The following is a 115,343-nucleotide window of genomic DNA, read 5'->3' as shown; positions in this document are numbered from 1 at the left end:
GTTTGCGAGAATATGCCCAGTCGACTTGCCTGGAACATACCTGTAAGCATGCTGATCATCGCTTCCGGTAGGCCACGGGACGTCAAGTGATTCCGATATTCATCATCCGACACGACAATTCGCCGAATTGGTCGCTCCAAGACTTTGGAAGCAATTGATGCGATTTTATTCATGTCGATCGCTTCCGAAGCCGTAAGGTGAGGAGTTATACCGTCATATCTCTGTTCTGTCAGGATTACCGCTGTGGCTTCAGCCAAGTCGGAATGGGTGGTCCAGGCAACAGGGCCATCTTCCGGAGCAATCAATTCCCCTGTGTTCAAGGCATTACCCATCCACATCATCGCCGATGCAGCATAGAAACCATTTCGGAGCGAAGTGAAAGGTACTCCTGAAGCTTTTAGCATCTCTTCTGTAGCCGCATGAACATCCATGGGAGGAAAGTGTGATGTTGCAGATGAAAACATTTGGCTTGTGTACAGAAGTTGACGAACACCAGCTTTTTTTGCCGAGTCAATTGCGGTTTGATGTTGACGAATAGCTACTTCTCCCAAGGAATGGGACGAGATAATGAGAACTTGAGATGCTCCCTCAAAGGCATGAAGAAGACTCGCGGAATTATCGAAATCTCCTTGTCGAACACGAACCCCACGTTCTTTTAGATCCTGTGCGGTGTTCACATCACGGACACTCACACCAACATTCTCGGCAGGAACACGCTTGAGAAGTTCCTCTACGACCTTGCGACCTAATTTTCCATTCGCTCCTGTAACCACAATCATTTCTACACTCATCCTTTCGTTTGCGAATCCAATAAAGAGTTTCTTGTTATACGATTTTTTTTGTGTCATCATAATCGTATACATGCGTGTTGAATAAGTCGCATAGGCAAAGGATAAAAGGATTGAGTTGTGCGAACAACATGCAAAAGGCTGTTTTTGTGGTGTTCCCAACATTTTTGTCCTTTTGTCTGTTAGTGGATTACAAGAGAAAGAGGGAATGAAATGTCGGTTAATCCGCAGGATCCACGTGTTAAAAGAACCCGTCAATTGTTCGTACAGGCTTTTAACGATTTGATTGGGAAAAAGAGAAACGTATATTCTATTTCTGTGCATGATATCACGAATCAAGCAACCGTAAATCGGACAACATTTTATGCCCACTTTCAGGATAAATATGACTTTCTAAAATATTGGATGACGGAAAAGTTTCAAATGACCATAAGGAATAGGCTCCCGGAAGAAGCAAGATGCAGTGCGGAAAATTTGCGAATCCTTATGCAGAGCATATATGATTTTCTTTTGCAGTTTCGACAATGTAGTACACCAGGAGACAAACAGTTTGAAGCCATGTTTGAAAATGCCATGCATCAGGATCTTCATCAACGCCTGCTTAATCGGATCAATGAAGTGCACGCTCAGGGTTTTTCGCAAGAAAAATTGGAAGCGCTGGCACTCGTTGTGAGTTGGGGCATATTCGGATCGGCATTGCAATGGAGCCGGGAACCTCAAGATCGCTCATTTGAAACGATGTTTGAACAAGTCATTGAGGTTTTGTCCGTCAATTTGGCCCCTCTTTGGGGGCAAACAGCCAGCTAAAGAGAAGTTTTTCTCGAACGCTTTGCACCCGGCGATGTAGTCACCTTATGTTTCACAAAGCATACTTATAGGAACAACATGAGAAAAGTCTTTCCTGACTAAAAAGTAGAAGGGGTACAGAGCATTTCATTAACCTATCGACGTTTTAAAAAAAGTTGCGAAGCTTTGACCATTTGGATATGATTATCTAATTGGTTGTTTCAGCTCATACATTTAATTGATGATAAAAGATAGTGAGGTCGGAAAAATGATTGCAAAAACAGAAGAAGACTTTAATGGTTTGAAGGAAATTGGCAAGATTGTTGCTTCTATCAGAGATGAATTGGTACAAAGAACAGTTCCTGGCATAACGACGAAGGAACTTGATGATATAGCCGGAGAGCTGTTTGAGAAAGAAGGCGCAGTCTCAGCACCCAAAAGTGAATATGATTTTCCTGGCTATACTTGTATTAGTGTCAATGAGGAAGTGGCACACGGCATTCCGGGGCAACGGGTTATACAAGAAGGAGATCTTGTCAATATAGATGTTTCTGGTTCAAAAAACAGTTATTTCGCAGATACAGGAATCTCGTTTGTAGTAGGCAAAGGAGAAGAAGTGTTAACGAAAATATGTGATGTTGCCAAACAAGCATTTGAAGCAGGTCTCAAGAAAGCAAAACCTGGTTCCAAAAAAAGTGGAATCGGAAAAGCAGTATTCCAAACAGCAAGACAGCATGAATTAACAGTTATTAAAAACCTTACAGGACATGGTGTTGGACGTGCGATACACGAAGCACCTGATCATATTTATAATTACAACGATACATCGGATGATGAATTATTAAAGGAAGGGATGGTCATCGCATTTGAACCATTTATCTCAACCTTAGAAGAAGAAGTATTCCAAAAGGGAGACGGCTGGACCTTTGCTACCAAAAAGAGCCATGTAGCTCAAATTGAACATACGATTATCCTTACCAAGAATGGACCGATTATTGTCACACTGTAATGAGTCGAAAAGAAATGATAAAGCATGGAGAAGGGGGACACGCACAGAGTATTAATTGTGCGTGTCTTTCGTCATGTTAAAGACTGCTAAATACGATATTTCGTAACTTGCGTGTAATCGGCATGGTGCCAGCATCCTTTTTCTGGACCATGAACAGTATCGATAAATGATCTTGCGGACTATTCGTGAAATACGCACCTAACCAGCCATCCCAGCCATACTCGCCGGCGCTGCCAATGAATCCGGCTTTCGAAGGGTCAGTCATAATACGCATTTGGTTCCCGTAACCATGTCCGCATAAGGTATGCCAAGCCTCGAATCCTTTTTGCTGGACAGTGGTCAACGATGCTGTTGTCAGAAATCCAATGGTTTTAGGTTTCAAGAGTTGAACACCATTATAAGTGCCTTGATTCAGTAACATCGTAGTAAATTTGGCTGCATCATCAATGGTTGATGCCAAGCCTGCTCCCCCTGATTCAAAGGCTGGAATACGATCCAACTGATGATTGATCCCCAGATGATTCCCGGAGTATAGTTTTAAACCACCTGTACCGTCATCCTGATATGTTTTCACTAAACGATCTCTTTTTTCTTCTGGTAACCAAAAACCGGTATCGCGCATTTCCAAAGGCTCAAACAATTCTTTTTTCAAAAATTCCCCATATGGCATTCCGCTAACAGCTTCAACAATTGCGCCTAGTACATCTGCCGATGTACCATATTGCCAGTGTGTTCCTGGATCGAACGATAACGGGCCTTGTCCTAGTCGACTGGCAAATTCCATTGTGCTCATGGGGTTTTTGCTGAACAAGCGGTTGTCCAATTCTTGAAACAGTGCATATGCATGTTGACCTGCCAAGTCCGGTCCATCATATAATAATCCCGATGTCATATTTAACAGATCAAGAATGTTGACTTCTCGGCTTGCTTGATCCAATTTTCCATCTTTCACAATTAATTGATTTTTGAAAGTCGGAATATACTTGCTAATGGAATCAAACAGGTCAATCTCTCCTCGTTCCAACAACATCATAATGGAAGTAGCAGTAACCGGCTTGGTCATTGAATATAAACGAAAGATTGAATTCCTTGTGATTAGACGCCCCGTTTCCAGGTCAGCCCAACCATCATCATGGTAGAAAACTTCTTCTCCATTCTGAATTACCATAATGCTTGCTCCTGCAATTTCATGGTTGTCGATACTTGTTTTCAATGTTCTTTTTAATTGGGCGATTGTGTTGAACTCCAGCATCTCTGTGTGTAGGCCTCTTTTCAAAAATATTCATCAGCGTATGGGTAAAATTATATCGTGTTGAAAAACACAAATATATATAAGATTTCAGCAGTTATATATAAGAATTCCGCAATTTAGGATCGAGTGCATATTGACCTACAGTTAACTCTAAGGTTTATACTATTGCAATGAGTTAAAGGGTTTAACGAGTGAGGTGTAGTGATGGATTGATGAAAATAATGAATGAGAACTCAAATAAACTATACTATGTTATGAATTGGAGATTTAATCAACAATGATGAAGAGCAATAATTGGAATGTATTTGGCCTGGCTTTGTTGCTGGGTTTATTTTCAACATTAGGTCCATTTACGATTGATATGTATTTACCGGCATTTCCTGAGATCGCAGAGAATTTCAATACAACCGCCTCACTTGTTCAGTTTAGTCTTACGGCTTGTCTATTAGGGCTAGGTATGGGACAACTCGTTATGGGTCCTTTGAGTGATGCCCATGGTAGACGTAAACCGTTGTTAATCTCCATGGCAGCCTATATTATTTGCTCCTTGGCGTGCGCTTTTGCGCCTAATATCGGACTATTGATTTTGTTTCGTTTCACGCAAGGATTTGCGGCTTCGGCAGGAATTGTCATTTCTCGTGCGATAGCTAGGGATCTTTATAGTGGACATGAACTTACTAAATTCTTCTCTTTGTTATTGCTTGTAGGGAATTTGGGGCCTTTGGCAGCACCGATCGCTGGAAGTGGCGTTCTTTCATTTACGACATGGATTGGTGTGTTTATCTCACTCTCATTTTTGGGCATTTTCTTATTAATCATGACAAAATGGGGTCTGAAAGAGTCAAACCCGCCTGAACGACGTATGGCTCCCGATTTCAAACAACAGTTGGGGAATTACAAAACACTTCTACGTGACCGCAAGTTTGTTGGCTACATGCTCGCACAGGGGATCATGACGGCTGGGGTCTTTGCATATGTAGCAGGAACACCATTTATTTACCAAAATATTTATGGAGTCACACCAACTGTATTTGCTATATTATTTGCTTCGAACGGGATTAGCTTGATTATCGGATCCCAAATCGTGGGGCGGTTGGCACATCGTATACCTGAGCAGACCCTGCTATTATCTGGACTGTGGCTTGCTTTAGCGGCAAGTGTTGCAGCTTTGGTGGTAACGTTAGTTCATGGTCCGCTGTTCGCTTTGGTCATTCCATTGTTCTTCTTTGTTTGCTCTATAGGCATTACGTCTACTGCGGCATTCCCACTTGCCATGGAGAGTCAGGCCAAGATGGCCGGAAGTGCAGCAGCGCTACTCGGAGTTGTTCCTTTTCTTCTAGGCGCGCTGGTTGCTCCTTTGGTTGGGATCGCAGGTGAAGACACTGCCGTCCCACTCGGACTCACTTTATTAATGACCAGTCTTGTTGCAATTCTCACTTACTTCTTACTCGTTAAAAACATCTCACATCACACGCCTCAACATGTTCAGTCTGATCCTGACTTTTAATTGAGAATATGAGGGAATATACCTAGTGGGAATTATCAAACCGTTGACCTTTGTTTCAAAGAATCAACGGTTTTTTATTGTGTAATGAAGGGAAAACGTCATTAAATTTTCCGGAGCTAACCTTTCGGAATTTTCCGGTAGCTGGAAGGGGAGAAACCCGAAATTTTCTTGAAGAGTCGGGAGAAATAGTAGGGATCACTAATGCCCACTGCAGAGCTGACTTCTTTGATGCTCATTTCGGTAAGATCTAGAAGATGACCTGCCCGCTGAATTTTGAGGCGTAGGAAATATTCGATCGGGGCAGCACTGGATTCAGAATTAAACAGAAAGATCAGATGCTGCTTTGATACACCGACATGATTAGCCAGCTCCGTAAGCGAAATAGAGTCGCTGATATGTACATTCATGTATTGTATTGCCGTTTGCATATAAGTTTCACGTTTTTTCTCTTGTGCCGATTTGACCGCATTTAAGCCAATCCCGGAGAGCAGCTGTCTAGTCGTTTGGGCCACATGTACATGGGTAGTCAAGGCATATGTTCGCTCGGCCAGCATCTCATAGGTAGGTACGAACCATTCCATTAACCGGGCCTTGCCGCTTGGAGATAAGGAGAGTGAGGCGTTAGACAAATCAAACATATTCACCAATCTGCTTGCATGGCTTCCTTTGAAATGAAACCAGTAGATACTCCATGGATTCTCCTGCATTGCGCCGTAACGATGTGCAATTTCGGGTGGGATTATCACCATATCTCCCTGCTGCATCATCATTCGCTCTCCATGATTCAGCTCAGCCCATCCTTCTCCCGCTTCGCAAAAGATGAAAATATGCGAGGGGCTGCCTTCCAGACGCTCCCTAAAATGGTACTGAGCGTTGGGGAAATAACCGATGTCCGTAATAAATAAGGTATAGGTCAGTTCTTCCTGTTCCAGTTCTTTCATCCAGTATTCAGGAAGTACATATAACTTTTCCTCTAGAAATCCTTCAGGCTTGCGTATTTGACCAGGACTCATTCTAGTTACCTCCGTAATTCATAATCAGAATAAGAATATAATCCATCACTTCCCGCATTTCGTCAATTGGAACCTTCCTTTTCAGAATATACAGTATAACTATCAAGAATCAGGGAGGCAGTTCTAACATGAATCATGAGACTGTGGATCATACGCTGGAGGCGGATCCAACCAAATCCAGTCAGGTACAAGTGTGGGAAACGAGCGTGTTGATACCTACATATGAGGCGGGTGAAGCTGACCCCAATCCTATGTTTCTGGAGAAAAGAGTATATCAGGGAAGTTCCGGCCGTGTGTATCCGCATCCGGTGATTGAGCGTATCTCGGATGTGAAGCATGATAAAAATTACAAATTGGTTATTCTGGAAAATCAATATATCCGTATTGAGATCATGCCGGAAATCGGTGGCAGAATCTATCGTGCGCTTGACAAGACCAACAATTACGACTTCGTCTATTATAACCGCGTCATTAAGCCTGCGCTGGTGGGCCTTGCAGGCCCTTGGATCTCCGGAGGAATTGAGTTTAACTGGCCCCAGCACCATCGCCCGAATACGTTCGGTCCGGTTGAATACAAATTCGCTGCAACGGAAGATGGCAGTGCTGCAGTATGGGTAAGTGAAATTGACCGGATGTACGGTACGAAAGTCACAGTTGCCTTTAAGCTCTATCCAGACAAGGCCTACCTGGAGATTAATGCACAATTATACAACCGAACACCTGAGCCGCAGACTTTCCTGTGGTGGGCGAATCCGGCTGTAGCGGTTAATGAGAATACGCAATCCGTGTTTCCTCCAGATGTAACAGCTGTATTTGATCATGGCAAAAGGGATGTCTCGCGTTTCCCTATCGCTACCGGAACCTATTACAAACAGGATTATTCGGAAGGCGTAGATATTTCCCGGTACAAGAATATTCCGGTTCCGACTTCGTATATGGCTTATAAATCCGATTATAATTTCGTTGGTGCATATGATTACGGCGTAGAGGCCGGATTGCTGCATGTAGCGAATCATCATATTTCTCCCGGCAAGAAACAGTGGACTTGGGGAAATGGAGATTTCGGCCAAGCATGGGACCGTCAATTGACGGATGAAGATGGCCCGTACATTGAACTCATGACTGGAGTGTACACAGACAATCAGCCAGACTTCACTTGGCTTCAGCCATATGAGGAGAAGACATTCACCCAGTATTTCATGCCTTACAAAAACATCGGTGCCGTAAAAAATGCCTCCATTGAAGCGGCCGTGAACCTGGAGGTTGATGCTGAAACCGGAGAGGCAGTGATCAAGGTATATGCAACATCTAAACTTGAACATGCCGTTGTGGAGCTGAGCGGAGCAGCCACCCGGTATCTGCAGGACACTGTTGAATTGTCTCCGGTAGAGATATATCAGAAGGTTATACCGCTGAAGAGTAAGGAGCAGGAGTATGATTTGAAGCTTTCTGTCCGAAATAGGGAAGGAAGGTTACTTGTCTCCTATCAACCGAAACGTCCGGATATTGAGCGCGTCCCTGAAGCTGCTAGACCACTGGCCGCACCAGAAGAACTGCGTTCTGCCGAAGAACTGTATCTGGCTGGCCAGCATCTGGAGCAATATCGTCATGCTACGTTTGAGCCCGAAGCCTACTATCTGGAAGGCTTGAAGCGGGACAACGGCGATATCCGGTTGAATGTAGCTTATGGAACATTACTTCTTCGCCGCGGATTATATATAGATAGCGAGCAGTATTTCCGCAAAGCGATCGAGCGTTTGACCTGGCGCAATCCAAACCCATATGACAGTGAAGCCTACTATCAGCTGGGAGTAGCCCTTTATGGTCAAGGCCGTTTGGATGAAGCTTTTTCTGCTTTCCACAAATCGGTATGGTCGGCAGCGTGGCAGGATGCAGGGTACTTCTCTCTGGCCCAGATATCCAGCTTGAAAGGCCAGTATGCCGAGGCACTGGAGCAGATTGAGCATTCACTCATCCGTAATTCACGTAACTACAAAGCACGTAATCTGAAAGCCGCATTGCTGCGCAAGCTTGGACTGGTAGATAAAGCAAAGGCCTATGCGATTAGTACTCTGAAATTGGATGTCGCGGATTTTGGAGCTTATCATGAGTTGGCGCTCGCCCATGCATCCATGGGAGATAACATTGCTGCGCAAGGTATTTTCGATGAGATGCAGCAATTGATGAGAAATGATGCTCACAATTATTTGAATGTCATCGCAGATTATATGAACAGCGGTTTCTATGAAGAAGCCATTGCAGTAGGTGAAAGAATAGTCACTCAGGGGAATTCCGTTTATCCGATGCTGCATTATGCACTCGCTGAATTATATGAACGTACCGGACAACATGAACATGCTTATGAAGCTCGTCGTAAGGGACAATTGGCCAATCCAACCTATTGTTTTCCGAACACATTGTTTGAACTTGATCTGCTGACAAGCGCAGTTCAGGCTAATCCGGTGGACGACAAAGCTTATTACTATCTCGGAAACTTCTATTATGATAAGAAGCGGCCAATCGATGCAATTGCGAGCTGGGAGCAGTCACGTGCGCTGCGAGATGATTATCCGACAGTTCACCGCAATTTGGGGTTGGCTTATTACAACAAGCAAAATAATCCGCAAGCGGCCCTGGCTTCGTTCGAGCTGGCCTTTGCTTGTGCACCGGATGATGGACGTATTTTCTTTGAACTGGATCAGCTGCGCAAGAAGCTTGCGTGGTCAGCAGACCAACGTCTCCATATTCTTGAAGAGCGGCGAGATCTGGTTGAGAAGCGGGATGATCTGTATGTGGAGTACGTAACCCTGCTAAACAATCTCGAACGTTATGAAGAGACTATCGCTGCACTGTCTCTACGCAATTTCCATCCCTGGGAAGGTGGAGAGGGGAAAGTGACCGGGCAATATAAGTTGGCTCATACCGAGCTTGGCAAACTAGCACTGCAAAACGGTCATTATGAGGCAGCAGCTCAGCATTTGCAACAAGCACTTGTATATCCGCTGAATCTGGGTGAAGGGAAGTTGGAAGGAACTCAGGAGAACAATATTTATTATTATCTTGGTTTGGCTTACGAAGGTTTGCAACGGGAATCAGAAGCCATCGCCAGTTACACCATAGCTTCACAGGGTCTGGATGAGCCGACAAGTGCGTTGTTCTACAATGATCAACCGCCGGAAATGATCTTCTACCAAGGATTGGCCTGGTTGAAGCTCCGTAACGGGAAAGAAGCCAAGCGTCGTTTTAATAAACTGATTGATTATGCTGAAAAGCATATTTTTGACGACATCAAAATGGATTACTTTGCCGTATCTTTGCCGGACTTCCTGGTGTTTGAGGATGACCTTAACCGGCGTAATGTCATCCATTGCAGGTACATGAGGGGCCTTGGACTTCTGGGGCTTGAACGCGGTGCAGAAGCAAAAACTGAACTTGATATAGTGCTCGAAATGGAACCTAATCATCAAGGGGCGGTTATTCATCACCGTTTATGCGCTTTAGAAGTGGTCTGATCGAACAGGATTACATTACACAGGGGGTATACTTGAACATGAATTGAACTGAGGAGGGGATATCTTTATGAAGAACTACCGCATTGCTGTAAGCGATGACAAAAAGAATATTTTTGCAGGACCTATCAAGCTTGGCGGCGTGAACCCTTCCGGTGAGCGAATCAGTTTTACGAACTACTATATGGAGAAGAACGGTGAGCCGTTCTTTGGCGTGTGCGGAGAGTTCCATTTCTCCCGTTACGACGAACGATACTGGGAAGATGAGATTATTAAGATGAAAATGGGCGGCGTTAACATCGTCACTACCTATATTTTCTGGAATCTGCACGAGGAAGCGGAAGGTGTGTTTGAATGGGAAGGCCATAAAGACTTACGCCGGTTCATTCAGCTGTGTAGTCAGCATGATCTGTATGTCATGGTCCGTATCGGCCCCTTTTGTCATGGGGAAATGCGCAATGGGGGCATGCCGGATTGGTTGTTCGGCCGTCCGTTCGAGGTCCGTTCCAATGATGAAGGTTATATGATGTATGTGCGGAGGCTTTATGCAGAAATCAGCTTACAGGTGAAGGGCTTACTGTATAAAGACGGAGGTCCGATCATCGGCACTCAAATCGAGAATGAGCATAACCATTCTTCGGCACAGTGGGGTCTGACGACCGGCATTAACAATATGTGGCTTAACGGAGGCAGTGGCGGCAATGAGCATATGCTGCGGTTGAGGGACATAGCGATTGAAACTGGAATAGATACGCCTATCTATACGTGTACAGGATGGGGCGGTGCTACAACACCTGTACCTGATATGCTGCCGTTATGGGGCGGCTATGCCTATTGGCCTTGGATTTATTATGAAAATGACCGTTTGGAGGGCATCAAGGAGCATCCGGCAACACCCGAGTACATTTTCCGGGATAAACATAATAACGCCATTCCCAAGAGTTACAACTTCGAGCCGTTCTATAACCCCGAGGATTATCCTTACGCTTGCTGTGAAATGGGAGGCGGGATGGTCCAGTTTTATAAATACCGGTTCGAGTTTCCATATCATAGCGTTCCAGCCATGTCCATCATGAAGACGGCCGAAGGCTGTAATATGCTCGGATACTATATGTACCATGGGGGAAGTAATCCGAAAGGCAAAATTAACCCCTTCACGAACGATCTGGCAACGCCAAAAATCTCTTACGATTTCAACGCCATGATTGGCGAATACGGACAGGTACGCGAATCGTATAGGCGGACGAAGCTGCAGCACTATTTCTTCACGGAGTTCCAGAATCAATTCGCCTTGACCAAGACGGTTCTGCCGGGAGACACTTCCGGGCAAGATCCGTACGATGTGAGTGAATTGCGCTATGCGGTCCGTTCGCATGAGGGCTCCGGCTTCCTGTTTCTGAACAATTTCCAGGATCATGTGGATAATCACGATTTGCAGGACATGAACGTCAGCATTGAGCTTCCAGGTGAGACAGTCACCATTCCGGCTCAAGGGGAGCTCAGGCTTGGCAGTGAGAGCTTTGCTATTCTGCCGTATAACTTCGATCTGGCTGGAATCACGCTGAAATATGCTACTGCACAGCTGATCACCAAGCTGGAGGTGGGGGATGAAGTGTATTACTTCTTCTTTGTGCCTGAAGGGATGAAGGGCAGCTATGCGTTGGCAAGTGACGATGTAACGAGCGCAGAGACCGACGGCGGAAGTGCCTTTCAACTGGGTGATATGACGATTATTGAAGTAGAAGAGCAGGCTTCCACCATCGTGCGACTTGTTTCCGTGGCAGGCAAGAAGATTGTGATCTATACCATGACGGACGAGCAAAGCCTTGGGTTCTGGAAGGCCAATGTCCGCGGGAAGCAGCGTATCATATTTACGGATGCCAATCTGCTTGTTTCAGGGGATGAGATCAAGCTGGAATCAACGGGTCAGGAGAAAGTCACGCTGAGCATTTTCCCTGATTTCGATGAAGGTATAGGCTCCGTCTCTGGCGGAAAGCTGGCGAGTACCAGGATAGACGGTTTATTTAAGACCTACAATCTGCTTATTCCCAGGAAAGAGATCGCTTTTACATGGACGAAAGTCAAGAATGAACGGGCGGTTCTAGAATTTGCAGCCGGAGCACTGGACGGTGTTAAAGAAGCCTTGCTGCAAATCGATTATTCCGGCGATATCGGTTATGCCTTCATTGACGGAGATCTGATTAACGATAATTTCTGCAACAACACGACATGGGAGATTGGACTTAAGCGATTTGAAGAGCGGCTGCTTGAAAAGGAGATGTATCTCTATATATCGCCGATCCGCAAAGGGACTGTCGTGAATAGCAATACAACGATGGCCGGATGGAACGAGACAGCTGCAGAACTGATTGCCGATATTGCTTCTGTCCGTGCGGTTCCGGTTTATGAACTGGCGATAACCAAATAATAGGGGGCGTAGTATGAGTTCATCACTAAACCATTTACCGCACAAACTGACTATTACGATGTGGGATTTCTCCTGGTACACCATGACCTTACCGGGTGAGCCCTATAGCGACCTTGAGGCCAGATTTAAGGAAGCGGTGGAGAGAGGCTACAATACGATTCGAATCTGTGCGATGCCCTTTTTATTGTTCACGGCGGAAGGCAAGCGGCAGGGCCCGTTACACTTTGGAAGCCTTGGAGAGATCGGACAGCGGACACGCTGGTACAACTGCCGAGGCGGGGCTGAGTTGGACGGACATGCGCATTTGCTGGAATTGTTCAAACAGGCCAAGGCCCATGGTTGTTATATCATGCTGTCTTCGTGGGAGTATCAGCAAAGCCCCAGCTTTCTGGCCTTTCCCGCGCTGCGCGACGAACTGGCTGCCATCGCCCCGGAGAATCGGTTTATGGCTATTGCCAGGTCCATCGACCAGCTTATCCGGTATATTAAAGCGGAAGGATACGACAAACAGATCGTCTACGCAGAGCTGCATAATGAGGTGGAGTTTGGACAACTGACCGCCATAGGAACTGCTCAAGGCATTGCCACGTCCAATGTGCCGGCTATGGTGGAAGCCATGCAGCCTTATATTGAAGAGGCCGTCAGTTTTCTTAGAGGGAGTCACCCTGACATCCTAATGACCGCAAGTTATACACTAAATGAAGCCTATCCCAAATGTTATGTGGCGGGAAATTTACAGGTTGCACATTTCCATCTGTATATCAAAGGGGTGTTGAATGAATTAACCGAAGCGGCAGGGCTCGATGATGAGCAGTCACCTTTTCCTGGCGCATTCGTCCAATCACTCCTGAGGGAGGATGCGCCTCCATTTGAAGAGTATTCGCTGCCGCACGGCCAAGAATGGAGGATGGAAGGAAATCCGGTAGGGTTAAGACTGCTCTATATGCATGATTGGGCGGAGCCGGATAAGTGGGATCTTTTTTTATACGATAATTATAGTAAACATAAGCTGGCTATGCTGCAAAAAGCAGATATGCGATTGGAGGAAGCTCACGAATGGGCTGTTCATGCCAAGTTACCGGTCGTTATTGGTGAAGGTTATGTGGGTTATACACCGCTGTTAACGGGATTCGAGGAGGGGCCTGTCGGGAAATTTATTGCAGAATATGCGCTGCGTAAAGGCATGGCTCTTGGATTCTGGGGAATGACTTTATGTTCTAACTGTGCACCGCATCATCCCTTCTGGAACGATATCGCCTGGCAGCAGAAATGGAACCGATACATTCTTGAATCACAATAGCTGCAGCTTTTTTAAACGAAATAAATAACAAAATCCAAAAGACCTTGGCTCCCTTGAAACAGTGGCGATCCAAGGTTTTTTACGGTTCAATTCTATTGAATAACATAGTACTAGATGATAATGTGAAATAAGGGCGAGGCTTCTTTAGTGGGGAAATATACTAATTGAATCGAGGTTCTGCAAATGAGGGTGAAACGAATTGTCACCAACATTAATACGCAAAACGTTCCAGCAGCAAAGAACTTTTATCAGGACATGCTCGAACTTGATTTATTGATGAATCATGGTTGGATTGAAACTTATGGATTAATTGGAGAGGATAGCGTTCAAATAAGTATTGCTACACAGGGTGGCTCCAATACATCTACACCTGACCTCTCAATTGAAGTTGATGATGTGGATTTAGTGTACGAACGTATGAAAAGTGCAGGTTATACAATAGAATATGAACTTACTGACGAGCCTTGGGGAGTTCGCAGATTCTATGTCCGCGATCCATTTGGTAAGTTAATTAATATCCTTGCTCATAGAGATTAGATCCGTTGCTGATCAAAGGCAAGTCGTAAAATGAGGACTACACCAATACGCTATAAAGAGGTAAAGCTTTGGATGCTAAATCAAGTATTGTCTATTGTATAAGAGCTGAAAGCTCTAAATAATTAAATAGGTGCACTTTTTCGGTGTGCAATGTTCAATTTTTGTGTCCGAGGCAAAGCAGCATACTCACCACTATTAACGGGGGGAAACAGAATGATGAATGTTTTGTTGGTGGATGATGAGCCATGGGTGCTGGAAGGTTTAAGAATCATGGTAGATTGGAACAAATACGGTTTTCAAATCTGTGGAGAGGCTGAGAATGGAAACACCGCTTGGGACATTATTGAGGATCTTCAGCCAGATCTGGTGTTTACAGATATTCATATGCCTTCTGTAAGTGGACTTGAGCTAATTGACCGTTCTATACAGAAACTGGCCAAACCGCCGCGATTCATCATACTAAGCGGATACGATAACTTTGAATATGCGAAAACAGCACTGGAACAGCGTGTTGAGGATTATTTGCTCAAACCCATTGATGAGTTTGAAATTGAAACCATATTAGAGCAGATGAGTAGTAAAATTAAAAATGAGCGTGCTTCAGAGAAATTGCATCAACACGAGCGTGCCTTGTATGTAAATGGTTTGTTCAACCGGCTGTTTCAGGGCGAAGACAGCAGTGAACTGCAAGCGGAAGTGGAGAGCATACTGCAAATGGAAGGTCATGAGAACATGGCCTGTCTTTTGATTGAGACGGATACTGGCAAAGAGGATGTTAAGTCGTGGGTACAGCATTTTGCCGGTGATCATTTGTATGAACCTTTTATAGATGCTGAAGGAAGAATTGGTGTGTTTGCTGCTGAGATCAAAGATTCACTGAATCGGCTTGAGACGATAGGGAGAAATCTGTATGAGATGTACTCCGACCATGCTTCCATCATTGTGGCATTTGGGTATCACTCAGGTGGTGCAGTTGCTATGCGACCGGCATATGAAAAAGCGTTATCCGCGCTAAAATGGAAGCGTTATCTAAAAGGGAACGGCATTATTCACGACCAAGACCTGCCACAAGGTGCCCATATGGCAACTGTGAATCACAAAGCATTGACAAACCTTTTCAGGACCATTTTATCGGGTGAAGAGGATCGTTTAGAGAACGAGGTGCATGAACTGCTTGTTAATCCTGACTCGGAACTGCCTATATCAGATATCGAATATGTCCGGCTACAACTGCTTGCCCTTGAAATGGGAGTTCTCAAACAACTGAAGGAGCTGGATGGGGATGTGGGCAAATTTGTGCTGCACATGCAGCACAGATTGGGCGACTTTACCAACCTTGACTCTTATCCTGAATTGCAGGGCTATGCACTTGTGTTAAGTCTCAACGCGCTGAGAGCGTTACAGGAGCAGCAGAAGGAAATGAAATGCAGTACGATTTTTCGTGTGGTTCAGCATGTTAATCAAGAGTTTCGGGAGAAGCTGCAGCTTCAGGAACTTGCACAGAAATTTCATATGAATGCCAACTACTTAGGGCAAGCTTTCAAACAGCAGACTGGTAAATCCTTCCGGGAATATCTGAATGATAAACGTATTGAGGAGGCCAAGAGACTTTTGCGTCAGAGCTGTTCCAGCATAGCCGAAGTTGCAGTCAATTCAGGTTATCCCAATGCCGACTATTTTGTAAGTCAGTTCAAGCGAATGACGGGCATGGCGCCTTCTGCATATCGAAAACAACCCTAGATGCGAATTGAAAAGTAACGAATGAAGGATGGCGATCACAGTATGTTTAAGATATTCCGGTTACGAGGCATCGTGAACAATATTCCTTTGAATTACAAATTTATGCTGATATATGTTATCGGTATTTTGCTCCCCATCGTAGCAAGCAATTATCTGTTCATGGATCGGATGTCCGGGCTGATCAGAGAGCGGGAAGAACAGAATTTGCAAATATCGCTGGAAAGGGCCAGAAAAGACATTCACACTATGATTGACGGGGGCATAGCTGTCAGTCACGCCTTGATCACGGACAAGCTTTTATCCGAATCCATGGATCGGGTATACAACGGCCAGCTGGATTTCTACAGTACATTCGATGAACAGCTTCGCCATCGGGTGACTTCCTATATTCCTGTGAATAATCAGATCCAGCGCATTGGCATCTACACTGACAATCCCACTATTGTACCGGGCGGGGATTATTATTATTTGGACAGTTCAATGCACGAAAGCGCCTGGTTCAGGCAATGGGAAACGGCGGGGGAATCACTGAGTGTGCTCGCTTATCGCGATCAGGCAGCAAATGATCGGGCGGCAACTTCGTCGTATTTTAGTGTGATCGAAAAAATGGACTATTACAACGCAGATAACTCTTACGAGAAGTTAGTACGCATAGATTTTTATCTTAATCGGTTCTATGACGTTATTGCCAGAGAGAAAAGTTCGCTGGATCTGTATCTGGTCAACGCCCAAAATCAGATTGTCGTGTCCGCAGATGACAAGTATCAGGGCGAGGTGGATAGCGATTATGCATTGTTTAATATGAGCAAAGCGGAAGACAAGGATTTACATATCGTTCCGATTGGAAACGCCAGCTATGTGAAAGGCTGGAAGCTGATCGGGGTACCCCAGGAAACACGTGTCAAGGAAGCGATGTTATCCATGCAGCTTTATTTCGGCATGTTGGCCGGCATTATTACTTTGCTTACCTCCATCTTTATCTATGTCATGCTGCGTTCATACAATTATCGAGTGAAGCGTCTGTCCAGGCACATGCAAAAAGTGGGGAATGAAAAATTTGATCTGATCAACATTGATGGCGGGCAGGATGAGATAGGTCACCTGATTCGTAATTTCAATATGATGACTGCTCAGATTCATTCCCTGATCAATAATGTGTACAAGCTTGAAATTCAGCAGCGAAGTCAGGAGGCCGAGCGCGTTCGCGCTGAGTTGAACTTGCTGCAAAGCCAGATGAATCCGCATTTTCTGTTCAATACGCTCAATGCGTTACTTGTGGTCAGTACCAAAAACAATTATGCAGATGTGAAGGATATTATCAAGGACCTGTCCAAGCTGCTTCGCCGTCTTCTGAATTGGAAGGATGATGTGGTCACTCTCGAAGAGGAAATGAGTTTTACGGTCATGTACCTGGGAATTGAGAAATTCCGTTTCCGTGACAAGTTCGAATACCACATTGATATCAGCGACGAGACACGGCAGTATAAAATACCAAAAATGAGCATTCAGCAATTGGCAGAGAATGCTTGCAAACATGGTATACAGGCCATTGAAGGGCTTGGCTATGTTAAGATTCGAGCCGAAATTGTGAACGAGCGCCTTCGTGTCGTTGTATCCGATAATGGCAAGGGCATGGACAGGGAGCGGCTGAAAGAGGTTCTTTATCATATGCGGAGCAAGGAGGAGAACGGGGATAACAATATTGGTATACGCAATGTATATCGCCGTCTTGAATTGTATTATGACGATAAAGTGAGTTTTAGCCTGGTAAGCAGAATGGATGAGGGGACAGAGGTATCCTTCGAAATTCCATTAGAACTGCTGGAGCATCAGGGTGGAAAAGGAGGAAGGGAATAATGGCATTTAAAGTGCTGCTGATCGATGACGAGCCATGGGCGCTGGAGGGCTTGCAGCTCTGGATTCCATGGGAGAATCTTGGCTTTGAGGTGTGCGGCTTGGCCGGAAATGGTGCAGAGGGATTAAAACAATTGGAAGAGCTAAAGCCAGATCTTGTTATGGTTGACATTCGTATGCCAGTGATGGATGGGCTGGAGATGATTGAAGAATGGCGGCGCAGAGGCGGCTGGTCGACCAAGTTCATTATTCTCACGGGGTACAGTGATTTTGAGTTTGCACGAAAGGCGCTTAAATTTAAGGTTTCCGGTTATCTGTTAAAACCATTGGAAGAGGAGCAGGCAGAATCCGAGGTGCGCAGAATGGGACTGGAACTGATCAAGGAGCAAGAACAACTATATATTGGGCAGATTGCATTAAGAGAGCAGGAAATGTTGACGATGAAGGAGGCTTTACTGGGAAAAGTGCTTTCTGGAGAAGGTGCTGAACTGATGGAGTCTCTGTCCCGATCAGCTCAAGCATGGAATGTATGCCTGGTTCAGGTATCCGAAGTGGAATATGGCCGGTGGAGCAGCCTCGCTGCAGAGGCTCTGAACGGACCGAATGTGATCTATATCATTCGTATGCGAAATGATCTTGTATCCATTGTGTTTGGCGATGTTTCCCCTGATCCTCAGGCAACGAGCGGAAAATTAAGAAAACAATTAGAGGCACTGGCTCGCCGTCTGGCGGGCTTTCGTACATATATGGCGATTGGCTCAACCGAATCCTCTCTTAATAGCATCAGCATCTCCCGAATAACAGCAGAGGAAGCGCTCCTGCATGCCTTTTATGAAGTGGAAAGGAACAGCATAATGGAGTATGTCTTACTCCAAAACCACGTTTTTCAAAGGCATTACAACCAGGTAGAACTGTCTGAGCGCGTACTAGGGGCATTTCAGCTTATTGATTATAATGCCTACCGGTCTGCGGTGGAATTTATTGAGCATTCCTTTCGCGAGACCCGTGTGCACCCCGATGAAGCCCGGAAATTTGTGATTTACCTTCTTCATGAAATCAGGGCGTACATGGGTACACAGATGGAAGAGGATGAAAGACATTCCTATCGTTTGTTCGAGATCCCTGATCTGGATGAAGCATTACTTACTTTTGATGATTTGATTGAGATGCTGCACTCGTGCGGCAAAGTCTGCTTTGAGTTTTTGTTCAAGGAGAACACTTTCGAAGCACATGGCATTGTACAGGATATCAATGATTATATTCATGCTCATTTTCGGGAGGGACTGACTATTAAGTTGTTGGCAGAGCGATTTTTTCTGCATCCGGCCTACTTGGGACAACTACTGAAACGCAAAAATGGAATCTCCTTTAATGAAATGCTTCATGATCTGAGGATTGAAGAAGCCTGTCGGCTGCTTCAGAAAAATCAGTACAAAAATATCGAGATATCAGAACGGGTTGGATACGCCAGCTATCATCATTTTTTGAAACAATTTGAGAAGCGCATGAATATGTCCCCGAACGAATACAAGAAAACCTGAGGTTTTCTCGGAAAGAGCTATAATTCGAATATAGTTTCCATGGAGATGTAAATTTATAATGAAATTATTCAAATGAAAGGGCTTTCATAAATGAGATCAAACTTTGGAGGTGCTTTATGGGGGACAGTAAAAAATCATTCTTCCGTATGGGAGCAACACTGTTGCTGTCGTTGAGCGTTGTTCTGGCGGGCTGCTCAGGTGGCAATGCAGGCAGCGGGGAAGAGAGCAGTACGGGTAGCGAGGTTGGAACTGATAATCCGTTAGAAATCTCGGTATTTCTGAACGAGGCCGGACAACAGCCAACCGCTGATAACAAAATCTACAAAAAAATCAAGGATGAGCTTGGCGTTACATTCAAATTTGAATTTTTGGCCGGCGACAAAAACCAAAAGCTCGGCGTCATGATTGCCGGAGGAGATTATCCTGATCTGATCTCTGCGGATACCAAGCTGACAGCTGCCGGTTCAGTCATACCGCTTGAAGATCTGATTGAAGAACACGCGCCTAATTTGAAGAAGCATTACGAGAAGTACTGGAATCAAATGAAGGACCCGAATGATGGGCATATCTACTATATGCCAAACTACGGTGCATATAACGGCGAAGTGGCTGATACCTACTACAGCGGACCTGCATTTTGGATTCAAAAAGCCGTGTTGAAAGAGTTCGGTTACCCGACTCCAAAAACACTGGATGAATACTTCGACCTGATCGCGAAATACAAAGAGAAATATCCGACTATTGACGGCAAGCCGACCATCGGTTTTGAGGTCCTGAACTATGACTGGAAAAACTGGGGCTTGCTGAATCCGCCGCAGCATTTGATCGGTCATCCGAATGACGGGGGTGTCGTTGTAAACGACGGCAAGGCAGAAATCTTTGCAGACAAGGATTATGCGAAGACGTACTATCAGAAGTTGAATGAAATTAATGCACAAGGCTTGCTTGATAAGGAAGCGTTTGCACAAAACTACGACCAATACATGGCCAAATTGTCCAGTGGGTCCGTACTCGGCATGTTCGATCAACATTGGAATTTCCAAAGCGCGGAAGATTCACTCATAACGCAGGACAAAATTGAACGCACTTATGTAGGTTTCCCGCTCGTGTATGACAGCAGCACCAAAGACTATTATCGTGATCGCGCAGCACTGAATCTGAACAATGGCTTCGGTATTACCGTGAGTGCCAAAGACCCTGTGAAAATCATTAAAGCACTCGACAAGCTCATGGAAGAAGATTGGCAAAAGACACTCACTTGGGGCATTCAGGATGAAGACTATTACGTCAATGACGAAGGTCGCTTCATGAAAACCCAAGAGCAGCGCGACAACGCTGCAGATGCGGCTTGGAAGCTGGCCAACAAAGCAGATGCATTTTATGGAACCGCACCGAAGATAGAAGGTTACTTTAGCGATGGCAACGCGACTTCAGCAAGCAACCAGCCAGAAGAATATGAAGCCAGCTTGAGACCGTTTGATAAGGAAGTTTTGAAGGCTTACGGTTTCAACAGCTATGTCGATTTCTTCAGTGCTCCACCAGAGAATCCGGTGACTTACCCTGCTTGGTCTGTCGATGTGGTAGAGGGATCCCCAGCCAAGATTGCCAATACGAAGTTGAACGAGTTGTCAACCAAATATTTGCCGAAAGCGATTTTGGCTAACACGTCTGAATTCAGCAGTGTATGGAGCGAATACGTTTCCGAAATTCAAAAGCTGGATATCAAAGCGTATGAAGATCGTATCAATGAAGTATTGAAGTGGAGAATCGATAACTGGTCTGTGAAATAAGAAATTGTTGTCAGGAAGGAAGGTTACCTTCCTTCCTGATTTTATTGAAAAACATATTGCTGGACGTTATTCCTTTCAATATAAAGATGGATAGGGGCCTGATATTATGGAGGAAATTGTAGTGGGTACCAAGCCGCTCCGCCCAAAGAAAAAGCCGAAAATTAGGCGGATTACTTGGCAAAATATCAAAGCACAGAGACAACTCATATGGATGTCTGTTCCTCTGCTTGCGTACATTATCGTCTTTGCTTACGTGCCTGTATGGGGTTGGACGATGGCCTTTCAGGATTACAAACCGGCCAGAAGCTTCTCCCAACAATCATGGGTAGGGTTCAAGCATTTTCAGTTTTTGTTCACCGATGACAATTTCTTGCGTGTGCTTCGCAATACGCTTGCCATGAGTGTCATCAACATGATTTTGGGTTTCGTAACCGCCATTGTTCTGGCACTGCTGCTTAATGAGATCAAGAAGATCCTGTGGAAGCGGACGGTACAGACTATCTCGTATCTGCCTCACTTCTTATCATGGATTATCGTTACCGGCATCGTAGCGACATCGCTTGCTTCGGACGGTATTATCAACGATATCCTCATGAAACTGCATTTAATCAACGAGCCGATCTTGTGGCTGACGGAAGGCAAGTATTTCTGGGGCGTTGTGGCAAGTTCTCATATATGGAAAGAAGTCGGATGGAGCACCATTATTTATTTGGCGGCCATGGCCTCCATTGACCCGGCACAGTATGAAGCTGCCGATATTGATGGAGCCAACCGCTATCAAAAAATGTGGAATGTCACCTTGCCGGGCATCAAGCCTACCATTGTCATTCTGCTGATTATGTCGATCGGGCATATTCTGGAGGCCGGCTTTGAGGTTCAGTATTTGCTGGGTAACGGGTTGGTTGTTGACTGGGCGGAAACGATTGATATCTTTGTGCTTAAATACGGGATTGCCCAGGGCAACTATTCACTCGCAACTGCAGGCGGCATATTTAAAACCGTAGTCAGCATTACGATGTTACTTGTAGCGAATTGGACCGCCAAGCGGCTTGGGGAAGAGAGGCTGTTATAATGACAAAAAAAACACCATTGTCTGGTTTAGGAAATACAGCGGCGCTTTCCGTTCGCCGCCCGGGTGGCAGAGGCATCGAACCGTTTCTGTTCAACACCTTTAATACGATCTTCATGGTTTTGCTGGTGATTGTGACGTTGTATCCATTTTTGAACACCATCGTGGTTTCATTTAATGCAGGGAATGACACCATTCGAGGAGGCTTATATTTATGGCCTCGCGATTTCACCATGCAGAATTACAAAGCCGTATTTGCATCAGGCACAATTTATAATGCATTTTTGATTTCCGTTGCACGTACCGTACTATCCACCGTTCTGAACATTTTCTTGACCACCATGCTGGCTTACACACTGAGTCGGCGCGATTATATTTTCCGCAAGCTGATTACGACCGTTTTTGTACTGACGATGTATTTCAATGCCGGGCTAATTCCGGGGTACTTCCTGATGAAGGATCTGCATTTGATTAACTCCTTCTGGGTGTATGTTTTACCATCGCTGATTAGTGCGTTTAACCTGATCGTAATTCGTACTTATATTTACACGATCCCCGAAAGCTTGATTGAATCAGCCAAAATTGACGGCGCGGGAGATTTCAGAATTTTCTGGAAAATTATTTTCCCACTGTGCAAACCCGTGCTGGCGACCATTGCGCTCTTTGTTGCAGTCGGGGCATGGAACTCCTGGTTTGATGCGTTTCTGTACACGTCATCTCGACAAGAACTCAGCACGCTGCAATATGAATTGATGAAACTGTTATCTTCCAGCATGAATGCCAACAGTAATCCTTCCGTAGCCAATGGCATAGGGGTGGAACATTCAACACAGGTAACGCCGATTTCCATTCGTGCTGCAGTTACGATTGTCGCTTCAGTTCCGATCTTGCTGGTGTACCCGTTTATGCAAAAATACTTTGTTGTAGGACTAAATGTAGGGAGTGTGAAGGAATAGATGTCACAGATTTAATCGCATACGATCCGTTATGCCAACCCGATTCTCCCCGGATTTTATCCGGATTAAAGCATCGTGAAGGCTGAACAATTTTTTCACCTCATTTAGTTCATTTGAGTATTGTCCCGGAGTGCCGATTTCTCGGAATCGGGATCTGATTCAGTCGCAAATAAACTAAAATGAAAAGGGATTTTAGAGGAGGGAAATCATGGCTTTAGTTCGAGAAGAGGTTCCACTGAAGGAATTGTACAAGAATGCCTTCGACATTGGAGCAGCAGTGAATCCAAAGACGATTGAGAGTCAGCGTTCATTGCTGGCATATCATTTCAACAGCCTGACGGCAGAAAATGAAATGAAATTCTCCAGTGTGCATCCACAGCAGGGAGTGTATACGTTTGAGGATGCGGATGCGATTGCTTCCTTTGCGAGAGAGCAAGGCATGGCGCTGCGTGGTCACACCCTAGTCTGGCATAACCAGACTCCGGATTGGCTGTTTGAGAATGAAAGCGGCGGACTGGTGGACCGTGGTGTATTGCTGGAGCGATTGAAGGAGCACATTCAGACCGTTGTTGGCAGATATAAGGACGTTATCTATGCTTGGGACGTTGTAAACGAGGTTATTTCCGATGATGCAGATGACGAAAACGCATTCCTGCGCCCATCCAAATGGCTGGATATCGCCGGAGAGGATTTTATTGCCAAAGCGTTTGAATTCGCCCATGAAGCAGATCCCCAGGCTCTTTTGTTCTATAACGATTATAACGAGTACGATCCGCACAAAAGGGAGCGCATCTATCGGCTTGTTCGTTCGCTTCTTGATCAAGACGTGCCCATCCATGGCGTCGGTCTGCAGGCACACTGGAATCTGTACGATCCATCTCTGGATGATATGCGGGCCGCGATTGAGAGGTATGCGCAGCTAGGCCTGCAGCTTCAGCTTACCGAACTGGATGTATCGGTGTTTCGCTTTGAAGATCGACGTACGGATCTTGCTCAGCCTGCACCTGAGATGATGGAATTACAGGCTGAGCGGTACGAATCCATCTTCCGACTGCTTCAGGAATATAAGGAACATATCAGCGCTGTAACATTCTGGGGGGCGGCTGACGATTACACTTGGCTTGACAATTTTCCTGTCCGGGAGCGGAAAAACTGGCCATTCCTGTTTGATGAGTTGCATCGTCCCAAGGAAGCCTATCATCGTGTTGCACGAATCGCTGTACCCAAGTGACACGAACGGATCAATAACGTTTAACCGATAGCTCTATTAAAGAGATGGTCAGGTTGCGTATTTTTTGGAAGGAGGCATTTAAAAATGTCCGAATTACCTAAACCGTATCAACCCTTAGTTACCCATATATTTACTGCAGATCCGTCAGCGCATGTATTCGAGGATCGTATTTATATTTATCCTTCCCATGATCTGGACCACGACGGCCCAGTGAACGATAATGGGGATCAGTACAAGATGGAGGATTATCATGTATTGTCTATGGCAGACATAGAGTCACCTGTAACGGATCATGGTGAAGCATTGCATGTGAAGGATGTACCATGGGCGTCAAGCCAGATGTGGGCCCCGGATGCCGCGTTCCGAAACGGCATTTATTATTTATATTTCCCTGCACGGGACCATGACGGCATTTTCCGCATTGGCGTGGCTACATCATCTTCTCCCGCAGGGCCGTTCAAGCCGGAGGAACAGTACATTCAAGGCAGCTTCAGTATTGATCCGGCTGTGTTCGTAGACGAGGACGATCAGGCCTACATCTTCTTTGGTGGGCTATGGGGTGGACAATTGGAGAAATGGCAGACAGGAAGCTACGTTGAACACGCTGAGGGACCTGCCCCGGATGCACCCGCACTCGGCCCAAGAGTGGCTAAGCTGAGTGAGGATATGCTTTCGATGGCTTCGGATGCGTTGGAAATATCCATCGTGGATCAGGAAGGAAAGCTGTTGACAGCGGGGGATGAGGATTGCAGATATTTTGAAGGGCCATGGATGCACAAGTATAATGGCAAATATTATCTGTCCTACTCCACGGGAACGACGCACAAGCTGGTGTACGCCATCGGCGATAACCCCATGGGACCTTTTACATTTCAAGGGACCATTTTGCCGCCGGTCATGGGCTGGACAACACATCATTCCATCGTACAATTCCGGGACAAGTGGTATCTGTTCTACCACGATTGTTCGCTTTCTGGTGGCGTAGACTACAAGCGCTGTGTGAAGTTTGCCGAGTTGACGTACAATTCGGACGGCACTATTTGCATGATTGATCCCTATCCCGAGAAATAACGAGGAAAACAATTAAAACTCCGTGCAAAAGCACGGAGTTTTAATTACATCGATAACATATCCAAAATATGAATGGATCAAATACCGCAATATGTGCTTGACACTTCTTCATTTGAATGCGGATTATTCCTGGCTTAAAGGAATATTTTAGAGCAAGACGACGGGTTAAATATGGATAATCTGCTTGGTTTCACGGAGAAGCAATATACATTCGCGGGGCTTGAGATCAAAACCATTGATGCCGCAGAAGGTGACAAGTTTTCGATATTCAATATCAAAATTACTGATCCCAAATACGCTACAATTCGGAATATCAGATGTACATGCTGCTCAATTGAGCCAGACCATCCGAATGTTATATTTAGGGCAGGAAGAGAGCCTTATCAAAGTCGCTAATTATAGCGGCTTTTTGTTTTAAGGCATTAATGGTGGACCATATTTTCTGAGTATTGTAATCTACAATATAAAGGAGTCCATTTAAAGAAAGGATGTACTGATGTATCAAGGGAATATTCGTAAAATATTGATTTTGTTGTTAGTGCTGTGTACTGCCGTAACCTTCTATTTTTTATTTGTCGGTTTCGATAGATCCTCTATTTCAGACCAAAGTATGCGATACAGTTTAATTCCGGAGGGAATTCCTTTACACTTACCAGTAGGTAGGGAATTTCGAATCTGGTTTTTCGAGCTGGGGAATTTTATCGTTTTTATACCATTCGGAATAATTATTCCACTATTGTTTCGCTGCAGTTTTATTCGGTTTATCAGTTGTTTTATTCTGTGTATCACCATTCTGGAGACCATTCAAATGATTTCCCGACTGGGAGCTTTCGATATTGATGATATTATCATTAATACTTTAGGTGCTGCAGTCGGTTATGGGTCACAACGAATCGTTACGCGTCACCGAGATGCATGGAAAGGTATGTTTCAAATCGCCCTGATTGCGGTTGTCATGTCCATAGCTACGATTGGTGTAGTTGGTGGCATCAATTATTATTTGAATCAAGCTGGCGGAGAAATTGTGGCCTTAAATAAACTTCCGGTGAAAGATGGTACCGTACTTTGGGATGAGGAGCTCACCCGTTTTTCGGCGGGTCAAACCGAAGTGGAGCCACTAATTAATTTGTACAGTACAAAGAATGCGAAACTTAATACATTTTCATATCACCTGAATGGTAACTATACCAAATTAAGAGGGGACGTTGTTGTGCCTAATGATGTTATCTATGGTGCCAGCAGTTCCAGAAACGAAATCATTTTTATTGCAGATGGAACTGAAATTTATTCCTTAAGTCTTGGAGGCGAGCATCAACCGGATTCTTTTCAGATACCGATCCAAGGTGTAAGTGAGCTTACTATATCGTTTTACAGTACTAATTCTGATTCGTCTACAAATATTGTGATGTGGGATGTTACTTTAACAGAGGTGAACACAGGGCAAAAAATAATGAACCTTGTTAAATCACTCTTTTGACAATCTCACCCCCAGGATTTCTGTTATAGGAAATCGAGTTGAGCACGAAAATAAGTACTTTACTTTTATAAAATTATCATGTAGTATTCTTTCATGTAAATGAAATCGCTTTATTCCGGAATGAAAATGAGTTTCTTTATTTTACAACTTCATACAATTACTTACCGAGTGTGTTACTGATAATGCAGGCAAGGCTTGGATAAAGTATTGGAATGGTACATGTTGATGTACTGTCCTCTACTTTATTCAGGCCTTTTTCGTTTTTTTCAGATAACTCGAGAAAAGGGGATAACGATGAACTATAAAGAAACAGCATCCCAGATATTAAATGGTGTAGGCGGGCAAGGAAATATTGAAAACGTATATCATTGCTCCACGCGCTTGAGATTTAAACTGAAGGATGATGCAAAAGCAAACAAAACGGAAATTGAAGGCATCAATGGAGTAATCGGTGTCGTGAATAGCGGCGGGCAGTTCCAGGTGATCATTGGAAACGACGTAAGCTACGTATATCGGGAATTACCACAAAGTGGAGATGCATCTACAAGCAATAAGGAAACGCCTTCTAAAAAGAAATTTAGTGCAGGTTCCATTTTGGAAGTCATCGCAGCTATATTCCAACCGCTTGTTCCTGCAGTTTCGGGAGCAGGGATGCTCAAAGTACTGCTGCTGTTGTGTTCAATGACCGGAATTCTAAGTATAGATTCACAAACTTATATCATTCTTAATAACCTTGCAGATGCTGCATTTTATTTCCTGCCTGTTCTGGTTGCCTATTCTACAGCTGTTAAGTTCAAGTCGAGTGTTCCACTAGCCATGACAGTCAGTGCAGCATTACTTCATCCAAAAATTACAGCATTATTTGCTGAAGGCAATCCACTTTCATTGTTCGGTATTCCTGTAACTCCTGCGAATTACGGTGGACAAGTGGTGCCGATTATTTTGATCGTATTATTTATGGGTTATATTCAGCGTTTTGCAGACAAGGTATCACCTAGTGTGGTGAAAATATTCCTTAGTCCACTCATTGTTATATTGATCACTGGACCTGTAGCGCTTCTGGCGCTCGGACCGATCGGTGTTTTCTTGGGTAACGGACTCACAGAAGGTATCTTGTTGATTCAGCAGCATGTTGGATTTGTTGCGGTAGCTATATTAGCGGTATTAATGCCTATCTTTGTATCGCTGGGTATTCACAAGGTGTTTATCCCGATTATGGTTTCAAGTATCGCCAACCCCGGATATGACATGTTGATTCTGGTTGCGCATCTTTGTTCGAACTTTGCCCAGAGTGCTGCCTCCTTTGCTGTGGCGACTCGTACAAAAAACAAATCACTGCGTCAGCTTGCAATTTCTTCCGGAGTAACTGCATCCTTTGGTATTTCTGAACCTGCACTATATGGTGTTACGATGAAGCTTAAAAAACCATTGTATGCTGCCATGGCAGGAGCAGGGATTGCAGGTATTTTCGCAGGATTGATGCAGCTTAAAGCTTATGTGACAGTGGGGCCGGGGCTTGCTTCGCTTCCCATGTTCGTTGGAGAGGACAATAACTTTCTAATCGCCATTATCACATTAATTATTTCATTTATTGCGACATTTATTATTGCGAGATTCATTGGATTTAATGATCCTGTGGATTCGAATGCCGAAACTGTCAATACTCCTGGTGCTCAGCCAGAAGTTAATGTCTCTTCCCAAACTGCAGCTTCAGGTAAAACGGAAACGGTTAACCTTTTTGCTCCACTTCGCGGAGAAAGTATTCCGCTCAGTGAGGTTTCAGACGAAGTCTTTTCCAAAGAGATGATGGGCAAAGGAATTGCGTTCTTGCCTGAAGACAACATCCTTTATTCCCCGATGGACGGGATCGTCTCCCCCTTGTACAAAAGCAAACATGCGTTGGGGCTCGTATCGGATAACGGTGTTGAACTGTTGATTCATATTGGAATTGATACCGTGAAAATGAAAGGTTCTGGTTTTAAAGCATTGGTAAATACCGGTGATGCCGTATCAAAAGGAGACAAGTTAATCGAATTCGATAGGGATGCGATTAAAGCTTTTGGTTTGGATACAACCACAATGATGATCGTAACAAATACAGACCAATTTTCTGAAATTAAGGGGAACTCACCCGCAAGTGTACAACCTGGAGATGCAATCATGACACTAACAAAAGGAGAGATCTAACATGAAAGATTTATATCAGTTTCCAGAAGGTTTTCTTTGGGGAGGAGCTACTGCGGCCAATCAGATCGAAGGGGCTTGGAATGAAGATGGGAAAGGCGTCAGTACACTAGATATGTTTACAGGTGGCTCCATTCATCAAAAACGCAGAATTACATTGGAAATGGACCCGGCCGAGCGTTATCCTACCCATGAAGCAATCGATTTTTATCATCGATATGAAGAAGATATCAAACTTTTTGCAGAAATGGGTTTCAAGATGTTCCGGTTTTCTATTAACTGGACAAGAATTTTCCCGAATGGGGATGAACTGGAGCCTAATCAGAAGGGGCTTGAATTCTATGATCGTATCTTTGCCGAGTTGAAAAAATACAATATTGAGCCTTTGGTTACTATCGCTCATTATGAATTTCCGTTTCATCTTTCCAAAACGATTAACGGCTGGGCGAGCAGAGAGATGATTGAGCATTACTTGCGGTATTCCGAGGTCATCATGAACCGATATAAAGATGATGTGAAATATTGGATTCCTTTTAATGAAATTAATTGTATCACTCTTTCACATAAAGCTTATCAAGCGGGCGGGATTATTTCGGATGAAAACGGTAGTCTGATCGACCTGACCAAAGACAATGCCCAGCTTCGTTTCCAAGCACTGCATCATCAATTTATTGCTTCGGCTTTGACGGTGAAGAAAGGCAAGGAAATCAATCCGAATTTCCAATTTGGGTCCATGTTGACACACTTTACGTTTTATCCACTGACATGTAACCCTGAAGATATTATGCTAGCGACCCGGGAAATGCAGATGAAAATTTACTTTTGTTCAGATGTGCTTCATCGTGGATACTATCCGTCCTATTCGAAACTATTCTTCCAGCAGGAGGGGGTTAGCGTTCATCAGGAACCAGGTGATGCCGAAATTCTAAAAACAGGAACTGTGGATTTTACAACGTTCAGTTATTACATGTCTGTTTGCGTGAGCTCAGATCCAAACCAAGAACAGACTGGTGGAAATCTGCTTGGTGGAGTTAAGAATCCATACCTCCAGGAGAGCGAGTGGAAGTGGCAGATCGATCCAATCGGATTGAGATATACTTTGCATACCCTTTACGACCGTTATCAAGTACCCTTGATGATTGCAGAGAATGGCTTGGGTGCAGTGGATACCCTTGATGAGAACGGGGATATTAATGATGATTATCGTATTGATTATTTAAGGATGCATATTAAAGAAATGAAGCAAGCCATTGCAGAAGGCGTTGATCTGATTGGTTACACCAGCTGGGCTTGCATCGATTCAGTCTCACTTGGTACAGGAGAGATGAAGAAACGTTATGGTTTTGTTTATGTGGATAAACATGATGACGGTACTGGGAGCTTGAAGCGAATCAAAAAGAAATCATTTAACTGGTATAAGGAAGTCATCGCGAGCAACGGAGAAAACCTTTAACTCCAGCTTGATGAACTCAGGACCTGCAGATGTGGGTCCTGAGTTTATGTAGTTTTAAGGAGGCTGCTAATTTCAGTATGAAGATAATCAAAATTTTGAACAACAGTATTGTTCTTGCAGAGAAGGATAACGGTGAAGATGTCGTTGTCATGGGCAAAGCCATAGGATACAACAACAAGATTGGTAATCGTCTTGATTCTTCCAAAATCGAAAAAATTTATGTTCTTGAGGACCAGTCCGTTTCAGAGAATTTGATTAAATTGATGGAAGAAACGCCTGCAGAGTACTTGGAAATTACACGACGCATTGTTGAAGTGGCAGAAAAGACTTTAGGTTTAAAGCTTTTCGATTCAGTATATGTCTCTTTAACAGATCATCTTCATTTGGCGGTCATTCGCTTTAAGTCAGGCATTACTTTGCAAAACAGATTACTTTGGGAAGTCAAAAAATTCTATCCTAAAGAATTCGAGATTGGTCTTCTGGCACTTAAAGAAATCGAATCTGGTTTAGGACTTCAATTACCAGAAGAAGAGGCAGGTAATATTGCTTTTCATATCGTAAATGCACAAAATAATGAAGGCAACTTACAGGATGTGATCTTTGTAACAACGTTTATTAAAGATGTTACCAAAATCATCAATCATTATTTTGCCATTGAATTAGACACGAATTCTATCAATTATTCCCGTTTTGTGACTCATCTACAATTTCTGGCCCAACGTTTATTAGAGGAACGAACACTAGACTCCGATAATTTCTTTCTATATGACAATATAAGCTCGACCTTTGCCAAGGAGCATCAATGTACGCTAGTTATTAAATCATATATTGAGAAATCATTTAAATTCATATTGACTAAAGAGGAACAGATTTATCTGACCATTCATATTAGCCGTTTATTAATGAAATCAAACGAATGAGGCTGTCGTGGGCTATTTGTGTTTTTCAATAACCAATCAAAGGGGAGAAGGGTATCCGAAATGAATGAAGGGATATGTTTAAGATCGGAGAGACTCCCCCAAAATATCACTTCACTTTTGGGGGAGTTTTAAATTGCTTCATGACGAAAACATTAGTACTTAATCTAGTTGCTGCGAACCTTTGAACCACACGGATTTGATCGACAAGGTGTCCGAAATATTAGTGGTTGGGTCACCGTCTATGAGAACAAGATCTGCGCGCGCTCCTTCGGAAATACGGCCACGATCGTGAAGACCAAAGCAACGGGCCGGTTTGGCAGTAGCCGATTGAAGAGCTTCGATCGGAGTAAACCCGGCTTTCACCAGCAGCTGCATTTCATGGTGGACACTAGCCCCATGAGCAAGGCCGCCAAGATTTGGAACAGGAACCGGTGCGACATCCGTCCCTACCAGAATATCAACTCCAGCACGGTGAAGATCCATCACATTCTTAAAGCTGTTCTCCATATTGCCTTGAGGGAATGTATTGAAGCTTGAGTTCAAAATATCGATCCAATCCGGACTTAATTTGGAATAAACACGCGGATCATTTGCCAATTCTGATGCCGGGTTTCCAATAATTGAAGAATTCAACACCAGGCAAGGTGTGACAAAAGCGCCTGAAGTTGCTATGGATTTCACTAACTCAGGCGTATACTCGGGTCTATCGATAAACAAATGGCCCAAACCGTCGACTCCAAAATCGATAGCTTCTTGCGATGAACGAGCCGTCAAAACGTGGGCGATAACCAGTTTATCGAACTTGTGAGCTTCTGTCACAGCGGTTTGTAGAATCTCGTCGCTTAGTACAGGCAGACCAGGTGCACCCATGACCGTTCCTTCTTCAATCATAATCTTAATATAGTCGGCTCCATTCTCCACCTGGGTATGCACATGTTTAATCGCTTCTTCCACCGTTGTCACTTGCGGTATTTCTTCGTGATCGTGAGCATATGCTGCCAACATCGCTTCTCGGTCTTCCTCCGATAACTTCTCTAGTTCCTTTAGTACAAAATCGGGTATTTCATCTGAATCTGGCAGTAATTCATCCGGGTGCCCTCCCGGAGCGGTGATTGCTGTACCAGCAGAACGGACGTCTGCGACGTCAATCACATTTTTTAACTGAATTTCACGTCCTCTTTTGGTAAAATCACCGTTCATTTCAAGTTCGGTTGTAACGCCAAATTTTAAGGCATCTCGTAATCCGCCGATTGAAGTGTGGACATGCGCATCAATCAGACCTGGCATTAGTGTGGCATTTTCTCCATCGATAATCGTTGCATCGGCTGGAATGTCTCCGCCAACTGAAGTAATAGACTCTCCTTGAATGACAATATGTCTGGGCGCAATGATTTGGTCCCCGTCAAAGATTCGTACATTTGTAATTACCTTAACTTGTTTTAATACAGCATTTTGAGTTATCTTCTCCAATTGAATCCCTCCACATTGTTTTGTTTCTAACAATTTGAATAATAACTGTTAGATTACTAACTGTCAACAAACTAATATTTTTTTGACAAGCCTAAAGGATCACTGTATAGTTTAGTTACTAACAATTAGATTTCTAACAATGACTGGGGGGGACGATCATGAAATCCCGAATGGAGACACCTTATCTGGATTTGTTTCAGATTATCGGTCTTAAGTTAAAGAAAAGAGCGGACGAAAGTATAAAAGAGTTGGGGTTAAACGCTCAACAAGGAAAAGTAATTGACTATATTTACGAGAACCAAAATAACAATATTATTCAAATGGATTTAGCAGAACGGTTTCATTTACGTCGGGCGAGCATAACAAGCATGCTTCAAGGTCTGGAGCAAAAAGGCTTGATCGAGCGCAAAATACCGGCCAATAATGAGCGCCAGAAAAATATATATGTATTACCTAAAGGGGTGGCACTGATTGAAGACTTTCAAGACTCTTTCCAAAAGGTGGAGGAAGACATCGTTCAAGTCCTTACCGACGAGGAGAAGCAAGTCCTAAAAAAATTGTTGATCAAAATCAATGAGCGTATATAAAGAAGACACGATTCCTGTAATAAAAGCCGCTTAATAAATAGCGGCTTTTTTATTTAATATGGTATTTTTCGGTTTTGGGCTTGTTCATACTCCGTTCATATTGTCGTCATGAAGAGGACATCTTCCTTGATTACACTTTAGCTATGTCGTCAAGGCGACTATACAGATGCAAGGACAGGAGAAGATGAACGTGGCAGAAACAGTGGAAACCAAAACAACAGGGACTAAGAGCCGCAAAAAACGGAACTTATGGCTAAAAATAATTGGAGGAATTGTCGGGGTGCTTGTGCTGTTCATGGGCATTGTGTTTGTAGTCAATGCGATCAGTAACGGGGTCGAGAAAAAGAATATTGAATCATATGGTCAGTATATCAATGTGGATGGTAAAAATATGAATGTACTCATTCAAGGCAGCGGAGAACAAACCGTTGTGCTCCTTCCGGGGCAAGGAACCCCGACACCTGCACACGATTTCAAATTGCTGATTGATGAGATATCCCCTGACTATAGAGTTGTGGTGGTCGAGCCTTTCGGCTATGGATTAAGCGATGAAACCGAGAAAGAACGAACGACGAAGAATATCGTCAGCGAAGTTCATGAAGCTGTGCAGCAGCTTGGTATTGATCGTTACATTCTGATGGGACATTCCATTGCCGGACTTTACGCGGTGTCCTATGTGAACAGCTATCCGGACGAGGTTGTTGCTTTTGTCGGCATTGATAGCAGTGTTCCCAATCAACCCGGCATGGATGTCAAATTGCCTTTGAAGTCAATGCAGTTTCTTCAAAAATCGGGTCTGATGAGATTACTCAAAGCATTGAGCGGAGACCCGTATAAATCGCTTGATTATGATGAGCATACCAAAGAACAGATGCACTTGATTTCGAATCAGGTCTCGACCAATCCAACGATGGTCGATGAGCTTCGACACCTCGGTTCCAATTTCAAAAATGCTGAAAAACTTACCTACCCTCATGATTTGCCAGTTCTTCTCTTCGTTCAATCGAATAACGAGCACAATAAGCAGTGGGTTCCGCTCCATGAGGAGCAAGCCAAACAATCCGCACAGGGTAAAATGATCCCGATGGAAGGAACGCATTACCTGCATCATACAAAATACAAAGAGATCGCCAAGGACTTCAAGGATTATATGAAACAAATCCAATAGTATGGTCGATCATCAAGGTACGGTGCCGAAAAGGTTCCTACCGATTCAATGACCTCTGACTAATAAACCGTCTCATAAGAGTCGGTTTATTTTTTTCGATCAAGGTCCGTGGGGGGGTGAGATGAATCCGTAAGCTCCTATATGCAGTGGTGGGGATGCTCATTCACTTGTGTTATATTTTATAGAAATTAGTTCATTTCATTCCTATTAAGTCCGTATTGCTGAGCATATAATTGAGATCGTAAAGAGTCAATTAATATAGGAGGTACTTTTGATGCAGACAACTCAGGTTCTTATCCAGGACAAATTTTGGGAGGGCTATTCCGAACTGGTTCGCCAAACGGTAATTCCTTATCAATGGGAAGCGTTAAACGATCGTATTGAAGGAGCAGAACCAAGCTATGCCATACGTAATTTTCGAATTGCTGCCGGTCTGGAACAGGGTGATTTCGGAGGATGGGTGTTTCAAGACAGCGATCTTTATAAATGGTTGGAAGCGGTTGCTTACTCGCTGCGGAGTCACTCCGACCCCGAACTGGAGAACATCGCGGACGGAGTGATCGATCTGATTGGTCAAGCCCAGCACGATAATGGGTACATCAACACCTATTTTACGATCAAGGAACCAGGCCAAGAGTGGACCAACCTCTATGAGGCTCATGAACTATACTGCGCGGGGCATCTTATTGAAGCTGCGGTGGCTTATGCAGATGCGACTGGCAAACGAAAGCTGCTCGACATTGCATCTCGCTTCGCGGACTTGATTGATAGCCTGTTCGGTACAGGAGAAAACCAGAAACGCGCGTATTGCGGACATCAGGAAATCGAATTGGCGCTCGTCAAGCTGTATCATGCAACCGGAGAGGAACGCTACTTGAATCTGAGTCGATATTTCATCGATGAGCGGGGAAGCAGCCCGAGTTACTTCGTTGAGGAGTGGGAACGACGCGGCAGAACGGGCATCTGGTCCCAGGGTTCGCCCAATCTGGAGATGTACCAATCACATCTGCCTGTTCGCGAGCAAACGGCTGCGGTCGGACACTCCGTACGTGCCGTTTATATGTATACAGCAATGGCTGATCTTGCTTACTTAACGAAGGATGAGGGCTTGCGCGCAGCTTGTGAGCGGCTGTGGGCCAATACAACTCACAAACAGATGTATATTACGGGTGGCGTCGGTGCGACACATCTGGGCGAGGCGTTCACCTTCGATTATGATTTGCCCAATGATGCCGTATATGCGGAGACTTGCGCATCCATCGGTCTAATCTTCTGGGCGAGACGGATGCTTCGACTGGAAGCGAAAAGTGAGTATGCAGATGTGATGGAACGTGCACTGTACAACAATGTGCTTGGCAGCATGTCCAAGGACGGCAAACATTTTTTCTATGTCAATCCGCTTGAAGTATGGCCGGAGGCCAGTAAACGCAATCCGGACAAGCACCATGTGAAACCGGTCCGCCAAAAGTGGTTTGGCTGCTCCTGCTGCCCACCAAACGTGGCCCGTTTGCTCAGCTCGCTGAACGATTATATCTATGATCTGTCTACGAAAGAGAACGTAGTTCACGTTCATCTGTACATTGGCAGCACGGTGCAGTTTACATCAGCCGAAGGCCAGGAAGTCACGCTTAGTCAACGTTCTGAGCTCCCGTGGGACGGTAAAGTTGACTTCAACGTCTCACTTGCTCCGGGAAATTCCAATAAGGTTACCTTTACACTTGCGTTGCGGATTCCTAACTGGTTCCAGAGCGGGCAGCCTGTTCTGCGAGTGAATGGAGAAGTGCAAGCGTATACGGTAAACAACGGTTATGCTCACATCCACCGGTCTTGGTCGGAAGGAGATGCACTGGAGTGGCTGCTGCCCTTGGAAACACAGTTGATTGAAGCTCATCCGAAAATTCGGGCTGATGCAGGCAAAGCCGCCATTCAGCGCGGACCGCTCGTTTATTGCGTGGAAGAGGCCGATAACGGAGTACCGCTTGCTGCGTTATCCATCGCCGAATCAGCCAACCTGACGGAGCGTAAAGCACCGAATCTACTCGGAGGATGCATTGTGGTGGAAGGCGATGCATTAGCTTCCGATGGATCGGCGTGGCCGGAGGATCAGCCGTACCAGCCCATCCGCAAACCTCGCATTCCGGTACGTTTTACAGCGATCCCTTATTACTTGTGGGGTAACCGCGAGCCGGGTGAAATGAGCGTCTGGCTGCGTAACTGATACGAGTGCCTTTGAAGTGAACTTACCGTTTCAAAAGGTTGCATGGCAACTGAACATTACGCGTGGTTTCACGCCTGGCATGACTGAAGGCCCCTTGTTTGTATCGGGGTCCTTCGGTCATGTTGGCATGCTGAAACCCGGAAGCGGAGATGAATGCATGAACACAGACCATGTACGAAAGTCCCGTATGGATCGAATCACGCTAAAAAATCGAATTCTTTTGCTTTTCGCGGCCGTATCCCTCATTCCTTTCCTCTTATCCTGCTACCTATCCTACCGAACGATCAATTCCATCCTGACGAATAAGCTGCAATCCGGCATCCAAAGTAATCTGAAACAGGTGATGTTATCTCTGGAAAACACACTCAGCAACCTAAACCATGCCTCTCAGCAACTGGCCTTTGAAGGAAGCATCGGCAAACAGCTGGAGCAGCTTATGATTGAAGATCAACCTTATGACCGCAGTTTTTTGACCGACCAGATCAAATACCAACTGAACCTGATCGCGTTTACCAATCCCAATATTGGATTATCCATGTACTATTTTCGTGAAGACGATACTTTTCTTTTTGAAACAATGGGGGTAAAGGATTCATTTCACCCGGACAAGCTGCCGGTCATGGTCAGCTATTATGGAATCACGTATTTCGGTCCTCATATCAGCAACGACAGGTTTAACGACCAATACGTCCTATCTGCACTGCGTAAAGTGGATTTGCCGGAACGCGAAGATGCTTACATATACATTGAATCCGGCTTTAACCTCACGCAGAGTATCCTCGACTTAGACGATGTTAGCAAAAAAACGGCGCATCTCATTTTGGACAATCATGGACGGGTCTCGTACAGTGAATTAAGGGGTGTTTTCCCTGAAAACGCGACCTTTCCCCGTCAAGAAGAATCCTCGGTTACCATGACAGCTTCGGGGATTGCCTCAGGCTATTATTGGTACAGGCAATATAGCAATCAGGGATGGAGCGTGGTCTCCCTGGTATCCAAAGCCGATTATGATCAGGAGAAAAACCGCTGGGTGATGCAAATGATCTTGTTGACCGTACTGTTTGCTGCAGTCAGTGTGACCATCGGATGGTTGTTATGGAAGATGGTATATCGGCCATTGGCCCAATTCCATCGGGAGATGAAGCAGATGCTCAACAGCAACTTCAACGTGGTAAACGCGGAGTCACGCATACCGGAATTTGAAATGCTGCTGACCCAGTTCGGGCGTATGAAGTCGCACATTGCCAGGCTATACTCCGAGGTGGAATTGAAAGAAAAACGCAGGGCGGATCTGGAAATTGAAAAACTGCTGTACCAGATTAATCCGCATTTCCTGATGAATACACTGGATACCGCTCATTGGCTCGCTGTCATGAATGGGCAGGAGGAGATTGACCGACTCGTGACTTCACTGAATAAGCTGCTGTATTACAATTTGCGTAAGGGAGGTCAGAACTCTACCATTCGTGAAGAGATTGATTCGCTCAGACAGTATCTCATTCTTCAACAGATCCGGTACAATTTTCAATTCGATGTTGGTATACACATTGATGATGAACTGCTTAACGTATCGGTACCGAGGTTCATCCTGCAGCCCTTGGTGGAAAATTCGCTGTATCACGGGCTGGACGACAAAGGTAGGATTGAAGTGGAAGTAAGCAGATACATCCATCGGCTTGAAATATCGATTAAGGATAACGGTAGAGGTATCTCAGAGGACAAGATCAAAGCACTGCTGGAACAGGAACACGCTGAACGCCATCGGGTTGGGATGGGAATAGGCATGAATTATGTCAAGCGTATGCTTGAGTCTTATTACGAAGGCCACGCCAGCCTAAAAGTATCAAGTGAACCGGGAAAAGGGACCCGGATTGTCATTGGGCTGCCGATTCATTGGAGAGAGGATGAACCATCATGATCAACGTGCTGATCGTCGATGATGATCAACTTGTGCGCAAAGGGCTCATACTCGCGATGCCTTGGGATGCATTTGAAATGAAGGTCGTTGGCGAAGCGGGCAATGGAGAGAAGGCACTTGAATTTTTGTCTGATAACCGTGTGGATCTAGTAATTACTGATCTTGCCATGCCCGTCATGTCAGGGATTGAGTTGATTCGTATCGTTCGCGAGCAATACCCGGATTTGCCGATTGCTGTTCTGACGCTGCATCAGGATTTTGAATACATTCAGGAAGCACTGCGTTTGGGTGCCATCGATTACATCGCCAAAGTGCAGCTGGAGAAGGAACATTTTGACAAAGTGCTTGGTCGCATCCGCGATCGCATCCAGGCCGATAGACGAAAACGTTTAAATGACGATGTTGTATCGGAATTCGATAAAGATGCACAGTTTTACAGGGAGGATGAAAGAAGTACACCATGGCTGAACGAATCGAACTACGAATGTGAACAGATTGGAACGACATTTGTTGAAGCGAGAGATGAGAGCATAAAGGACAAGTTGCATTCATTTCAATGGGTTCATGATGATCGGAATCTGCAAGAACTGCTGCAACAGTTGAAGATGATGAAATTGCCAGTGACTAGATTAATGCAGTTGCTTTACGGCGTAACCGTAGACTGGAACCGTACTTTTAAAAATATTGTCCGGACGGAAATGACCACACCGGTTCAGTTTGCTTGTTGGCAAGAGGTGGTGGAATGGATGGCTGATTTCCGTGCAAAAGCTCTTGTAATAGCGGGTGGTCAGTACTTTCGCAAGGAGGTGAGCAGCAGCATCATGACCGCCGTCAAAATTGTACATGACGAGCTGCAAAACCCTTTATTCGCTAGCGATGTCTCCAAGCGGGTTAATCTTAGCCGCAGTTATTTCAATCAATGTTTCAAGGAAATGGTCGGTTATTCTTTTAATGAGTATCTTCGCAAGACCAGGATTGACAAAGCACGGGATTATTTGACCCAAACAGCCAAACCGATCGTCTGGATTGCGGAGCATACGGGTTATGCGGACGAAAAATACTTCAGTCGGATTTTCCGTGAGCAGGTGGGCATGCTGCCAAGCGAGTACCGCAAGCACCAAGAAGAGGGTAGATGGATGGAGAGTAGGGGGGATGAATGATTTGTAAGCGTTATCAAAATCGGACGTTTCACCTCCCGTTTCTCGTTCGGTTCTCTATCCATAAACGTTTTCCGGCCGTGTTATATTGTTGGTGCTGGACGCTAGTGACATTCCATTAAAGGGGGATCATCATTTGGGCAAAAAAATGGTCATGATGGCGATGATGCTGTTGCTCGTATTCTCGAGCGCCTGCAGCAGCACAGGCAACAAGGAAAACGGAACGGCAGAGAATGATACTACGCCTCGCGCTGCTGAAGAAGGACCGGCAGATCCGTTCGGCAAGTATGAACAGACGATTACCCTGAAGTATGGCAAAGAGGTCGACCCAACGGACAAAAGCCTGCCCGCCGGAGATACACCGGAGAATAACCAGTATTCGCGTTATGTGAAGGATAATCTCAACATTGATACCAAGGTAACCTGGCAGGCAGCCACGGGAACGAACTACGAGCAGAAAGTAAATCTGGCAATATCGAGTAACGATTTGCCTGATGCGCTTGTGGTCAAGGACACTCAATTGCGGGCAATGGTGAAGGCTGGTCAGCTGGAGGACCTTACCGATGTATTTAATCGATATGCTTCCCCGGCTATGAAAAGTTATATGGAAAAAACAAACGGCGTATCGGCCGAGGCAGTGACATTCGACGGAAAAATGTATGCTATGCCTAGTATACAAGTAAGCTCCGACGGTGTTCACCAAATGTGGATACGCAAGGATTGGCTTGACAAGCTGGGACTTGAGCCGCCAAAAACGATGGAGGAACTGGAGAATGTTGCGAAAGCATTTGTGGAACAGGATCCGGACGGCAACGGCCAGAACGATACAATCGGTATTGCCGGACAACAGAACGGCGGCCGATTATACGCCAATTTTCTGGAGTCGACGAATAACACGTATGGGCTTGATCCGATCTTTGGAGCGTACAAGGCTTATCCTGGTTACTGGTTAAAGGACGATACAGGCAATCCGGTCTATGGTTCCATTTTGCCAGAAACGAAGGAGGCACTCGCCAAACTGCGCGACATGTATGCAAACGGCCTGATTGACAAGGAGCTTGGCATTCGCAAAAGCGCGTCCGAGCCTGTAGTCAACGGCAAAGCAGGCATCTTTTTCGCTCCATGGTGGATGGGATATGGACCTCTGCCGGATGCGATCAAAAATGACCCTGAAGCCAACTGGCAAGCTTATCTGCTGCCACTGGATGCAGATGGCCAATTTAACGCCCACATGGGAGCTCCTTCTACCGTATTCGTTGTCGTTCGCAAAGGATATGAGCATCCCGAAGCTGTAGTCAAAATGCTGAACCTGCTCATCCGGGATGAGTCAAAATTCGATATCTCGGTGCCAGTAGGACACTACCCGCTGCGTGTTCCGATGTCCTACATGGATGAGAGCGAGTATTCGGCGAAAGCTTTGCAGGAAGTGCTGGCTGGCTCGAAAAAACCGGAAGACTTTACCGATCCTGGTTACAAACTGCTCGCAGCAGATATTCAGAATGTCAAAAAGGTAAAGAAGGAGCCGTATGACAATATGGATATCCAGTATTGGGACCCTCAGGCCGATCTGGGCATATGGAGCCGCATCTATTCACTGTTGGTCGGCTCTTCATCCTTGCAGCAAGATTACAACAAGGTATATAGCCTTCTGTATTCCCAGACACGCACGATGGAAAGCCGCTGGTCAAACCTGAAAAAGCTGGAGGATGAAACCTTCCTAAAGATCATTATGGGAGCGGCCCCTCTGGATACATTCGATACGTTCGTCAGCGACTGGAAAAAGCAAGGCGGAGACAAGATTACTGAAGAAGTCAAAGATTACGTCAAGTAGGCAGCTGTCCAGAGCGCCGGGCTCATCCGGCGCTTCTTCTTGAGAAGAAAAGGGTCGGAGAATGCGGAGGAGGAACACCGGATGCGAAACGGAAGTTTCATTAAACATTATTACATCATGTTGCTGCCCGGATTGGTGTGGTTGCTGTTCATCAGCATCATTCCCATGTTCGGGATTGCCATCGCCTTTCAGGACTTTAATCCCGGCCAAGGCATCTGGAAATCAGCCTGGATCGGACTGGAGAACTTCGAATACATGTTCAGCTTGAACGATACCAAGACCATTTTCTTTAATACCGTGTATATTGCCGTCATGAAAATAGCCGGTAATCTGATCGTGCCGTTAATTTTTTCCATTATGCTCAATGAACTGCGTCTTTTGGCGGTAAAGCGATGGGTTCAAACGATCGTGTATCTTCCGCACTTTTTGTCCTGGGTCATCCTGTCCGGCATATTGCTTGACGTGTTTTCGTACACGGGTCCTGTCAACGGACTGCTTAACTCGTTGGGGATTGAACCCGTGCTGTTTTTCGCCCGGGCAGACCTGTTCCCGTTTATTGTCGTAGGCAGTGACGTATGGAAAGAGTTTGGTTTCAACACGATTATCTATCTGGCCGCGATGACGGGCATCAGTCCATCCCTGTACGAAGCTGCTTCAATTGACGGAGCGACCCGGTTGCGCAGAATATGGCATGTGACATTGCCAGGCTTGCGTACTACGATTGTGCTCTTAGCGGTGTTAAGTCTGGGGAACGTACTTAACGCAGGTTTTGATCAAATTTTCAATCTTTACAATCCGCTGCTGTACTCGACGGGCGACATTATCGATACCTGGGTATACCGCGAAGGGCTGCTGAACATGCAGTACGGACTAGCGACCGCGGTTGGCTTGCTCAAATCGGTGGTCAGTTTTGTCCTCATCATCGTCTCGTATCTGCTAGCTTCGAAGTTCGCCAATTACCGAATATTCTAACAATGAGAAGGAGTCGAGCGAGATGATAAGAGAAACAACGCTGCGATCCCGGGTGTTTGATATCACGCTGTTGGTCGTGCTGCTCCTGATCGCCTTTCTGTGTATTTTGCCTCTCTGGTATACGCTGGCTGTATCTTTAAGTGAAAAATCGGCTGCAGCTGCGGGGAAAGTCTGGTTATGGCCCGTTGGCTTCAACTTTAATTCATACCAGCAAATTATTGGTGACCGTTCCTTTTTCCATTCCTTCTGGATTTCCATCCAGCGGGTTGCGCTTGGTGCGACAATCACGTTTGTCGTGACAACGATGATGGCTTATCCGCTGTCGCGGAGCCCGCGCGAATTCCGTATGCGCAATGTGTTCATGTGGATTCTCGTGTTTACGCTGCTGTTCAACGGGGGCCTGATTCCCTGGTATATGACCGTGAAAGCGATTGGGCTTTATGATACGATTTGGGCGCTTGTTCTAGGCGGAGGAGTGCCCGTGTTTAACGTCATTCTGATCGTAAACTATTTCCGTAATTTGCCCAAGGAGCTTGACGAGGCTGCACTCGTGGATGGGGCAGGGCCGTGGCGAATGTTAATCACCATTTATGTTCCACTGGCTGTTCCTGTACTGGCCACGGTAACGTTGTTCACCATCGTGTATCACTGGAACGAGTTCTTTCATGGTCTGGTGCTGACTTCAGGACAGGATCATTATCCGCTGCAAACATTAATTCAGCAATTCGTTGTAGTCATCGATGCGTCCAACATGACAGAAGACCAATATAAGCGCTTGAATGAGTTGTCCAATCAAACGCTGAATGCTGCAAAAATTTTCATTGCGATGCTCCCCGTACTTGTTGTATATCCGTTCCTGCAACGATTTTTCATTCACGGTATTACGTTAGGTTCGGTGAAGGAGTAATTGAATCTTTCATGATACCAATATGGCTATTATACGAATGAATTATTAATATAATATGTATATAGTTCGTAAATTACTGTGAACAATTAGGTTATTCCGTTGACAATGAGTGTTATGTTTATTAAAATTCGAAATGGACATCAGGTTAAAACAGATATGAGCATCATGATTTTGGTTTCAGATCAGCTGTTAAATCCTAATGACGAATATAGGAGCGATAATATAACAATCCTATACGATGTTAGGATTTTTTTTGTTTTTATTTTTTGGAGAATAATTTGAAAGTTGGAGGTTGGCTTTACGATGGACAATTGGTTCAAATTAAAAGAAAGAGGCACAAGCTTTTCTACAGAAATCATTGCAGGGGTTACGACATTCTTTACAATGGTGTACATAGTTATTGTTAACCCAGGAATACTCAGCAGCACAGGGATGGACTTTAATGGCGTATTCATTGCTACAGTGTTGGCAAGTATTGTAGCGACGCTGATCATGGGGATAGGTTCCAATTATCCAATCGTTATAGCGCCTGGTATGGGTCTGAATGCATTTTTTGCCTATAGTGTAGTTGCTGGATATGGGGTGTCTTGGCAGGTTGCACTGGGAGCGGTATTTATAGCGGGGGTTTTGTTTATTATTTTATCGCTTACTTCATTTCGTTACATGCTCCTTGATGCCATTCCTGCGAGCCTAAAACATGCAATAACTGCAGGCATCGGACTTTTTATTACTACAGTAGGCTTGCAAAATTCCGGGATCATAGCCAATTCAGAATCCAATTTGATTACCATCGGAAATTTGGCTGAGCCCATGACTTACCTGACCATTATCGGGTTAATTATTACAGTTGCTCTAATGGCATATAATGTAAAAGGTTATCTGTTTATCGGAATGGTGGTTACAGCAATACTTGCCTGGATCATGGGATTGTTTCAGATGCCGGAATCAATTGTTTCCATGCCGCAAGGCCTCGCGACAACAGCTTTCCAACTGGATCTGGCAGGCGTATTTTCTAATGGTTTGTATACGATCATATTTACCTTCCTGCTGATCACGCTGTTTGATACAACGGGAACGATGCTCGGGGTTGCTGAACAAGCGGGACTGCTTAAGGAGGGTAAATTTCCGCGCTCACGCGGTGCATTATTGGCAGATGCTGTAGGAACTACAACTGGGGCTTTACTTGGAACGAGTCCAACATCGGCTTATATTGAATCCAGCACAGGTGTAGCTGCTGGAGGAAGGACGGGATTGACGGCGGTAACGGTAAGTATACTGCTTGCGCTTACTTTGTTCTTTGCACCCATCGTAAGTGTGATATCAGGCATTCCGGCGATCACGTCTCCGGCTTTGATTATAGTTGGGTACTTTATGATTAACGTAATCAGCAAAATTAATTGGAAGGATCTTGAGGAGGCATTTCCTGCCTTCCTGATCATCATACTTACTCCACTGACGCACAGTATCGCGACAGGGATTGGCGTTGGATTCATCTTCTATCCGGTACTCAAGCTGCTTCGCGGAAAAGGCAAGGATGTTCATCCGATATTCTACATTTTTGCAGTCTTGTTCTTTATTCAGCTTGTATTCCTGGATCACTAAGACATTGTTTAATAAAGAGGAGAACTGCTTATTTACAGCCAGTTCTCCTTTTTGAATTGTTTATGTTTTGTTCAAAATCACAGCCTTTTTCAATCTTCTACTGTAATTCTAAGTCAAATTAGTGATCGGCATAAGCGGATATTCGTCTAAATTTCTGACTGGCTTTCCTTCAAAAATCATGAATAGAATTATCAATACAGGCAATTCTAACCTCTAGAAATTAATGAAGAAGTAACCAGGATGAGGAGGGAATAGTTATGATCTACAAGCCTGCTTTGTTGATCATCGATGTACAAGCCGGGGCTTTTCAAAATCCTCTCTTTATTTACGATAGTGGTAAATTATTATCCAATATCAAGCAACTTATTAGTTGGGCGCACATAAGTAAGATCCCAGTTATACTTACTCAGCATAATGGCAAATCAGGGACATCAACTTCAAAAACATCTCCAGGGTGGGTTCTCCATCCCACGTTACCCTTGATCGCTCAAGATGTAAAAATTGAAAAGAACTACCCGGACTCATTTCAAGATACAGAGCTTGAATCACAATTAATTCGGCTAGGCGTTAATCAACTTATTGTCGCCGGAATTCAGTCTGATATATGTGTTGATGCCACATGTCGTAGAGCATTTAGCTTGGGATATGACGTTATTCTAGTAAAAGATGGTCATAGTACCACGGCTTCATCATCCTTGAATGCGGATCAAATCATATTACACCATAACAATGTCCTGCAAAACTGGTTTGTTTCTTTAACAGATACTCAGAGTATCATCATGTCGGTTCCCAAATAAAAAGTATTACCTCGAAGCGAAGTATTAATGAATCTATCAGCAATTCCGATAAAGATATCTGTGAGAATCATAGAGTTAGCCAGAGTGGTATGGTACAAAGCGATTCACATTCAGTTCATAAATTTATTTTAGAGTATGATGTATTCTTGGTAAGCATCCTTTTTACGAAAGCTGCTCATTGCAGATAAAGATGGAGGTAAGATTCGTTTGGAATTGTTTGAATTTATTTTATTAATGTTGGCGGCTGTCTCTTTATCCAATTTGTTGAACCGTTTTATCCCCTCGGTCTCCGTACCTATTATTCAAATCGCATTAGGGGTATTGATTACTTGGCTGCCATTGCACTATGAACTGAAATTAAATCCGGAACTTTTTTTGCTATTATTCATTGCTCCTCTGCTGTTCAATGATGGCAGACATGCGGATAAAAAAGCGCTGTGGAAGCTGAAGAAACCTATCCTTTTGTTAGCGCTGGGTCTGGTCTTTGTGACGGTAGCCGTGACGGGTTACTTCGTCAATTGGCTGCTTCCTGTCATCCCGCTCGCGGCAGCCTTCGCCTTGGCAGCTGCACTTGCACCTACCGATGCTGTGGCCGTGGGCGCACTGGAACAAAAAGTAAAGATTCCGCACCAGACAATGCAAATTCTTGAAGGGGAATCTTTAATCAATGACGCATCGGGGCTGGTTTCCTTTCAGTTTGCCGTTGCCGCGATGGTCACAGGTGTGTTTTCTTTCAAAACTGCGACTGTCAGCTTTATAGCCATTTCACTAGGCGGTGTAGTATTGGGTCTGCTGCTCACATTTGTAAAATATGGTGTGGTGAAATGGTTGCGGAAACTGGGGATGGAGAATGTCACGCTCCACATGCTTATCGAGATCCTGACACCCTTTTTAATTTTCATGGCAGCGGAGGAACTAGGGGTCAACGGCATCTTAGCTGTCGTCGCTGCAGGTATCGCTCATTCTTTGGGTTACAAGAAAATGAACCCCGAGGTAGCCAAACTAAGTGTTGTATCCAAAAGCACCTGGTCGGTTATCATCTTTGTATTGAACGGCCTGGTTTTCCTGCTGCTGGGTACGCAGCTTCCAGATATTATCCAGACGATTTGGAGCAACCCGGAAATAGGGAATATGAACGTAATAATGTACACACTATTATTAACTTTGGCTGTACTCGGACTGCGTCTCATCTGGGCGATTCTGATGGATATTTTCGAAGGGGCCCAGCCTCGAGATCCTTGGCGGCTCAGGTTGAAGAAGGGGCTTATCCTCAGTCTATCGGGAGTCCGGGGAACGATTACATTGGCGAGTACCTTGTCACTGCCGTTTTTCCTTAATGATGGCACTTCATTTCCATCCAGAGATTTGATCATTTTCCTTGCGGCTGGAGTTATCCTGTGGACTCTTCTGGCATCCAACTATCTGCTGCCGCTTTTATTAGGTAAAGAAACACAAACGGAGCAGGAAGAAGACGAGATTCAGGCAAAAATTGAGATTCTTAGGAATGTGGTTACCGGATTAAATGAACTGACCACGGACCAGAACCGGTTTGCTACCGCCCATATTATCAATATGTATACTTCCAGAATTCGAACGCTCAGGAAAGATGAAAAGAAAGATAAGGTAGAACGATCGTTAGGTCTGTCCATTCTGAAATGGGAAAGAGAACATACGCTGCTTGCTCTTGAAAAGAAAGAAGTAAATCCATATACAGCGTACAATTATCTTAAAAGAATTAATCAACTGTTGTTTATGCGCACAAAAGATGTCCGCTATAAAAAAGAGGTTTTTCCCATTAAGCAGTGGGTTGAAATGTTCGGGATGCTGAATCCAGTCCGACTAAGCATTCGAGAAAGACGCGCTGAATTCACCAAACTCAAAATTCAAAATACATCGTATGTCATTGAGCAGCTAAAAGGTTTGCTTTCAGAAAGCGGATCGGATATAGAGGCAGTTAGTTCGCTCATCTTGCAATATGAAAGTAACCTGCTGCGTATGACCAGAAGCGAATCGGACACGTACTCCCGACGAGAGTTCGACATATCGATGCAGGATCTAGGCCGGGTCGGAATTCAGCTGGAGAGAGACAACATACAGTCCATGTTTGAGACTGGGCGGATTTCAAGACAGGGCATGAAGGAAATGAAACGAGACATTCTATTTATGGAGCATGATTTGCGAGAAGAGACAGGCTGAGAGATCCTGATCTAGGTTCTTGTCAAAAACGTATGTAAAGTGCATGAATCTTTTTCAAAGACCCATTGAAAGCCGCTATTTTGCGGCTTTTTTTATTAATAGTAGAAAGAATGTAGTGGATAAGGTTTATAGGTCGTAAGCAATTAACGGAATGACACCTATATATGGAAGTGTTTTAATATATCAATTGCGAAATGGATTGGCTATAATGCAAAAGGATATAAAAGGAGATATCAAGTTTATAAAAAATATAAAATGAGGAATGTATGTGGCTTACTTTTTATGGACGATGTATCTTGGATTGCTGGGAACAGCATCTCTCGCTTTTTTATTAAAAGGAAAGTATAAATCAAAACTTAGCAAGGTAGATTTCGTCGTGTCTGTCATTACATGGATTGGGTTGTTAGGGTTCGTTACGGAAACCACGATTCTAACTCCTATTTTATGGAAAATTGTTACAGTTATAGCTTTTCTGTGGGATATATCATTCACGATGCTTCTAAAGGATTATGAAGGTAAAGAAATCCTGGAGGAATTGCCGATTGTAGTGAGGAGAGTTTGGATGTTAATAATATTAGTTATCATGATCGGACCTCTGTACTATGGGCTTTTCAGATATTCCTTTTCATGATGGTGTCGGTAACCCAAGTAGCCTATGTCTTGAAAGAGTCCGTGTAATCGAAATAAGAATATAAAACCAGTGAAATAAAAACTTTTTCACTGGTTTTTACTTATCCTCGAATGCAGTTTGAGAAATTGGCATGAAATAACGCACAACCGGGATAAACATGCCGATACACATCGCTACATGGCCTCATTTTCTTAAAATGGATCCGGCTATGACATAGTGCAGTGAAATATCATGCACCTCATAACCGTTTGGACAAACATTGGCATTCGAGACATGAAAAACTTCATAAATTCATTCGTTTTTATATCGATAGATTTTCATTTATATCATGTATGATGGTCTGATGAAACGAAAATGGAAAAATGCATTCGCTTTATGCAACTGGTGCCTCCGCAGAAATTATTGTAGAGTTGTAGGAGCAATTACGTGATGAAGGTGAGAAATATGGAGATAAAAAATATTCTTGTTGTAGATGATGAACCGGAAATTCGAGAAGCTCTCGTTATTTACTTAAAAAGCAATGATGTGGATGTATTTACGGCCTCTAACGGATTGGAGGCGCTGGATATCCTTGAACAAGAAACGATTCATCTTATTATCATGGACCTCATGATGCCGCAGCTTGATGGAATTAAGACGACATTTAAAATTCGCGAAAACAAAAATATACCGATCATTATGCTGTCCGCCAAATCGGAGGATAGTGACAAAATTTTGGGACTTAACGTTGGCGCCGACGACTATATAACGAAACCGTTTAATCCGCTTGAACTGGTCGCTAGAGTCCGTTCTCAGCTCCGCCGGTTTACGAATCTGGGTTCCTTTCAATCTATCGGGGAAGAGATCATTCAAGTAAAAGGACTTGTGCTAAACAAAAGTTCGAAGACTGTTGAGGTGGATGGAGAGGACGTTAGACTGACTGCGAAGGAATACAAAATTTTGGAGTTGTTGATGGAAAACAAGGGCAGAGTTTTCTCTATTGAAGAGATTTATGAACGGGTGTGGAATGAACCGATCTTTGCTTCAGAGAACACGGTTGCTGTACATGTGAGAAATATTCGCGAAAAAATTGAAATCAATCCTAAAGACCCAAAATATCTAAAGGTGGTATGGGGAATTGGATACAAAATTGAGAAAAAGTAAAGCAGTTCGGAAGGTTGGAATCGACCTGCTTGTCATTATTGTCGCCGCTATTTCAGGAATTCTCATAATTATTAACGAGTTTTCATATCAGGGATTGAGTATAGGATATACAACTTCAAGTTTCCTCTTGGAACTGATCGCCATTATTATCCTTAGCTTGTTGGCAGCCAGACTGTTTCGTTATGTTAAAACGCCTCACAATAAACGTTCCTTCTGGGATGGCAGTCTGCTTTTAAATTACTTCCATATTTGGAGAACCGGCTTTATAGCCAGTCTGCAAAACGGGAGACTAACATTTGGACTCATTCTTATGTTTATGCTCACTGCGACAGCCGGCATTTGTTTTTGGGAAGCAATCACCTATTACGGACAGGAATGGCTCGTACTTTATTTGTTGCTATTCGTGTTGTTCCTGGTCCCATATATACTCTCCAAGCTTAGTCGCTTCATTTCCATCATCAACGGGAGTAAAGAGATTGCCAAAGGAAATATCCAAAATTCAATTCAATATACCGGGAACGATTCCCTATCTGAACTTGCCGGTTATATTAATAATATGAAAACCGGGTATCAAAGCGCATTGGAACATCAAATGAAAAGTGAGCGGTTAAAAACGGAACTGATTACCAATGTATCGCATGATTTGAAGACCCCGCTTACTTCCATTATTAACTACGTTGATTTATTAAAAAAAGAAAATCATTCTTCGGAGACAACTCTAGCTTATATTGAAACGCTGGAACGCAAGGCGCTTCGTCTGAAGCTGTTAATTGAAGACCTTTTCGATATTTCCAAGATGGCCAGCGGTACAATAGAGCTGGATTTGGAGTACATCGATGTGGCAACGTTGTTGACACAAGCAATCGCGGAATCAAACACTCATACGGAACAAGCATCGCTCGAAATACGGGAAAGAATTGCAAAATTTCCGATTCATGCGTATTTGGACGGTAATAAAATATGGCGTGTATTCGAAAACTTAATTAGCAATGCGCAAAAATATTCCCTTCCAGGAACCCGAATCTATGTTTATTTGGACGAGACTGATGATATGGTGAGATTTAAAATTCAAAACACCTCTGCCTATGAGATTGATTTTGACGCGGATGAACTGTTCGAACGTTTCAAAAGAGCGGACGAATCCCGCCAGACAGAAGGCTCAGGATTAGGCCTGGCTATTGTAAAAAGCATCGTTGAGCTGCATGGAGGGGAAATCAAAGTCGAGATTCATGGCGATCAATTTAACGTGATTGTGCATTTACCCAAGAAGCGATAAATGTAATATAAGATCATCAACAAGATAACAGGTTGATGATCTTATATTTTTAACGAATTGAATTCAACGGTTCTAACTCAATAACCCCCAACGGAAAGCATAAGCTACGACTTGTGTCCGATTTTTGGCACGCAGCTTGGTCATCAGGCTGCTTACGTAATCTCTCACTGTATACTCACTTAGGAATAATAAGGAGGCGATCTTCTTGTTATCGTAGCCATCCGCCAGAAGTTTGAGGACAGTAGACTCCCTTTCTGTTAAAGCAATGGCCATCGTTTTGGCGGTGTTTTCTCTCTCTTTCCTAGATAAAAACAAACCAATTCTCTTTCCCACGTGTTCAAGCAAATCCAGCTCGTTTTTCGTGCAATCAAATGAATTTCCCATTTGGTCAAAAGTGACCCAGCCATATAATTGATGCTCATGAGCAATCGGTACAAATATGATGGAAGATAGCTGAAATAACTGGATATGATCGTCCCGCAGATAAGGTTTTGGATTTTTCAAATAGATCGGTCTTTTGGAGTTGAAGATTAGATTTTGTTCAGTCAATTGACCCTTCATACTCTGTATTTTCGGAAGCTCTTCGCCGATAACCCCATAAAACTGGTTGGACCAAGGTACATATGCATAGAAGACACAGCGTTTATAATTGAAAAACTTCTCACATTTTTTGAGGATAAAGGCTAGGTCTGAAGCTCCGGAAGAACTGACCAGCAGTTGGTTTAATTGGTCCAGTAAACGCAGGTTCTTTAATTCGTCACTTTCCTCCGTTTTATACTGAATAGACTCCATATCAGCCCATTTATGAAAGCTATACATAAGATACGAATAAACAGATAACAGAAACATGAGCGGGTCCATCATCCGCTGATGTTTCAACTGAATCAATAGTGTCAGCAAAGCTTTTTCAAAGATTATTTGAAGCCATTGTAAGCTTGCCATATTTAATATCGATAGCTGGGATTGCACCCAAGTGTCCAAATACGAAGAGTAGTGGTTATCCATATGATCGATGTCTGAATGCGTAAATATCCGAAAAAAGGATCTCATAAGTACTTCCGTTTCATTCCGATGTGCTTCCGAGATGTTCGTTTCAGAGATCAAGTAAATGTTAGTATTTTCTTCGAGCTGCTTGCTATGCGTTTTGAAAAACAATACAAATTCCTGAAAAGTCATTTCAGTATATGGATGGAAATTTTGTGTCATAATAAGCCGTTCCCTTCAAATGAAATACCCTACAAATGGGGGGTATACAAACCATTATTACACAGAACTTTATAGGATAGTATTTCAAAATTAAAGGAGTAAGATTGAAGAGTACAAGTTGATGAAACTTACGAATGATGAAATGGAGTGTTGAATCATATGAAATTAAGTGAAAAAGTAGCTATTGTTACAGGTGGTGCCAGTGGAATTGGTGAAGCTACCGTTCGTCTTTTTGCAAAAGAAGGAGCAAAAGTTGTTATTGCTGACTTTTCTGATCAAGGTAAAGAACTCGCTGCCGAACTCAATGGGGAAGGTCATGATACGTTATTTGTCAAAACAGATGTGACCAAAGAAGAAGATATTAAGCACATGATTCATGAAACTATTGAGAAATACGGTAAGCTGGATATTATGTATGCCAATGCAGGCGTTGCTGATGATGAAACCGCGGATCTATTGTCATATGATAAATGGAAACGGACCATTGATATTAACTTGTCAGGTGTATTTCTTTCCGACAAATATGCAATTGAACAATTCCTTAAGCAAGGAAATGGCGGAGTTATTGTGAATGCTGGTTCAATACACAGCTTTGTTGCGCTGCCTAAAACAACAGCTTATGCTTCGGCAAAAGGAGGCGTTAAGCTGTTAACTCAAAATTTATGTACTGCTTATGCAAGTAAAGGCATCCGTGTCAACGCGGTATGTCCTGGATACATTGAAACACCTCTATTGAAAAACGTAGATGCAAAAAGCAAAGAATATTTAACTTCACTACATCCTCAGGGCAGACTTGGACGGCCCGAAGAAGTAGCAAAAGCTGTGTTGTTCTTAGCCAGCGATGATGCTAGTTTCGTAAATGGTACGACCTTGCTCGTTGATGGAGGATATACCGCACATTAATTTTGGTGAGATAGAGATGATTTTTATTTGAAAATTGATTTTTGATTCGAAATAAACCACTAATCATTGGAGACTTCTTCATTGATTAGTGGTTTTCTTTTATATACGGCGAAGGCTATAGAGATGCCTGATGAATTTTTCAGTTGAATGTCACATCATCAGTACATTACTTTAAAACGGTACGAAACAGCATATAAACAAACGCCGGCAACCTTGACAGGTGACCGGCGTTTCACTTATTTTTTCGGCATTTTACTCTCGTCCATGTATAGCAGGTTCCAGCGGTGTCCGTCCAGGTCGGCAAATCCTGCACCGTACATCCAGCCGTCGCTTTCACTCGGTTTGCCAAAAATGTTTCCTCCGGCAAACTCCACTTTTTGAATAAAGGCATCTATTTCTTCTCTGCTTTCAGCGCCAATGGAAAATATCACTTCTGCGCTATGAGAAGTATCTGCTGTTTTTGAACCTGTAAATTTCTCAAACGCCGGCTCAGGGAACAACAGAATCGCTGTTTGACCTATGGAAAGCTTGGCTCTCTCGTTCCCAACGCTTACCGCATCGAATCCAATCTCATTGAAAAAGGCAGTTGACTTCTCAACATCTTTGACAGGCAGGTTAATCCAGATTTCTTGTGGCATGGCTGTCGCCTCCTAAAATAAATTTTAACTATGCCTACTATACTCTACTTCTGTCAGCAGAAGCGAATCTTATAAGAAAAACAGTCAAAGAGCAACGAACAGGTAACAATTCTTCCTACTTAAATATCCCAACAAAAACCAATCCGATTAAAAATAATGATAGCGTTAGGGATGTTATCAACAGTATTTTGTACTGTTCCTTTGTTTATCGAAATAAGTCGATAAGAAAATCACAATGAAAAATCGATGTGAAATATACCAAAACCTAATGTTTTTTGACTATTGTCTTACGTTTTTGATCTAGGAATCATCTGGCGATTTTCATAGAATTACAACTAATCAAGGATAGGTACTACAAGAAGGGAAGAATGATATGGGAGCAAAAGTCACCCGCAAAAGAGTACGAACCCGCTGGCGCAAGCATGATACCGAGCTTACGCTGCTCGCACTTCCGACCACAATCTGGTACATTCTGTTCAGCTTCTTGCCGATGTTTGGTGTCATTATCGCTTTCAAGGATTTCAAGATTCACGGAAACTTTCTCAGCAATGTGATAAATAGCGATTGGATCGGCTTCAAAAACTTTGAATTCCTGTTCAGTTCAAACGACGTCTGGATCGTAATTCGCAACACAATCGGTTACAACATAATCTTTATTATTCTGGGTATCGTCGTGCCTGTGTCGCTTGCATTAATGGTCGGACAGCTGCATAGCCGCAAGGCAGCCAAGGTTTATCAGACGATGATGTTCCTGCCGTATTTTCTATCTTGGGTTGTCGTTTCTGCGGTGCTTTGGGCCTTCCTGAGCTATGACAAGGGTATTGCCAACCAAGTTTTGACCCATTTCAGCCAGGACCCAAAAAATTGGTATATGGAACCGTCGTATTGGCCTTATTTCCTGGTATTTATGAATATGTGGAAGGGTCTCGGCTACGGGATGGTTGTCTATTTGGCGACAATTACAAGCATGGATTCGACCTATTACGAAGCGGCCGTCATCGATGGCGCCAGCAAGTGGCAGCAGACATGGTATATTACGCTGCCCTTGATGAAATTTGTTATCGTGTTGATGTTTATCCTATCGGTCGGAGGCATTTTCTCCACGGATTTTGGCTTGTTCTTCCAGGTGCCGCGAGATTCCAATTCTCTCTATAACGTGACCACGACGGTCGATGTGCTCGTATACAAACAACTCAAAACCGCTACGGTGGGTATGGCGTCCGCTTCTGCTTTCATGCAATCTGTGCTGGGCTGCGGAATGATCCTATTCGCGAACTGGATTGTTCGTAAAGTTGATCCAGAAAGCGCGCTGATCTAGAGAGGAGACGGGAAGATGTCAACACAAACAAGCTATGATTCCGGTCTTGATAAGTTTAATCGGGTCGGCAAAGGCACGAACATTTTATTCCACCTGATCTTTATTGTTTTAGCGTTGTTATGTGTAGTTCCTATCATCGTGGTGCTGTCCATTTCACTGTCTAGCGAGGCTTCCATTCGAGAGACTGGCTACCAACTTCTGCCGTCGGCATTTTCGGCTGAAGCCTACAACTATATCGTCAAGCAGGGCTCGATGATTGTACGTGCACTCGGTGTTTCCGTATTCGTTACGGTAATAGGCACGTTGATTGGCGTACTGCTAACCACTACGATGGGCTACGCACTCTCCCGGCCCCAATTTAAACTGAAAGGGCTGTTGACATGGGTTGTGTTCATCCCAATGGTTTTCAACGGCGGTCTGGTCTCCAGCTATTACATCAATTCAACGATGTTAGGATTAAGTAATACCATCTGGGCGTTGATTCTGCCCTTGGCCGTTTCCTCCTTTAATGTCATCATCTGCAAAACGTTTTTCAAAACAACCATTCCGGACGGGCTGATCGAATCGGCCGAAATCGACGGAGCAGGTCAATTTCGTATCTTCTTCACGATTGTACTCCCGATCTCATTGCCTGTTCTAGCGACGATTGGCCTTTTCCTCTGCTTCTCGTACTGGAATGACTGGTTTCAATCGATGCTGTATATTGACGACCAGGCCTTGTATTCACTGCAAGCACTCTTGAACAGCCTGATGAGCAACGTTGACGCGCTGGCTAAAAACGCCTCAACGATGGGCATCAGCTACGCGGAGCTTGTTGCCACCATGCCCAAAGAATCGGCTCGTATGGCTGTTGCGATCATAATTGTACTGCCCGTTGCTCTGGCCTACCCCTTCTTCCAGAAATACTTTATCTCCGGTCTGACGGTGGGTGCAGTTAAGGGATAAATCGAAACATAATCTGGAAATTTCAGGTTTATCATCATTTTTGCGCAGGATCGGTGCGTGTTAACTTAAGGGAGGGAATAGAGGAATGAGAAAAAGGTTTAAAGCATGGTTGAAGGCTCCGCTTTTCATCGGAGCGCTAACAATGGCTATCTTTGGTTTAGCAGGCTGCTCCGGCTCAGACAGTAATAACGCAGCTAACAACACACCAACGGAAAACTCAGGATCGAATGCAGGCGAAGGTTCCGCAGAGGTACCTACGCTGGTGTGGTGGACGATCGGCGGACAAGTGCCAGCCAATTTTGATAAGGCAATGGAGAAGATAAACGAGTATACGGCCGAGAAGATAGGCGTCAAAATCGATCTCCGCGTTGCCAGTTGGGGTGATTGGGACACCAAGATTAATACAATTGTTAACTCCGGCGAAGCTTTCGACATCATGTTTACAAATAACGGAAAATACAGTCAACAGGTCAACATGGGCGCATTTACTGATCTTACCGACCTTGTGCCAAATACGGTGCCGGACCTGCACAGTTATATCCCTGAAATGGTATGGGACGGTACAAAGATCGGAGGCAAGATATACGCCGTTCCGACGTATAAGGATTCCTCTTTAACCCAGTACTGGGTGTTCGACGATGCGCTCGTTCAAAAGTACAACATTGACCTCGGCAGCATCAAGACACTGCAGGATCTGGATAAGCCATTCCGCGACATTAAGGCCGGTGAAGGCAAGGGATTTTACCCGCTGTCCTTGACACAGGGCGAAGGCATTAGCGGTTTCTTTAACGACTATGACGATATGACTCTCGGCTTTCAGCCGATCGGGGTGAAGACCGACGATAGTTCTCGCAAAGTGGTTTCCGTTCTGGAACAACCGGATATACAGGCGAAGCTGAAGTTAATGCATCAATGGTACAAGGACGGCATCATCAATCCGGATGCACCGACTAAGATCGAAGCTGACCCTTATCGACCATTTTTCAGCGCGCAGGCGTTCCCTGGTGCGGAAGTGAACTGGCAAATCTCCGCAGGCATAGAGAAATACGACATGGTTCAAATTCTGGGTCCGATCTACACAACCAGCACAATTCAGGGATCCATGAACGCAATCTCCGCCAACTCGAAGTACAAGGAAGAAGCGCTTAAATATCTGGAACTGGTAAACACCGATTCCAAGCTGCGCAATATGCTTGCCTATGGTGAAGAAGGCGTTGATTTCGATTATGTAAACGACAAAACAGTTGAACGGAAAACGGATTCATGGCCGCTGGCGGCTTATACACAAGGCACATTCTTCAACATGGCTGTTACGAAGGGCGCACCCGAGGATCAGTGGGATCAGGTTCGCAAGCTGAATGAAGCAGCCACCTCATCTTCGATCCTTGGCTTTGCACTGGATATTAGCGAACTCGGCACAGAAGTAGCCAATGTGAAGGCTGTATGGAACAAATACAGTTATGAGCTGATCACTGGGGCGTCCGATCCGGAGAAACGGATACCACTGATCATAGAAGAGTTGAAGAGAGCTGGCATGGATAAGATCATGGAGTCCGCTCAAGAACAGATTAATGCATATTTCAAATCGTAATTGTTGAGACTTGCGACAATAACCCGAACAGAGCCTTCGTGGCCGTTCGGGTTTTCAAACCTTTTGAAGAGTTTTGCATTCAATTCGAGCTTATTAATGATTGATTTGTCTAACAAATAGCTATATGTTAAAACTATACTTCTCAATATAATCCAATAGCCAAGGAGAGCAGCATGTTTTCCTTCTTTCAAATCAAAATATATCGTCGCAAATTTATTGCTTACACGATTTTCACGTTATTTATGGGTCTGATTTTAAGCGTATTTACCTCCCTTTTTTTACTGCAGCAATGGTTAGAGAATGCTCAGAATCAAGCCACAGATGACTTTTTCAGGGTTGAAAGCAGGCTTCAAAACGACGCCGAGCGAATTGAAGCATATTTGCAGCGAGTCTACTCTAATAACGGTCTCGTGGCAGACGTTCGCTTTTTCCTCGCCAACAGCGCCGAAGGCTATTTGACGAGTAGACTTCAGAACAGCCGCTATGATCAGCCTCTCGCTTCGTTTCCGGAAGACGTGAAAGCTTTTCTTGGCAGCGGGCAGGAAGATATCATCCAGGTGAGTCTGCATACGGAGGAACGAGGCAACGTAGTTCGTTTTGCCAGGAACGGAGCCATGAGCTTTTTATTTAACCTGCCTAACACGAATGAATTATTTCGTGAAACAATCCAAAGAGGGTTCGTCATTCGCAAGCAGCTATTGGACGAAAATCAAATCTCACGCCAGCTCGGTGAATTTCGCTTTCTGGTCAGCAGCGATGTATTATTCAAAGGCGTTCAAAACAATCAGTGGATTGAAAACGGAGTCGTCAGTACGGCTGGGGATGTCTATCTCATAGACACGGAAGGCAGCGCCGACCAGGAATTATTCAGAGAGGTTGCGACGAACAAACGGAGCAAGGGCTTTATACAGCTGGACAAGCTGGACCACGTGTTTTATGTGAGCCATTCGTCCAATGCTTACAACTACCAATTCATCAGTATTGTAGACATTTCAGTCCTCATTCGGCAAAAAGCCGGCATGCTGCTAATCGTGTTTTTGATCTTTTTGACAGCCATGATCAGTTTTCTTCTGTTAATCGGATACAATCTCCGTGAAGACGCAGGTTTTCTGCAACGAATTATCTACTCCATCCAACGTGTAAAATCCGCCAATTTTACGCCAATCAGTCCGACCCGCTATCGGAAGAATGAGTACGGAGTGATCGCGAGGGAACTCGACGATATGACGCTTCAGCTTAACCAACATATTCGAACCGAATATATGCTAAAACTGAAACAGAAGGAAACAGAAATGAAAGCGCTTCAGAATCAAATTAACCCTCATTTTTTATACAATACACTTGAAATTATCCGATCGTTTGCGCTGGCAGGCCGTGCGGTTGATACTGCTGAAGCGGTAGCTACTCTGGGCTCGTTATATCGTGAAATTGTGAAGAACGAAGATATTGTTCTGTTGGGCAGTGAGCTGGCTTTGCTTGAAAAATACTTAAAGATCATGGAATTTAAATATCCGGACAAATTCTATTATCAAATCAATGTGGATCAGGGACTGCTGGCCTTACCTACCGTTAAATTCTGGATGCAGCCGCTCGCCGAGAACTTTTTCGTTCATGGGTTCCATTCGGACCACGAATTTAATCTGATTGTTGTGAATGGCTTTGAAAATGCCCACTCATACGTATTGGAGATTGTAGACAATGGAAACTCGATCTCGGAAGATCGATTGGCTGATATCCGCCGCAAGCTGTCTTTTGTCGGAGACTCGGCATCGGAGAGCATTGGCCTGCGCAACGTGTATACACGGCTTCATTTTTTCTATGGAAAAGCCTTTACCATGCAAATTGAAAATAATGTGGAAGCGGGTGTCAAAGTTACCTTAACCATAGCGAAGGAGGCGTAATGTATGTACAAACTTCTAATCGTTGATGACGAGCCGCTAATCCTGGAAGGAATCAAGCGAACACTGGACTGGGAAATGCTCGGCTTTAGACAGATCGAAACCAGCGAAACCTATGAGGATGCGCTAACAAAGGCTGTGGAGTTTTGGCCGGACCTCGCAATCTTTGACGTTTGCATTGGTAAGGATCGAGGTTATAACGCCATTCACAAGCTTAATGAGCTAGGGCTCCCGACTACCTATATTATGATGAGCGGTTATGGTGAGTTCGAGTACGCCCTGGAGGCTATTCATTGCGGGGTTAAGGATTATCTACTCAAGCCCGTAGAGCGAGCAAAGCTTCAAGCTCTGATTGAACGGGTTGTTGTGGAAAATTTGAACGGTACGCTGGAAGGAAGAAATCTGAACTGCCGTGACATAGACCCCGTATTGGAAGTACGCTACGACAGTTTATCCAAGCTAACCAACCGCATTTTGCTGATGGTTAAGGCTGAATACGACCAAAATATCAATCTTAAAGTGTTGGCCAACCGTTTTCGGATGAACGGAACCTATCTTGGACAGTTGTTTCTTAAAGAAACCAAAATGAAATTTTCGGAGTACCTTATGGTTTACCGGATGTTATGTGCGAAAGATCGTATTACAGCTACGAACGAGAAAATTTCGACAATTGCCCTCTCCGTCGGGTATGCCAATCTGAACTATTTTTATACGCATTTCCAAGCCTACTTCAGCAAATCGCCTTCCGATCTGCGGAGAAAGGAGTAGTGCTGAATGATACATCCATGTATCCAGAACACGGTCATCAAGGCTGTCCTGATTACAGCGATGTTAGTGCTGCCTTTGTCCGCTTGTATCTCAAGTTCGGGCATGAACGAAGAACCTGACAATCATATCAACACGGTGAATCTGATTTATTATACACTCGGCAATCCTGACCCGGATCTGAAGATGGTCAACAATAAAATCAACGAAGTATTGGCCCAAAAAATCGGAATCACCATTACATACATAAAGGTTGGGTGGCAGGAGTACAATGACCGGATCAATACGCTAATTTCAACAGGAACCCCTTTTGACATTGCTTTTACGACGGATTATTCAAGCTACGTTCAGCGGGGAGCCTGGCTCAGACTGGACAGCTACTTATCCAGCTTCGGCAAGGATATGTATGATGCAATAGATCCCGTTTTATGGCAGGGTGTCCGCATGGAAGACGGCGGCATCTACGGCGTGCCCACGAACAAGGAGCTTGCGGTTCGCATGCAGTGGATGTATCCTGAGACGCTTATCAAAAAGTATGGCATCGACATTACAAAGTACAATACCCTGGAATCTCTGGATCCGCTGTTCCAAATGCTCAAGGAAAAGGAACCCTCCTATCAGTTGATGGAGATGGACAAGGACTCCCAGAACTTCTTTGCCATGTACGGTTACGAATATGTGCTGGACAAACCGCTACCGCTCATGGTGCGTTCTCTGGATACAGATGCGCAAGTGATCAATATTTTTGAGACAACGGAAGCAAGGCAGGTACTGGATACACTCCGCAGTTATTACGTTAAGGGTTACATCAATGAAGACGCCGCTCTGCGGGAGAGCCAAAATCTCAAACGTGAGGAACGAGTTTTCTGGAAAGCTGCGGGAGGAGGACCACTTTCGGAAAATAGCTGGAGCAAGGACCGCGGCTACAAGGTGGTTGCTTATCCGGTGACCCCGCCACTGATCACAACGGAGTCTGTTCGCGGTGGAATTATGGCGATAAATGCCAAGTCAGCGCATCCCGTTGAAAGTGTAAAGTTTCTGAATTTGCTCAACACAGACCCGGAGATCCGCAATCTGTTTAATTACGGTATTGAAGGTGTGCATTATACGTTGGACAAGAACGGGCAGGTCCTGCTGAAATCTTCCGAAGGCAGCGGCGACGATTCAGTTGTACCAGTTGGCTATGAAGGTGTGCAGTACACGCAGGGAAACTGGTTCATTCTCAAAACAATCGGCGGAAAATATCCCGATCCATTGGATAAATGGGATCAGTACCGGGCAGCAAACGCAGAATATGTCAAATCAAAGTTACTCGGATTCACGCCGGATTTAACCAGTGTTTCCATTCAAGTCAACCTTATAAAAATGGTTTGGGAGAAGTACTATCCGAGCTTGATGACCGGTAGTGTGGATGTCGACAGGGTACTGCCCAAATTCAACGAGGAGCTGAAGCAGGCGGGTCTGGACGAAGTGCGGGAGGAAATGCAAAGGCAGCTCGATGCTTGGCGCGTTGACCATCCTTAAAGAGGAGTTGATGGTTACAAGGAAGTTTTCCTATATTGAGAGCTCATACTATATATAATTGGACTAGCAAAAATATTCGAAATTGGACCTTCAAACATTGCAATTTTCTGTATATGTTGTTTCATATAAAGAAAAATATGGGGGAACTTATATGGAAATAGTATATAAAATTAATGCTCAACTTTGTCCTGATGATGTCTCGAGGTTGTTTAAAAGTTCTGGAATAAAACGTCCGTCAGACAATCTGGATCGAATTCAGAGAATGATTACAAATGCAAATGTTATTATTTCTGCTTGGGATGGTGTAAATCTAGTAGGGATTGCAAGAGCGATTACAGATTTCTCTTATTGCTGTTATTTATCAGATTTAGCGGTGTGCAAGGAATATCAGAAGACAGGTATTGGAAAAGAGCTTGTTGAACGTTTGAGGAATCATTTAGGAGAAGAAGTAGCGTTATTGTTACTCTCTGCACCGACAGCTATGGAATATTATCCTCAACTTGGCTTTGAGAAAACAGAGAAAGCATTCCTAATTCCAAGAACAAGGTAACTTTCTGCGAAAAGGGATCGAGTCTGGATTCTTTTCATCTTCAGATCAAAAACCGGCTGTGGCCATCCTGTATGCAGGATGACCACAGCCGGTTTTTTCTATAGATGTATAGATACTATTGTCAGCTTAGACAATTCCCTTGTCCATCGCTTTGACGATCAGAGTAGCAAACAAACTGTTGGACCAGGCGAACCATTCACGTGAAAAATCGGATGGATCATCCGGATGGAAGCCTTCGTGCATATATCCGGTATCCGCATCGGTCCGGATAAGCATATCGATCAGTTCTTTGATCTCCTCATCGTTATCTGCCGTCAGCGCCTGCATGGATAGCGCCATATGCCACACGTAACCTCCCGGTGTATGAGGACTGCCGATGCCTTTGGCATATTTACCCTCAAAGTAAAAAGGGTTGTCGAAGCTGAGAGCAAAGCGGCGGGTATTCTGATAAATCTCATCCTCCACACCTACATAACCAATATAAGGAATAGACATCAGGCCGGGTGTGCCGGCATCATCCATCAGAGAATAATTGCCGTATCCGTCTGTTTCGTAGGCATAGATTCTGCCGTATTTCGGATGATTCACAATTCCGTAGGTGCGGATGCCGAAGTCGATTTCCTTGCGCAGCTTCGCTGCCCGAGCCGCCAGTCTTTCGTCTTTATAGATGACGCTTGTGATTTCGCGGATATAGTCGAGAATGACTACAGCGAACATATTGGAGGGAATATTGTAGCCGAATTCGCAGCTGTCGTCGCTCGGGCGAAAGCCCGACCAGCTCATGCCGGTATAGTTGACAGGCATGCCGCGTCCGTTATTGTGCAAAGTCTCCGTGTCCTGAAGCGTTAGTCGGATGAAATGGTAGGGTGATTTCTCTCCGTGATATTGTTCCGTTTCAATAACATTCACGATGGAGGTCAGCGCCTGGTAGCAGGCGTTATCAAAGATATCTGTCTGTTCCGCTTCCTTCCAGTACATATACGCCAGCTGTACAACGAAGCAGAGGGAGTCCAGCTCGTATTTGCGCTCCCACATCCACGGGTTCAGATTGCAATCATCGGTATCCCGGTAATGCTTGTCGCTCGCCGTTTCGTTAAAGGCATTGGTGTAAGGATCAATATTAACATAGAACATCTGCCGGGCAATCAAGCCGCGGAGAATTCGTTGCAGCTCAGGATCATTTTTGGCAAAAGGAATGTAGTGACGCACCTGTTCCGTTGAATCCCGCAGCCACATAGCCGGAATATCCCCGGTAAATACGAAAGTAGTGCCGTCTTCAAGCAACTTGGTTGTTGTCTCCAGCGTATTCGGAAAGCAGTTACGGAACAATTGCTGCAATTTCGGATGATGTGCAAGCCGTTCATCGGCTTCAGTAAGATAGGCGGTAATGGAAGCTGGCAGGTTCATGGTATAAATCCTCCTACAATATTAGTCAATTATTTAGCTTTGGCATGCGTAGCAAATGTTTGCATACCTGCCTGGTGGATCGCAATATGTAACTTTTGCAGCGCGAAGTCAGGTTCATAATTCACATATTTGCTGCTATGCTCTTTCTGCAGGTTCCACATCCAAAAATGCTGGAACGCACCGCAGCAGCGCGATTTTACAATCTCTTAACATGACAATGCAGAACCTACATATTTACGCTGTCAGCCTTGTTTCACTACACTTGGGTTTGTAAGCGCTCGCATGAAAGGCAGTCAGCAAGAATGTGATGCGGCTACATGATTTTATGTAACGAAAACTACTATAGAGAGGAGTGGGAGAATGAAGGGGAGTAATGCTGCAGTATCCGGAAATCCTTCATTAAAGAACAAGTCCCTTGGCAAAAGAATCTGGAAAAATTGGGAACTCTATCTGTTCATGCTTCCCGCGTTATTGTATTTCCTCGTTTTTCATTACGGTCCGATGTACGGCATTCAGATTGCTTTTAAGAATTTCGTACCTTCGAAAGGAATTACGGGCAGCGATTGGGTTGGTTTTGACCATTTTGAACGGTTCTTCAATTCCTATTTTTTCTGGGATCTGCTCTGGAACACATTCAGCATCAGCTTCTATGAACTGGCTATCGGGTTTCCGCTGCCAATTATTTTGGCACTGGCCTTTAATGAGGTCCGCAACGGCCCGTTCAAGAAATCGGTACAGACGGTCACCTATGCGCCGCATTTCATTTCAGTCGTTGTTATGGCAGGGATGATTATTACCTTTTTATCACCCTCCAGCGGAATGATTGTCCGGTTCATCGAGTTCCTGGGCCTTCAACCAGCGGAATTTCTGACCGATCCAGCCTGGTTTAAGACGGTGTATGTCTTATCGGGCGTCTGGCAGAGCACCGGGTGGGGAACCATTATTTATCTCGCGGCTCTGTCAGGCGTTGATCCCCAGCTGCATGAGGCGGCCATTGTGGATGGAGCAAGCCGAATTAAACGGATGCTGCATATCAATCTGCCGACGATCGTACCCACCATTACAATCATGCTAATCTTAAATATGGGTAATATACTGGGCCTAGGTTTCGAGAAAATTCTGCTGCTGCAGAATTCGCTCAATATGGAAGCTTCCGATGTAATTTCCACCTATGTATATCGTGCTGGTCTGGTGAACGCCCAGTACAGCTTCTCAACGGCTGTCGGATTGTTTAACTCGGTAGTCAACGTTATTCTGCTTGTTACTGTCAACCAGATCGCCAAACGCACCAGTGAGAACAGTCTCTGGTAGAAAGGAGTTGAAGTCTTTGGTTACTGCCATGAAAGAATCCAGAGGGGACAAGCTTTTTCTGATCAGCACTTATATTTATTTGTGCCTTGCCTTGTTGGTTATTCTCTATCCGCTGATCTACATTCTCAGCGCTTCTATCAGTTCGCCGCAGGACGTCAATTCGGGGGCCATGTGGCTGTTTCCAAAGAATGTGACATTGGACGGTTACAAGCTTGTTTTTGAGAATCCAAAGATATGGAATGGGTACTGGAATACGATCATTTACACGGTGGTGGGGACTCTGGTCAATCTCGCCGTTACGCTGCCGGCCTCGTATGCGCTCAGCAGGTCTGATTTTGTTGGTCGCCAACTGTTCATGGGCCTCATTCTATTCACGATGTTCTTTAGCGGCGGACTTGTACCGACGTATCTGCTGGTCAAGAACCTTGGACTCATTAACAGCATGTGGGCATTGATTCTGCCAGTGGCCGCTTCGGTCTGGAATATCGTCGTGGCTCGCACTTTTTTTCAGACGACCATTCCAAAAGAGTTGCAGGAAGCGGCGCATATCGACGGCTGTACGAATTTGAAGCTATTCATTCGCATTATTTTACCGCTGTCAGCACCGATTGTAGCCGTTATGGCTTTGTTCTATGGAGTAAGTCACTGGAACAGTTACTTCCCGTCTCTGATCTATTTGAATGATGAAGCCAAGTATCCGCTGCAGATGGTTCTGCGCCAGATCCTTGTCCTTCAGGAAATGTCGGCCGAAACTACAGGCGCTTCAATGAACGGCGAGGTGGCAATTGCCATGAATAATAAAGCAGAAACAGCATCGCTGATCAAATACGGAGTCATTGTCGTCTCTACACTACCCATCGTAGCGGTCTACCCGTTCTTGCAGCGTTACTTTGTCCAAGGAGTCATGATTGGCTCTGTTAAAGGCTAACCGATTAAGATGTAATAATAACAAGGGAGGAATTATTCATGCATACCATACGCAAACCATGGAAGCTTATGATGTCTTCAGCTCTGGTTCTTTCACTGCTGGCAGGCTGCAGCAATTCAAACGAAGGTGCAGGGAATAACGGTACCGGAGAGGTTGCTGTGAATAAGGAAGGTTTTCCGATTGTCAATGAATCCGTTACTCTGACGCTTATGGCACCGGACGTAGGGATTCAGAACTGGGAGAACATGGCGGTGCTCCAGCAGATGCAGGAGAAGACTGGCATTACGCTGGAATACAAGAATGCACCTAAGGACAGCTTCGAGACCAAGAAGAATCTGGTGCTCGCCAGCGGTGATTACCCGGATATTCTCTATGCTGCCGGTTTGACGACTGCAGAGCAGATGAATTACGGAGAGCAGGGTATCCTCATTCCACTGGAGGATCTGATCAAAGAATACGCTCCCAACTTCAATGCACTGCTGGAGGAGAATCCCGAAGTCCGCAAATCAATTACAGCACCGGACGGGCACATCTATTCCTTGCCGGTAGTAGAACTCAGCCAGCACTGGTACCGCAATCCGATGTGGTATAACGGGGACTTCCTGAAGGCGTTGAATATCGACAAGCTTCCCGAAACGACAGAAGAGCTGTATACCTACTTGAAGCGTGTGAAGGAGGAAGATCCGAACGGCAATGGCAAAGCTGATGAAATCCCGCTTTCTTCGGTGACAACACCCGCTGCAAATCTCCGCGATATCCGTACCTGGCTGCTTGGCGCCTTCGGTATATATGAAGAAGAAATTTACGTGGACGATGCGGACAAAGTGCATTACACACCGCTTGAAGAAGGCTATAAGGAATATTTGACCTACATGAACCGCTTGTGGTCCGAAGACCTGTTGGATCATGAGAGCTTCTCGCAGACGGCGGAGCAGAAGAAGGCCAAAACGCAGAATAATCAAGTTGCTCTCTTCTCCGACTGGCATGCTTACATGTCCAAGGGCGGGGAGCCTTCAACAGCAGATCCGATGTTTGCACCTGTCCGCAGCGAATCCGTTGCTGCGCCTGCGATTGCGAAGAACAGAGGGATTACAACGGGTGCATTTGCCATCACGGAGAGCAATCCCTCGCCGGAAGCCTCTATGCGCTGGGTGGACTATCTCTATTCCTATGAAGGGGCCATGTTCTTCAATAAAGGGCCGGAGGGCATTCTCTGGGAATACACCGACAAAGAGAACCGGGTCAAGAAGTACTTGCCGGTACCGGACGGCAAGGAGATGGAGGATTACCGGGCAACTCTGACGCCTAACTACGGCATTCCCGCTCCAACGCTGTCCATGGATGATATCAGCAAAGGGCTAAAGACCGATTTTGACCTCTGGGTCGAGCAGGAAACCAAGCAGAAGCTTCTTGACAAAGGCGCACGGATTCCATTCCCGACGTTGTTTCTAACGGTGGAAGAGCAGACCGAAATCAGCAGCTTGAACTCTGATTTGACCACATATGTGAACCAGATGGAAGCGAAATTCATCACCGGTGCCGAGCCGCTCACGAGCTGGGACAATTATGTGGCAACCGTTAAGAAAATGGGCGGAGAACGTGTAGCTGAAATCAATCAGGCTGCCTATGACCGCTGGAAATCCAACTAATGAGGCTCTGCGCAGAAAGGTGCTGTAAGAAATGATTTATAAGGATAAAACACGCCCTGTGGCGGATCGGGTACAGGACCTGCTGCAACGGATGACTCTTGGAGAAAAGGCTGGACAATTAGTTCAGCCTTTCGGCTGGCAGTGCTATGAGAAGCGCCCAGATGGAACTACGGGTATGACGGAAGCTTTTAAGCGTCAGGTTGCAGGCGGAGGCGTCGGCTCCTTATATGGAACACTGCGTGCAGATCCATGGACTGGCGTCACACTGGAGACAGGCTTGTCCCCGAAGGAAGGTGCTGAGGCGGTTAATGCCATTCAGGCTTTCGCCATGAAGGAGAGCAGGCTTGGCATTCCTATTCTGTTCGGGGAAGAATGTTCGCACGGACATATGGCTATAGGCGCCACGGTATTTCCAGTTCCGTTGGCTTTGGGCAGTATGTGGAATCCAGAGCTGTACCGGGAGATGTGTCAGGTAGTAGCCCTGGAAACCCGCAGCCAGGGTGGAGCGGCAACGTATTCTCCGGTGCTTGATGTGGTGCGTGATCCGCGCTGGGGGAGGACGGAGGAGACCTTTGGTGAGGACCCATTCCTGATTGCAACTATGGGAGTGGAGGCGGTAAAGGGTTTGCAGGGAGACCGGCTGGATGCAGAGGATTCCGTACTGGCCACCCTGAAACATTTCGCCGCTTATGGCAGTTCGGAAGGCGGACGAAATTCAGCGCCAGTGCATATGGGACTCCGTGAGCTGCATGAGGTGGACCTGCTGCCCTTCCGCAAAGCGGTGGAGGCCGGAGCGTTGTCCATTATGACCGCCTATAACGAAATAGACGGGGTGCCCTGCACCACCAACCGTTATCTTTTGCAGGATGTGTTGAGGGAGCAATGGGGCTTCGATGGTTTCGTAATCACCGATTGCGGTGCGCTGGGTATGCTGACGAATGGCCATAATACAGCGGACAGCGGGGAAACGGCCGTAGCCCAGGCGCTGCTGGCCGGAATCGATATGGAGATGTCGGGTGAGATGTTCGAGAAGCACATCTCTGCTGCAATCCGAAATGGACGCCTGCAAGAGTATGATCTGGATCGAGCTGCCGCCAGAATCCTGGAGCTGAAGTTCAAGCTTGGACTGTTCGACCGTCCTTTAGTCGATCCGGAGCATGCCGAACAGATGATAGGCAGGCCGGAGCACCGGAAATTGGCGCGACGGATTGCCGGCGAAAGCATTATTATGCTCAAGAATAAGGACGGAATACTGCCTCTTAGCAAGCAAATCCCGAAGCTAGCCGTGATTGGCCCCAATGCAGATGCGCCATACAATCAACTGGGTGACTACACCTCACCCCAGCCAAAAGGCGCAATTGTTACTGTACTGGAGGGAATCCGGCAAGCATTGGGCGGCGACCAGGACAGTGCCCTATATGCACCAGGCTGCCGAATCAAAGGCGATTCCCGGGAAGGATTTCCCCATGCGCTGGCCTGTGCAGCCGAGGCTGATGCTGTTGTGCTCGCGATTGGTGGCTCCAGCGCCAGGGACTTCGGGGAAGGAACAATCGATCTCCTCACAGGTGCTTCTGTTGTAACCGAACATTCCTGGAGCGATATGGAGTGCGGTGAGGGCATTGACCGGGCCACGCTGAATCTGATGGGGGTACAGCTTGAACTGGCGCAGGAGATCCGTAACCTGGGTAAGCCGCTGATCGTGGTCTATATTAATGGCCGTCCGATTGCCGAGCCATGGATTGTAGAGCATGCTGACGCCATTCTGGAAGCCTGGTACCCGGGTCAGGAAGGCGGACATGCCATCGCCGATATTCTCTTCGGCGACGTAAATCCCTCTGGAAGGCTGACGATCAGCATTCCGAAGCATGTCGGCCAGCTTCCCGTTTATTACTATAAACGGCGTACAAGAGGAAAGCGGTATCTGGAGACGGATTTCAATGCCGAATTCCCATTTGGCTACGGACTCAGTTTCAGTGAATTCCAATACAGCAATTTGAAGGTAGAGCCCTCCGTCATTGCTACGGATGGTGAAGCGCTTGTCTCGGTGGATGTTACCAACTCAAGTGCCAGAACGGGCAGTGAGGTTGTCCAGCTCTACATTTCCGATCTGGACTCTTCCATAACCCGTCCCGAGAAGCAACTTAAAGCCTTCCGCAAGATCAGTCTTTTGCCGGGTGACACCCAAACGGTGACGTTCAGCGTTGGTCGGGAACAGTTAGAGTACGTTTCGGCTGATTTATCGCGGATCGTGGAGGCAGGGGAGTTTGTCGTGATGGCAGGTCCGCACTCCGAAGAATATTTGACGGCACGGCTTAAGGTCAGAGAGGAGGACTAAGCCATGAAACGTATGAACCGTTTTATCGAATGGCTGGCAGAGCGGCAGTGGGCAGAGAAGGTTGAGCTAAAGGAGTGGAGTATGCGGAAGTCCCGCTATCTCTTACCCGGAAGCTATGAGCATGAAGGAGACTTTCATCCGAATTGTAAAATCTCACAGCTTGATGGGGGCTACGGCACTACGTATTTCTTGCAGCATCAGACAATGCTCCCGGAACACTGGCCGCCGGACGAGGCTGCACTGCTCTACTTGGGTCGAGGAGAGGGCCTCTTGAAAATTAATGGAGAGCCATATCATGGACTGGACAGCAATCACTGGTTCATTCCGCTGCCATCCAGGACTGCGGGTGAAGAGCTTCAACTGGACATCGAACTGTATGATCCGGTGCCGGAACCGGAGGATCCGCTCAACCGCCAGGCAGTGATCAAGTCACCGCTGGAAGGGATTGAAATCATTCTTGTGCATGTGAATCCTCACGTATACAGTCTGCTGCATACGGTGAAAACCGTGCATGAAGCTGCCTTGCTGCTGCCAGAAGCGGATATGCGCCGTATTCGTAGCGGGAAAGCCTTGGAGCGGGTGATGGACACGATCTACATGAAGGAGCAGGTGATCCTTGACGGCAGCGCTGTCGCAGCGGCTGAAAAGCAGCTGCGGGCTGAAGCTGCGGCGGACAGGCCAGAGGGGCTGTCTCCAGGAACGATGCACATGGTAGGCCAGTCTCATATCGACGTTGCCTGGTTATGGCCGGTCCGGGAAACCGTGCGAAAAGTCAGCCGGACCTTCTCCACGGTCTGCACTTTAATGGACAAGTATCCGGAATTCAGGTATTCCCAAAGCCAGCCTCAGCTCTATGCCTTTGCCAAGGAGCATTATCCGCAGCTGTACAGGCGGATCAAGGAACGGATCGCCGAAGGCCGATGGGAACTGGTCGGAGGCATGTGGGTAGAGCCGGATTTGAACATCCCCGGGGGAGAATCACTGGTGCGCCAGATGCTGTATGGCCAAGGTTTCTATATGAAGGAATTCGGTAAACGCTCCACAATTGAGTGGCTGCCTGATACCTTTGGCTATTGCGCTTCTCTGCCGCAGCTGCTTAAGCAAGCGGGCATTGATTATTTTATGACGACCAAACTGGGCTGGAATGATACCAATCCCTTTCCTCATACGCTGTTCCACTGGGTCGGCATTGATGGAACGAAGATCGTAGCCTATCAGAACCATGGGGTGAATGAGCATACCCATCCGAAGGATGTTCACGAGCACTGGCAGGCTCATGCTCAGAAAGATCAGCATGATGAGTTGATGCTGCTCTATGGTCATGGCGATGGTGGAGGTGGCGTCACCCATGAAATGCTGGAGTATGTGGCTCGCACCGATCTGGCACCCGGTCAGCCTGTCAGCAAATTCTCAACGGCGGAGGCTTTTTTCTCGGAGATCGGCTTACGCCAGCCGGAGCTTCCAGCATGGCATGGCGATCTCTATCTGGAGCTTCATCGGGGCACGTTCACGACTCACGCCTTTAATAAGCGAAGCAACCGCAAGGCAGAGGTCTTATACCGGCAAGCGGAGATCTGGAGCGTTTTTGCGGAGCAGAGTGGTATTACGAAGCCTTTACAGCCGCAAGCTCAGGAGCTTGCCGAAGGATGGAAGCTGCTGCTGCTTAACCAGTTTCATGACATTATTCCCGGCACTTCCATTCCGGAGGTCTACATCACGTCGCGGGAGCAATACGCCGAAATCTTCCGTTTGGGGCAGCAGGTGTTGGACACCTCACTCCATACTTTGGCAAGTGCAGTGGACACATCAGGCGAAGGCCGCCCTTATGTGGTTTTCAACAGCTTAGGCTGGGAGCGAACGGAGCTGATCCACCTTCAGGTGGACCAAAGTTTGGCTGCACTGCAGGCGTTCGATGAAGATGGCCTGCTGGAGAGTGAATGCTGGCACCCGGATGAAGACGGCAGCAGTTTCACATTGGCTATCTCGGTCCGCAATGTCCCAGCCTTTGGCTGCCGAACAATTTGGTTGCGGGAGCCAGAAGAGCCGCGTAAGCAGCAGGAGGATCCTGCAATCAAAGACGCTTTTCAGAAGCAATGGGAGACAGAGCATTACATTCTTATGTTTAATGATGACGGAGAAATTAGCCGCTGGTATGACAAAAGCGCCGGCCGGGAAATTCTTCAGGCCGGCCAGACTGGCAATCAACTGCAGTTCTATCATGATACCCCGCCATTATGGGATGCCTGGGATCTGGACCCTCGTTATGAACAGCAACCTGCAGGCAAGGCAAAGCTGCTGGAGCGACGGGTCATCACCAGCGGACCTATGCTGACAGTGCTGAAGTTCAGCTGGCAGCTGAATGAGTCCCTGATTGAGCAGGAGATTATTCTGCCCCGGTACAGCCGGAGGGTGGATTTCCGGACTAGCGTTACATGGAGGGAGGAGCACAAACTGCTTAAGACTGCTTTTCCGGTGGATATTGTGGCTGTGAAGGCGACGTATGAGATTCCGTTTGGAGCGCTGGAACGTCCCACTCATCGAAACACCAGCTGGGAACAGGCGCAATTCGAGGTCTGCGGCCATCGCTGGGCGGACTTGTCAGAGGGGGGCTACGGCATCAGCCTGCTGAACGACTGCAAATATGGCTATGACATTCATGACGGTGTGCTGCGCCTATCACTACTGCGCTCGCCGCGCTGGCCAGACCGCTATGCGGACCAGGGGCAACATCAATTTACGTATTCCGTGTATCCACACGCCGGGGAATGGCGGCAAGCAGACGTTGTACGGGAAGCAGCAGTGCTGAATGAACCCTTGCAGGTGATCAGCGAAGAGTCTCATTCCGGCCGCTATCCAAGTACTCATGCTTGGCTCGACTTTAGAAGCAATCATGTGATGCTGGATACAATCAAAAGTGCAGAGGACGGAAGCGGAACGGTTGTCCGGCTGTACGAATCTTCAGGCAGCAGAGACACAGCTGTACTGGACTGGAAGGATGAGGAAATCCGCGTCTCCCGGGTCAATCTCCTGGAGAGTGAGATTGGTTCGGTGGAGACTTCCAAGGGAGTGATTCCGCTTTCTTTTAAACCATATGAGGTCCAGACGATCAAACTCTATCACGAACATGAATCGCAGGAGGAATAGATATGCAAATCACAAGACATCCAAATAATCCTATTGTCGTCCCTGGCGGCTATGAATGGCGCAAGGTTACGGTTTTCAACCCTGCGGTCATCATCGATAACGGCAAATTTTATATGATTGAGCGTACCGCTGGCTCCCTGACCCCATGCAAGAATTACCTGGGTCTGCTGGAGAGTGAAGACGGAGTGAACTTTACACATGTAAAGGATGAACCGATTGTGACGCCCGATATGCTGGGATTCCCTTATGGTAGTGTCCAGGACCCGCGTATTGTCAAAATCGACGGAACCTTCTATCTGAACTACGCCTTACGTCCTTGTGCTATGAGCTATTATCCTACTGGAGCAGGCGTCCCCATGCGTTCCATTCCGGAATATCCGGATGGATGGGGGAAAGAGGAGGGACATTGGCTGACCCGGTCCTCAATTCTGAAATCGGATAATTTGCTGGATTGGGAGTTTGTAGCAGACACAACGCCTCTGGATATCAATGACCGGGACAACATTCTTTTCCCCGAGAAAATAGGCGGCAAGTTCGTGCTGCTGCGCCGCCCCGAGGAATATGTGGGAGAAGCCTACGGCACGGATAAAGCGGCCATGTGGATTACCTACTCCGAGGATCTAGTGAACTGGGAAGAGCCCAAGCTGCTCGCAACCGCTGAAAACTTGTCCTGGGAATCACGGAAAATCGGAGGCTCTACACCCCCGATTCGTACGGACAAGGGCTGGCTGGTGTTATATCACGGCGTCGATGAAGATATTGTCTACCGTGTGGGGGCCATGCTGCTTGATTTGGAGCAGCCGGAGAAAATCATTGCCCGGACACATCATTTCATAATGGAACCGGAGACGTACTACGAGAAATTCGGGTTCCAAATTCCGAATGTCATTTTTCCGACCGGAAATGTGGTCAAAGACGGGCTACTCTATATCTATTACGGAGTAACGGATACAGCAATTGCGCTCGCAACTGTTCCTTTGGATGAACTGGTAGAGCATATTCTCCAGGAAGCGAAGTAGTTTCGCCAACTTAAACCGGTCTTTTCGCAGCAGCCCCCTTCAAGGCATGTTCCTTGCGGTGCTGTCCCGGCGTCAGACCGGTTTCTTTTTTGAACTTGCGGATAAAATTCGGCGCATCCAAATAACCGACCTGCTCAATAATTTCTTTGAGTGGTGCGCTCGTATTTTCCAGCAGTCGGATGACCTCATCCACACGACGCTGCCAAATATATTGTGAGAAATTGCTGCCGGTTTTTTCTTTGAAGCTCCGGCTTAAGTAAGAGGTCGAAATGGCAAACTTCAGCGCCACATGCTCCAGGCTGAGTGTGTAATCTGCGAACTGCTGGTCCACATAAACGAGAATGTCATCCATTAATGATGATTCACTTGTTTCCGTATTCCGCTCGACCTGTGCGCAAATGGCAGCGGCCAGAGAGAGCAGACGGCTCTCCAGCTCTTCAAGCGTTTCAAATGAGGTCAGTTCCGGTATATTGGCAAACACTTCATTCATTCCAAGCTCGGAGGCGGTGCGAAGGAGAACGTTTAGCAAATCAAAGCAAATGCAGCGCAGCAGATGGACTTGCAGCGGCTCGTCTTTAATCGTGTCAATCGTATCCACAATCATCTGAACGGTTACCGATTCATTGCCCTGCTTCAGACTCTGTTCCAGCTTCAGCATGGATTTGCGCGGAATCCAGAAACTCTCGGCACTGGCAGGATTCAGCTCTGCAAGCTGCTCGAAATAAGTTACCTGCCCGGTGCGCCGAATCATCCGATGCTCCAGAGCTGCAGCGGCTTCGATGAAGGACTGGTTAAGCAGAGCCAGGTCTTTGTAGGCCATACCAACACCGATACTCAGAGACAGCTGTGAGTGTTCGCGGATTATCGCTTGAATGGCGTCAATAACCTGCTCCATACGGTTGTGAACCGTCATGTCCGCATCGCCAGGAAGTGAAATAATCAGGGCAAACTGGTCTTTGACCGAGAATTCGACACCGAAGATTTGTGCATCGGGACCTGAGAAACATACATTGCTGAGTATTTCCTGCAGCAGATGACGTTCCTGCCAGGACTTGCCGCCGGGCACAGTTTCATCCCAGGATAAGATCGCCGAGAAGTAGAGGCCTTGTCCCTGAGGAAGCTTGAAGCCTGTGCTGAGGATCATCTGCTCAATTTCGGGATCGTTCGGCTTGCCATGCTTGAGAAGCAGCAGCATGCACTGGTTGCGAACAAAGGGCTCCTGAAGATCAATTCTGGCACTGTAATCGTGGAGCGTCTGCCGAATCCATTCCCATTCATTGCGGAGCTTGGGCGCATCATTGCCGCTTCCTCTCAGCTTGGCGAATTCCATCAGGTCCCGGATTGGATGGTATTGCCTTTTGGCCAGCAGCAGTGCGGCAGCTATGCCGGTAATAACCGTGATACAGAAGACGATCAGAATCAGGGTTTGGATATGGGCGACCCGGCTGAAGAACTGGAAGCTTGGCATCGTGGTTACATACGTCCAACCATTTTCTTCGGATTGTACAGAAACGACGGAGTATTGTTCACCGTCCAGCTCCAGATTATGAATACCGGGCTCCAGAGCGGATAAATTCTTGAGCTCGCTCTGGGGAAGGCTGACGCCATGGTTGTTCGCGGTCAACACCTCTCCAGAGGGACCGAAAATATAGCTGCTCCCTGAGAAATCACTCAAAATTGAATCCATGACCCCCGTAAGATTGGATTCTTTCATCAAATAGACAACAGTTCCGTATGGAAACGGGTCATTTGGTTTAATCGGTACAAGCATGACGAGCATCGGATCCATGCGGGAATTGACCGTTACATTTTCAGCGGGACGTACCATTGGCTGCTTGGTTTCATTCAAATCCCGCCGCAATTCTTCTGGAGTCCATCGCTCGAACTGATAGAAGGTATCAAAGGTGACATGAAGATCAGCCAGACCACGGTAAGAATAGATGTTGGAATCGTCATGGAAATAAAGAAGTAGATCCTCAGCAATATTGCTGCTGGCTTTGTAATTCGCCAACGTCTGAATCGCCTCCAGACCGTAGTAGGGATGCTTTACCATATAGGGTGTCAGATGCCTGTCATAGGCGATTCTCCCCGCTATTTCCTGAAGCTCCTTCATACGGGTATCTATTGTGCTCTTCACTTGATTGAGCTGATTCACATTGGATTGTTCAATTTCTACACGCAGGCCTTTGACAGCGTTCTCATATACAAAAATGGTTACACCGGTCAACGGGATAAGAAATATCAGGATGTAGGAAAAAGCATATTTTAGCAGAAGCCTTGACTTGAAATGATTCCAGCTGAATCGGAATCTGTTGAATAATGATGGCTTGAGTGCCGGATTTGCCATGAAGCAGTCCCTCCAGTGTTAACATATTCGGATAAGAAATCTTGGGGTCATAATTCACTGTTCTCTTCTGGATTACACTTGTGCTAATATAAACATTATAACATTATAATCTTTGTAATGGAGCAGTTCGTCAGGTTTATTATTAAATATAGGGGTGTATGGGTCTCATGTCATTGATCAATTTTTGAATTTTGCCTGTATAACGCGGTTAAAGAAGGAGATGGGATGAGTGGGAACAGAGAATGTGCTGCGCAATTTGCAGCTTGTCGACGGGCGAATCATGGATATCTCCATTCAGGACGGAATTATCACTGCCATTACACCGCCAGGCCAGGTTGAAGGAGAGACTGAGTTAGACTGTTCCGGGTTATACGTCTCCAGCGGATGGATTGATCTGCATGTGCATGCTGTGCCGGAGCTTCATCCCTATGGCGATGATATAGACGAAATTGGGGTGAAGCAGGGAGTAACGACACTGGTGGATGCCGGGAGCCGTGGTGCAGACCGGATCGGAGATCTGTATACCGCGAGCCTGAAAGCTGATACACAGGTGTTTGCACTGTTGAATATTTCAAGGATAGGGCTTGAACGTACAGATGAACTTTCGCAGTTGGAATGGATCGATCTGGCTAAGGCCCGGGAGGCGGCAGCGTCCTACCCTGAATTCATCGTTGGTCTGAAGGCTCGTATCAGCCAAAGTGTTGTCAAAGACAGCGGCATACAGCCACTCTTGCTGGCACGTACACTTTCGGAAGAAACAAAGCTTCCACTTATGGTGCATATCGGCTCTGCGCCACCCTCAATCTCCGAAGTGCTGGAGCTGTTGCAGCCGGGCGATGTAATTACTCATTATCTTAACGGCAAGTCTAACAATCTGTTTCATGAGGACGGTACACCTCTGCAAGGGCTGCTCGATGCCATTGCCCGAGGAGTTCATCTGGATGTGGGGCATGGCACAGCGAGCTTCTCCTTCCGGGTTGCGGAACAGGCCAAAACGGCAGGAATTGCGCTGAATACCATCAGCACGGATATTTACCGGGGCAACCGTCTTAACGGGCCAGTGTACAGCATGTCCAATGTGCTGACGAAATTTTTGTATCTCGGCTACAGTCTGGAAGAGGTCATCCGTGCGGTTACAAGCAGTGCCGCGGCGTGGCTCGGCAAGCCGGAGCTCGGACAGATTAGGGTGGGGCATCAGGCGAACCTGACTTTGTTTGCCCTAAAAGCAGGAGAGAAACAGCTTAAGGACTCGGAAGGCGATATCCGGGTAGCGCAGTACTATATTGAAGCCAAAGGAGTCTTTACTAATGGATCACTCATTACAAGCTAGATATGGATTGAAACGTGTTATTAATGCGAGTGGGAGAATGAGTATCCTTGGCGTTTCCGCACCAACGGATTCGGTCATGGAGGCGATGAAGCAGGGCGGACAGCAGTATGTGGAAATTGCGGATCTTGTGGACAAATCCGGAGACTATATTGCACGCCTGCTTGGTTCGGAAGGGGCGGTAGTCGTGAACTCAGCATCCAGCGGCATTGCGCTGTCCGTATCAGCCATGGTGACCGCTGGAGACCCGCGCCTCAGCCTTCGCCTTCATCAGGAGCCAGTGCTGAAAAATGAGATTATTATGCTGAAGGGCCATAATGTGCAGTATGGTGCACCGGTGGAAACTATGGTATTCCTAGGCGGAGGTCAGGTGGTGGAAGTTGGATATGCCAATGAAGGCCGCAAGGAGCATATTGACCAGGCGATCGGTGAACGCACTGCAGCCATTCTCTATGTCAAGTCCCATCACGCCGTGCAGAAGAACATGATCTCTGTGGAAGAGGCCTGGGAGGTTGCGCAGCGCAGGGAGGTGCCGCTGATTGTTGATGCGGCAGCGGAAGAGGATTTACGCAAATACGTCCAGTATTCGGATTTGGCGATTTACAGCGGATCAAAAGCTATTGAAGGACCTACCTCCGGCATTGTCGCCGGCAAAAAGAAATATGTCGAGTGGCTAAAGGTACAACTCCACGGAATCGGCCGCAGTATGAAGGTTGGCAAAGAGACCACCTTCGGGCTGCTTCAGGCTTTGGAGGAATACCAGGACAAAACCGATAACAGTGAGCGGGAAAAGAATGCTTTGGAGGCTCTTCAGCCGCTAGCCATGCTTCCTGGAGTTTCGGTCCGGATCGTACAGGATGAAGCGGGCAGAGCCATTTTCCGTGGGCGGATTCAGATTGATCCCTCTGTTGCAGGGGTGGATGCGAGAAATGTTAATGATCAGCTGCGTGATGGCGTAATTGCTGTATACACCCGGGACTACGGTATCAAACAGGGTTATTTTGATATTGACCCTAGACCGCTTCAAGGGGATGATCTTCAGGTTATTGTCAGCAGAGTACGTGAAATTGTGGGGGGAAAACAAAAATGAGCAATATCCAGCAGCGTCTATATAAGAATAGAGCCGCACTTAATGTACTGGCTGGCAGTATTAGGAATGCGAAGGATGTGTACGAAGCTGCGGAGGGTTATGTGCTGGTAGGTGTACTGTCCAAAAATTATGCTACGGTGGAGGAAGCGGCAGCAGCCATGACTGAATACGGTCAGGCTATAGAAGATGCCGTATCCATCGGACTCGGAGCAGGTGACAACCGCCAGGCGGCTGTTGTAGCTGAGATTGCCGCAAGTTATTCTGGAACTCACATCAATCAGGTATTTCCGGCGGTGGGGACAACTCGTGCCAATCTTGGAGCTAAAGACAGCTGGATCAACAGCCTGGTCTCCCCGTGCGGGCAACCGGGTTACGTAAATATATCAACCGGCCCCGTCAGTTCAGGGACCACACCACATGCCGTTGTTCCGGTTCAGGCCGCTATTGCACTGGTTCGTGATATGGGGGGCAATGCGCTCAAATATTATCCGATGCAGGGGCTTAAGCTGGAAGAGGAGTACCGTGCGGTGGCCAAGGCCTGTGGGGAAGCTGGGTTTGCATTGGAGCCGACAGGCGGAATAGACCTGGATAACTTCGGACCTATTCTGGAAATGGCACTTCAGGCCGGCGTACCGCAGGTTATCCCGCATGTGTATTCATCTATTATTGATCAGCAGACGGGAAGTACAAACGTCCAGGATGTCGTCAGATTGCTTGAAACGATGAAATCGCTGGTGGACCGGTATGCCTAGAATTGCGGCTTTTGGTGAAGTGATGATGCGGCTGCAGGTTCCGGGCTATGAAACTCTGGTCCAGAGCAGCAGGCTGGATTATTCTTTTTCCGGCAGCGGGGTTAATGTAACGGCAGCACTGGCTGGATACGGCCATACCGGTGCTCTTATTACCACTTTGCCGGAAACCCCTGTCGGTGAAGCGGCTATTGCTTATCTGCGGAAGCTTGGGGTAGATACCTCATTAATTAGCCGGGGAGGCAAGCAGCTGGGGATGTACTTTTTGGAGAAAGGCTTTGGAGCACGCCCCGGCAGAGTCACTTACACAGACCGATTGGGGAGCAGCTTCAATACCGCGGAGGCAGGCAATTATGATATGAAGGCTCTTGCCTCACTAATCGATGTTCTTCATCTATGCGGCATTACGCTGGCTATGAATGAAAATGTGCGCAAGCAGATGAAGCGGCTTGCTTCGGAAGTGAAAAGTGCCGGAGGTAAGGTTGTTTTTGACTGCAATTACCGTCCTGCGTTATGGGGAACGGATGGCTATGCCAAGGCCCGCCCGCATTATGAGGAACTGCTGGAACTTGCTGACCTGGTGCTGATGAATGAGAAGGATGCGCAGTATATTCTTGGCATTGGAACCAGAGAATATGATAGAATAACACAGTTGAAGCAAGCGATTCCCGAGGTGGTGAAGCGCTTCGGAATCGGAACGGTAGCGGGAACCCACCGAGAGATTAACGTTGACCATACGCATTCTCTGACAGGATATATCTATCATCAAGGTACGTTTCTGTTTTCTCGAAAGCTGACCTTCCCGGTGTATGATCGAATCGGTGCCGGCGATGCTTTTGCAAGCGCCGTTATTCATGGGGAATTGCAGCGATATCCGCAGCAGCAGACGGTTAATATGGCAGCGGCAGCAGCGATGCTGGCCCATACCACTCAAGGCGATACAGCGCTTTTTACCGAGGGTGAGGTGCTTCGGGCGCTGTCAGACCATGCCTTAGATGTTGAAAGGTAGTGAACAGCGGTGTCTTTGAAACGCAAGCAAGGTCCTTTATATCAGCAAATCCAGAAAATTCTCAAAGACCGGATACTGCACGGCGTATATCCTCTTGGGAGCATCATCCCCTCCGAGCCGCAGTTGGAAAAGGAATTTGGCGTCAGTAAAATGACGGTCCGTGGCGCGGTCCAAGAGCTGTCACAGGAAGGTTATGTGCAGAAGAAAAGCGGTGTCGGAACGATTGTCATGCGCAATACTTCCCATCAGAAGCTCTCTAAGGGCAAACGGTTTACGGAGCTGCTCGTAGAAGAGGGACATAAGCTGGAAAAGAAACTGCTGACATCCCGGTTAATTACGAATGATGCAGGAACGGAGGAATATAACCTCTACGGACCGTATTGCCAGCGGATTGAACGGCTCTATATTTTGAATGGTCAGCCTTATATTCATTTGATACACTACTTGGCTGCAGCTGCATTGCCCGGGGAAGGTACGGCAGAGATGGTTACAAAAATTCAGTCACTGTACGACTCTCTCGAGGAGAATGACATTGTGCTGGAGAACTTCAAGGACCGTTTCTATGTAGAGCTGCCACCTCCGGAAGTGTGCCACTTGCTGGAGATCCCCCCGGAGACGCATGTGCTCAAGCGCTTGCGTAACTCCTTCGACGGGGAAGGCAGATTAATTGAGCACAGCATCGGTTTCTATAACACGGAGCTTCATCATTACCTGGTCAATTACGACACTTGAAATTGACGTCAGGGTGATGGAGAGGTGAGAAGAGCAGAGGTGTATTTTCAGGCTGCAGCCATTCTGGACTTTATCCTTATGTCCGAGTGGGAATACCGTTATTTTTGATGTTAATACAAAAACCCACCGAGGGCATTTAGCTTTAATCGGTGGGTTTTGCTTTTTTTGTAATGGCAGAAGGCACGAACCTCCTCAGGATTGCTTACTTATGGGGTGCTCTGTTCGTTGGCTAGGTATAGATAAGTTCAAACATTCCCATGTCCAGCAATTCTTTTTGGGATATAAAGTTTAAATTAAGATGCCGTTTTCAATTCCGTAAACTTCTCAACTCCAAAATTTACATTTTAATAGAAACTTTTACCTGAGTCTTGCGTCTAATACTATGACTTTTTGATAGGATAAACATTACTTGGGAGCAAAAGGAGCCAAAGACAAAGCATGAAACTGAAGAAGAAGTTGTCCATTTTTACCGCTTTAGCTGTTTTACAAGCATTTGCAGTCGGTTCTGTGAATGCGCAATCAGCCCCGCAAGATGACACAGAGTCAGTAAAGACGGCAAAAGTAGAATCGGTTGAGGTGCTGAAGAAAGAGCAACCGATTGCAGAGAGTGAAGTGAAAACGGGTAGCGGTAACGCATCCAGCAGTAATCCATCCACTAATGGAAAAGAAACCGGAACTTTGACAGGCACTGAGGCAACACCTAAAACAGATATCGAGAAACCCGCCTTAGATGGGGGAGAGACGACTACAAATGAAACTAATATGGGATCTACGAGTAAGGAAGGAACGACTGAGGATGTTGAAACGCAAGTGACGCCTGCTCAAATAGAGCAACCATCCATTGGTGGGAATTCTACGGTAGCAGCAGGCGGTAATCTGACGTTGTACATGAATAGCAACAAAATGGAGCAGGATGGGAAAACGTATCTTGCTGGACAGCCGATGACTGTAAAAAACGGTGTATCCTATGTTGCGATCCGCGCACTGGTGGATCGTGTGGGATACGGAGTCAAATACGATAACACAACCAAAGAAACCATCATCATTAGTGGTGATAATGAGCTAAGGTTCAAAACCAACAGTACGGCCTATACCGTGAATGGAGAGTCCAGAACGATGAAGGGCCCTGCATATCAGCAAAAAAATACGTTTATGGTGCCGTTAACTTCCATTACGCAAGCTCTGAACATCACTTATAAAGTGAATCAGTCCGCTAAAACGGTTGTGCTGAATCTAAATACTAAACCCGTTGCAAGCTTTGTGGTTTCCCAAAAGGAAATTTTTGCGGGCGATAAGGTGGACTATATAACTTCTTACGTTTCTCCAAATGGACTGAAGATTGTTGACGAACGCTGGACAGGTCGTCAGGAATCGTTTGATCAAGCAGGTACATATACGATTTCATATCAAGTACAGGATTCAAGCGGGCAATGGAGCGATCCTTATTCGATTACGATTCAAATTCTGAGTCCTAATCTTCCTCCTGTCGCCATGTTCACCACAGACAAGGAACAGTATAAAATGGGCGAAAAAATAACGTATATCGACCAGAGTACTGATGATGAAAACAGCATTGCCAAAACGGTGTGGGAAAATAATTCGCTGGCCTTCTTTGAACCCGGACCCAAAACGGTGACACTTACTGTTACTGACAACCATGGCGCTACGAACACGTACTCCAAAGTCATAACCATAACCAATGAGACATTATATTCATTTTCCGATTTCAATTTACTCTTCACGCCGGTAGGACAGAAATTTACGTTTAACGGTGGCGAAGTGACTGCCATGGAAAAAGTGCCTTATACGTACACGGATGAACCAAGTCTGCTGATCCGCAGCAACAGTCCGGAAACGGTTAATACGGAAGGCATCGTATATAAAGAATCATCTTCAGGGCAGACCCGTTTCATGATTCATCATGTGAACAATACAGGCAAAAGAGTAAAAATGTATGTGATTGTAACCAATAACAACCCTAATCCGGCAGTATTCGAACAACAAAATATGGGCTTTGCAGGACCTACGCCTTATGCTACCGTAGCTGGGAAATTGTCGATTGATAAATGGTTCAAGTCAATTCAGACCCGGGCGGATCAAAAGAAAGAGGTTATTCAACCTGGAGAAAGCAAGCTGATTTTGACCGAACTAAATAAAACTCCGATCAAAGAAGGACAAGTGATCTCACTCTATTCGGATGCTTATAGTGATTATACCCTTGACTATAACGTTATCCTCGTCGAAGAAAATAAAGATCCGTTTGAGACTTTACCAATGCTTCCTGTGCTTGATCGTGACGGTGTGCACAACCGTGGAACGTACCCGAATGCGACTCGTATCATTACGTATGATCAGCTAGTGGGAGCCCAACCAGCTCGTCTGCCACTGGGTGATAACGCAAGCGATCCCAATCTGGCTGGAACAGATCCAATGGCTTACACAGACGCATCCAACGCGGGTAATTTTGGCGTATTGTACAAAATCACGCTGAACAATGTGGCTCCGCGTACTTTAATCTCATTTAACCCTCGTGGAGGGAAGTACTCAGGAGTGGCTCTAGTAAACAATCAGGTTGTATCCATTGCCGATGGTAACGTTGCTGTTAGCAATTCAAGTGAACAAAGCGTTCTTTACCGCACAGGGGCATATGGAGAGAGTGTAACAATTCTTTTCTCTGCTGCGCCAGGAAGCAACCTGCCGGTGAATCTACTCTTTACACCGCTCCCATCGGAGAAGTGATGAAGTTGGTTCACATAAGCTAGAGCGGGAACAAATGATTTGGCTGGTGTGTTAATGATCGAAAGAAGGGACTCCATATGGAGTCTTTTCTTATCATGGGGCAATATGAGGACATACGGAATGGATACCGCTTAAAAAGCCGAGATAGAACCACTTATTTCTACGGAGGAGGAATCAAATTCCGATGAATGTAGTCGTCAAGTTGATGCGTGAATTCAAGGAGCGCGATACCCGGCGTTTGTTGAAAGATTATCGAGACAAAGTGGAGCTTATCAGGACACGGAGTTTGGAAGCTTGGGACAATCAGCGGCTGCAAGCGGAATCCCTTCGGCTGCAAAATGAGGCAAGATCAGGCACTTCTTTGGATGAGCTGCTTGTTGATGCTTATGCGTTAGTCTGCGAAGCTGCAAAGAGAACACTCGGATTACATCCTTACGATGTCCAGATTATGGCTGCTATTGCTTTGCACGAAAGATTTTTGATCGAACAGCATACCGGTGAAGGAAAAACACTCTCTGCTGTTATGCCTGCTTATCTAAACGCATTGACCGGCAAAGGCGTTCATGTGCTCACATTTAACGACTACTTGGCAAATCGAGATGCAGAGTGGATGGGTCCGATCTACCGCTTTCTCGGGTTAACGGTAAGCTCGGTTCAAGCGGGCATGAGTTTGCTCGAAAAACGGGAAGCGTACGCCAAGGACATAACCTATGTTACGGCTAAAGAAGCAGGGTTCGATTATTTGCGTGACACAATCGCATTAGATGAAGCTGACACCGTACACCGCCCTTTCCACTACGTAATCGTCGACGAAGCGGATTCGCTGCTACTTGATGAAGCGCGGGTGCCGCTAGTCATTAGTGGCGTTACGAGTGCTTCCAAGAGTGACGGCATTCTTTTCGCAGAAGTGGCCCGGCAGCTGCAGCCAGCAGAGCATTACGATTTTGACGAGTTCCAGCGGAACGTTTACTTGAATGATGCGGGTGCTGCAAAAGCGGAGTTGCTGCTGGGATGCGGTAATTTGTACGATAGCCATAATAGCCATTTGTTAACGTCATTGAATTGTGCGCTGCATGTGGAATCGTTATTAAAAAAAGACGTCGATTACATCGTCCGGCACGGTGAAGTTGAACTAATCGAAGAACATACCGGCCGTGTGGCCGAGAACAGGTATTTGCCGGACGGGCTGCAAGCTGCCCTGGTGGCGAAAGAAGGGTTGCAGTGGAAGGCTGGTGGTAGAATTCTCGGTACGATCACCATTCAACACTTCATTAGCCTGTATTCGGGAATTTGCGGAATGACGGCTACAGCGCACGCTTCAGCAATGGAATTCGAGGATATCTATGCGCTGCAGGTCGTGCAAATTCCGCCGAACCAGCCAAATATGCGGATCGACCACCAGCACCGGATTTACACTCATAAAGAAGCCAAATATAAGGCGCTTGTACAAGAAATCTCTTCTGTCCATAGGGGTGGGCGCCCCATTCTCATTGGTACGTCAAGCGTCGAGGAGTCTGACATGCTGGCGGAGGCGCTGGCGGGTGCGGGGGTACCTTGCCAGGTTTTGAATGCGAAAAACGATGCAAAAGAAGCCGAAATCATCGCTAAAGCGGGAGAAATCGGGGCCGTAACGGTATCTACGAATATGGCAGGGCGCGGCGTCGACATTCGTCTCGGGGGCGGTAATCCTGCTCAGGCAGAAGTGGTTGCCGAGCTGGGCGGATTATACGTGATAGGTACACATGTGAACGAGAGTATGCGGATTGATAATCAGCTGCGCGGGCGTTCCGGGCGCCAAGGCGACCCGGGAGCTTCCGTATTTTATATAAGCCTGGAAGACGAGTTGATGCTTCGCTACGGCATTCATAAACTGTTTCGCGCTCCCAGGCAGGACGAGGTTCTTGATGATCCGGCGCTCCGCAGCAAAATCGAGCATATTCAGCGCGTTATTATAGGCCAAAACTTCGATATTCAGCGGGAATTGAACTGTTATTCGGATATGGTGGAGGATCAGAGGCGAATTTTATACGAGGAACGGCTCAAAATATTGAAAGGCGAGAGGAAGATGAGCCCATCGGAGCAGCGGGTACGGCTTTTTTATATCGACGAGTTCTGGGCAGACCATCTGGCATACGTTTCTTATATTCGCGAAAGCATCCATCTCGAGAGCATTACCAGTCGAAACCCGATCGACGAGTTTCATACGCAAATTACCCAAGCATTCGAGCAAATTTCGGCTAAAATAGATCATGAGTCGGCGAACATGCTTAGAAAACTTGGAGGTTCGAATGATCCGGCGAAATGGGAAGAGTTCGGTCTGAAGAGTCCTATTTCGACTCGGACTTATATGATCAACGATCAATACAGCCAGAATAAGCGAAGCTCCTGGACCGGTACGACGGTATTTGCTTTTTGGGGCAGTAAGATTTTGAAGCTGTTACTGAGGCCAGTATACAGGATGTCAAAATAGTGATGGGAGCGTGAGGATCGATGAACAATAGAGAACGGTTTACGAGCCGGGTCGATTCGTATTTAAAATACCGCCCGAGTTATCCAAAAGAGGCTATTGACTATTTGTACGACGTCATCGGTTTACGTGCGAACAGTAACATAGCAGACATCGGTTCAGGTACTGGGATCATCTCAAAGCTGCTTCTGGAACGCGGAAGCTATGTGATCGCGGTCGAGCCAAATCAGGCAATGCGGGAAGCCGCCGAGCAAATGTTGGAAAGTAATCCGAAATTTCAGAGTACATCAGGTTCTGCAGAATCTACTGGATTACCTGATCAGTCGGTTGAGTTTATTGTCTGCGCACAGGCATTTCACTGGTTTGATCGTTCCGCAGCCCAAATCGAGTTCCGCAGAATTCTACGGCCAGGTGGGAGAGTAATACTCATCTGGAACTCACGTCTTACAAACGGTACTCCGTTTCGTGAAGAGTACAATCAACTGCTTCATACTTACGGAACCGACTACGAAAAAGTCAATCATAAAAATATTTCTCAGACGATGCTGCTCTCTTTTTTCAAGGAAGGTTCAATGCATGAAATGCGAGTCAGAATGAGTCAGCAGTTCGATTTTGAGGGCTTGAAAGGCCGGTTGCTTTCCTCTTCCTACAGCCCTGCACCCGGTCATGCAAATTATGATCCCATGATGAAAGAACTGCGGAATCTATTCAATAGGAATAATCAAGATGGGATTGTTGAATTCGATTATGAGACTGAGATTTTTTGGGGAGAAGTATAGTTCTTCAAAATGTTACCCAGCTATTCGGCTCAAGCTATAGCTGGGTATGTTTGTGGAATTTGAGTCACTCTCCATGCTGGTGGAAACAACCCAGCTAAGCATAGCTATGACTGACGTGAGTAGTGATGAATATGCATCAATTCATGTAAATGGCATTCAGCTTCTGATCTCGTGAATAGAGCATATGATTACCGGAACAGAACAAAGCCGCTTATCTTTGAATGGATAAGCGGCCTTTTCATTATTTATTCAAATTTTGAGGGCTTAAATAAACTTCTACAGCATCCCGCTATCCAGATATTCGGCATATCAAGGCAGCTCCCCGTACACAGAAAAATCCCTTTAAACCTATTTCCATTATGCCTGCTTGGTTTTCAGACGAATAACGTTCCACGAAGCTTTGTTCAGCACAGCTTGTACGTTACCCTGATCAACCTTGGTATGTCCTCCGTTGTGCGGAACAACGTTATGCGGGTTCGCTTTGGTATTGATGGCCTTTAGATCGTCGTTCTCCAGCACGATATGCTCAATGAATGTAGTTTCCCCGAAAGAACGAAGATCCACTTGAAGCTCCATCTGTTCTTCCAGATGTCTGTTCACCGCAAAGATGGTGATCATGCCGTTTTCTTCATCATGCACACTGATGGCTTCAAGGTAAGGTACGTCCGTAAAGTCTTTGGAATCATACTTCGGCGAAGATACGACCGACTGAAGCACAGTACCGCGACCGAAGTTGGATGCATGCATGAACGGGAAATAGGTCGTTTGGAACCAGATCGCTCCGTTGTTCTCTGTCATGATTGGCGCAATGACATTGATTAACTGTGCAAGGCAGGCCATCTTCACACGGTCTGCATGTTTAAGGAGTGTAATCACGTAACAGCCTACCGCCAGGGCATCTTCATGTGTGTATACATCTTCGAATTCAGGCGGTGCAATCTGCCAGCGCTCTTCAGCTCGGCTTGTGCCAATGGACTTCCAGACATTCCATTCGTCAAGGGACAGCATCAATTTCTTTTTGCTGCGTTTCTTGGCTTGCACATAGTCACAGATCGATGCCACACTGTCAATGAATTGGTCCAAATCCAGCGATGTAGCCAGGAAATTATATGTGTTGTCATTGTTATTGTTATAGTAAGCATGCAAGGACAAGTAATCCACATTTTCATAGGACAGGTCGAGAACAGTCGCTTCCCACTCTGCAAACGTGCTCATGCCCCGGCTGGAACTGCCGCACGCTACAAGTTCAATATTCGGATCAACCCATTTCATCGCCTTCGCCGTTTCATTCGCAATGCTGCCGTACTCATGCGCGGTCATTGCACCAATCTGCCAAGGTCCATCCATTTTGTTACCAAGGCACCACGTTTTGAATTTGTGAGGCTCTTTATACCCATGGGAAATTCGCAAATCACTCCAATAGGTGCCCGAAGGATGGTTGCAGTATTCCACCAGGTTTCTTGCCGCATCAATGCCTCGGGTACCGAGATTGACCGCCATCATAACCTCGGTTCCGACCAGCTTGGCCCAATCCGCGAATTCGTTGGTGCCAACCGCATTGGTTTCAATGGTCCACCAGGCCAGCTCAAGTCTGCGTTTCCGCTCTGCTACCGGTCCTACACCATCTTCCCAATTGTAACCGGATACGAAATTTCCACCTGGATAACGGATAATGGGCACATTCAGCGCTTTGATGGCTTCGATGGCGTCTTGGCGGAAACCTTGTTCATTCGCCGTGGGATGACCAGGGTCATAAATACCGCCATAGACAGCACGTCCCAAATGTTCAACGAAGGAGCCATACAGACGTGGATCGACTTCGGCTACCTGAAAATCTTTATCAATAAGCATTTTGGATGTAAGCAAAATGAAAACCTCCATAGGATTGAATTCGCCAAATAGCAAAATCAATTCGTTGATTTGTTAGTTGATATGTATCATTATGCAACTATAGGAGCAAGTTTGTTTTGTATAGTTCGCAAAATAGCGAATTCAAGATAAGGAGAGTGAGATTGATGATGCTTAGCACAGATGCATCTTCGCTAGTCATTTATGAGGCGCTGGCAAGCGAAGCGCGGTTAAATATTGTTCGGTTATTGCTGTTAAACAGAGAAATGCACATTAATGCGCTTGCCAAGGAGCTTTATTTGAGTAAAGCCATCGTAAGTACCCATGTGAGCAAGCTGCAAAAGGCCGGAATTGTAGGCAGCCGAATGAAGCGGGAGAACGGTGGCACATATAAATATTGTTTTATTCAGCAAGAGTTCATGCTCATCAATCTGTCACCTGAACCGCTCGATGTCCCATACCATGAGGTATCCATTCCGGTTGGACAGTATACGGATTACGAAGCGTGGCCGACATGCGGGATTGCAACGACGACCCAAATGATTGGACAATATGACACACCCGCATGCTTCATGGACCCGGACCGGGTGAATGCAGGCATACTCTGGTTGGCACGAGGTTTTCTCGAATATAAGATACCTAATTATCTGTACAAAGATCAGGTACTGCGTGAAATTGAAATTTCACTGGAGCTTGGATCGGAGGCTCCGCAAGTCAATGAGAACTGGCCTTCGGACATCCGTTTTGTCCTTAATGGCCATCACCTCGGAACGTGGACAAGCCCTGGTGATTTTGGCGACCGCAAGGGTAAACTGACACCGCAATGGTGGCATTCCGACGTGAACCAGTACGGCGTACTGAAAGTGCTTCGTATCAATGCAGAAGGTACCTTTATCGACGGTCAGCGCATCTCGGATGTCCGCATTCACGATCTGGATCTCCAAGCCGCAACGTATTGGACCATTCAATTAAGTCCTGAAGAAGGGGTACCCGGCCGGGGTGGACTTACGCTGTTTGGAAAGGGATTCGGGAACTACGACCAGGACATTTTGATTCGGTACTATTACGAGGGTGCTCTGTTATAAATCAGATCGGAAAATGTATCAGCTGGAGGGTAGACCTTCTTCAATTGCTTTTGATACAAAGGTGTATAACTTTAATAATTCCTGTTTTGGCTGATACATGTATGAGTATTTCCAAACCGTGCTCTCCGGAATACAGTTATGGAAAATTTCAGTTGTTCTTTTGGTAAGAATAAAGGATTGGCATGATTGCTCAAGAAGGTGCTCAGCCTTATACGAATGAAACTAACATATCTTTAAAAATGAATATACATTCTTTAAAGTTTGCTATAGTTCACTTCAGGTGGAATATATAAAATGGAAACAACACCCATGTAAGCGTTTTATATTAGGTGGGTGAATTTGAATGGAGGTGTATGATGAAAAGGAAGACATGGTGGATGTTAACGATTTCGGGAGTGGTTTCATTATTTCTTTCGGTAAGCGCTTTCGCAGGGTATGTATTTTGGGAGCCGCTAACGTACCACAACCCGAGCACCTGGCAAAAGGCTGATGGTTATTCCAACGGTTCAATGTTTAATTGCACCTGGCGAGCGAACAATGCAAACTTTACGAGTGATGGTAAGCTGAGACTGAGCTTGACCAGCCCGTCCAACAACAAATTTGATTGTGGTGAATATCGATCAACCAATTCTCAAGGATATGGTCTGTATGAGGTAAGTATGAAACCTGCCAAAAACACAGGCATTGTCTCTTCATTTTTCACGTATACCGGACCTGCTCACGGAACGCAATGGGATGAGATTGATATTGAATTCTTGGGAAAAGACACTACCAAAGTACAGTTCAATTATTACACTAATGGTGTCGGCAATCATGAGAAGATCGTTAACTTGGGATTTGATGCATCTCAGGGCTTCCACACCTACGCGTTTGATTGGCAACCAGGCCATATCAAGTGGTACGTGGATGGCGTTCTGAAACATACGGCCACAACGAACATTCCAACGACACCTGGTAAAATTATGATGAATCTGTGGAACGGAACGGGCGTGGACAGCTGGCTGGGGCCTTACAACGGAGCTAACCCGCTGTATGCTGAATATGACTGGGTGAAATATACAAGCAATTAATTAAGATTGAGCAGCTTGCGTCATCATTGGGAACGCACATAACATATGCTATCAGGCGCAACTGAAACAGAGGAGCGGAGTTTATCCGTCATCCTCTGTTTTTATTTTCAGATTGAGTTGAATTCATGCCATAATTGTTTTGATCTGACACTTTACAGAACTTACGAAACGTAAGATGATGAGGGAAAAGGGTGGATTACCACTTCACTTCGAGAGGATAGAAATATATGTTCAGTAACGATAAACCAACTCAAGCATCCGAGCAGTTAATAGAGCTGTTAGGACAACCATATGATGCCAAGCAGACACAAGCTATACTTGAACCTTTAGGTGTAAAAAGAATAACGAAACCGGATAGTCCTTTTCAAGACGACATCATCTGGTCTGTCAAGGCATCTGTTCGTATCGATGTGTATCGCTCCCCGAAAATCAACAAGCTAACCGGACGTGATGATCTCTCTAGCGATCAGTGGATCGTTGGAGCCATTTTATTTCTTGCACCTGGATCGGATGATCGTATTAAAAAGTCGTTTCCAGGACAACTGCCCAAAGGAATAACGATGGATGCAACACCTCATGAATGGATCGATGTTTATGGTCAACCGGATATTTATGAGCAAGGTGACTGGCTTGGCGGCAGCGGACCCTATCTCGCATGGCGCAAGTCTGGCATCAACATTTCTGTTGAGTATGAAACCGATGAGGACAGCAGTGTGCTCACTTGTGTAAAGTTCTGTTTGATTGGCTGCATGGGTGCGTGGAGCAGCGATTACCCGGAAGTGTTTGCCCCTTGATAAATCAAAAGTCTACAGGGAGACATTGTACTAATACAACATCCGTATTCACTTTTTAATATCCTAAATTAATGCAATAAATGTTGCAATATTAGTATGGGCATACATGCGGGTGATTCATTATGATGGATTCTGTAGACAACATCAATACATAGACAGGGGGACACACAAGTTGAAAACAAGCAAAAAGAAAAAGATCGGTGGTTTGGCTTTGGCAGGAATGTTCGCGCTTTCAGCAGTGCTGAGCGGCTGTAACAGTGGAGCAAGTAAAGAGGCTGCACCGAGCACACCGAGTGCTACACTGGAATTGAAGGACGGTAAGTATGATCCACCCGTAAAACTTACTTATTTGCGTCCTTGGGGACCTGAAATCAAATTCAAATCTGGTGAAGATCAGGACAATAACGTGCACACGAAATGGGCGAAAGACAAGCTCGGCATTGAATTGAAAAATCAATGGGTCTCACCATCCACAAACAACGCGTTTGAAACGAAGCTTCGTCTGTCTCTGGCTTCCAATGCAGAAATGCCGGACATTATCTCGTATCGCGGCGACTTCAATCTGGCACGTGAGTTGATTGAAACGGGCAAGTTCATTGATGCTGGTGAATTGTTTGATGAATATGCAAGTGATACGTGGAAAGCCGCAGTGAATGAAGATCCTTCCGTATGGTATCCGTACATGCAGGATGGTAAACGGATTGGTATTCCGATTCTGGATTACTCTTATAACAGTGATCCAGTGATGTGGATTCGCGAGGATTGGATGAAGAAGTTTAATTTGAAAGCACCTGAAACGCTGGCTGATCTTGAAGTAATTATGGAAACGTTTACGAATAAAGACCCGGATGGCAATGGTAAAAAAGACACATACGGTCTTACCATCGGATTCAAAAACTGGTTGAGCACATGGATGTCTGATGCTGGCTGGATCTTCGGAGCCTACGGCACGATGCCAAATCAGTGGAATCTGAACGCAGAAGGAAAACTGGAGTACGGCTCTGTAAACCCTGGAGCAAAACAAGCTTTGGCAACACTGGCTGACTGGATGAGCAAAGGATACATTCCAGAAGAAGCAGGGGTATATGATGAAACCAAAGCAGCAGAAGAGTTTACAGCAGGTAAAGCGGGGATTGTTGTCGGGCCTCACTGGATGCCGTCATGGCCGCTCGAAGATGTGAAGAAAAACAATCCGGAAGCGGAGTACAAAGCTTACCCGATTCCATCTGGACCTGATGGCAAGGCAGGCAGACGCGGTACCGCAAACGACAACGGTGTAGTTCTGATTAACAAAGATATGAAGAACCCGGAAGTCTTTTTCACATATCAAAACTATCTATTTGATCACTATGCCAATCCAAAAGCAGGTGATGAATTTGAAAATGGCTTTGCTGAAGGATATGACTGGGCCATGAAAGATGGCAAAGTAACAACGGATGCTAGTGTGACAGGCGGTTATGCACCTGAGAAATACACATTAACGTTTGATGGTGCACGTATCCCGAGTCTGAACATGGCTACTCTTGCGAAGTTTGCTAACGGTGAAGAAGCAACAACACCTTTCGAGAAAAAACTCAAATCTGGTGTACCGGCACCAATGGTGGAAGCGGCCAAGATTGTTCAGGATCAAAAAGATATTGCATTAAAACAGATGTTCACAGGTGCGCCAACGATGTCGATGCAAATGAATAACGACATCTTAACCAAAATGGAAAAAGATACGTTCTCTCAGATCATTTATGGTAAAGCTCCAATCGACGCATTCGATACGTTCGTAGAGAAATGGAATTCTTCAGGTGGAGATCAAAATACGAAGGAAGTTAATGAGTGGTATCAATCCGTAACTAGCGGCAAGTAAACTGGAGAAAAATAGAGCAATAGAGAAAAGGCCTTGCTGGAGTAAGATCCGGCAAGGCCTTTTGATGTGTTAATCGTTTACGAGAATTGACGAAATTTATTCGTGCCGCTTAAATCAGTCAGATAGCTAAGCAAGGTTTTGAATACATTACATCAAACAGGCAGGTTCTCTCTGTATTCCTGTGGAGTCAAATCGTAAAACTTCTTGAACACCCGAATGAAATAAGCGGTGTTGTTGTACCCGACAAGCTCGGCAATTTCAAATACTTTGGCGCTGGACGAGCGCAAACAATATGCTGCTTTTTCCATCCGCAATCGATATACATAAGCTGTTAACGCCTCGCCGGTCTCGGTTTTATACACTTTGGACAAATATACCGGGTGCAGGTGAACATGCTCGGCAATTGCCGGGAGTGAGACATCTGATGCGAGATGCTGATCCACAAAGCTTTTGACACTTCGAACGATGGTGCTGTGATTGTCCTTCAGCTCTTGTTCAGCATCCTCACTGATCGAATACAGTGTTCGTATGGACCAGTCCTTCAGCTGCTGTGCTGTGGCATATACAGGAGCTTGGAAGTACTTATAGGTTTCAGCAGGCAGAACAGAAGAAATCTGTTTGCCATTCTTATGAATGATATAAGCAAAAGCTCCGGCCAACGCGTGATAGACCTCAATGGTTGTTTCGGCAATATCGTGATGCTGTCCTGACTCCAGTAATTCTTCAAAAATAACTTCAATTTTCTGCTCTACCGCATCAAACCGTCCCGCTTCCAGCAGACTGATCAATGTCGGTGGATTGTAAAGGGATCGAATGGCAGGCAGGGGATGTACATCCTTGTCATCAGATGCGGTGATAAACAGTCCCTGTGCCTGACCCATACGCTTCCGCATGGACCGAACCGCACTTTCATAGATTGCTCCGATCTCATAAGGGAACTTGCCCCAATGGGAGACGGAGATCGAGATGGCCCCTTTGAGGTACAACTGAACATTGGTCTGAATCTGCGCCGCATAATGCTCCAGCAATGTCTGGGGTTTCTCCTCTTTGTTCATGCTCTGCACTGCGCCCTTCTTAACACTGACCAGAACCACCAGATAATCATGCACGTCCCGTGTGTGCCAGATGTGAAAATGATGCTGCATCACTTCACTGATGATATTGCTAATGGCGTACTGCATCAGTGACAGATCGTGATCTCCCATCTCGGACAGATGCTCCTCCATGCGAATGACCAGCATGCCGAGCTCCTCGCCGATGGAGTAGGGCAGTTCAAGCAGCTCCAGCTTGTCCGCCAGCGCAGAAGGAGAGTAGGTTTTGCCTGTAAGTAATTCGTGAAGCATGGTGGACTGCAGCAGTGGCAGATTATCCTGAAACGCATGCAAAGCCCGTTGATAGGATGCGGCGGTTTCCCACTTTTGTTTGATCCGATCGACCAGTCGTTGCACGGTTTCAATCAGGTCCTCATCACTCACGGGTTTCAGCAAATAATCAAAGCTCTCCTGAGCCATCGCTTGCTTGGCATATTCAAAGTCGGCAAAACCCGACAGTAAAATGGTTTGCACATGAGGCCACTTCTCGTGAATGGTCGTAATCAAATCAATGCCGGACATCTCTGGCATACGAATGTCGGTGATCACAATATCGATATCATGGTTTTCCATAATTTCAAGTGCGACAGCACCGGATAATGCCTCGTGCACCGTACTGATTCCGCAGCTTTCCCAAGAGATCGTTTCAGCCAGTGTTTCTACGACGGATCGTTCATCGTCTACTAATAAAATTTGTAACATGTACTTCACCTACTCGTTGATATTGTTGTACCATGTGATGCTCACTTTGACTCCGCCGCGTGACCCATGTTCATAACTCAGACCCGCTCGTTCACCATACAAAAAAGACAAACGCTGATGAACATTCCAGGTCCCGCATCCAATGCTGCCGTCAAGCGGTTTGTGCAAATTATTTGTTAACTCTTGCATCTGATTTTCTGTCATACCCCGTCCGCTGTCCTCCACAGTTATCGTGCTCAATTCATCCGTATGATGGCCTGTAATCGTGATATGCCCATCTTCTGTACGAGGTTCGATGCCGTGAATGATAGCGTTCTCAACGATCGGCTGCAGGGTTAATCGGGGTAATGTTTTATGCAGCATATCATCTGGCACATCCATCGTAAAATGCATTCGTTCCAGCCTGAGCGCCTGTATTTCCAGGTAATTTTTCACCATCGTAAGCTCTTCCTTGATCGTTGCCTGATCATTCTCCGATCTGGTTATGTAACGGTAATACTCACCCAAATTAAGCGCCATCGCCACAACGGCCTTTTCATTTTTCATTCTTGCCATATTTTTGATATAGAAGAGACAGTTGTACAGAAAATGCGGATTAATCTGTGATTGCAACTGCTTCAGCGTAGCTTCACGTCTTCTAAGCTGCTCCTCATATACGTTCTCTATCAGCTCTTGAATCCGCTGGGCCATGATGTTAAATCGTGCAAACAACAAACTGAACTCATTACGAGAAGTATAGTGCAAACGAACGGAAAAATCTCCAGTCGATAATCGATTCGTTCCCTTAACAAGCTGAAGCAATGGGAGCTGAACACTGCGATACAGTACATATAACACCACCACACTCATGGCAATCAGAACGGCGATGGAAGCATAAAAGAGATTACGACTGTTTGTAATGGGTCCTAAAATCTGCTGCATCGGTACATAATCCACGTAGTACCATCCAAGACTGCCCGATTGAATATACGAGACATAGTACTCCGTGTGGTCAAGGGTCGCGGTAAATCCGCCTTTACCCGAAAGTTCCGTCGCTTTGAGCTTGGACTGGATCGCATTCAAGGTGTCATTTGCGCTGCTGTTGCTTATTAAGCCCAGATCGGGATGGAACATAAAGGGGTCACCTTTATTATTCAGCTTGTTCTGATCAAGCATAGCGATTAAATGATGTACCGGGAAACTGATCTTGGTGATAAGTCTGGATTTTCCCGGAGTATCCATAGCCGTTGTGGGGTCCGTTGTGTACCACTCAAACTGCTCATGTGTATAAGCCCAGGATTTTGAAAGCGGCTTGGAAAATTCATCCTTCCTGTATGGGATATAAGCATAATAATCCGTGGAAATGACTTTTTGCAACCTTGGAAAATACAGTGTAATCGTCGAATGCCATTTGCTGGCGGCGTTATACAGATTTATTTTTTCGAGAATAGCGCTTCCAACCTTGACACGTTCATATGGGATATCTTTATAGTCCGGACGCTGGTACTCCTGAATGCTGGAATCCTGTCCAATAGATATGCCATATAGAGATAGTTGGTAAATATTGGATTCTACAGAATCGGCAAAAGTGGATAGGTGATTCATCGTATTATTCTGGATTTCGTGCTCGATCACACGCACACTTTCTCTGTTGGAGTAAGTGTAGAGGAATAACACCAGGATGAGCAGCATGACAAACAGCAATGTGATTTTCGTAAAGACATTCAAACGGGCGAACAACGCTCAACCTCCTCAACTCATTAAAATATTGTTATCGTTGTTGCAATATTAGGATATAGATCGCAAATGGGCGTTGCTATAATTTTAATATACAAGTTCACGCGCACTTGTAAAATACAAAATTGATAACATGGGGGATGTTGGGGTGAAGGAACATACGTTAGAGACGCCGCGCAAACGGCGGGCCATCAAGGTAAAACAGCGCTGGAATATGCAACGAAACTGGTCCTTGCATTTGATGCTTGTTCCGGCGGTTTTGCTGGCAATCATTTTTCAGTACATACCAATGGGAGGCATTGTCATTGCTTTTCAGGATTTCAAACCTTATCTGGGATTTACCGAATCCAAATGGGTAGGTTGGGATAATTTCAAATATTTGTTCCTGTATCCGGATGTGGGGCAAGTGATCTGGAACACGCTGGTGATTGCATTTTTCAAAATTATTGCTGGGTTAATCGCTCCGTTCCTTTTCGCCGTTCTGTTAAACGAAGTTCGTCTGGTCGCTTTCAAAAGGGTCAGTCAAACACTCGTTTATCTGCCGCACTTTCTCTCATGGGTTATCCTCGGCGGAATTTTGCTGGATATCCTTTCTCCTCAAGGAGGCATGGTGAACAAACTAGTTGTTGCCTTGGGTGGAGACCCGATATTTTTCCTGGGAGATGGAATGTGGTTTCGGATAACACTGATTATCAGCGATGTGTGGAAGGAATTTGGTTTTGGCACAATTGTATTTTTGGCTTCTCTCTCGGGCATCAACCCGGCATTGTACGAAGCGGCTGAGGTGGATGGAGCGAACCGGTTCAAGCAGACACTGCATATTACGTTTCCTGCGTTGATGCCGATCACGATCGTACTGATGACCCTTTCCATCGGAAATATTCTGAATGCGGGATTCGATCAGGTGTTCAACCTGTACAATCCGCTTGTGTATGACAAAGGCGACATCATTGATACGTTCGTATATCGACTCGGTATCCTGAATGGCAAGATGAGCTTTGCCACAGCTGTAGGATTGTTCAAATCGGTGGTGGCGACAATTCTGATCGTTATTTCATATCGACTCGCTTACAAACTGGCTAACTATCGCGTGTTCTAGAGAGGAGAAAAGGGCTTGTATTACAAAACAAAAGGCTATCGATTATTCAGCATATTCAATTATATCTTTCTCGGCGTATTATCGTTGCTCTGCATTTTGCCCATTATTCATATTTTGGCCGTCTCGTTCAGCAGCATGGCACCGGCTTCGTCCAATCTCGTCGGCTTCTGGCCGATTGGATTCACCACCGACGCTTATGTGAAGACATTTGGCAATTCCAATTTTATTAACTCCTTGCTGGTCTCGGTGAAACGAACGGTGATTGCGACCATCATTGGCATGGTCATTATGCTGCTTACGGCATTTCCGCTCTCGAAGGAAGATATCAGCTTCAAGGGCCGTTCGATCTACACATGGTTTTTCGTTTTTACCATATTGTTCAGTGGGGGCCTGATCCCCAGTTACATTTTGATTCAGAAGCTGGGACTTATGGATACGATCTGGGCACTGATTCTGCCGGGAGCATTGTCCGTATGGAATGTAATTCTCATGATGAATTTCTTCCGCGGTTTGCCCAAGGAACTGGAGGAAGCAGCCTATCTGGATGGAGCGGGTCATATCAAAACCCTGGCGCTGGTCTACGTGCCGCTGTCTCTTCCGGCCATTGCTACGCTGTCCCTTTTTACTATGGTAGGTCAGTGGAATTCCTGGTTTGACGGAATGATCTATATGTCGGACGTGAAAAATTATCCACTGGCTTCCTTACTGCAGACGATTATCGTGCAGCAGGATCTTAGTAAAATCAACGTAGACCCGTCCATGCTGGAGAACGTCTCCCAGCGTACAGTTCGCGCAGCGCAAATCTTTATAGGGGCTTTGCCTATTTTGCTGGTGTATCCATTTTTACAACGCTTTTTCGTTAAAGGCATCGTTATCGGGGCAGTGAAAGAATAGCATGGCCGTGCAAGTAACAACACATAAGGGGAGGAATACGGGTGAAAAAAGGGTTGGCTTGTCTCGTAGCAGGAAGCATGATCGTTTCACTAACCGCTCCGGCAACAGTCGGAGCAGAACAGGGTAAGCAGCAAACAGCTGCGGAGCAGGTGCAGGCATCAAGCCTGCTTCTGTCCCCGTACAAAGATTTGAAAGGTCATTGGGCCGAGAACGCTGTGATGCGTATGCAGAACATGGCACTAACCAAAGGTTATGCAGACGGTACATTCAGACCGAGTGAACGTATCAGCCGCGCCGAGTTCGTTGTTATGCTGGACCGGGCATTCGGATTCACAGGTGGACCTGAAACGGCAGCATTCGCAGATGTAAATGAAACAGACTGGTATTATGACACTGTCACACGGGCTAGTGCATCAGGCATCATTCAGGGAACCGATGAAACTCATCTCTCGCCGCAGCTTCCAATCACGAGGCAGGATGCTGCTGTGATGGCCGATCGTGCATTTCAGCTATCGACGGGCAGTGAGAGTGAGCAGCTTGGGTCTGCATTTAGTGATGAGCAGGATGTGGCCGAGTATGCCAGAAAAGCGCTGGGATATTTCGTTCACAATAAAATTGTAAACGGATACAACGGGAAGCTTGCACCGCAGTCAGCTATTACAAGAGCTGAAGCTGCTATGCTGATATCGTCGTTAATTGCAGATATTAAAGATGTTCCAGGCACATACGAATCGAAAGTGGATGGCAATCTGATCGTACGCTCAGCAGATGTGACATTGAAAAATACAACCGTTAACGGTAATCTGCTGCTCACAGAAGCCATTGGTGAAGGAACAGTAACCCTTGACGGTGTGACTGTAAGTGGAAGTGTCATCGTGAAGGGCGGAGGAAGCCATTCGATTGATATTCAGAATTCCAAGCTGAAGCGTATTGTAGTGGACAAGAGCAGCAGTCCTGTTCATATCGAGATGACAGGCACAACAGAGGTTGAAGAGATGCTGGTTGTACGTAAAGCAACAATCGAGCTGTCTGCCGAGAGCTCCATTGATACATTAAAAGTAAGCAGCAAGGCTCGTCATACGACGATTGATAGCAAAGGGAAAATCAAGCTGCTTGACGTAGAAGCGGATAACGTTTTGTTTAACGGGAAAGCGGTTACAACAGGCAAGCACAGTGATAACAATGCACCTGGAACGGGTCAGACTGAACAACCCAAGCCAGATGCATCAGGTAATTCAGGTGGCGGCAGCAGCAGCTCCAATACAGGCGGTGGTGGCGGGTCCTCCAATTCGGGTGGACAGACACCTTCCGTGCCTGGTACACCATCGGGCGAGAAACCGGTTCCGGCGACTACAATTCCGGATGAACAATGGGAAATGGTCTGGAATGATGAATTTAATGGCTCTGCTGTAGATGCTTCCAAATGGACGGTACAGGATACAGAGCTAGTCTATAATAATGAACTGCAATATTACAGTCCGAACAACACACGTATCGTAAAGGATGGCAATCGTAACGTACTGCAGATTGAAGCGAAACGGGAGCAAAAGGGCAGCAAAAACTACACTTCCGGCAAATTGATCACCAAGGAAAAAGGGGACTGGACCTACGGTAAAGTTGTCGTTCGGGCAAAGCTGCCAGTGCAGCAGGGCATGTGGCCAGCCATCTGGATGATGCCTACGGATGAAGCGCATTATGGCGGATGGCCGGCTTCCGGTGAGATCGATATTATGGAGCTGATCGGTGGCAAAAATAAAGACCATGAAGTGTACAGTACCATCCACTATGATGCCGTCAAGTCTGACGGTTCGCACGGGCATGATCAAGGCAAGTTTATTCTTCCTGCTGGCGAGTCATTTGCAGATGATTACCATGATTTTCAGGTGGAATGGCTGCCTGGCATGATTCGTTTCTATGTGGATGGCAAGCTTCATCATCAGGTGAATGATTGGCAGACGACTGCAGCAGGTCAGCCGGAGAGCTATACCTTCCCTGCACCCTTCGACAGACCGTTCTATTTGATCCTCAATCTCGCGGTGGGCGGAGACTGGCCGGGATCACCTGAGAACGAATTTGTCTCCGAGAAGATGAATGTTGATTTTGTTCGGGTGTACTCTTATAAAAAAATAAACGACTGGCCGGACGTGACTTCAAGTCCAATAGAGCCTGAACGGCAACGTGCTCCGCAACCAGACGGCAACGAAATCTATAATGAACGCTTCGCTGAAGGCTCCGATGCAGCCGGAGTGCCGAATGAATGGAAGTTTATTACGAATGCAGGCGGAGCTGGTGCAGTTGAAATCGTTGACGATGAACAGAAGGGCAAGGCTGCGAAAGTGACCATCTCCCAGGCGGGCACCGAGAGTTATTCCGTACAATTGACGCAAATGCCGATTTATATGAAGAAAAATAAAAAGTATAAAGTAGAGTTCGATGCCAAAGCATCCGTTAACCGTGATCTTCGCTCCAAAGTAACACAATTTGAGAAAAGCTGGACGAATTACTCCGGTGAAAAAACCTTCTCATTGACCACTGAATGGCAGCCATTCGAATACACATTTAATATGCGGGATGGCGCAGACAATAATGCTCGATTCGAATTCAATCTGGGCATGGATGAAGGGACAGTCCTGTTGTCCAATGTCAGACTGACGGAGATAGGAGAGGCTGATCCAGTCCCTGTGGAGCGGAAGGCACTGCCGGATGGCAATTATGTTTATAACGGTACGTTTGATCAAGGCAAGGAGCGACTGGGCTTCTGGTCCAAGCAGATTCAACCTGATGCTGAAGCACAGATTTCCGTTAACAATTTCCTGAAGTTCCCGATCATGGAGCGGCAGCTCGTGGTTGATGTGAAACAAACGAATGGGGAGCCTGATCAAGTAGCTGTCGTTCAGCCTGATATGAAACTGGAAGGCGGCGCAACCTACGGATTCTCTTTTGATGCCAAGGCCGATGTATCTCGTACGATGAATGTGGAGTTGTCTACCGCTGAGGGTCATGACGTACAGATACATCAAGGACAACTCATTCAGATTGGTCAAGAAATGAAGAATTATACGGGTGAGATTGTGATTGGAGAGGGCCCGGCTGCAGCAACGTCTGAACTGAAATTATTATTTGGCAGTTCTGCAGGAAAAGTCTACGTCGATAACGTTCGCCTGACGAAACGGGGAAAGCCTGTATCGATCCAGAAGTATGCACATATTCCTGCAACAGAAGCGTGGCTCATGCAAGGCTTGCAACTCGAAAACTCCGATGAAGGCGGCAAACATGTCAGCTACATGGACGAAGGTGATCTGCTGCAATTCAAAATAGACGGGGCGAACGATGGGGTGTACGTCTTCTCCACACGGATGGCAAGTGCCAAAGCTGATTCAACAGTTCGATTCAGTATCAAGGATGAACAAGGTACAATCGTGGCCACCTCACAGCTGGTGCTTGGAGATACAGGTGGCTGGCAGACTTACAAAACCGTATATTTACCAGCAGTTTCCCTGAAAGCCGGGGCAGTCTATTACGTTAATTTTGAAGGGAATGAATACAATACACGCTGGCTGGACGTCTCGCAGAGCATACTTCAGAACGGGGAGTTGACTTCAGATCGAACTGGTTGGGAATTGATCCCTCCTGATCTCGTGGTATCCCATGGAGAAGATCGAGGCATTAGCATCACTTTGCCGGGTACAAGTGAGAACTGGTGGGAAGTGTTATTACAGCAGGGGAATCTTTTGCTGGAGGGAAGAAAAACGTATCGTCTAAGCTTTGAGGCATCAGCAACCGCTCCAAAATCCATGCAAGTGGTAGTGTCCCAGGGGCACGGCGGAGACACAAAGTATATGGATGAAACGGTAAACCTGACAGAAACCAAACAATTATATGTGTATACCTTTGGGATGGGGGAACAAGGGGATTTAGCTGCTCTGTTGAACTTTGGTCTCGGCACCGCTGCGGCTGGAGAGCATAACGTATCCATTCAAAATGTAATGTTGTACGAAGTGAATCCTGGTGCGGATCAAGGGGGACAGCCGGTACATGTCAATCTGATTCCGAACGGCGACTTTGCAAAAGGCAGCGAAGGATGGTTTAAACATTCTGACGGGAATAGCGCAGAACTGGAATTCCAAGTTGCGAATCAGAAGCTGCAAGCTCAAATCGGTCAGGCGGGAACTAATCCGTGGGATCGACAGGTTATAAATGAAGGTTTTGCAATGCAACAGGGATATAAATACAAACTGACGTTTAAAGCCAAAGCGGATAAACCGCGCAAAATGGGCCTAGGCATCGGTTGGGTTGACGTTCCCGCAGGATATGCATGGCACGGATTTTTTGGTGAACAAGTGGACTTGTCTACAACGGAGCGGGAGTATACCTTCATATTTGATACTACCGAGCCGAGCTATGCGAACAGCCGCATCGTGTTTGATATGGGCAACATTAGTGGTGTCGAAGATGGGAATACAGCGATTATGTTATCGGATGTGAGCCTCATCCATATGGGGCCAACCCAATAAAACGGCATAATTTTACATTTTCACCATCATAACGATGAGATTTTTAGCAAAAAAGCACGTTTATCCTTTGGGGATGAACAGTGCTTGTTTGCATTTTGGGAAGATAAGCTGAGTATAAAAGAATATGAAGATCCATTTATGATTTTGTCGGTATAAGTTCCGGTACGCATCGCTTGTTCAGTTTAGTCTCATTGCTTGTTTATTAGGTTAGTACGGCCTACATACTTAAGATCTTATAAGAAATTCTTGATATTTCAGAAATTTATTCAATAGGGGGGTGCTAATATACAAATACAAACAAAGACGAGGTGATGATATGCAAGCGAAACTGGCAGCGGACGCCATTCCCCTCTCCAAAAAACGGAATTCATGGATAAGGACGATCCAAAAGTACAAAGTGATGTATGCGCTCTTATTGCCAGCCTTAATTTACTTTGCCGTATTCAAATACATTCCTATGGCGGGAATATTGATTGCTTTTAAAAACTACAACCTGGCTTTGGGACTATGGGATAGCCCTTGGGTAGGATTCAAAAATTTTACGGATTTTATGAACGGCGTTTATTTCTGGGACATCATGAAAAATACGATCATCATATCGCTGTATAAGCTATTGTTCGGTTTCTCCGCTCCCATCTTACTTGCTTTACTGCTCAATGAAGTTCATACCCAATGGTTTAAGAAAATCGTACAAACCATTACTTATTTACCCCACTTTCTGTCTTGGGTCATTGTATATGGATTGATGGTAGCCTTATTAGCCCCAGGCGATGGCCTTTTTAATATGATTTTGAAGGAAAGTGGTTTTCAGCCCATTTCATTTCTAACGGAGCCTGCTTGGGGAAGATTGCTGGTAATCGCATCTGAAATATGGAAGGACATTGGATGGGGAGCGATACTGTACCTCGCCGCATTAGCAGGTATTGATCCAAGCTTATATGAAGCGGCTCGAATGGATGGCGCATCCAAATGGAGACAGCTCTGGCATATCACGTTACCCGGCATTCGAGGAGTCATTATTCTGATGCTGATCCTTAAATTAAGTCATATTCTGGATGCTGGTTTTGACCAAATATTCATGTTTGCCAACACCTTTAACCAGGAGAAGATCGACATTATCGACACATGGGTATACCGGGAAGGGTTGGAGCGTCTTAAGATTGGCTTGGCTACTGCTGTAGGATTGTTTAAAGCTGTCATCGGATTTGCTTTAGTGTTGGCAGCAAATAAGCTCGCCAAAAAATTCGATGGGCAAATTTGGTGAGGTGGTCTTTAGAATGATTCATTTGACAATCGGGGAAAAAGTCTGGCAATCCGTCGTTTATGTTATTCTAATTTTTTTATCTCTACTTTGCTTACTGCCCTTTCTATATGTGATTGCTGTCTCCGTGACGCCAGAATCGGAAGTATTAAGAAGAGGAATTGTTATTATACCAGAATCTTTTACCTTTCTGGCCTATAAAGAAGTATTCGTTTCTCATGGTCTCTGGCAGGCGTATAAAATTACGTTGTTTCGAACGATTGTAGGGACTGCGTTAAATGTATTTTTTACAGTAATCGCGGCATACCCGTTATCCAAAAAATATTTGCCGGGACGCAGTCCATTTTTACTATTTATTGTGTTTACCATGATGTTCAGCGGAGGGTTAATTCCGACTTATCTGCTAATTCGCTCTCTGGGGTTGCTAAACAGTCCGTGGGTATTAATTATTCCAAATCTCATTAGTGCATTTAATCTGGTGATCATTAAAGGCTTTTTCGAGCAATTGCCTGGTGAAATCGAGGAATCAGCAAGAGTTGACGGTGCAAGTGAACTTCAATCGTTATGGCGGATCATTTTACCACTGTCTTTGCCTGTCATTTCCACCATTTCTTTATTTTACGCAGTGGGGCATTGGAACAGTTATTTCGATGCTATTGTTTATATCAATGATTCCAACTTCATGCCGCTTCAAGTTGTCTTGCGCAACATTCTGCTTAACGTCGCAACACAAAGCGCTGAGTCGCTCGCCAATTCCGGAGCTGTAAGTACGTTCGCTGTGCAGATGGCTACCGTTGTTGTGACTACGGTCCCGATTTTAATCGTTTACCCATTTTTACAAAAACATTTTACTAAAGGTGTACTCTTGGGATCCGTTAAAGGTTAAAAGGTGTTCCAACCTAACTTATTACGGTGAAACCGTGATAATATACAATCAAAGGAGAGGTCAATATGCAGCGTAAGAAGATTTCATTTGCTATTCTGTCGGCAATCTTAGGATTGGGTACGCTACTGTCAGGATGTGGGGGAAATGAAGAAGTTACATCGACAGCTTCGAGTAATTCGCAAGGGCAGTCTGGCCAGTTTGCAACCAAAATGAAAATCTCAATGTTTAACCAAGGCACTTTCAACGCTGCTGCTCCGGTACCTCCACGTGATGAAGATGTTCAACGTCAAATGTTGGAAAAAGAGATGAACATCGACTTGGATATGATGATTCCTCAAGCTGGGCAAGCAACAACTAAACTGAATACACTCATTGCAGGCGGAGATATTCCAGATTTGATCTTCTTGAAGAGTCGGGCTGATCTCGCGCAATATTACGACCAAGGTGTTCTTGCGGATTTGACACCGTATCTGGATCAATTCCCTGAATTAAAGAAACGGTTTGGCAACGACTCATGGGAGGCAATGTCCTATCAAGGAAAAACGATTGGAGTTCCAGGCTATGATAATGTTAACGGGATTAGTCGAAGCTTCTTCATCCGCAATGATTGGCTGAAAAAGCTGAATTTGGAGGTACCAACGACACCGGATGAGTTGTTTGAAGTTATGAAAGCCTTTACAGAGAAAGATCCGGACGGGAATGGTAAAAACGATACGTACGGATTCATCGGCGGTATGAATAAAGAAGGTAATCTGCAAACCTACGGATTCGATAGCTTGATGTGGATGTTTGGTGTCAATCCTCCTTCGGCCGTTGAGATAAAAGATAATGAACCGGTATTTCTGTTTATCGATCCCAAAATGAAAGAAGCGCTTGCTTATATTAATAAAATGATGACCGCCAAGGTGGTTGACCCAGACTGGGTGACGATGAATTCGCCTGATTTGTTGGACCAAAAGATGTTTAAGGGTAAAGTTGGCTTCATGATCAGAGATGCTCGCAGACTGGAGCCGGATTATCAACAGAAAATGAAAGAAATTAGTGGCGAGGTGCCGGAATGGATCGTCATTCCTCCGATGAAAGGTCCTAATGGGGATCAAATTGTAGAGAGAAAATCATTCCAAGGCAATTCATGGGCCATTTCCGCGAAAGCGGATAAGGACAAAATCATTCGGATTTTATCCATGCTGAATTATCTCTTTACTGACGAAGAAGCTTATCCGAATTTTGCATACGGAATTAAAGGGATTCATTGGGACGTAGTGGACGGTAAGATCAAAAATAAAACCTCCGAGTTATCGAAGGAAATGAAAGAGAAGTACCTGTGGGTCGATCATTATAGAATGCCACGTCGTGGTGATGATGCGGAGTACTTCAGCTTCCAGAATCCAAAGACGGCGGAAGCTTTCAAGGACAATCAGCAATATGTAGGGCCAACGTTGCCCGGGAATTTATTGACCCCAGACCCAAGCGATACCTTGGATGCTGACCGCACACGTTTCATTAATGAAAGTTTAGTTAAATTTATGACAGGCAAAGAGCCTCTTTCCAACTGGGATAATTTCCTCCAAACGTTGGATACCAAGTTTGACATGCAGAAATATAAGGAAACAGCAATCAAACAATTTAAAGAGGCCGGCCTGATCAAGTAAAATAAATAAACAAAGAGAGTGGCTATTCGTAGCCCCTCTCTTTATTAGCATATGCTATTCTTAGTTTACTATAGAATTAAAAGGAAGATGATGGATGCGAAGAAGAATCAGCTTGCCTTTAAAATTATTTTTTCTCGTGTTTGCATTTGTATTAGGGTGCATCATCTTGATAAGCCAATTGTCTTATCGCTATGTCCAAAAGGAAATAAGAACCAATGACATTTTTTACACCAACCAAATCCTTGACAAGGTAGACCAGTACTTCACTGTTAATTTTTCTTCCTTCCAGACGATTCTCTTCTCAGTCGAAACATCAGTGAAAGCCAATATTAACAATGCGGAAGTGATTAAAAAGCAATTAAGAGAACTCTATGAACTCAATAGTAGTTACGTCAGTAATATTTATTTGATCAAAAGCGATTTATCCATTCTAGGCGGAAGTACAGCTACTCGAATATTCGATGAACCTCTATATGAAAGAGAACCTTTGTTTGATGCGGCTGACAAGAACAGAAGGAGTACCTTTGTTAGTGAACCATACAAATCGAAGTATTCCGGCTGGACCGTTACGATGGTTCGATATCTGAACGGTGCTCCGTTTCCAATGGCCATTGCGGTTGACTTGGATCTAAATGCCATTGAAGAAACCTTGTTCAAGATTAATAAACAAGAACAAATGAATCTGGCTCTGATCACGGCTTCAGGTAAAATCATTGCCGGACTTTCTGAAAATAAAGGACTACTGAATATTCGAGATCATACGTTTTCAATCGGGGAAACGTCAGCGGAACAAATCCTGGATACGACAGAAACAAGTCTTCAACTGCATACGAAGGATGGCATTCCGGTCTCCCTTCTGAAAAAACCGACGGAGAAATTCAACTGGACCATCATCTCGGTCAACGATGAATCACGCTTGAAAGCAGCGTTGTCCAGATTGGAAACCTATTATATTGAGCTTCTAGCTGCAGGTCTTCTCTTGAGTTTGCTCATTTCTTTTTTGGTTGCCAAATATATAAGGAAACCACTCTATACACTCAAAACAAAAATGAAGCAAGTGGAGCAAGGCTTACTCACAACGACAATTACGGTTAATCGAAACGATGAGTTTGGAGATCTTTCACGAGCATTCGATCGTATGCTGCAGCAAATTGTGGAACTGATTCGGCGAGCGGAACTTCATAATGAACTTGAGCGGAAGTTGGAAATCCAGGTGTTACAGTCTCAAATTAACCCTCATTTTCTGTATAACACACTTGGTTCGATCAGCAACGTTATACGTCTCGGACAAATAGAGAAAGTAGATGTAGTCATCGGATCGCTCATTTCATTATTGGAATACGGGATAGACGATGCTTCAGAGAAGGTTTCCTTAAGTCAGGAACTACGTAATGTAGCGGACTATATCGAGATCCAGAACATTCGGTATAACCGAAACTTTCACTTGATTGAAAATATCGAAGCAGGGTTAATGGATTTTCCTGTTTTTCGAATGCTGCTGCAGCCTCTTGTGGAGAATAGCATCTTCCATGGATATAACGGAGGGGGAATTGAGGGACCTATTACGATTCATGCGTACAGGGAGGACGGTATCGTCATCATAGAAGTTGTTGATCAAGGCGAGGGAATTCCAGCTGATAAAATAAAGCATATTTTAATCTCAGAACCGAGTGAAATGGAAGTGAAAAGGAAAAGAATCGGGCTAAATAATATTCATGGCCGAATAAGACTTCACTATGGCAATCAATTCGGACTGCAAATCATTAGCATACCTAAGGAAATAACCCGTGTACGTGCTGTATTCCCGGCAGAATTGCAAAAAGGAGATGCATAATGGTGAGGGACTATACCTGCTTCATTGTTGACGATGAAGACCTGATCATTCAACGATTGGAATTGTTTTTTAATGAACTCTCTCATAGGGATAAGCGATTTGTTCTAGTGGGCAAAGCGAATAATGGGCTGAATGGGATCGAGGAGATCATAAAACTTAAACCGGACATCGTCATATCCGATATTGTTATGCCGCGAATGGACGGAATCTCCATGATTGAGCAGCTCAAGGCGGAGCTCCCCCATACCCAATACATACTTTTGACCGCCTATTCATCCTTTGAATACGCCCAGCGGGCTATTCAAGCCAACGTGTTGGAGTACATTGTAAAGGTTCCGTTGAGGGAAGCGGATTTGAATCGAGCTTTGGATAAAGCAGCCGGAATTTTAAATGAGTTTAAGAAAAAAGAAGCGGAATTTCAATCGTTAAATGTATCCGTGCTTGAAAATAAATATAGAGTGCGCAAGCAATTTTTCAACGAACTGATCAGAGGCGAAATTCCTTCTCATCGAGCATCGGATTTTGCTAATCGCATGCAGTTTCATTTCTTTCAAGCGAACTATTGCTGCTTCATCGTTGAGATGAATACGTATGAAAGTTTCCGAAACGAATACGCTGCCGCAGATCAAAACATCTTGAAATATGCGATTACGAATATCATCGAAGAAACGGTAATGAATGGTGGTAGTGGGGTAGCTGCAGATCTGTCCGATAATCGTTTTATTGGCTTTCTATCCTGGGAAAATAACCGCAGTGATATGGAAACGGAATATGCTTGCCTATCCTTGGGAGGGCAGATTGTCTCTCATTTGCATCAATATTTGAATCAAAGGGTATCTGTCGCTTTTGGTGGTCCACACCGAGGCTGGGAATCGATCAAACAGGCGTACACGGAAGCTAAAAATGTGAGTGAGGATTTCTATTATCATACCGAGAAAGTCGTAAAAACGCCGATGCATCGGTTCCAATACCATAATGACAAAAAAGCAGACTTTCAGCAGAAGCTGGCTGATTTTCTTATACGCATGAAAAGGAAGATTTCCAAGGAAGAGCTGGAGAATGCACTTGCCGATCTGTCACAATTTGTTTCGGACCATAAAATCCACAAGTCCATCATGGCGCCAATGATTAGAGACTTGTACAGAGACATTACCGAAAAGTTTAAATCAGGGAACAAGATGGCCACGGAAGTCCCAGACTTCCCCATGGAATTTATGGCTTTTCAGGAGCAGCTCGCTTATATTGGTGACTTCACATTTGAATACGTACACGCGGGCCAACGATTACATCGTGCAGAAATCATGAGTGCTATGCATTTTATCGAGAAAAACCTGAAACAACGCTTAACGTTGGAGGCCATTGCGGAGGAAGTGAATCTAGCGCCATCGTATTTTAGCAGCTTATTCAAAAAAACAATGAGTGAAGGCGTGATCAGCTACATCAACCGTAAAAAAATCCATCTCGCTCTCGAGTTGTTAAACGTCAGGGATTATTCTTTATTGGAATTGTGCGAGGAAGTAGGCATCGTTAATGAAGGGTATTTTTGCAAACTGTTTAAAGAATACACGGGTGATACGCCTAAACAATACCGGATCAAAATGACTCGGTACGAATCCAAATAAGGATGCAAAAAAGTTATGATTTTTTCGCGAAATCCTGTAAAAAAAGACCGGTCAAAACCATTACCATGATAGGAGCATCTAATCATGGAGGTTATCAAAATGGAGCTTATGAAAGCAGATGTAACCGTCGTAGGTGGAGGTATTGCAGGGATATGCGCTGCTATTGCAGCCGCACGCCAAGGGCTGCAGGTTTCACTTATTAATGATCGGCCGGTGCTTGGGGGAAATGCGAGCAGCGAGGTCAGAGTTCATATCAACGGATCGGCATATCTCGGAAACAGTCCATCTTATTATGCTCGCGAGGGCGGGTTGGTAGAAGAACTCAAACTAAAGATCTTTCATTATAATCCGTTATACAACAAGAAGCTTATGCTTTCGCTTTCGGATACGGTCTTGCTCGACATGATTTATGATGAGCCTAACATTTCTCTATTTCTGAATACATGTGTACATGAAACGGGCATGGAGAACGGCAGAATCAAGTGGGTGGAGGGACTTCAATTAGCTTCCGAAAGAAAATTTCGTTTTGAAAGCCCAACCTATATCGATTGCTCCGGCGATGGAATTGTTGGATACCAGGCAGGTGCTGACTTCCGATGGGGAAGAGAAGCCAAGCATGAATACAAGGAGGAGCTTGCTCCAGAAGTGGCGGATCATTACACGATGGGAGATACGATTCTGTTTCAAGCCCGTGACGTAAACCATTCCGTTCCTTACAAAAGGCCTGGCTTTGCGTATGATATTACGAAGCTGGAGTTTTTCGATAGTATTAGAAAAGGATTAAACCATCGGTCTTTTCCAAGGAAAATCAATGGGCTTGGCGGATTATGGTGGCTGGAATACGGCGGACATATGGATATTATCAAGAATAATGAAGACATCGCATTGGAACTGCGGAAATTGGTGTACGGGATCTGGGATTATATCAAAAATAGCGGCGAGTTTGATGATGTAGACAATCTCATCTTGGATTATGTATGCCCGATTCCGGGAAAGCGGGAGTCGAGACGTTTTATCGGGGAACACATGCTGTCTCAGAACGATCTTACAACAAAGACTCATTTCGAAGATGCTGTATCCGTCGGGGGCTGGTATATGGATCTGCATGCAAATAAAGGCATCTACGATGAGGGGCCGGCTACAGCGTGGAATTTCGTGCCGGGATTGTATAATATCCCTTTCCGCAGCTTATTTTCACGCAATGTTCCCAATCTCATGTTCGCTGGCCGCAATATAAGCGCTACCCATGTAGCTTTTGGGTCTACAAGGGTGATGGCAACCTGTGGTTGTATGGGGCAGGCAGTAGGAACAGCTGCTGCGTTATGCGTTAAATATTATACTGACCCCGCGGACATCGTCAAAGCGCATATGGGTGAGCTTCAGACGCAGCTGCTTCGAGACGGGCAAACCATTGTAGGGCTTCAAGAGCCGTTGGATCCTTATTTCGCTGACGGATTAACGATTCGTGCCTCGTCTCAGCGAAGCTATGAACATCTTCATCCTACCGAAGAGATCTCCTTGGACAAAGCGTTATGTTTGGTCTTGCCGATCCAGACATCCGTGGCTGAAAGTGTGCAGATCAAAATTAAAAATAGATCCGAGCATTCGGAAACGTTGCAAGTGAAGTTATTTGGTGGGGAACGGAAGGAAAACTATATTCCAGCCAGCGAGCTGAAAGGCTACAACTTGATGATTTCAGCGGGGCACGATGACTGGATTACACTGGATTTGGGCTGTCAGAAGCCTGCTGATGATAAAATCTACATCGTATTGGAAGGTACAGCGAGTCTTGACGTATATGGTAATGAAGAAAAAATGACAGGAGCGGTGAGCTTCTATTATAGACCGGAAGAGCCATCCAGACTGAAGAAATTCAACAGAAGCATTTGCTTCAAGGATCTAATGCCATCCCAGGATATGTATAATCCCGCGAATGTTGTCAACGGCTTCTCCAGACCTTATGGTCTGCCAAACGGCTGGATTTCGGAACGTACGGAAGGACAGGAATGGTTGGAATTTGGTTTTGCAAGCCCCAAGAATCTAGATGAAATCCATATTGTCTTCAATTCACAGCTGAATTTGGAGCATTTCGACGATCCAATCGAGCCACTGATCCAGGATTATAATGTGACCTTAACGTTAGAGGACGGAACAAAGAGTGAAATGAATGTCCGCGGGAATTATCTTTCGTTGAATAAACATCAGGTGCATGCACAAGGTGTAACCCAAATCCGGTTTGATTTCTCTGCAACGTATGGTTCGCCTTATTATGAAGTGTTTGCTGTGAAATTTTTTGCTCCTAAAAACGTGAAGTGAGGGCGGGTGAAGTTGCGATGAAGGAATTTTTCCCTCGAAGAGGGCTGCCTAATGTCATTCAGAAGTTGGAAAATGGGGAACCCGTCACCATCGTTTATTTTGGCGGCAGTAATACGCGTTCTGAAGGATACAGGGTCATGACGGCGGATTGGCTGCGAGGGCAATATCCCCATGCCGATATCCGCTCTGTGAACGCAGGCATTGATGGGACAGGATCGGACCTCGGCTGCGCCCGTTTGGAGACAGATGTACTGCGTCATCAGCCTGATCTCGTGTTTGTTGAATTTGTTGGTAACGATGGCGGAGTTCCCGAATCCAAGGCGCGGATCGAAGGCATCGTCCGTCAGATTCGCAAGCGCAGCCGGTTTACCGATATCCTGTTTGTGTATACGGTTAAGGAACGGGATTTGACCTCATTTCAATCCGGCCAATACCAGAAGGGCGCTCGTATGCAAGAGGAAGTCGCCGACTATTACGGCATTCCTTCGATTCATCTGGGCGTAGCAGTCAGTCAATTGGTTTTGGATGGAAAGCTCATTTTCACCTTAAGAGCAGACATGTCTATTCCCGGAGCCGTTATTTTTACACATGATTCGATCCACCCAACGATTCCCGAAGGACACCAGATCTACACGGATACAATCACCCGGTCGTTTGAGAAAATCAGAGAGCTTCGAGATCACGTAGGAAAAGTCGAACATCACTTGCCGGAGGAGCCTTTGGTCCCGGCCAACCCTTGGGAGTATGCAACCATGCTGCCACTGGATCGTCTTACTCATTTTTCCGCGGGGTGGTCTTACATGACCCCTGATGATTTTGCTTTAGTGCGCGAGTATGATTGGTTGTTCCCCGGTCTATGGCGAGCAGTCGATCCCGGAGAGACGATCACAGTGGAGTTTGAGGGAACCCACATCGGATTATTCGATATCGGGGGGCCGGATTCCGGCAGATTGAAGGTGACGGTGGATGGAGGGGAACCCTTTCTTATCGATCGATTCACATCATATAACGATCATAATCGAAATCAATATGTTTTCTTACCGGAGCTACCAAATGGGAAACATACGGTTCGCTTCGAAATTGATCACGAGAAGACAGACAAAGCGGCCGTGTTTCAGGCAAGCGGCAATGAAAGAGGTATGGAGCACGTGCGGCAGCATCCAGCTTGGTATGATCAAACGGTCATTCAGCTTGGGAAGTTGCTATTGGTGCAGCCGCCATTATAATTGATTAGTCCACTTAGAACACTTGGAAGACCTATATTCTATCTGACTGCAACTGAGCAATCAATTAGGATGTAGGTTTCTTTTTTTACTTAAAATCGTATAAGAAATTGTTAAAATGAAAGAAATTTTACGGTGATGTGACTGCTAAGATAAAAACAACAGAGCGGGATTAGGCAGATGGGTAAGGCTAAGGGTAATTGCTTTTTTTACGATCATT

80 protein-coding genes (1 of these 80 running past the window's edge) are annotated in these 115,343 nt (G+C 45.6%); 68 read left to right on the top strand and 12 right to left on the bottom strand.

The window, feature by feature from the left end:
• A protein-coding gene (locus tag MHB49_RS19615; protein ID WP_405152667.1) for an SDR family oxidoreductase crosses the window boundary here: on the bottom strand, window positions 1–851 show its 5' portion. Its footprint begins 79 nt before the window's first position; the window shows 851 of its 930 coding nt (coding positions 1–851); its start codon is at window positions 849–851; its stop codon lies off the left edge, out of view.
• Window positions 852–1,274: 423 nt separating this feature from the next.
• On the opposite strand from MHB49_RS19615, the gene MHB49_RS19610 reads away from it, so the two are divergent.
• Window positions 1,275–1,595: a hypothetical protein gene (locus MHB49_RS19610; protein WP_405152666.1), complete on the top strand. Its 321-nt coding sequence runs from the start codon at window positions 1,275–1,277 to the stop codon at window positions 1,593–1,595.
• A 247-nt stretch (window positions 1,596–1,842) separates the two neighbouring features.
• The gene (map, locus tag MHB49_RS19605; protein ID WP_247897808.1) at window positions 1,843–2,583 is read left to right on the top strand and encodes a type I methionyl aminopeptidase; all 741 of its coding nucleotides are present in this window, start codon (window positions 1,843–1,845) and stop codon (window positions 2,581–2,583) included.
• Window positions 2,584–2,659: 76 nt separating this feature from the next.
• Here map and MHB49_RS19600 read toward each other — a convergent pair whose 3' ends face one another.
• Window positions 2,660–3,859 carry a serine hydrolase domain-containing protein gene (locus MHB49_RS19600; RefSeq protein WP_405152665.1) on the bottom strand — a complete coding sequence of 400 codons (1,200 nt, stop codon included), beginning with the start codon at window positions 3,857–3,859 and terminating at the stop codon, window positions 2,660–2,662.
• 253 nt (window positions 3,860–4,112) lie between these two features.
• Here MHB49_RS19600 and MHB49_RS19595 point away from each other — a divergent pair, with 253 nt between their 5' ends.
• On the top strand, window positions 4,113–5,342 hold the full coding sequence (locus tag MHB49_RS19595; protein ID WP_405152664.1) for a multidrug effflux MFS transporter: 1,230 nt from the start codon (window positions 4,113–4,115) through the stop codon (window positions 5,340–5,342).
• 116 nt (window positions 5,343–5,458) lie between these two features.
• Here the strand turns inward: MHB49_RS19595 and MHB49_RS19590 are convergent, their stop codons facing one another.
• Window positions 5,459–6,355 (bottom strand): helix-turn-helix domain-containing protein, encoded by an 897-nt coding sequence (locus MHB49_RS19590; protein ID WP_405152663.1) that lies wholly within the window; start codon window positions 6,353–6,355, stop codon window positions 5,459–5,461.
• Between the two features lie 128 nt (window positions 6,356–6,483).
• On the opposite strand from MHB49_RS19590, the gene MHB49_RS19585 reads away from it, so the two are divergent.
• From MHB49_RS19585 to licT, 16 genes are all read left to right on the top strand, one after another.
• The gene (locus MHB49_RS19585; protein ID WP_405152662.1) at window positions 6,484–9,867 is read left to right on the top strand and encodes a DUF5107 domain-containing protein; all 3,384 of its coding nucleotides are present in this window, start codon (window positions 6,484–6,486) and stop codon (window positions 9,865–9,867) included.
• A gap of 67 nt (window positions 9,868–9,934) precedes the next feature.
• Complete coding sequence (locus tag MHB49_RS19580) at window positions 9,935–12,292, top strand: beta-galactosidase (RefSeq protein WP_405152661.1); 2,358 nt, start codon at window positions 9,935–9,937, stop codon at window positions 12,290–12,292.
• Between the two features lie 13 nt (window positions 12,293–12,305).
• Window positions 12,306–13,592 carry a cellulase-like family protein gene (locus MHB49_RS19575; RefSeq protein WP_405152660.1) on the top strand — a complete coding sequence of 429 codons (1,287 nt, stop codon included), beginning with the start codon at window positions 12,306–12,308 and terminating at the stop codon, window positions 13,590–13,592.
• 183 nt (window positions 13,593–13,775) lie between these two features.
• Window positions 13,776–14,129, top strand: a complete 354-nt coding sequence (locus MHB49_RS19570) for a VOC family protein (protein ID WP_405152659.1) — start codon at window positions 13,776–13,778, stop codon at window positions 14,127–14,129.
• 213 nt (window positions 14,130–14,342) lie between these two features.
• Window positions 14,343–15,869 carry a helix-turn-helix domain-containing protein gene (locus MHB49_RS19565; protein ID WP_405152658.1) on the top strand — a complete coding sequence of 509 codons (1,527 nt, stop codon included), beginning with the start codon at window positions 14,343–14,345 and terminating at the stop codon, window positions 15,867–15,869.
• Between the two features lie 42 nt (window positions 15,870–15,911).
• Window positions 15,912–17,726, top strand: coding sequence for a sensor histidine kinase (locus MHB49_RS19560; protein ID WP_405152657.1), 1,815 nt, complete (start codon window positions 15,912–15,914; stop codon window positions 17,724–17,726).
• A complete protein-coding gene (locus MHB49_RS19555; protein ID WP_405152656.1) occupies window positions 17,726–19,264 on the top strand; it encodes a response regulator in 1,539 nt (512 codons plus the stop codon). The genes MHB49_RS19560 and MHB49_RS19555 overlap by 1 nt, the downstream gene beginning before the upstream one ends.
• Before the next feature lie 116 nt (window positions 19,265–19,380).
• Window positions 19,381–21,054: a sugar ABC transporter substrate-binding protein gene (locus MHB49_RS19550; RefSeq protein ID WP_247897797.1), complete on the top strand. Its 1,674-nt coding sequence runs from the start codon at window positions 19,381–19,383 to the stop codon at window positions 21,052–21,054.
• Between the two features lie 106 nt (window positions 21,055–21,160).
• The gene (locus MHB49_RS19545) at window positions 21,161–22,126 is read left to right on the top strand and encodes an ABC transporter permease (protein ID WP_405152655.1); all 966 of its coding nucleotides are present in this window, start codon (window positions 21,161–21,163) and stop codon (window positions 22,124–22,126) included.
• Complete coding sequence (locus MHB49_RS19540; RefSeq protein WP_405152654.1) at window positions 22,126–23,079, top strand: carbohydrate ABC transporter permease; 954 nt, start codon at window positions 22,126–22,128, stop codon at window positions 23,077–23,079. Before MHB49_RS19545 ends, MHB49_RS19540 begins: the two co-directional genes overlap by 1 nt.
• A 208-nt stretch (window positions 23,080–23,287) precedes the next feature.
• Complete coding sequence (locus MHB49_RS19535) at window positions 23,288–24,310, top strand: endo-1,4-beta-xylanase (RefSeq protein WP_405152653.1); 1,023 nt, start codon at window positions 23,288–23,290, stop codon at window positions 24,308–24,310.
• Between the two features lie 84 nt (window positions 24,311–24,394).
• On the top strand, window positions 24,395–25,381 hold the full coding sequence (locus tag MHB49_RS19530) for a glycoside hydrolase family 43 protein (RefSeq protein WP_405152652.1): 987 nt from the start codon (window positions 24,395–24,397) through the stop codon (window positions 25,379–25,381).
• A gap of 496 nt (window positions 25,382–25,877) precedes the next feature.
• A complete protein-coding gene (locus MHB49_RS19525) occupies window positions 25,878–26,858 on the top strand; it encodes a VanZ family protein (RefSeq protein ID WP_405152651.1) in 981 nt (326 codons plus the stop codon).
• A 294-nt stretch (window positions 26,859–27,152) separates the two neighbouring features.
• A complete protein-coding gene (locus MHB49_RS19520) occupies window positions 27,153–29,045 on the top strand; it encodes a beta-glucoside-specific PTS transporter subunit IIABC (protein ID WP_405152650.1) in 1,893 nt (630 codons plus the stop codon).
• A gap of 1 nt (window position 29,046) precedes the next feature.
• Window positions 29,047–30,495 (top strand): glycoside hydrolase family 1 protein, encoded by a 1,449-nt coding sequence (locus MHB49_RS19515; protein ID WP_247897789.1) that lies wholly within the window; start codon window positions 29,047–29,049, stop codon window positions 30,493–30,495.
• Between the two features lie 77 nt (window positions 30,496–30,572).
• Window positions 30,573–31,415 (top strand): BglG family transcription antiterminator LicT, encoded by an 843-nt coding sequence (licT, locus tag MHB49_RS19510; RefSeq protein WP_405152649.1) that lies wholly within the window; start codon window positions 30,573–30,575, stop codon window positions 31,413–31,415.
• Window positions 31,416–31,574: 159 nt separating this feature from the next.
• Here the strand turns inward: licT and MHB49_RS19505 are convergent, their stop codons facing one another.
• Window positions 31,575–32,885: an amidohydrolase family protein gene (locus tag MHB49_RS19505; RefSeq protein ID WP_405152648.1), complete on the bottom strand. Its 1,311-nt coding sequence runs from the start codon at window positions 32,883–32,885 to the stop codon at window positions 31,575–31,577.
• 158 nt (window positions 32,886–33,043) lie between these two features.
• Here MHB49_RS19505 and MHB49_RS19500 point away from each other — a divergent pair, with 158 nt between their 5' ends.
• From MHB49_RS19500 to MHB49_RS19440, 13 genes are all read left to right on the top strand, one after another.
• Window positions 33,044–33,472 (top strand): MarR family winged helix-turn-helix transcriptional regulator, encoded by a 429-nt coding sequence (locus MHB49_RS19500; RefSeq protein ID WP_405152647.1) that lies wholly within the window; start codon window positions 33,044–33,046, stop codon window positions 33,470–33,472.
• A gap of 190 nt (window positions 33,473–33,662) precedes the next feature.
• Window positions 33,663–34,640, top strand: coding sequence for an alpha/beta fold hydrolase (locus MHB49_RS19495; RefSeq protein ID WP_405152646.1), 978 nt, complete (start codon window positions 33,663–33,665; stop codon window positions 34,638–34,640).
• Between the two features lie 274 nt (window positions 34,641–34,914).
• Entirely contained in the window at window positions 34,915–36,858 is a 1,944-nt protein-coding gene (locus MHB49_RS19490) for a glycoside hydrolase family 127 protein (RefSeq protein ID WP_405152645.1), read from the top strand.
• A 157-nt stretch (window positions 36,859–37,015) separates the two neighbouring features.
• Window positions 37,016–38,776, top strand: a complete 1,761-nt coding sequence (locus MHB49_RS19485; RefSeq protein ID WP_405157191.1) for a sensor histidine kinase — start codon at window positions 37,016–37,018, stop codon at window positions 38,774–38,776.
• The gene (locus MHB49_RS19480) at window positions 38,773–39,936 is read left to right on the top strand and encodes a response regulator (protein ID WP_405152644.1); all 1,164 of its coding nucleotides are present in this window, start codon (window positions 38,773–38,775) and stop codon (window positions 39,934–39,936) included. Before MHB49_RS19485 ends, MHB49_RS19480 begins: the two co-directional genes overlap by 4 nt.
• Window positions 39,937–40,081: 145 nt before the next feature.
• Window positions 40,082–41,764: an extracellular solute-binding protein gene (locus MHB49_RS19475; protein ID WP_405157190.1), complete on the top strand. Its 1,683-nt coding sequence runs from the start codon at window positions 40,082–40,084 to the stop codon at window positions 41,762–41,764.
• Window positions 41,765–41,845: 81 nt separating this feature from the next.
• The gene (locus MHB49_RS19470; protein ID WP_405152643.1) at window positions 41,846–42,736 is read left to right on the top strand and encodes an ABC transporter permease; all 891 of its coding nucleotides are present in this window, start codon (window positions 41,846–41,848) and stop codon (window positions 42,734–42,736) included.
• 22 nt (window positions 42,737–42,758) lie between these two features.
• Window positions 42,759–43,643 carry a carbohydrate ABC transporter permease gene (locus tag MHB49_RS19465; RefSeq protein ID WP_405152642.1) on the top strand — a complete coding sequence of 295 codons (885 nt, stop codon included), beginning with the start codon at window positions 42,759–42,761 and terminating at the stop codon, window positions 43,641–43,643.
• Window positions 43,644–43,946: 303 nt separating this feature from the next.
• On the top strand, window positions 43,947–45,245 hold the full coding sequence (locus MHB49_RS19460; RefSeq protein ID WP_405152641.1) for an NCS2 family permease: 1,299 nt from the start codon (window positions 43,947–43,949) through the stop codon (window positions 45,243–45,245).
• A 257-nt stretch (window positions 45,246–45,502) separates the two neighbouring features.
• The gene (locus tag MHB49_RS19455; protein WP_405152640.1) at window positions 45,503–46,042 is read left to right on the top strand and encodes a cysteine hydrolase family protein; all 540 of its coding nucleotides are present in this window, start codon (window positions 45,503–45,505) and stop codon (window positions 46,040–46,042) included.
• 207 nt (window positions 46,043–46,249) lie between these two features.
• Window positions 46,250–48,238, top strand: a complete 1,989-nt coding sequence (locus tag MHB49_RS19450) for a Na+/H+ antiporter (protein ID WP_405152639.1) — start codon at window positions 46,250–46,252, stop codon at window positions 48,236–48,238.
• A gap of 1,075 nt (window positions 48,239–49,313) precedes the next feature.
• Window positions 49,314–50,012, top strand: a complete 699-nt coding sequence (locus MHB49_RS19445; RefSeq protein WP_405157189.1) for a response regulator transcription factor — start codon at window positions 49,314–49,316, stop codon at window positions 50,010–50,012.
• The gene (locus MHB49_RS19440; protein WP_405152638.1) at window positions 49,987–51,288 is read left to right on the top strand and encodes a sensor histidine kinase; all 1,302 of its coding nucleotides are present in this window, start codon (window positions 49,987–49,989) and stop codon (window positions 51,286–51,288) included. Before MHB49_RS19445 ends, MHB49_RS19440 begins: the two co-directional genes overlap by 26 nt.
• 72 nt (window positions 51,289–51,360) lie before the next feature.
• Here MHB49_RS19440 and MHB49_RS19435 read toward each other — a convergent pair whose 3' ends face one another.
• Window positions 51,361–52,176, bottom strand: a complete 816-nt coding sequence (locus MHB49_RS19435) for a LuxR C-terminal-related transcriptional regulator (protein WP_405152637.1) — start codon at window positions 52,174–52,176, stop codon at window positions 51,361–51,363.
• Between the two features lie 477 nt (window positions 52,177–52,653).
• Here MHB49_RS19435 and MHB49_RS19430 point away from each other — a divergent pair, with 477 nt between their 5' ends.
• The gene (locus tag MHB49_RS19430) at window positions 52,654–53,397 is read left to right on the top strand and encodes an SDR family NAD(P)-dependent oxidoreductase (protein WP_405152636.1); all 744 of its coding nucleotides are present in this window, start codon (window positions 52,654–52,656) and stop codon (window positions 53,395–53,397) included.
• Window positions 53,398–53,633: 236 nt separating this feature from the next.
• On the opposite strand, the gene MHB49_RS19425 is transcribed toward MHB49_RS19430, so the two are convergent.
• Window positions 53,634–54,035, bottom strand: a complete 402-nt coding sequence (locus MHB49_RS19425; protein WP_405152635.1) for a VOC family protein — start codon at window positions 54,033–54,035, stop codon at window positions 53,634–53,636.
• Between the two features lie 373 nt (window positions 54,036–54,408).
• On the opposite strand from MHB49_RS19425, the gene MHB49_RS19420 reads away from it, so the two are divergent.
• From MHB49_RS19420 to MHB49_RS19390, 7 genes are all read left to right on the top strand, one after another.
• Entirely contained in the window at window positions 54,409–55,353 is a 945-nt protein-coding gene (locus tag MHB49_RS19420) for an ABC transporter permease (protein WP_405152634.1), read from the top strand.
• A gap of 15 nt (window positions 55,354–55,368) precedes the next feature.
• Window positions 55,369–56,298, top strand: a complete 930-nt coding sequence (locus MHB49_RS19415; RefSeq protein ID WP_405152633.1) for a carbohydrate ABC transporter permease — start codon at window positions 55,369–55,371, stop codon at window positions 56,296–56,298.
• An 85-nt stretch (window positions 56,299–56,383) separates the two neighbouring features.
• Window positions 56,384–57,889, top strand: a complete 1,506-nt coding sequence (locus MHB49_RS19410) for an ABC transporter substrate-binding protein (protein WP_405152632.1) — start codon at window positions 56,384–56,386, stop codon at window positions 57,887–57,889.
• A gap of 173 nt (window positions 57,890–58,062) precedes the next feature.
• Entirely contained in the window at window positions 58,063–59,790 is a 1,728-nt protein-coding gene (locus tag MHB49_RS19405; protein ID WP_405152631.1) for a sensor histidine kinase, read from the top strand.
• A gap of 3 nt (window positions 59,791–59,793) precedes the next feature.
• Window positions 59,794–60,555: a response regulator gene (locus MHB49_RS19400; protein ID WP_405152630.1), complete on the top strand. Its 762-nt coding sequence runs from the start codon at window positions 59,794–59,796 to the stop codon at window positions 60,553–60,555.
• Window positions 60,556–60,561: 6 nt separating this feature from the next.
• Window positions 60,562–62,076 (top strand): ABC transporter substrate-binding protein, encoded by a 1,515-nt coding sequence (locus MHB49_RS19395; protein ID WP_405152629.1) that lies wholly within the window; start codon window positions 60,562–60,564, stop codon window positions 62,074–62,076.
• Between the two features lie 151 nt (window positions 62,077–62,227).
• A complete protein-coding gene (locus tag MHB49_RS19390; RefSeq protein WP_405152628.1) occupies window positions 62,228–62,626 on the top strand; it encodes a GNAT family N-acetyltransferase in 399 nt (132 codons plus the stop codon).
• Window positions 62,627–62,752: 126 nt separating this feature from the next.
• Here the strand turns inward: MHB49_RS19390 and MHB49_RS19385 are convergent, their stop codons facing one another.
• Together MHB49_RS19385 and MHB49_RS19380 are read right to left on the bottom strand one after the other, a co-directional pair.
• On the bottom strand, window positions 62,753–64,033 hold the full coding sequence (locus MHB49_RS19385) for a glycoside hydrolase family 125 protein (RefSeq protein ID WP_405152627.1): 1,281 nt from the start codon (window positions 64,031–64,033) through the stop codon (window positions 62,753–62,755).
• A gap of 29 nt (window positions 64,034–64,062) precedes the next feature.
• On the bottom strand, window positions 64,063–64,194 hold the full coding sequence (locus MHB49_RS19380; protein ID WP_405152626.1) for a hypothetical protein: 132 nt from the start codon (window positions 64,192–64,194) through the stop codon (window positions 64,063–64,065).
• Between the two features lie 199 nt (window positions 64,195–64,393).
• On the opposite strand from MHB49_RS19380, the gene MHB49_RS19375 reads away from it, so the two are divergent.
• The 6 genes from MHB49_RS19375 to MHB49_RS19350 are packed head-to-tail and all read left to right on the top strand — an operon-like array spanning window position 64,394 to window position 74,419.
• Window positions 64,394–65,344 carry an ABC transporter permease gene (locus tag MHB49_RS19375; protein ID WP_405152625.1) on the top strand — a complete coding sequence of 317 codons (951 nt, stop codon included), beginning with the start codon at window positions 64,394–64,396 and terminating at the stop codon, window positions 65,342–65,344.
• A gap of 16 nt (window positions 65,345–65,360) precedes the next feature.
• Complete coding sequence (locus tag MHB49_RS19370) at window positions 65,361–66,272, top strand: carbohydrate ABC transporter permease (RefSeq protein WP_405152624.1); 912 nt, start codon at window positions 65,361–65,363, stop codon at window positions 66,270–66,272.
• 38 nt (window positions 66,273–66,310) lie between these two features.
• Window positions 66,311–67,921, top strand: a complete 1,611-nt coding sequence (locus MHB49_RS19365; protein ID WP_247897765.1) for an extracellular solute-binding protein — start codon at window positions 66,311–66,313, stop codon at window positions 67,919–67,921.
• 31 nt (window positions 67,922–67,952) lie between these two features.
• Window positions 67,953–70,256, top strand: a complete 2,304-nt coding sequence (locus tag MHB49_RS19360) for a glycoside hydrolase family 3 N-terminal domain-containing protein (RefSeq protein ID WP_405152623.1) — start codon at window positions 67,953–67,955, stop codon at window positions 70,254–70,256.
• A 3-nt stretch (window positions 70,257–70,259) separates the two neighbouring features.
• Window positions 70,260–73,400 (top strand): alpha-mannosidase, encoded by a 3,141-nt coding sequence (locus tag MHB49_RS19355; protein WP_405152622.1) that lies wholly within the window; start codon window positions 70,260–70,262, stop codon window positions 73,398–73,400.
• 2 nt (window positions 73,401–73,402) lie between these two features.
• Entirely contained in the window at window positions 73,403–74,419 is a 1,017-nt protein-coding gene (locus MHB49_RS19350) for a glycosidase (protein ID WP_405152621.1), read from the top strand.
• Window positions 74,420–74,429: 10 nt separating this feature from the next.
• Here the strand turns inward: MHB49_RS19350 and MHB49_RS19345 are convergent, their stop codons facing one another.
• Window positions 74,430–76,766 (bottom strand): helix-turn-helix domain-containing protein, encoded by a 2,337-nt coding sequence (locus tag MHB49_RS19345; RefSeq protein ID WP_405152620.1) that lies wholly within the window; start codon window positions 76,764–76,766, stop codon window positions 74,430–74,432.
• Window positions 76,767–77,046: 280 nt separating this feature from the next.
• Between MHB49_RS19345 and MHB49_RS19340 the strand changes: the two genes are divergently transcribed.
• The 8 genes from MHB49_RS19340 (at window position 77,047) to MHB49_RS19305 (ending at window position 87,658) form a co-directional block, all read left to right on the top strand.
• Window positions 77,047–78,096 (top strand): amidohydrolase/deacetylase family metallohydrolase, encoded by a 1,050-nt coding sequence (locus MHB49_RS19340; protein ID WP_405157188.1) that lies wholly within the window; start codon window positions 77,047–77,049, stop codon window positions 78,094–78,096.
• On the top strand, window positions 78,074–79,183 hold the full coding sequence (locus MHB49_RS19335; RefSeq protein WP_405152619.1) for a DgaE family pyridoxal phosphate-dependent ammonia lyase: 1,110 nt from the start codon (window positions 78,074–78,076) through the stop codon (window positions 79,181–79,183). Before MHB49_RS19340 ends, MHB49_RS19335 begins: the two co-directional genes overlap by 23 nt.
• Entirely contained in the window at window positions 79,180–79,935 is a 756-nt protein-coding gene (locus MHB49_RS19330) for a KDGP aldolase family protein (RefSeq protein WP_405152618.1), read from the top strand. The genes MHB49_RS19335 and MHB49_RS19330 overlap by 4 nt, the downstream gene beginning before the upstream one ends.
• Window positions 79,928–80,941, top strand: a complete 1,014-nt coding sequence (locus MHB49_RS19325) for a sugar kinase (RefSeq protein WP_405152617.1) — start codon at window positions 79,928–79,930, stop codon at window positions 80,939–80,941. Before MHB49_RS19330 ends, MHB49_RS19325 begins: the two co-directional genes overlap by 8 nt.
• Before the next feature lie 9 nt (window positions 80,942–80,950).
• On the top strand, window positions 80,951–81,673 hold the full coding sequence (locus tag MHB49_RS19320) for a GntR family transcriptional regulator (RefSeq protein ID WP_405152616.1): 723 nt from the start codon (window positions 80,951–80,953) through the stop codon (window positions 81,671–81,673).
• A 438-nt stretch (window positions 81,674–82,111) separates the two neighbouring features.
• The gene (locus tag MHB49_RS19315; RefSeq protein ID WP_405152615.1) at window positions 82,112–84,412 is read left to right on the top strand and encodes a stalk domain-containing protein; all 2,301 of its coding nucleotides are present in this window, start codon (window positions 82,112–82,114) and stop codon (window positions 84,410–84,412) included.
• Between the two features lie 184 nt (window positions 84,413–84,596).
• Window positions 84,597–86,882, top strand: coding sequence for a DEAD/DEAH box helicase (locus MHB49_RS19310; protein ID WP_405152614.1), 2,286 nt, complete (start codon window positions 84,597–84,599; stop codon window positions 86,880–86,882).
• Window positions 86,883–86,902: 20 nt separating this feature from the next.
• Window positions 86,903–87,658: a class I SAM-dependent methyltransferase gene (locus MHB49_RS19305; RefSeq protein ID WP_405152613.1), complete on the top strand. Its 756-nt coding sequence runs from the start codon at window positions 86,903–86,905 to the stop codon at window positions 87,656–87,658.
• Window positions 87,659–88,015: 357 nt separating this feature from the next.
• Here MHB49_RS19305 and MHB49_RS19300 read toward each other — a convergent pair whose 3' ends face one another.
• Complete coding sequence (locus MHB49_RS19300) at window positions 88,016–89,509, bottom strand: alpha-N-arabinofuranosidase (protein WP_405157187.1); 1,494 nt, start codon at window positions 89,507–89,509, stop codon at window positions 88,016–88,018.
• Between the two features lie 164 nt (window positions 89,510–89,673).
• Here MHB49_RS19300 and MHB49_RS19295 point away from each other — a divergent pair, with 164 nt between their 5' ends.
• From MHB49_RS19295 to MHB49_RS19280, 4 genes are all read left to right on the top strand, one after another.
• Complete coding sequence (locus MHB49_RS19295; protein WP_405152612.1) at window positions 89,674–90,591, top strand: ArsR/SmtB family transcription factor; 918 nt, start codon at window positions 89,674–89,676, stop codon at window positions 90,589–90,591.
• A gap of 356 nt (window positions 90,592–90,947) precedes the next feature.
• Window positions 90,948–91,661 carry a glycoside hydrolase family 16 protein gene (locus tag MHB49_RS19290; RefSeq protein WP_405157186.1) on the top strand — a complete coding sequence of 238 codons (714 nt, stop codon included), beginning with the start codon at window positions 90,948–90,950 and terminating at the stop codon, window positions 91,659–91,661.
• Between the two features lie 227 nt (window positions 91,662–91,888).
• On the top strand, window positions 91,889–92,455 hold the full coding sequence (locus tag MHB49_RS19285; RefSeq protein ID WP_405152611.1) for a hypothetical protein: 567 nt from the start codon (window positions 91,889–91,891) through the stop codon (window positions 92,453–92,455).
• Between the two features lie 172 nt (window positions 92,456–92,627).
• Window positions 92,628–94,313: an extracellular solute-binding protein gene (locus tag MHB49_RS19280; protein WP_405152610.1), complete on the top strand. Its 1,686-nt coding sequence runs from the start codon at window positions 92,628–92,630 to the stop codon at window positions 94,311–94,313.
• 152 nt (window positions 94,314–94,465) lie between these two features.
• Here MHB49_RS19280 and MHB49_RS19275 read toward each other — a convergent pair whose 3' ends face one another.
• Window positions 94,466–96,106 carry a response regulator gene (locus MHB49_RS19275; RefSeq protein ID WP_405152609.1) on the bottom strand — a complete coding sequence of 547 codons (1,641 nt, stop codon included), beginning with the start codon at window positions 96,104–96,106 and terminating at the stop codon, window positions 94,466–94,468.
• Window positions 96,107–96,115: 9 nt separating this feature from the next.
• Window positions 96,116–97,825 carry a histidine kinase gene (locus tag MHB49_RS19270; protein WP_179264519.1) on the bottom strand — a complete coding sequence of 570 codons (1,710 nt, stop codon included), beginning with the start codon at window positions 97,823–97,825 and terminating at the stop codon, window positions 96,116–96,118.
• Between the two features lie 211 nt (window positions 97,826–98,036).
• Between MHB49_RS19270 and MHB49_RS19265 the strand changes: the two genes are divergently transcribed.
• From MHB49_RS19265 to MHB49_RS19220, 10 genes are all read left to right on the top strand, one after another.
• Window positions 98,037–98,921: an ABC transporter permease gene (locus MHB49_RS19265; RefSeq protein WP_405157185.1), complete on the top strand. Its 885-nt coding sequence runs from the start codon at window positions 98,037–98,039 to the stop codon at window positions 98,919–98,921.
• Window positions 98,922–98,936: 15 nt separating this feature from the next.
• On the top strand, window positions 98,937–99,815 hold the full coding sequence (locus MHB49_RS19260) for a carbohydrate ABC transporter permease (RefSeq protein ID WP_405152608.1): 879 nt from the start codon (window positions 98,937–98,939) through the stop codon (window positions 99,813–99,815).
• Window positions 99,816–99,856: 41 nt separating this feature from the next.
• Entirely contained in the window at window positions 99,857–104,329 is a 4,473-nt protein-coding gene (locus tag MHB49_RS19255) for a carbohydrate binding domain-containing protein (RefSeq protein WP_405152607.1), read from the top strand.
• Between the two features lie 316 nt (window positions 104,330–104,645).
• Window positions 104,646–105,593, top strand: a complete 948-nt coding sequence (locus MHB49_RS19250) for an ABC transporter permease (RefSeq protein ID WP_405152606.1) — start codon at window positions 104,646–104,648, stop codon at window positions 105,591–105,593.
• Window positions 105,594–105,606: 13 nt separating this feature from the next.
• The gene (locus MHB49_RS19245) at window positions 105,607–106,476 is read left to right on the top strand and encodes a carbohydrate ABC transporter permease (RefSeq protein WP_405152605.1); all 870 of its coding nucleotides are present in this window, start codon (window positions 105,607–105,609) and stop codon (window positions 106,474–106,476) included.
• Window positions 106,477–106,541: 65 nt separating this feature from the next.
• The gene (locus MHB49_RS19240; RefSeq protein WP_405152604.1) at window positions 106,542–108,128 is read left to right on the top strand and encodes an extracellular solute-binding protein; all 1,587 of its coding nucleotides are present in this window, start codon (window positions 106,542–106,544) and stop codon (window positions 108,126–108,128) included.
• 316 nt (window positions 108,129–108,444) lie between these two features.
• Window positions 108,445–109,962 (top strand): histidine kinase, encoded by a 1,518-nt coding sequence (locus tag MHB49_RS19235; RefSeq protein WP_405152603.1) that lies wholly within the window; start codon window positions 108,445–108,447, stop codon window positions 109,960–109,962.
• Window positions 109,962–111,584, top strand: a complete 1,623-nt coding sequence (locus tag MHB49_RS19230) for a response regulator (protein ID WP_405152602.1) — start codon at window positions 109,962–109,964, stop codon at window positions 111,582–111,584. The genes MHB49_RS19235 and MHB49_RS19230 overlap by 1 nt, the downstream gene beginning before the upstream one ends.
• Window positions 111,585–111,668: 84 nt before the next feature.
• The gene (locus tag MHB49_RS19225) at window positions 111,669–113,900 is read left to right on the top strand and encodes an FAD-dependent oxidoreductase (protein WP_405152601.1); all 2,232 of its coding nucleotides are present in this window, start codon (window positions 111,669–111,671) and stop codon (window positions 113,898–113,900) included.
• Between the two features lie 17 nt (window positions 113,901–113,917).
• Window positions 113,918–115,126 (top strand): GDSL-type esterase/lipase family protein, encoded by a 1,209-nt coding sequence (locus tag MHB49_RS19220; protein WP_405152600.1) that lies wholly within the window; start codon window positions 113,918–113,920, stop codon window positions 115,124–115,126.
• The last annotated feature ends 217 nt before the right edge of the window (window positions 115,127–115,343 follow it).

The sequence above is a fragment of the Paenibacillus sp. FSL K6-0108 genome (assembly GCF_045040695.1).
In the GTDB taxonomy this organism is placed as follows: Bacteria; Bacillota; Bacilli; order Paenibacillales; family Paenibacillaceae; genus Paenibacillus; species Paenibacillus pabuli_B.
The sequence above is the reverse complement of the archived record's forward strand: the minus strand, read 5'-3'. Positions and strand labels throughout refer to the sequence as shown.

Bases quoted from the DNA above. Each gene is read 5' to 3' on its own strand.
- MHB49_RS19570 (WP_405152659.1), top strand. From the start codon at position 13,776: ATGAGGGTGAAACGAATTGTCACCAACATTAATACGCAAAACGTTCCA.
- MHB49_RS19580 (WP_405152661.1), top strand. From the start codon at position 9,935: ATGAAGAACTACCGCATTGCTGTAAGCGATGACAAAAAGAATATTTTT.
- MHB49_RS19480 (WP_405152644.1), top strand. From the start codon at position 38,773: ATGATCAACGTGCTGATCGTCGATGATGATCAACTTGTGCGCAAAGGG.
- MHB49_RS19230 (WP_405152602.1), top strand. From the start codon at position 109,962: ATGGTGAGGGACTATACCTGCTTCATTGTTGACGATGAAGACCTGATC.
- MHB49_RS19305 (WP_405152613.1), top strand. From the start codon at position 86,903: ATGAACAATAGAGAACGGTTTACGAGCCGGGTCGATTCGTATTTAAAA.
- MHB49_RS19425 (WP_405152635.1), bottom strand. From the start codon at position 54,035: ATGCCACAAGAAATCTGGATTAACCTGCCTGTCAAAGATGTTGAGAAG.
- MHB49_RS19345 (WP_405152620.1), bottom strand. From the start codon at position 76,766: ATGGCAAATCCGGCACTCAAGCCATCATTATTCAACAGATTCCGATTC.
- MHB49_RS19520 (WP_405152650.1), top strand. From the start codon at position 27,153: ATGAACTATAAAGAAACAGCATCCCAGATATTAAATGGTGTAGGCGGG.
- licT (WP_405152649.1), top strand. From the start codon at position 30,573: ATGAAGATAATCAAAATTTTGAACAACAGTATTGTTCTTGCAGAGAAG.
- MHB49_RS19250 (WP_405152606.1), top strand. From the start codon at position 104,646: ATGCAAGCGAAACTGGCAGCGGACGCCATTCCCCTCTCCAAAAAACGG.
- MHB49_RS19550 (WP_247897797.1), top strand. From the start codon at position 19,381: ATGGGGGACAGTAAAAAATCATTCTTCCGTATGGGAGCAACACTGTTG.
- MHB49_RS19340 (WP_405157188.1), top strand. From the start codon at position 77,047: ATGGATATCTCCATTCAGGACGGAATTATCACTGCCATTACACCGCCA.
- MHB49_RS19470 (WP_405152643.1), top strand. From the start codon at position 41,846: ATGCGAAACGGAAGTTTCATTAAACATTATTACATCATGTTGCTGCCC.
- MHB49_RS19220 (WP_405152600.1), top strand. From the start codon at position 113,918: ATGAAGGAATTTTTCCCTCGAAGAGGGCTGCCTAATGTCATTCAGAAG.
- MHB49_RS19275 (WP_405152609.1), bottom strand. From the start codon at position 96,106: ATGTTACAAATTTTATTAGTAGACGATGAACGATCCGTCGTAGAAACA.
- MHB49_RS19395 (WP_405152629.1), top strand. From the start codon at position 60,562: ATGATACATCCATGTATCCAGAACACGGTCATCAAGGCTGTCCTGATT.
- MHB49_RS19380 (WP_405152626.1), bottom strand. From the start codon at position 64,194: ATGTGGAACCTGCAGAAAGAGCATAGCAGCAAATATGTGAATTATGAA.
- MHB49_RS19400 (WP_405152630.1), top strand. From the start codon at position 59,794: ATGTACAAACTTCTAATCGTTGATGACGAGCCGCTAATCCTGGAAGGA.
- MHB49_RS19360 (WP_405152623.1), top strand. From the start codon at position 67,953: ATGATTTATAAGGATAAAACACGCCCTGTGGCGGATCGGGTACAGGAC.
- MHB49_RS19290 (WP_405157186.1), top strand. From the start codon at position 90,948: ATGAAAAGGAAGACATGGTGGATGTTAACGATTTCGGGAGTGGTTTCA.
- MHB49_RS19385 (WP_405152627.1), bottom strand. From the start codon at position 64,033: ATGAACCTGCCAGCTTCCATTACCGCCTATCTTACTGAAGCCGATGAA.
- MHB49_RS19445 (WP_405157189.1), top strand. From the start codon at position 49,314: ATGGAGATAAAAAATATTCTTGTTGTAGATGATGAACCGGAAATTCGA.
- MHB49_RS19415 (WP_405152633.1), top strand. From the start codon at position 55,369: ATGTCAACACAAACAAGCTATGATTCCGGTCTTGATAAGTTTAATCGG.
- MHB49_RS19585 (WP_405152662.1), top strand. From the start codon at position 6,484: ATGAATCATGAGACTGTGGATCATACGCTGGAGGCGGATCCAACCAAA.
- MHB49_RS19545 (WP_405152655.1), top strand. From the start codon at position 21,161: ATGGAGGAAATTGTAGTGGGTACCAAGCCGCTCCGCCCAAAGAAAAAG.
- MHB49_RS19530 (WP_405152652.1), top strand. From the start codon at position 24,395: ATGTCCGAATTACCTAAACCGTATCAACCCTTAGTTACCCATATATTT.
- MHB49_RS19405 (WP_405152631.1), top strand. From the start codon at position 58,063: ATGTTTTCCTTCTTTCAAATCAAAATATATCGTCGCAAATTTATTGCT.
- MHB49_RS19565 (WP_405152658.1), top strand. From the start codon at position 14,343: ATGATGAATGTTTTGTTGGTGGATGATGAGCCATGGGTGCTGGAAGGT.
- MHB49_RS19525 (WP_405152651.1), top strand. From the start codon at position 25,878: ATGTATCAAGGGAATATTCGTAAAATATTGATTTTGTTGTTAGTGCTG.
- MHB49_RS19325 (WP_405152617.1), top strand. From the start codon at position 79,928: ATGCCTAGAATTGCGGCTTTTGGTGAAGTGATGATGCGGCTGCAGGTT.
- MHB49_RS19420 (WP_405152634.1), top strand. From the start codon at position 54,409: ATGGGAGCAAAAGTCACCCGCAAAAGAGTACGAACCCGCTGGCGCAAG.
- map (WP_247897808.1), top strand. From the start codon at position 1,843: ATGATTGCAAAAACAGAAGAAGACTTTAATGGTTTGAAGGAAATTGGC.
- MHB49_RS19365 (WP_247897765.1), top strand. From the start codon at position 66,311: ATGCATACCATACGCAAACCATGGAAGCTTATGATGTCTTCAGCTCTG.
- MHB49_RS19310 (WP_405152614.1), top strand. From the start codon at position 84,597: ATGAATGTAGTCGTCAAGTTGATGCGTGAATTCAAGGAGCGCGATACC.
- MHB49_RS19245 (WP_405152605.1), top strand. From the start codon at position 105,607: ATGATTCATTTGACAATCGGGGAAAAAGTCTGGCAATCCGTCGTTTAT.
- MHB49_RS19595 (WP_405152664.1), top strand. From the start codon at position 4,113: ATGATGAAGAGCAATAATTGGAATGTATTTGGCCTGGCTTTGTTGCTG.
- MHB49_RS19240 (WP_405152604.1), top strand. From the start codon at position 106,542: ATGCAGCGTAAGAAGATTTCATTTGCTATTCTGTCGGCAATCTTAGGA.
- MHB49_RS19610 (WP_405152666.1), top strand. From the start codon at position 1,275: ATGCAGAGCATATATGATTTTCTTTTGCAGTTTCGACAATGTAGTACA.
- MHB49_RS19575 (WP_405152660.1), top strand. From the start codon at position 12,306: ATGAGTTCATCACTAAACCATTTACCGCACAAACTGACTATTACGATG.
- MHB49_RS19355 (WP_405152622.1), top strand. From the start codon at position 70,260: ATGAAACGTATGAACCGTTTTATCGAATGGCTGGCAGAGCGGCAGTGG.
- MHB49_RS19410 (WP_405152632.1), top strand. From the start codon at position 56,384: ATGAGAAAAAGGTTTAAAGCATGGTTGAAGGCTCCGCTTTTCATCGGA.
- MHB49_RS19330 (WP_405152618.1), top strand. From the start codon at position 79,180: ATGAGCAATATCCAGCAGCGTCTATATAAGAATAGAGCCGCACTTAAT.
- MHB49_RS19465 (WP_405152642.1), top strand. From the start codon at position 42,759: ATGATAAGAGAAACAACGCTGCGATCCCGGGTGTTTGATATCACGCTG.
- MHB49_RS19375 (WP_405152625.1), top strand. From the start codon at position 64,394: ATGAAGGGGAGTAATGCTGCAGTATCCGGAAATCCTTCATTAAAGAAC.
- MHB49_RS19535 (WP_405152653.1), top strand. From the start codon at position 23,288: ATGGCTTTAGTTCGAGAAGAGGTTCCACTGAAGGAATTGTACAAGAAT.
- MHB49_RS19350 (WP_405152621.1), top strand. From the start codon at position 73,403: ATGCAAATCACAAGACATCCAAATAATCCTATTGTCGTCCCTGGCGGC.
- MHB49_RS19315 (WP_405152615.1), top strand. From the start codon at position 82,112: ATGAAACTGAAGAAGAAGTTGTCCATTTTTACCGCTTTAGCTGTTTTA.
- MHB49_RS19265 (WP_405157185.1), top strand. From the start codon at position 98,037: ATGCAACGAAACTGGTCCTTGCATTTGATGCTTGTTCCGGCGGTTTTG.
- MHB49_RS19335 (WP_405152619.1), top strand. From the start codon at position 78,074: ATGGATCACTCATTACAAGCTAGATATGGATTGAAACGTGTTATTAAT.
- MHB49_RS19225 (WP_405152601.1), top strand. From the start codon at position 111,669: ATGGAGGTTATCAAAATGGAGCTTATGAAAGCAGATGTAACCGTCGTA.
- MHB49_RS19460 (WP_405152641.1), top strand. From the start codon at position 43,947: ATGGACAATTGGTTCAAATTAAAAGAAAGAGGCACAAGCTTTTCTACA.
- MHB49_RS19300 (WP_405157187.1), bottom strand. From the start codon at position 89,509: ATGCTTATTGATAAAGATTTTCAGGTAGCCGAAGTCGATCCACGTCTG.
- MHB49_RS19490 (WP_405152645.1), top strand. From the start codon at position 34,915: ATGCAGACAACTCAGGTTCTTATCCAGGACAAATTTTGGGAGGGCTAT.
- MHB49_RS19515 (WP_247897789.1), top strand. From the start codon at position 29,047: ATGAAAGATTTATATCAGTTTCCAGAAGGTTTTCTTTGGGGAGGAGCT.
- MHB49_RS19285 (WP_405152611.1), top strand. From the start codon at position 91,889: ATGTTCAGTAACGATAAACCAACTCAAGCATCCGAGCAGTTAATAGAG.
- MHB49_RS19455 (WP_405152640.1), top strand. From the start codon at position 45,503: ATGATCTACAAGCCTGCTTTGTTGATCATCGATGTACAAGCCGGGGCT.
- MHB49_RS19430 (WP_405152636.1), top strand. From the start codon at position 52,654: ATGAAATTAAGTGAAAAAGTAGCTATTGTTACAGGTGGTGCCAGTGGA.
- MHB49_RS19560 (WP_405152657.1), top strand. From the start codon at position 15,912: ATGTTTAAGATATTCCGGTTACGAGGCATCGTGAACAATATTCCTTTG.
- MHB49_RS19540 (WP_405152654.1), top strand. From the start codon at position 22,126: ATGACAAAAAAAACACCATTGTCTGGTTTAGGAAATACAGCGGCGCTT.
- MHB49_RS19485 (WP_405157191.1), top strand. From the start codon at position 37,016: ATGAACACAGACCATGTACGAAAGTCCCGTATGGATCGAATCACGCTA.
- MHB49_RS19590 (WP_405152663.1), bottom strand. From the start codon at position 6,355: ATGAGTCCTGGTCAAATACGCAAGCCTGAAGGATTTCTAGAGGAAAAG.
- MHB49_RS19295 (WP_405152612.1), top strand. From the start codon at position 89,674: ATGATGCTTAGCACAGATGCATCTTCGCTAGTCATTTATGAGGCGCTG.
- MHB49_RS19390 (WP_405152628.1), top strand. From the start codon at position 62,228: ATGGAAATAGTATATAAAATTAATGCTCAACTTTGTCCTGATGATGTC.
- MHB49_RS19500 (WP_405152647.1), top strand. From the start codon at position 33,044: ATGAAATCCCGAATGGAGACACCTTATCTGGATTTGTTTCAGATTATC.
- MHB49_RS19555 (WP_405152656.1), top strand. From the start codon at position 17,726: ATGGCATTTAAAGTGCTGCTGATCGATGACGAGCCATGGGCGCTGGAG.
- MHB49_RS19475 (WP_405157190.1), top strand. From the start codon at position 40,082: ATGGTCATGATGGCGATGATGCTGTTGCTCGTATTCTCGAGCGCCTGC.